The organism is Haladaptatus sp. DYF46, from assembly GCF_021083305.1.
GTDB lineage: Archaea > Halobacteriota > Halobacteria > Halobacteriales > Haladaptataceae > Haladaptatus.
On sequence record NZ_JAJFAY010000001.1, the window covers coordinates 333169 to 441022 of the forward strand.

122 protein-coding genes and 1 tRNA gene (2 of these 123 running past the window's edge) are annotated in these 107854 nt (G+C 62.0%); 68 read left to right on the forward strand and 55 right to left on the reverse strand.

Translation table 11 applies throughout. The features are described from left to right. Positions 1–1007, forward strand: the 3' portion of a protein-coding gene (locus LJF34_RS01805) for a DHH family phosphoesterase (RefSeq protein WP_231182921.1). The gene continues 904 nt to the left of window position 1, outside the view; only the last 1007 of its 1911 coding nucleotides appear in the window; its start codon lies off the left edge, out of view; its stop codon occupies positions 1005–1007. Positions 1008–1019: 12 nt separating this feature from the next. Here LJF34_RS01805 and LJF34_RS01810 read toward each other — a convergent pair whose 3' ends face one another. Then, complete coding sequence (locus LJF34_RS01810) at positions 1020–2705, reverse strand: phospholipase D-like domain-containing protein (protein WP_231182922.1); 1686 nt, start codon at positions 2703–2705, stop codon at positions 1020–1022. Between the two features lie 76 nt (positions 2706–2781). Here LJF34_RS01810 and LJF34_RS01815 point away from each other — a divergent pair, with 76 nt between their 5' ends. Continuing rightward, on the forward strand, positions 2782–3027 hold the full coding sequence (locus LJF34_RS01815) for a hypothetical protein (protein WP_231182923.1): 246 nt from the start codon (positions 2782–2784) through the stop codon (positions 3025–3027). Here LJF34_RS01815 and LJF34_RS01820 read toward each other — a convergent pair. The 7 genes from LJF34_RS01820 to cofD form a co-directional block, all read right to left on the reverse strand. Continuing rightward, positions 3021–3173, reverse strand: coding sequence for a hypothetical protein (locus tag LJF34_RS01820; RefSeq protein ID WP_231182924.1), 153 nt, complete (start codon positions 3171–3173; stop codon positions 3021–3023). The two genes, LJF34_RS01815 and LJF34_RS01820, sit on opposite strands and share 7 nt — an antisense overlap. A gap of 80 nt (positions 3174–3253) precedes the next feature. Next, positions 3254–4513, reverse strand: coding sequence for a HEAT repeat domain-containing protein (locus tag LJF34_RS01825; protein ID WP_231182925.1), 1260 nt, complete (start codon positions 4511–4513; stop codon positions 3254–3256). 57 nt (positions 4514–4570) lie between these two features. Continuing rightward, a complete protein-coding gene (locus LJF34_RS01830; RefSeq protein WP_231182926.1) occupies positions 4571–5293 on the reverse strand; it encodes a protein sorting system archaetidylserine synthase in 723 nt (240 codons plus the stop codon). Between the two features lie 91 nt (positions 5294–5384). Then, complete coding sequence (locus LJF34_RS01835; RefSeq protein ID WP_231182927.1) at positions 5385–5975, reverse strand: DUF447 domain-containing protein; 591 nt, start codon at positions 5973–5975, stop codon at positions 5385–5387. Then, a complete protein-coding gene (locus LJF34_RS01840; protein ID WP_231182928.1) occupies positions 5972–6808 on the reverse strand; it encodes a triphosphoribosyl-dephospho-CoA synthase in 837 nt (278 codons plus the stop codon). The genes LJF34_RS01835 and LJF34_RS01840 overlap by 4 nt, the downstream gene beginning before the upstream one ends. Continuing rightward, positions 6805–7548, reverse strand: coding sequence for a tRNA-dihydrouridine synthase (locus tag LJF34_RS01845; RefSeq protein ID WP_231182929.1), 744 nt, complete (start codon positions 7546–7548; stop codon positions 6805–6807). The genes LJF34_RS01840 and LJF34_RS01845 overlap by 4 nt, the downstream gene beginning before the upstream one ends. Then, positions 7548–8540: a 2-phospho-L-lactate transferase gene (cofD, locus tag LJF34_RS01850; protein WP_231185025.1), complete on the reverse strand. Its 993-nt coding sequence runs from the start codon at positions 8538–8540 to the stop codon at positions 7548–7550. Before cofD ends, LJF34_RS01845 begins: the two co-directional genes overlap by 1 nt. 75 nt (positions 8541–8615) lie before the next feature. On the opposite strand from cofD, the gene LJF34_RS01855 reads away from it, so the two are divergent. The 3 genes from LJF34_RS01855 to LJF34_RS01865 all read left to right on the forward strand — a co-directional run bounded on the left by LJF34_RS01855 (position 8616) and on the right by LJF34_RS01865 (position 11618). Next, the gene (locus LJF34_RS01855) at positions 8616–9851 is read left to right on the forward strand and encodes an HD domain-containing protein (RefSeq protein WP_231185026.1); all 1236 of its coding nucleotides are present in this window, start codon (positions 8616–8618) and stop codon (positions 9849–9851) included. Between the two features lie 69 nt (positions 9852–9920). Further along, positions 9921–10934, forward strand: a complete 1014-nt coding sequence (locus LJF34_RS01860) for an amidohydrolase family protein (RefSeq protein ID WP_231182930.1) — start codon at positions 9921–9923, stop codon at positions 10932–10934. Between the two features lie 198 nt (positions 10935–11132). After that, positions 11133–11618 carry a universal stress protein gene (locus LJF34_RS01865; protein WP_231182931.1) on the forward strand — a complete coding sequence of 162 codons (486 nt, stop codon included), beginning with the start codon at positions 11133–11135 and terminating at the stop codon, positions 11616–11618. A 9-nt stretch (positions 11619–11627) separates the two neighbouring features. Here the strand turns inward: LJF34_RS01865 and LJF34_RS01870 are convergent, their stop codons facing one another. Beyond that, positions 11628–12602 carry a biotin--[acetyl-CoA-carboxylase] ligase gene (locus LJF34_RS01870; protein ID WP_231182932.1) on the reverse strand — a complete coding sequence of 325 codons (975 nt, stop codon included), beginning with the start codon at positions 12600–12602 and terminating at the stop codon, positions 11628–11630. A gap of 145 nt (positions 12603–12747) precedes the next feature. Here LJF34_RS01870 and LJF34_RS01875 point away from each other — a divergent pair, with 145 nt between their 5' ends. The 3 genes from LJF34_RS01875 to LJF34_RS01885 all read left to right on the forward strand — a co-directional run bounded on the left by LJF34_RS01875 (position 12748) and on the right by LJF34_RS01885 (position 14256). Next, positions 12748–13428 (forward strand): carbonic anhydrase, encoded by a 681-nt coding sequence (locus LJF34_RS01875; RefSeq protein ID WP_231182933.1) that lies wholly within the window; start codon positions 12748–12750, stop codon positions 13426–13428. A 53-nt stretch (positions 13429–13481) separates the two neighbouring features. Next, complete coding sequence (locus LJF34_RS01880; RefSeq protein WP_231182934.1) at positions 13482–13724, forward strand: hypothetical protein; 243 nt, start codon at positions 13482–13484, stop codon at positions 13722–13724. Positions 13725–13821: 97 nt separating this feature from the next. Further along, the gene (locus LJF34_RS01885) at positions 13822–14256 is read left to right on the forward strand and encodes a GNAT family N-acetyltransferase (protein ID WP_231182935.1); all 435 of its coding nucleotides are present in this window, start codon (positions 13822–13824) and stop codon (positions 14254–14256) included. Between the two features lie 44 nt (positions 14257–14300). Here the strand turns inward: LJF34_RS01885 and LJF34_RS01890 are convergent, their stop codons facing one another. Both LJF34_RS01890 and LJF34_RS01895 read right to left on the reverse strand, forming a co-directional pair. Continuing rightward, positions 14301–14969 carry a LysE family transporter gene (locus tag LJF34_RS01890; protein WP_342765867.1) on the reverse strand — a complete coding sequence of 223 codons (669 nt, stop codon included), beginning with the start codon at positions 14967–14969 and terminating at the stop codon, positions 14301–14303. Between the two features lie 183 nt (positions 14970–15152). After that, positions 15153–15617 carry a hypothetical protein gene (locus tag LJF34_RS01895; RefSeq protein WP_231182936.1) on the reverse strand — a complete coding sequence of 155 codons (465 nt, stop codon included), beginning with the start codon at positions 15615–15617 and terminating at the stop codon, positions 15153–15155. A gap of 129 nt (positions 15618–15746) precedes the next feature. Between LJF34_RS01895 and LJF34_RS28815 the strand changes: the two genes are divergently transcribed. Further along, positions 15747–15881, forward strand: coding sequence for a hypothetical protein (locus tag LJF34_RS28815; RefSeq protein WP_255665575.1), 135 nt, complete (start codon positions 15747–15749; stop codon positions 15879–15881). A 137-nt stretch (positions 15882–16018) separates the two neighbouring features. Here LJF34_RS28815 and LJF34_RS01900 read toward each other — a convergent pair whose 3' ends face one another. Further along, complete coding sequence (locus LJF34_RS01900) at positions 16019–16378, reverse strand: hypothetical protein (protein ID WP_231182937.1); 360 nt, start codon at positions 16376–16378, stop codon at positions 16019–16021. 205 nt (positions 16379–16583) lie between these two features. Then, positions 16584–17429, reverse strand: a complete 846-nt coding sequence (locus LJF34_RS01905; RefSeq protein WP_231182938.1) for a hypothetical protein — start codon at positions 17427–17429, stop codon at positions 16584–16586. 107 nt (positions 17430–17536) lie between these two features. On the opposite strand from LJF34_RS01905, the gene LJF34_RS01910 reads away from it, so the two are divergent. The 5 genes from LJF34_RS01910 to LJF34_RS01930 all read left to right on the forward strand — a co-directional run bounded on the left by LJF34_RS01910 (position 17537) and on the right by LJF34_RS01930 (position 19447). Continuing rightward, positions 17537–17932, forward strand: coding sequence for a CopG family transcriptional regulator (locus LJF34_RS01910; protein ID WP_231182939.1), 396 nt, complete (start codon positions 17537–17539; stop codon positions 17930–17932). Between the two features lie 152 nt (positions 17933–18084). Continuing rightward, entirely contained in the window at positions 18085–18321 is a 237-nt protein-coding gene (locus tag LJF34_RS01915; protein WP_231182940.1) for a hypothetical protein, read from the forward strand. Then, positions 18318–18671: a type II toxin-antitoxin system PemK/MazF family toxin gene (locus LJF34_RS01920; RefSeq protein WP_231182941.1), complete on the forward strand. Its 354-nt coding sequence runs from the start codon at positions 18318–18320 to the stop codon at positions 18669–18671. Before LJF34_RS01915 ends, LJF34_RS01920 begins: the two co-directional genes overlap by 4 nt. A 147-nt stretch (positions 18672–18818) precedes the next feature. Continuing rightward, on the forward strand, positions 18819–19064 hold the full coding sequence (locus LJF34_RS01925; protein ID WP_231182942.1) for an AbrB/MazE/SpoVT family DNA-binding domain-containing protein: 246 nt from the start codon (positions 18819–18821) through the stop codon (positions 19062–19064). Further along, entirely contained in the window at positions 19061–19447 is a 387-nt protein-coding gene (locus LJF34_RS01930; protein WP_231182943.1) for a PIN domain-containing protein, read from the forward strand. The genes LJF34_RS01925 and LJF34_RS01930 overlap by 4 nt, the downstream gene beginning before the upstream one ends. 107 nt (positions 19448–19554) lie before the next feature. Here the strand turns inward: LJF34_RS01930 and LJF34_RS01935 are convergent, their stop codons facing one another. After that, on the reverse strand, positions 19555–19971 hold the full coding sequence (locus LJF34_RS01935; protein ID WP_231182944.1) for a PIN domain-containing protein: 417 nt from the start codon (positions 19969–19971) through the stop codon (positions 19555–19557). Between the two features lie 9 nt (positions 19972–19980). Continuing rightward, positions 19981–20211, reverse strand: coding sequence for a hypothetical protein (locus tag LJF34_RS01940; RefSeq protein ID WP_231182945.1), 231 nt, complete (start codon positions 20209–20211; stop codon positions 19981–19983). 94 nt (positions 20212–20305) lie between these two features. Here LJF34_RS01940 and LJF34_RS01945 point away from each other — a divergent pair, with 94 nt between their 5' ends. After that, positions 20306–20890, forward strand: a complete 585-nt coding sequence (locus tag LJF34_RS01945; protein WP_231182946.1) for a hypothetical protein — start codon at positions 20306–20308, stop codon at positions 20888–20890. A gap of 99 nt (positions 20891–20989) precedes the next feature. Here the strand turns inward: LJF34_RS01945 and LJF34_RS01950 are convergent, their stop codons facing one another. The 3 genes from LJF34_RS01950 to LJF34_RS01960 are packed head-to-tail and all read right to left on the reverse strand — an operon-like array spanning position 20990 to position 23227. Further along, complete coding sequence (locus LJF34_RS01950) at positions 20990–21256, reverse strand: chorismate mutase (protein ID WP_231185028.1); 267 nt, start codon at positions 21254–21256, stop codon at positions 20990–20992. Then, positions 21253–22098 carry a shikimate kinase gene (locus LJF34_RS01955; RefSeq protein WP_231182947.1) on the reverse strand — a complete coding sequence of 282 codons (846 nt, stop codon included), beginning with the start codon at positions 22096–22098 and terminating at the stop codon, positions 21253–21255. The genes LJF34_RS01950 and LJF34_RS01955 overlap by 4 nt, the downstream gene beginning before the upstream one ends. A 58-nt stretch (positions 22099–22156) precedes the next feature. Further along, positions 22157–23227, reverse strand: a complete 1071-nt coding sequence (locus LJF34_RS01960; RefSeq protein WP_231182948.1) for a hemolysin family protein — start codon at positions 23225–23227, stop codon at positions 22157–22159. A 247-nt stretch (positions 23228–23474) separates the two neighbouring features. Here LJF34_RS01960 and LJF34_RS01965 point away from each other — a divergent pair, with 247 nt between their 5' ends. Then, a complete protein-coding gene (locus LJF34_RS01965) occupies positions 23475–23933 on the forward strand; it encodes a DUF5796 family protein (RefSeq protein WP_231182949.1) in 459 nt (152 codons plus the stop codon). After that, a complete protein-coding gene (locus tag LJF34_RS01970) occupies positions 23933–24181 on the forward strand; it encodes a hypothetical protein (RefSeq protein ID WP_231182950.1) in 249 nt (82 codons plus the stop codon). The genes LJF34_RS01965 and LJF34_RS01970 overlap by 1 nt, the downstream gene beginning before the upstream one ends. 13 nt (positions 24182–24194) lie before the next feature. Here LJF34_RS01970 and LJF34_RS01975 read toward each other — a convergent pair whose 3' ends face one another. The 3 genes from LJF34_RS01975 to LJF34_RS28820 all read right to left on the reverse strand — a co-directional run bounded on the left by LJF34_RS01975 (position 24195) and on the right by LJF34_RS28820 (position 25676). Next, complete coding sequence (locus LJF34_RS01975) at positions 24195–25109, reverse strand: cation diffusion facilitator family transporter (RefSeq protein ID WP_231182951.1); 915 nt, start codon at positions 25107–25109, stop codon at positions 24195–24197. Positions 25110–25227: 118 nt separating this feature from the next. After that, the gene (locus LJF34_RS01980; protein WP_231182952.1) at positions 25228–25374 is read right to left on the reverse strand and encodes a hypothetical protein; all 147 of its coding nucleotides are present in this window, start codon (positions 25372–25374) and stop codon (positions 25228–25230) included. 167 nt (positions 25375–25541) lie between these two features. Continuing rightward, positions 25542–25676, reverse strand: a complete 135-nt coding sequence (locus LJF34_RS28820; protein ID WP_255665576.1) for a hypothetical protein — start codon at positions 25674–25676, stop codon at positions 25542–25544. A 77-nt stretch (positions 25677–25753) separates the two neighbouring features. On the opposite strand from LJF34_RS28820, the gene LJF34_RS01985 reads away from it, so the two are divergent. After that, on the forward strand, positions 25754–27895 hold the full coding sequence (locus tag LJF34_RS01985) for a CDC48 family AAA ATPase (protein ID WP_231182953.1): 2142 nt from the start codon (positions 25754–25756) through the stop codon (positions 27893–27895). A gap of 7 nt (positions 27896–27902) precedes the next feature. Here the strand turns inward: LJF34_RS01985 and LJF34_RS01990 are convergent, their stop codons facing one another. The 5 genes from LJF34_RS01990 to LJF34_RS02010 all read right to left on the reverse strand — a co-directional run bounded on the left by LJF34_RS01990 (position 27903) and on the right by LJF34_RS02010 (position 35200). After that, positions 27903–29408, reverse strand: a complete 1506-nt coding sequence (locus tag LJF34_RS01990; RefSeq protein WP_231182954.1) for an HTTM domain-containing protein — start codon at positions 29406–29408, stop codon at positions 27903–27905. Positions 29409–29462: 54 nt separating this feature from the next. After that, positions 29463–30488 carry a hypothetical protein gene (locus LJF34_RS01995; protein WP_231182955.1) on the reverse strand — a complete coding sequence of 342 codons (1026 nt, stop codon included), beginning with the start codon at positions 30486–30488 and terminating at the stop codon, positions 29463–29465. Between the two features lie 126 nt (positions 30489–30614). After that, positions 30615–31256, reverse strand: coding sequence for a peptidase (locus tag LJF34_RS02000; protein WP_231182956.1), 642 nt, complete (start codon positions 31254–31256; stop codon positions 30615–30617). A gap of 85 nt (positions 31257–31341) precedes the next feature. After that, positions 31342–34179, reverse strand: coding sequence for a DEAD/DEAH box helicase (locus LJF34_RS02005; RefSeq protein ID WP_231182957.1), 2838 nt, complete (start codon positions 34177–34179; stop codon positions 31342–31344). A 64-nt stretch (positions 34180–34243) separates the two neighbouring features. Further along, positions 34244–35200, reverse strand: coding sequence for an NADPH:quinone reductase (locus tag LJF34_RS02010; protein WP_231182958.1), 957 nt, complete (start codon positions 35198–35200; stop codon positions 34244–34246). A gap of 53 nt (positions 35201–35253) precedes the next feature. On the opposite strand from LJF34_RS02010, the gene LJF34_RS02015 reads away from it, so the two are divergent. From LJF34_RS02015 to sucD, 4 genes are all read left to right on the forward strand, one after another. Beyond that, the gene (locus LJF34_RS02015) at positions 35254–35433 is read left to right on the forward strand and encodes a hypothetical protein (protein WP_231182959.1); all 180 of its coding nucleotides are present in this window, start codon (positions 35254–35256) and stop codon (positions 35431–35433) included. After that, positions 35423–36082, forward strand: coding sequence for a glycerophosphodiester phosphodiesterase (locus LJF34_RS02020; protein ID WP_231182960.1), 660 nt, complete (start codon positions 35423–35425; stop codon positions 36080–36082). The genes LJF34_RS02015 and LJF34_RS02020 overlap by 11 nt, the downstream gene beginning before the upstream one ends. 201 nt (positions 36083–36283) lie before the next feature. Next, entirely contained in the window at positions 36284–37426 is a 1143-nt protein-coding gene (gene sucC / locus LJF34_RS02025; RefSeq protein WP_231182961.1) for an ADP-forming succinate--CoA ligase subunit beta, read from the forward strand. Beyond that, positions 37423–38292 (forward strand): succinate--CoA ligase subunit alpha, encoded by an 870-nt coding sequence (gene sucD, locus LJF34_RS02030; protein ID WP_231182962.1) that lies wholly within the window; start codon positions 37423–37425, stop codon positions 38290–38292. Before sucC ends, sucD begins: the two co-directional genes overlap by 4 nt. 147 nt (positions 38293–38439) lie before the next feature. On the opposite strand, the gene LJF34_RS02035 is transcribed toward sucD, so the two are convergent. The 3 genes from LJF34_RS02035 to LJF34_RS02045 all read right to left on the reverse strand — a co-directional run bounded on the left by LJF34_RS02035 (position 38440) and on the right by LJF34_RS02045 (position 39640). Then, the gene (locus LJF34_RS02035) at positions 38440–38832 is read right to left on the reverse strand and encodes a PIN domain-containing protein (protein WP_231182963.1); all 393 of its coding nucleotides are present in this window, start codon (positions 38830–38832) and stop codon (positions 38440–38442) included. Beyond that, on the reverse strand, positions 38829–39083 hold the full coding sequence (locus tag LJF34_RS02040) for an antitoxin VapB family protein (protein WP_231182964.1): 255 nt from the start codon (positions 39081–39083) through the stop codon (positions 38829–38831). The genes LJF34_RS02035 and LJF34_RS02040 overlap by 4 nt, the downstream gene beginning before the upstream one ends. A 77-nt stretch (positions 39084–39160) precedes the next feature. Beyond that, positions 39161–39640: a dual specificity protein phosphatase gene (locus LJF34_RS02045; RefSeq protein ID WP_231182965.1), complete on the reverse strand. Its 480-nt coding sequence runs from the start codon at positions 39638–39640 to the stop codon at positions 39161–39163. Between the two features lie 158 nt (positions 39641–39798). Between LJF34_RS02045 and LJF34_RS02050 the strand changes: the two genes are divergently transcribed. The 3 genes from LJF34_RS02050 (at position 39799) to LJF34_RS02060 (ending at position 41282) form a co-directional block, all read left to right on the forward strand. Further along, positions 39799–40173, forward strand: a complete 375-nt coding sequence (locus LJF34_RS02050) for a CBS domain-containing protein (RefSeq protein WP_231182966.1) — start codon at positions 39799–39801, stop codon at positions 40171–40173. 100 nt (positions 40174–40273) lie between these two features. After that, positions 40274–40738 (forward strand): DUF5804 family protein, encoded by a 465-nt coding sequence (locus LJF34_RS02055; RefSeq protein ID WP_231182967.1) that lies wholly within the window; start codon positions 40274–40276, stop codon positions 40736–40738. 70 nt (positions 40739–40808) lie between these two features. Next, positions 40809–41282 (forward strand): hypothetical protein, encoded by a 474-nt coding sequence (locus tag LJF34_RS02060; RefSeq protein ID WP_231182968.1) that lies wholly within the window; start codon positions 40809–40811, stop codon positions 41280–41282. Positions 41283–41466: 184 nt separating this feature from the next. On the opposite strand, the gene LJF34_RS02065 is transcribed toward LJF34_RS02060, so the two are convergent. Beyond that, on the reverse strand, positions 41467–42411 hold the full coding sequence (locus LJF34_RS02065) for a formate/nitrite transporter family protein (protein ID WP_231182969.1): 945 nt from the start codon (positions 42409–42411) through the stop codon (positions 41467–41469). Between the two features lie 171 nt (positions 42412–42582). After that, on the reverse strand, positions 42583–43677 hold the full coding sequence (locus LJF34_RS02070) for a PLP-dependent cysteine synthase family protein (protein WP_231182970.1): 1095 nt from the start codon (positions 43675–43677) through the stop codon (positions 42583–42585). A 99-nt stretch (positions 43678–43776) separates the two neighbouring features. Between LJF34_RS02070 and LJF34_RS02075 the strand changes: the two genes are divergently transcribed. Continuing rightward, on the forward strand, positions 43777–44148 hold the full coding sequence (locus tag LJF34_RS02075; protein WP_231182971.1) for a thioredoxin family protein: 372 nt from the start codon (positions 43777–43779) through the stop codon (positions 44146–44148). Between the two features lie 36 nt (positions 44149–44184). Here the strand turns inward: LJF34_RS02075 and LJF34_RS02080 are convergent, their stop codons facing one another. Both LJF34_RS02080 and LJF34_RS02085 read right to left on the reverse strand, forming a co-directional pair. Continuing rightward, positions 44185–44328, reverse strand: coding sequence for a hypothetical protein (locus tag LJF34_RS02080; protein ID WP_231185067.1), 144 nt, complete (start codon positions 44326–44328; stop codon positions 44185–44187). Next, positions 44301–46445, reverse strand: a complete 2145-nt coding sequence (locus LJF34_RS02085) for a thioredoxin domain-containing protein (protein WP_231182972.1) — start codon at positions 46443–46445, stop codon at positions 44301–44303. The genes LJF34_RS02080 and LJF34_RS02085 overlap by 28 nt, the downstream gene beginning before the upstream one ends. Before the next feature lie 118 nt (positions 46446–46563). On the opposite strand from LJF34_RS02085, the gene LJF34_RS02090 reads away from it, so the two are divergent. The 4 genes from LJF34_RS02090 to LJF34_RS02105 all read left to right on the forward strand — a co-directional run bounded on the left by LJF34_RS02090 (position 46564) and on the right by LJF34_RS02105 (position 49290). Beyond that, positions 46564–46992 (forward strand): hypothetical protein, encoded by a 429-nt coding sequence (locus LJF34_RS02090; RefSeq protein ID WP_231182973.1) that lies wholly within the window; start codon positions 46564–46566, stop codon positions 46990–46992. 69 nt (positions 46993–47061) lie between these two features. Then, positions 47062–48351, forward strand: coding sequence for a phosphoribosylamine--glycine ligase (gene purD / locus LJF34_RS02095; protein WP_231182974.1), 1290 nt, complete (start codon positions 47062–47064; stop codon positions 48349–48351). Positions 48352–48419: 68 nt separating this feature from the next. Next, positions 48420–48716 (forward strand): ArsR family transcriptional regulator, encoded by a 297-nt coding sequence (locus LJF34_RS02100; protein WP_231182975.1) that lies wholly within the window; start codon positions 48420–48422, stop codon positions 48714–48716. 58 nt (positions 48717–48774) lie between these two features. Beyond that, on the forward strand, positions 48775–49290 hold the full coding sequence (locus LJF34_RS02105) for an acyltransferase (RefSeq protein ID WP_231182976.1): 516 nt from the start codon (positions 48775–48777) through the stop codon (positions 49288–49290). A 32-nt stretch (positions 49291–49322) separates the two neighbouring features. Here LJF34_RS02105 and LJF34_RS02110 read toward each other — a convergent pair whose 3' ends face one another. Further along, positions 49323–49601, reverse strand: coding sequence for a helix-turn-helix transcriptional regulator (locus LJF34_RS02110; protein WP_231182977.1), 279 nt, complete (start codon positions 49599–49601; stop codon positions 49323–49325). A gap of 83 nt (positions 49602–49684) precedes the next feature. Between LJF34_RS02110 and LJF34_RS02115 the strand changes: the two genes are divergently transcribed. The 3 genes from LJF34_RS02115 to LJF34_RS02125 all read left to right on the forward strand — a co-directional run bounded on the left by LJF34_RS02115 (position 49685) and on the right by LJF34_RS02125 (position 51672). Next, positions 49685–49951 (forward strand): hypothetical protein, encoded by a 267-nt coding sequence (locus LJF34_RS02115; RefSeq protein WP_231182978.1) that lies wholly within the window; start codon positions 49685–49687, stop codon positions 49949–49951. 134 nt (positions 49952–50085) lie between these two features. Further along, positions 50086–50898 (forward strand): diadenylate cyclase DacZ, encoded by an 813-nt coding sequence (gene dacZ, locus LJF34_RS02120; protein ID WP_231182979.1) that lies wholly within the window; start codon positions 50086–50088, stop codon positions 50896–50898. Next, positions 50899–51672, forward strand: coding sequence for a mechanosensitive ion channel domain-containing protein (locus LJF34_RS02125; protein WP_231182980.1), 774 nt, complete (start codon positions 50899–50901; stop codon positions 51670–51672). 43 nt (positions 51673–51715) lie between these two features. On the opposite strand, the gene LJF34_RS02130 is transcribed toward LJF34_RS02125, so the two are convergent. Then, a complete protein-coding gene (locus LJF34_RS02130; protein ID WP_231182981.1) occupies positions 51716–52858 on the reverse strand; it encodes an acyl-CoA dehydrogenase in 1143 nt (380 codons plus the stop codon). A 69-nt stretch (positions 52859–52927) separates the two neighbouring features. Then, positions 52928–53218, reverse strand: a complete 291-nt coding sequence (locus LJF34_RS02135; RefSeq protein WP_231182982.1) for a hypothetical protein — start codon at positions 53216–53218, stop codon at positions 52928–52930. A gap of 132 nt (positions 53219–53350) precedes the next feature. Here LJF34_RS02135 and LJF34_RS02140 point away from each other — a divergent pair, with 132 nt between their 5' ends. After that, positions 53351–54175, forward strand: coding sequence for a hypothetical protein (locus tag LJF34_RS02140; RefSeq protein ID WP_231185029.1), 825 nt, complete (start codon positions 53351–53353; stop codon positions 54173–54175). On the opposite strand, the gene LJF34_RS02145 is transcribed toward LJF34_RS02140, so the two are convergent. Further along, a complete protein-coding gene (locus LJF34_RS02145) occupies positions 54159–54725 on the reverse strand; it encodes an NUDIX domain-containing protein (protein ID WP_231182983.1) in 567 nt (188 codons plus the stop codon). The genes LJF34_RS02140 and LJF34_RS02145 overlap by 17 nt on opposite strands. 159 nt (positions 54726–54884) lie before the next feature. Between LJF34_RS02145 and LJF34_RS02150 the strand changes: the two genes are divergently transcribed. From LJF34_RS02150 to LJF34_RS02170, 5 genes are all read left to right on the forward strand, one after another. Then, positions 54885–55073 (forward strand): DUF1918 domain-containing protein, encoded by a 189-nt coding sequence (locus tag LJF34_RS02150; RefSeq protein ID WP_231182984.1) that lies wholly within the window; start codon positions 54885–54887, stop codon positions 55071–55073. Between the two features lie 30 nt (positions 55074–55103). After that, entirely contained in the window at positions 55104–55523 is a 420-nt protein-coding gene (locus LJF34_RS02155) for an RNA-binding protein (RefSeq protein WP_231182985.1), read from the forward strand. 362 nt (positions 55524–55885) lie between these two features. After that, positions 55886–56572: a helix-turn-helix domain-containing protein gene (locus LJF34_RS02160; RefSeq protein ID WP_231182986.1), complete on the forward strand. Its 687-nt coding sequence runs from the start codon at positions 55886–55888 to the stop codon at positions 56570–56572. Positions 56573–56659: 87 nt separating this feature from the next. Further along, positions 56660–57463, forward strand: a complete 804-nt coding sequence (locus LJF34_RS02165; protein WP_231182987.1) for an alpha/beta hydrolase — start codon at positions 56660–56662, stop codon at positions 57461–57463. Positions 57464–57597: 134 nt separating this feature from the next. Then, positions 57598–57780 carry a hypothetical protein gene (locus LJF34_RS02170; RefSeq protein WP_231182988.1) on the forward strand — a complete coding sequence of 61 codons (183 nt, stop codon included), beginning with the start codon at positions 57598–57600 and terminating at the stop codon, positions 57778–57780. A 387-nt stretch (positions 57781–58167) separates the two neighbouring features. Here LJF34_RS02170 and LJF34_RS02175 read toward each other — a convergent pair. Then, a tRNA-Leu gene (locus tag LJF34_RS02175) sits at positions 58168–58252 on the reverse strand. Positions 58253–58338: 86 nt separating this feature from the next. Here LJF34_RS02175 and LJF34_RS02180 point away from each other — a divergent pair. Continuing rightward, complete coding sequence (locus LJF34_RS02180; protein WP_231182989.1) at positions 58339–58659, forward strand: transcription initiation factor IIB family protein; 321 nt, start codon at positions 58339–58341, stop codon at positions 58657–58659. An 18-nt stretch (positions 58660–58677) separates the two neighbouring features. Here the strand turns inward: LJF34_RS02180 and LJF34_RS02185 are convergent, their stop codons facing one another. Next, positions 58678–59157: a phosphopantetheine adenylyltransferase gene (locus tag LJF34_RS02185; protein ID WP_231182990.1), complete on the reverse strand. Its 480-nt coding sequence runs from the start codon at positions 59155–59157 to the stop codon at positions 58678–58680. A 50-nt stretch (positions 59158–59207) separates the two neighbouring features. After that, positions 59208–59972, reverse strand: coding sequence for an ArsR family transcriptional regulator (locus tag LJF34_RS02190; protein WP_231182991.1), 765 nt, complete (start codon positions 59970–59972; stop codon positions 59208–59210). Positions 59973–60077: 105 nt separating this feature from the next. Here LJF34_RS02190 and LJF34_RS02195 point away from each other — a divergent pair, with 105 nt between their 5' ends. Both LJF34_RS02195 and LJF34_RS02200 read left to right on the forward strand, forming a co-directional pair. Further along, positions 60078–61001 (forward strand): peptidylprolyl isomerase, encoded by a 924-nt coding sequence (locus LJF34_RS02195; protein ID WP_231182992.1) that lies wholly within the window; start codon positions 60078–60080, stop codon positions 60999–61001. Between the two features lie 42 nt (positions 61002–61043). Continuing rightward, positions 61044–61649, forward strand: a complete 606-nt coding sequence (locus LJF34_RS02200) for a hypothetical protein (RefSeq protein WP_231182993.1) — start codon at positions 61044–61046, stop codon at positions 61647–61649. 7 nt (positions 61650–61656) lie between these two features. Here LJF34_RS02200 and LJF34_RS02205 read toward each other — a convergent pair whose 3' ends face one another. The 3 genes from LJF34_RS02205 to pyrB all read right to left on the reverse strand — a co-directional run bounded on the left by LJF34_RS02205 (position 61657) and on the right by pyrB (position 63765). Next, positions 61657–62319, reverse strand: coding sequence for a hypothetical protein (locus LJF34_RS02205; RefSeq protein ID WP_231182994.1), 663 nt, complete (start codon positions 62317–62319; stop codon positions 61657–61659). A 76-nt stretch (positions 62320–62395) separates the two neighbouring features. Next, complete coding sequence (gene pyrI, locus LJF34_RS02210; protein ID WP_231182995.1) at positions 62396–62857, reverse strand: aspartate carbamoyltransferase regulatory subunit; 462 nt, start codon at positions 62855–62857, stop codon at positions 62396–62398. Continuing rightward, positions 62854–63765, reverse strand: a complete 912-nt coding sequence (pyrB, locus tag LJF34_RS02215) for an aspartate carbamoyltransferase (RefSeq protein WP_231182996.1) — start codon at positions 63763–63765, stop codon at positions 62854–62856. Before pyrB ends, pyrI begins: the two co-directional genes overlap by 4 nt. Before the next feature lie 82 nt (positions 63766–63847). Here pyrB and LJF34_RS02220 point away from each other — a divergent pair, with 82 nt between their 5' ends. Together LJF34_RS02220 and LJF34_RS02225 are read left to right on the forward strand one after the other, a co-directional pair. Then, positions 63848–64486 (forward strand): P-loop NTPase, encoded by a 639-nt coding sequence (locus LJF34_RS02220; protein WP_231182997.1) that lies wholly within the window; start codon positions 63848–63850, stop codon positions 64484–64486. 23 nt (positions 64487–64509) lie between these two features. Next, a complete protein-coding gene (locus LJF34_RS02225; RefSeq protein ID WP_231182998.1) occupies positions 64510–65133 on the forward strand; it encodes a transcriptional regulator in 624 nt (207 codons plus the stop codon). A 55-nt stretch (positions 65134–65188) separates the two neighbouring features. Here LJF34_RS02225 and aglJ read toward each other — a convergent pair whose 3' ends face one another. Then, positions 65189–66097 carry an S-layer glycoprotein N-glycosyltransferase AglJ gene (aglJ, locus tag LJF34_RS02230; RefSeq protein WP_231182999.1) on the reverse strand — a complete coding sequence of 303 codons (909 nt, stop codon included), beginning with the start codon at positions 66095–66097 and terminating at the stop codon, positions 65189–65191. 137 nt (positions 66098–66234) lie between these two features. Between aglJ and LJF34_RS02235 the strand changes: the two genes are divergently transcribed. The 3 genes from LJF34_RS02235 to LJF34_RS02245 all read left to right on the forward strand — a co-directional run bounded on the left by LJF34_RS02235 (position 66235) and on the right by LJF34_RS02245 (position 69977). Continuing rightward, positions 66235–67377 carry a glycosyltransferase gene (locus LJF34_RS02235; protein ID WP_231183000.1) on the forward strand — a complete coding sequence of 381 codons (1143 nt, stop codon included), beginning with the start codon at positions 66235–66237 and terminating at the stop codon, positions 67375–67377. Positions 67378–67451: 74 nt separating this feature from the next. After that, positions 67452–68987, forward strand: a complete 1536-nt coding sequence (locus tag LJF34_RS02240; protein WP_231183001.1) for an oligosaccharide flippase family protein — start codon at positions 67452–67454, stop codon at positions 68985–68987. A gap of 78 nt (positions 68988–69065) precedes the next feature. Beyond that, on the forward strand, positions 69066–69977 hold the full coding sequence (locus LJF34_RS02245) for a hypothetical protein (RefSeq protein WP_231183002.1): 912 nt from the start codon (positions 69066–69068) through the stop codon (positions 69975–69977). 63 nt (positions 69978–70040) lie between these two features. On the opposite strand, the gene LJF34_RS02250 is transcribed toward LJF34_RS02245, so the two are convergent. Both LJF34_RS02250 and LJF34_RS02255 read right to left on the reverse strand, forming a co-directional pair. After that, positions 70041–71045 (reverse strand): glycosyltransferase family 4 protein, encoded by a 1005-nt coding sequence (locus tag LJF34_RS02250; RefSeq protein ID WP_231183003.1) that lies wholly within the window; start codon positions 71043–71045, stop codon positions 70041–70043. Positions 71046–71119: 74 nt separating this feature from the next. Further along, positions 71120–71899, reverse strand: a complete 780-nt coding sequence (locus tag LJF34_RS02255; RefSeq protein ID WP_231183004.1) for a glycosyltransferase — start codon at positions 71897–71899, stop codon at positions 71120–71122. A 451-nt stretch (positions 71900–72350) separates the two neighbouring features. On the opposite strand from LJF34_RS02255, the gene LJF34_RS02260 reads away from it, so the two are divergent. From LJF34_RS02260 to LJF34_RS02270, 3 genes are all read left to right on the forward strand, one after another. After that, entirely contained in the window at positions 72351–75425 is a 3075-nt protein-coding gene (locus tag LJF34_RS02260; RefSeq protein ID WP_231183005.1) for an oligosaccharyl transferase, archaeosortase A system-associated, read from the forward strand. A gap of 194 nt (positions 75426–75619) precedes the next feature. Beyond that, positions 75620–76552, forward strand: coding sequence for a DUF368 domain-containing protein (locus tag LJF34_RS02265; RefSeq protein WP_231185030.1), 933 nt, complete (start codon positions 75620–75622; stop codon positions 76550–76552). A gap of 41 nt (positions 76553–76593) precedes the next feature. Then, complete coding sequence (locus LJF34_RS02270) at positions 76594–76710, forward strand: rubrerythrin-like domain-containing protein (RefSeq protein WP_231183006.1); 117 nt, start codon at positions 76594–76596, stop codon at positions 76708–76710. Here LJF34_RS02270 and LJF34_RS02275 read toward each other — a convergent pair. After that, the gene (locus tag LJF34_RS02275; protein WP_231183007.1) at positions 76691–77002 is read right to left on the reverse strand and encodes a hypothetical protein; all 312 of its coding nucleotides are present in this window, start codon (positions 77000–77002) and stop codon (positions 76691–76693) included. The two genes, LJF34_RS02270 and LJF34_RS02275, sit on opposite strands and share 20 nt — an antisense overlap. Positions 77003–77080: 78 nt before the next feature. Then, complete coding sequence (locus LJF34_RS02280) at positions 77081–77641, reverse strand: plastocyanin/azurin family copper-binding protein (RefSeq protein ID WP_231183008.1); 561 nt, start codon at positions 77639–77641, stop codon at positions 77081–77083. A gap of 120 nt (positions 77642–77761) precedes the next feature. Here LJF34_RS02280 and LJF34_RS02285 point away from each other — a divergent pair, with 120 nt between their 5' ends. Further along, the gene (locus LJF34_RS02285) at positions 77762–78442 is read left to right on the forward strand and encodes a hypothetical protein (RefSeq protein WP_231183009.1); all 681 of its coding nucleotides are present in this window, start codon (positions 77762–77764) and stop codon (positions 78440–78442) included. Here the strand turns inward: LJF34_RS02285 and LJF34_RS02290 are convergent. Genes LJF34_RS02290 through glpA form a run of 3 tightly spaced genes read right to left on the reverse strand, consistent with a single transcriptional unit; the run spans position 78435 to position 82706 of the window. Then, on the reverse strand, positions 78435–79772 hold the full coding sequence (locus LJF34_RS02290) for an anaerobic glycerol-3-phosphate dehydrogenase subunit C (RefSeq protein WP_231183010.1): 1338 nt from the start codon (positions 79770–79772) through the stop codon (positions 78435–78437). The genes LJF34_RS02285 and LJF34_RS02290 overlap by 8 nt on opposite strands. Then, positions 79769–81049, reverse strand: a complete 1281-nt coding sequence (gene glpB / locus LJF34_RS02295; protein WP_231183011.1) for a glycerol-3-phosphate dehydrogenase subunit GlpB — start codon at positions 81047–81049, stop codon at positions 79769–79771. Before glpB ends, LJF34_RS02290 begins: the two co-directional genes overlap by 4 nt. Then, complete coding sequence (gene glpA, locus LJF34_RS02300; protein WP_231183012.1) at positions 81039–82706, reverse strand: anaerobic glycerol-3-phosphate dehydrogenase subunit GlpA; 1668 nt, start codon at positions 82704–82706, stop codon at positions 81039–81041. Before glpA ends, glpB begins: the two co-directional genes overlap by 11 nt. A 176-nt stretch (positions 82707–82882) precedes the next feature. Between glpA and LJF34_RS02305 the strand changes: the two genes are divergently transcribed. The 13 genes from LJF34_RS02305 (at position 82883) to LJF34_RS02365 (ending at position 96165) form a co-directional block, all read left to right on the forward strand. After that, the gene (locus LJF34_RS02305) at positions 82883–84025 is read left to right on the forward strand and encodes an AAA family ATPase (RefSeq protein ID WP_231183013.1); all 1143 of its coding nucleotides are present in this window, start codon (positions 82883–82885) and stop codon (positions 84023–84025) included. 192 nt (positions 84026–84217) lie between these two features. Then, positions 84218–85762: a glycerol kinase GlpK gene (glpK, locus tag LJF34_RS02310; RefSeq protein ID WP_231183014.1), complete on the forward strand. Its 1545-nt coding sequence runs from the start codon at positions 84218–84220 to the stop codon at positions 85760–85762. A gap of 1 nt (position 85763) precedes the next feature. After that, entirely contained in the window at positions 85764–86885 is a 1122-nt protein-coding gene (locus LJF34_RS02315) for a hypothetical protein (protein ID WP_231183015.1), read from the forward strand. 61 nt (positions 86886–86946) lie between these two features. After that, positions 86947–87375, forward strand: coding sequence for a low molecular weight phosphatase family protein (locus LJF34_RS02320; protein WP_231183016.1), 429 nt, complete (start codon positions 86947–86949; stop codon positions 87373–87375). A 42-nt stretch (positions 87376–87417) separates the two neighbouring features. Continuing rightward, positions 87418–88098 carry a phosphoglycolate phosphatase gene (locus tag LJF34_RS02325; RefSeq protein WP_231183017.1) on the forward strand — a complete coding sequence of 227 codons (681 nt, stop codon included), beginning with the start codon at positions 87418–87420 and terminating at the stop codon, positions 88096–88098. A gap of 108 nt (positions 88099–88206) precedes the next feature. Continuing rightward, positions 88207–89139: a complex I NDUFA9 subunit family protein gene (locus LJF34_RS02330; RefSeq protein WP_231183018.1), complete on the forward strand. Its 933-nt coding sequence runs from the start codon at positions 88207–88209 to the stop codon at positions 89137–89139. Between the two features lie 48 nt (positions 89140–89187). Continuing rightward, on the forward strand, positions 89188–89727 hold the full coding sequence (gene cyaB / locus LJF34_RS02335; protein WP_231183019.1) for a class IV adenylate cyclase: 540 nt from the start codon (positions 89188–89190) through the stop codon (positions 89725–89727). 65 nt (positions 89728–89792) lie between these two features. Continuing rightward, on the forward strand, positions 89793–90992 hold the full coding sequence (locus LJF34_RS02340; protein WP_231183020.1) for a methionine adenosyltransferase: 1200 nt from the start codon (positions 89793–89795) through the stop codon (positions 90990–90992). A gap of 51 nt (positions 90993–91043) precedes the next feature. Continuing rightward, positions 91044–92213, forward strand: coding sequence for a tRNA uracil 4-sulfurtransferase ThiI (gene thiI / locus LJF34_RS02345; RefSeq protein WP_231183021.1), 1170 nt, complete (start codon positions 91044–91046; stop codon positions 92211–92213). Positions 92214–92340: 127 nt separating this feature from the next. Further along, a complete protein-coding gene (gene ligA, locus LJF34_RS02350) occupies positions 92341–93987 on the forward strand; it encodes an ATP-dependent DNA ligase LigA (protein WP_231183022.1) in 1647 nt (548 codons plus the stop codon). An 82-nt stretch (positions 93988–94069) separates the two neighbouring features. After that, on the forward strand, positions 94070–94438 hold the full coding sequence (locus tag LJF34_RS02355) for a YkvA family protein (protein ID WP_231183023.1): 369 nt from the start codon (positions 94070–94072) through the stop codon (positions 94436–94438). Between the two features lie 49 nt (positions 94439–94487). Then, positions 94488–95237: an MBL fold metallo-hydrolase gene (locus tag LJF34_RS02360; RefSeq protein ID WP_231183024.1), complete on the forward strand. Its 750-nt coding sequence runs from the start codon at positions 94488–94490 to the stop codon at positions 95235–95237. A 79-nt stretch (positions 95238–95316) separates the two neighbouring features. Next, entirely contained in the window at positions 95317–96165 is an 849-nt protein-coding gene (locus tag LJF34_RS02365) for a zinc ribbon domain-containing protein (protein WP_231183025.1), read from the forward strand. A gap of 7 nt (positions 96166–96172) precedes the next feature. On the opposite strand, the gene LJF34_RS02370 is transcribed toward LJF34_RS02365, so the two are convergent. From LJF34_RS02370 to LJF34_RS02380, 3 genes are all read right to left on the reverse strand, one after another. After that, on the reverse strand, positions 96173–96358 hold the full coding sequence (locus LJF34_RS02370) for a hypothetical protein (RefSeq protein WP_231183026.1): 186 nt from the start codon (positions 96356–96358) through the stop codon (positions 96173–96175). A 92-nt stretch (positions 96359–96450) separates the two neighbouring features. Continuing rightward, entirely contained in the window at positions 96451–97545 is a 1095-nt protein-coding gene (locus LJF34_RS02375; RefSeq protein WP_231183027.1) for a DNA topoisomerase IV subunit A, read from the reverse strand. Further along, positions 97542–99959: a DNA topoisomerase VI subunit B gene (locus tag LJF34_RS02380; RefSeq protein ID WP_231183028.1), complete on the reverse strand. Its 2418-nt coding sequence runs from the start codon at positions 99957–99959 to the stop codon at positions 97542–97544. The genes LJF34_RS02375 and LJF34_RS02380 overlap by 4 nt, the downstream gene beginning before the upstream one ends. A 402-nt stretch (positions 99960–100361) precedes the next feature. Between LJF34_RS02380 and gyrB the strand changes: the two genes are divergently transcribed. Both gyrB and gyrA read left to right on the forward strand, forming a co-directional pair. Then, positions 100362–102278, forward strand: a complete 1917-nt coding sequence (gene gyrB, locus LJF34_RS02385) for a DNA topoisomerase (ATP-hydrolyzing) subunit B (RefSeq protein WP_231183029.1) — start codon at positions 100362–100364, stop codon at positions 102276–102278. Continuing rightward, the gene (gene gyrA, locus LJF34_RS02390) at positions 102275–104782 is read left to right on the forward strand and encodes a DNA gyrase subunit A (RefSeq protein ID WP_231183030.1); all 2508 of its coding nucleotides are present in this window, start codon (positions 102275–102277) and stop codon (positions 104780–104782) included. Before gyrB ends, gyrA begins: the two co-directional genes overlap by 4 nt. Before the next feature lie 317 nt (positions 104783–105099). Here the strand turns inward: gyrA and rocF are convergent, their stop codons facing one another. After that, a complete protein-coding gene (rocF, locus tag LJF34_RS02395; RefSeq protein ID WP_231183031.1) occupies positions 105100–106020 on the reverse strand; it encodes an arginase in 921 nt (306 codons plus the stop codon). A gap of 148 nt (positions 106021–106168) precedes the next feature. Between rocF and LJF34_RS02400 the strand changes: the two genes are divergently transcribed. Together LJF34_RS02400 and LJF34_RS02405 are read left to right on the forward strand one after the other, a co-directional pair. Further along, positions 106169–106702: an Rrf2 family transcriptional regulator gene (locus LJF34_RS02400; protein ID WP_231183032.1), complete on the forward strand. Its 534-nt coding sequence runs from the start codon at positions 106169–106171 to the stop codon at positions 106700–106702. 95 nt (positions 106703–106797) lie between these two features. Further along, positions 106798–107854 carry the 5' portion of a hypothetical protein gene (locus tag LJF34_RS02405; protein WP_231183033.1) on the forward strand. It continues 314 nt past the right edge of the window, so only the first 1057 of its 1371 coding nucleotides appear in the window; it begins with the start codon at positions 106798–106800; its stop codon lies off the right edge, out of view.

Here is a 107854-nt window from a genome sequence, read left to right on the forward strand (position 1 = left end):
AGATGGAGGACGTGACCCGCGACCTGAACTTCGCGCTCGAAGATCAGGCCCGACACGGCCAGAAACTCCCGCTCCTGCTCATGCTCGACAACGGGAGCACGGAGGAGGACGTTCCCGCGTACGCCAACCTCGCACACTACGACATCCCGATTCTCGTGGTCGACCACCACCACCCCGACCCGGAAGCCGTGGACCCGTACGTCGACGGCCACGTCAACCCGTACCTCTACGACGAGGATTACCGCATCACGACGGGGATGATGTGCGTCGAACTCGCGCGGATGATTTCGCCGGATATCACGGACGAACTACGCCACGTTCCCGCCGTTGCCGGAATCTCCGACCGCTCCAAGGCGGACGCGATGACGAAATACGTCGAACTCGCCGAATCCGAGGGCTACGACGAGACGTTCCTCTCCGACATGGGCGAAGCGCTCGATTACGGGGCGTTCTGGCTGAAGTACGACCCCGGACGCAACCTCATCAACGACGTGCTCAACGTCGGCTGTGACGACGAGGAACGCCACCGGGAACTCGTCTCGTTCCTCTCGGAGCGCGCCGAGGCCGATACCGAACGGCAACTCGACGCCGCGATGCCGCACGTCAAACACGAACGATTGGCGAGCGAGGCGCACCTCTACCGCGTGGACGTGGAAAACCACGCCTACCGCTTTACCTACCCGCCGCCAGGAAAGACGACCGGCGAAATCCACGACCGCAAGGTCAAGGAGACGGGCGAACCCGTCATCACCATCGGCTACGGGCCGGACTTCGCCGTCCTTCGAAGCGACGGCGTCCGCCTCGACATCCCCGAGATGGTCACGGAACTCAACGAGGAAATCGTCGGCGGCGGCGTCAGCGGCGGCGGCCACCTCGTCGTCGGGAGCATCAAGTTCGTCAAGGGAATGCGCGAGCAGGTTCTCGACGCACTCGTCGAAAAGATGGCCGACGCGGAACTCGACGAGGACCTCCAGAGCACGACGGTCGGACACCAGCAGGACGACTGACGCTTTCGACGGTCAGCGTTCGAACCGAATCTCACGTTTTGCGATCCAAATCGCACCAGCGACGCCGATAGCGACGAACCCGGCGAGACCGACGGGGAACGTGTTTTCGTTCGTTCCCCAGTCCGCACCGAAGACGCGGGTATAATATGCACCGGCCGCATCGCCGTGGAGGACGACGGCGACTTCCCGGTTCTCGCGGGCGGAGTGGTTGTTCCAGTTGAGACTGCCGACGACGACGTGGCGTTCGTCCACGACGACGCCTTTGGCGTGAATCTTCTCGTACCCGTCCGGTCGGGCGAGTTTCGCTTGCAGGGGTAGCCCCTCCGCGTCCGCCCGTTCGTTCAGCCAGTCCACGACTCGCCGGTTATCCTCGCTGACGTACCACGCGCTACCGAGCAGGATTCGAACCTCGACGCCGCGACGGGCGGCGGCCAACGTCGCGCGGACGAACGGTTGGTCGATGCCGCCCGCCGTCATCTGCTGGACGGAAATTGAGTCGTTCGCCGAGCGGAGGAGCGAGAGGACGCCCGATTCGGCGTTATCCGGTGCGGTGAGCACGTCCACCGAATCGACGGACACGCGTTTCGCGGGGAATCGCGTGGGATAGCTCTCGTTCGCGGGCGTCACAGGATTGAACGTCCGTCCCCTCCGAAAATCCGCCCACGAAACCGTGTCGTTCCACGACGTGTCGGCGACGAACACTTCGCGGAGGTCGGTTGCGGCGTCGCCACCGACGACGACGCCCCACCCGCGACTGGCGTGACCGCCGACGCCCGCCGGTTTCCAGTTTTCCGTCATCACGACCGCCTCGTCGTCCGCGATGGCGTATTTCGCGTGATGGAAGTCGTACCGACCCCGTTCTCCGCCGATCACTTCGACGGTGACGCCGTTTCTCGTGAGTCCATCGAGAACCGTCGCCTCGCGATTCGAGATACCGCCGACCGGCGCGTCGTCGACGACGACGTGGACGTTCACACCCCGGTTTTTCGCCGCGACGAGCAGGTCCGCGATGCGACGGGACGTGAACGAGTATCCGGCGAGGAGGATGCGACGGTTCGCGTTCCGAAGCGTTTCGACCGGGACTTCGGGATCGTCCGGGAGTACGAACACCCGAGCGCTCGTGGCCCCCGACCGGGAGATGGAGAAATTCGTCGCGCCCAGCGGTCGCCACTCCTCGGCCTTCGGTCGCCAATACTCGCCCTCCGGGGCATCGACGTAGCGAACCGAATCCACGCGCCCCCGCGTGGAGTTCCATTCGGTAGCTTCGCCACTCTCATCGATTTCGACGGTCGTTTCTCGTCGCAGCGTGATCGTCTCGCCCGAGTTCGCGAGCGAGAGGTTCGAAAGGGAAAGGGTACGAAGCGGAGTGAGGGACTCGGTACGGTTCGGGGCCGTGGAGAACGCGACCCGTCCCGAAACGGTCCGCGCGGGCAGGCGAGCGGTCGATTCGTCGTCGGAAAGCGTCCACCCCGAGAGGTTCGTCTCGTTCGGGAACGAGACGACGACGAACTCGCCGACGTCGTCCATCGCCACGGGGTTCGGATAGACGGCGACGATGGTCGGCAAGCGGGTCGATGGCAGGGCGGACGGTGCCGATTCTGGGGGTGTTCTCGCCGTCCGAATCGGGGCTGCTGGCGTCGCCGACGCTGGGACGGAGGCGAGTACCAAGAGGGCCGCGAACGCGACTTTGGCGAACACGGGAGGTTCTGGTTTCGTCTTCCAATATAAACGCTCGGAGCGGTGGATTTTTGTCCGCTACCTTCGCCTTACCAGTATGGTCGACGTTCCGATTATACTCGAACTGGCGGGCTATGCGTTGGGTGCTGTCGGCGCGGTTCTCGTCTTCTTCGAGTTCTTCCAGATACCGAACTACATCGAGTACGACCCGGACTACAACGATTACACCCTCGATATCTCTCCGATGGAGGTAAAACAGCACACGTGGATCGGGCGCGTCGGCGCGTTCTGCATCGCCGTCGCGTTCGCACTGGAGTTCTTCGCGACGTTCCTCGCTCAGTGAGCGGGGTGGACGATTTCCGCACAGGACGGGCATTCGGCGAACCGTTCCTGCCCTTCGTTGGTGTCGTACTCTATCAGAAGATAGCCACTGGTAATGGTTCCTCCACAGTTCGGACACGTCCCAAGCCGGGCAGATTTGGTCGCCATGAACCTCTCGGTCCAAAAACGGGTTCGATATACTTCGTTATTGACCGATTACGCGTCGGCAAGGGATGCTTACCGGCCGACTACAGCGCCTTCTCGGCCTCGCTCTGGACGAGATATGCGCGGTCGTCGGAGTACTCTCGGACCGAATCGAGCGCGCTTTCGGTGCCGATCTGGTTCAGCGCCCACGCGGCGCTCGCGCGAACGGAATCGTTCTCGTCGTTTTCGAGCGTGTCCGAGAGCGGTTCGATGGCTCGCGTGTCGCCGATGCGACCCAGTGCGCGTGCGGCGTAGCTTCGGACGTCCGGGTCGTCGGCGACGAGTTGATCAGCGACTTCCTGTGTCACCTCGTCGCTTCCTATTTCGCCGAGCGCCTTGATGACCGTCTTCGCCATTCCGGGGTCGGCATCGACGTAATCGACGATGGTGTCGATGGCGTCCTCGCTGCCGGTCTTGCCGAGGATACTGATGGCGTCCTTGTCGCGGCGCTGGGCGCGCTGGAGCATGGGTTCAACCGCGTCCTCGTTGCCCATCCGTTCGAGCGATTCCAGGCAGTGACGTTCCATGAAGTTTGACTGGAGCGAATCGAGCGCGAGGAGGACCATGTCGACGCGGTCACGTTTCTCCCACACCTTGAGCGCGCCCCACTCCGGTGGGTAGTCCTTGCGGTGATTGAGTACGTCGTAATATCCCTCGGCTTCGAGCTGTTCGCGGGTGGACAGGTCGCTCCACTCTTCGGCATCGTCGATGCCGGATTTGAGTTCCTCGGTCGCTTCGACGAGCGTTTCGATGGTGTCCGCGTCCTCGTCCGGGTCGAGGTCCGCGTCGCCGATGGCGGTCGCCGCGGTTTCGAGGATTTCGGCGAGGTCGTCCGCGTTGCGCGAGAGCGTCACGCTGAAATCCGTTTCGAGCGTTTCCTGTACGGTCTCGGCGAAGGATTCGACGACGGTGACGAGTTCCTCGCTCCCGTCGTCGGTCCATCGCGTGTCCGTGATGGTCGAAGCGGCGTCCTCGACGTCGCTGATGACGTCTTCGGCGTACGGGCCGCGCTGGTCTTCGAGTTCGTCACGGAGGTCCGAGAGGTGCGTCTCCAGTTCCTCGCGCGGGTCCTCCGCGTCCTCGTCGTCCTCGTCCGGTTCGGGAAGGTCGGCGCTTTCGAGCAGCCCTTCGATCTTGTCGAGTTGCGCCTCGACGACGTCGAGTTCGGCTTCCGTGTCCGCCGCTTCGAGTTCGGATTCCGCGCTTTCGAGTTGCTCCTCGATGGTCTCCGCACTCACGAGTTCCGTCTCCTCTTCGGCTTCCGCGTCGGAGTCCTGTGTCTCCTCGGCGTCTTCGTCGCTCATGCGTCCACCCCCGGCTGTGCCGTTGCTCTCATATGCGAAAAATTCGGACCGTAGCCATCAAGAGCGTTTCCCTTCTGTCGTCTTCGTCGGGGTCGGCTTTCCCTCCGTCTCACGCCAGTAAAACCCCGGCGCGAGGACGAGATAGGCCAGCGCGAGCGTCAACAGGGCGTACGGGAACGCCCGGCCCTTGAAACCCGGAACGAGAACCGCGAGCGAGTGGACGACGCCCATGATGAGCGCGTCGCGGGCCAATAGGTCGGGGTAGGTTATCGTCGAGACCATCAGCCCGGCGAGGAGATAGGTGAGTGCCACGACGACCATCGGGTCGGTGAATCCCGCGAGGACGCCGGCGGCGAGGACGACGGACGCGAGCGTCGTCGGAATCCCCTCGGTCACGTCGTCGTCGGTGTCGTAGGCGGTGTACAGCCCGAGCCTGACGATGGCCATGGCGACGAACAGCGCCCCGCCGAGCGTCGCGATCGTCACGCGGAGCGAATCGTAGCCCCACGTTTCTCGCACGACGGCGACGACCAGCATCGCGGGTGCGACGGAGAACGAGGCGACGTCGGCCAGCGAATCCAGATACGGTCCCGCCGCGGAACTGCCGACGTGGCGGGCTAACACCCCGTCGAGTCCGTCGGCCACCGCCGCGAGTAGAATGAGGCGCGCGGCCAGCCTCGGGGCCGTGGTGGCGACCGAAACCGCCAGAAAGCCGAGCGCGGCGTTCGATACCGTCACCGCGTCGGCGAGCGAAAGCCGACCCACGAACCGGGGTTTCATACTCGGCGGGTAGTGCGACCGCGAGTGATACCTCTTTTGAAATCACCCCGACCCGTCGGAGAACGGAACGGTCAATACATCTACACGTCCCTCACCACTCGGCCAACTCTCGAATCCGGTCGAACGCGGCGCTCTCGCGCTCGCCGCCGCACGTCCGCGCGACCTCCTCGAAGTAGTCCAATCGGGTTCGGAGTTCCGAGGAGTCATAGCCCTCGACGCCCAACCGGGACGCCGCAACCGTGGCTTCAACGACCGCGGCGAACCCGCGATTGGTCAGCAGAACCCGCCGTTTGCGAACCTCGGATTCGACCGGCGTCAATTCCCATTCCTCCCAGCGTGTTCCGTCCGTTTCCCCCGCACCAATTTGCTCGGCCTCTATTTCGACCCACGCGTCCGCGGAGTCGAGTACCGATTCCGCTTCCTCCCGAATCGAGAGTGCGGCCTCCGCGAAATCCACGGGGTCGCGGGTGAACTGAACGACGCCGCCGCCCCGTCGGTGGAAGTTCCGCCGGGTCCGGGTGTTTCCCCACGTTCGGGCCGTTATCGGGTCGTCGTCACGATTGTCGTCGTTTCCAGCGTGAAGTCCGAGAACGGCCACGTTCCACAAGCCGTTCGGGCCGAGCGTCGTGACGACTGATTCGGTCACGCCCCGCAGTTCGACCGGCCAATCGGCGTGCGTCACGGCGAGATACCCCGCTCCAGCGCGATGAACAGGCCACCCGCTACGATGTCGGCAGTCGTACCGGGATTGATCCCCTCCTCGACCAGCGAGTCCGCGAACGCCGTGACGAGTTCCGGGTTCCCCTCCCGCGCCTCCTGAAGTGCCTCCTGTGCCCGGACGAGGACGCTCTCCGCGACCTTGTTCCCGTGTCGCTTCGCCACGAAGGTGTCCGGTTCACGGGCGAGGAATTCGAGGTACACTTGGGCCGCACGCGCCGAGATACCGCCGTCCAGTTCCGCGATTCGGTCGCTGGCCTCGAAGGTTCGTTCGAACCCGTTCGCCCACTCGCGGGCGACACCGTCGACGTCCTCGCTGAGTTCCATCACGTCGTAGAGCGTGAGATCCCCCTCCCGGAGGGCGGAAATCGCGTCACTTCCGCGGCGAACGTCCAGTTCGTCCATCCCCTCCGGCGGGTCGGTGACGGCCACGTCGACGTATTCGAACGCGCGGTAGAACCCCTCCGCGTCCTCGACCGTCGTCGCCTCCGCGACCTCCGCCACGCCGTCCGGCGACAACTCGTCGGCCTTCACTAGCGGAATCAACAACAGCAACGCGCCGAACTGCGTGTTGCCGCCCTCCTGCTGGCTCATACCTTCGACGGCCTCCTCGAACGCCTCGCCGACGGGCGTCCCCTTCTCGGCCGCTCTGAGACCCGCACCGGACCCGATTGCACCGGCGAGGAAGTGTTCGAAGCGCAAATCGGGAAAATCCCGGTCGCGGTCCACGTTTCCGGGTTTGGGCGTCCCGGCGACTTCCAACAGCAGCGCGAGTTGCGCGTGTTCCGCGGGCGTCACGCCACCACCTCCGCGAACCACTCGTCGGTCGCACGGCGGACGCGGGAGAGCACCTCTGTGTCGTCACTCGGTCGTCCGACGCTCACCGCGTCCGCTCCGTAGTCGAGGTACTCGGCGACCGTCGCCTCGTCGCGGACGCCGTTGTTCGCCACGAGGAAGCAATCGGTGGCGTCCGCGACGTCCGCCACGACGTGTTCCGAATCCATCGCGTCGATGTGGACGATTTCCGCGCCCGCCGCGACGACCTGTCGTGCAACCTCGGGCAGATTCACGCCGGGGACTTCGGTTCGAACTTTGACGCTCACGGTCGCTCCCCCGTCGGTCGCCGTACGGACCTGCCGACGGAGGCGGTCCGGGTTCCGAAGGAGCGATTGTCCGGCACCGACCGCACACATCTCCTCCTGTCGGCAGTGGGCGTTGAGTTCCAGTATCGCGTCGTGGCGCGAACACACCGCCGCCGCTTCCCGAATCGGCGGCAGGGTGGCGGAACGAACGTTGACCGCGGGTCGAACCGGCACGTCCGCGAGCGCGGCGAGTTGTTCGTCCACGAACGCGACGGGATCGTCAGGCAGGAACTCGTTTCGCTCGCGCGACACCAACTGCCGGGCCGTATCCCTCGTCGCCTCGTCCAGCGCGATGCCGCCCAGAAACGCCGCACCGACGTGTTCGGACGCGGTTCGCGCCCAATCCGCGTCGGATTCCCCGCTGAGGCTGGCGACCGCGACCCGTGGCGCGAACATCACGCGACCTCCAGCGCGTCGCTCACGGTGCGGGCGACGCGCGCTGCGTCCTCCGCGTCGTCCATCTTCGTGTCGGTGCGAACGGTCGGGCGGTCGAGCGTCGTTCCGTCTTCCTCGTCCAAGACGAAGGCGTCCGCGAACGGGTACGCCTCCGCCACGCCCGCCGTGCTCGGTCGATAGCCGACCGCGTCCATCAGTTTCGCCGCTGGCCCCGAGAACACGCGGTCCTCGACGAACGGCGAAACGGCGACGACCGTGGTCGATTCGAGCGCCTCGCGGAAGGCGTCCATGGCGAGCATCGGGCCGATACTCGTCACCGGGTTCGACGGGCCGATGACGACGGGGTCGTCCGTCAGCGCGTCGAGTGCGGTTGTCGACGGTCGGGCCTCGCTCGCGCCGCGGAACTCCACGTCCGTGACTTCGGGTTCGCCGCCGCGTGCGACCCAGAACTCCTGAAAGTGCATCTCCCCGTCGGGTGTGTGGATGATGCTCGCGACGGCGTCGTCGCTCATCGGAACGACGTCCATCGGCGAGTCGAACGCGTCAGCCAGAATCCGCGTCGCCTCGGTGAGCGTCTTCCCCTCGTCCAGCAACCCCGTCCGGGTGACGTGAACCGCTCGGTCGCGGTCGCCGAGGAGCATGAACTCCGCGATGCCAGAGAAGCGTCGCCAGCGGGCGATGTCTCGACCCGCAGTCTGCCGGTCGTCCGGGAGGTATCGCGGCCCGTCGGCGAGTCCCGCCGACTCCGCGAGACGGAGGAGTTCGTCGTGCGTCGCCGTCGTGTCGTCCGCGATTCCCCACCACATCTCGCGGTCGAGGACGCCCCCTTGCTGGAACAGCACCGTATCGATGTCGGGGCAGACGAGGAGTCCCCCGAGTTCGACGTCGTCCCCCGTGTTGCCGACGACGGTCGTCTCGTCGCGCGGGAAAATCGACCCGGACCCGTCCAACAGTTTGGGGGTCCCGGTTCCTCCAGAGAGAAACGTGACCATGCTTCGGATTCCTTCGAGAGAGGGCATAAAGCCTCGTCCTTCGGTTTTTATACCATGACGGGCAACGTTCTCGCAATGAAGACTATCAAGGACAGCGTTCACGACCACATCGAGGTCGATGGCGTCGCGGGCGATCTCCTCGATACGCACGCGGTTCAGCGACTCCGACACATCACGCAACTCGGAACGGCCCGTCTCGTCTATCCCTCCGCGAACCACACGCGATTCGAACACAGTCTCGGCGTCTACCACCTCGCCCGTCAAGCCCTCACCAACCTCGGTATCGAGGGAGTGCAAGCGGAGCGCGTTCGCGCGGCCGCCCTCCTCCACGACATCGGCCACTCGCCGTACAGCCACACCATCGAGGACCTCATCCATCGCCGAACGGGGAAGTACCACGACGATGTGTACGACCTCCTCGCGGAATCGGAGGTCGGTGACATCCTCCGCGACCACGCTCTGGACACGGACACCATCGCCGGACTCATCGCGGGCGAGGGCGAACTCGGGCAGGTCGTCTCCGGCGAACTCGACGTGGACCGGATGGACTACCTCGTCCGCGACGCCCACCACACCGGGGTTCCGTACGGCACCATCGACCACGAGCGACTGACGCACGAACTGACGTTCTTCGACGGCAAACTCGTCCTCGCGGAGGGGAACGTCCAAACCGCGGAGAGCCTCCTCGTTGCCCGTGCGCTGATGAACCCGACGGTGTACAACCACCACGTCACGCGAATCAGCAAGTCGATGCTCCAGCGGGCGAGCGAACGGCTCCTCGACTCGCCGGACATCGACGCCGAACGGTTGCGACGGATGGACGATCACGACCTGCTCGTCGCCCTCCGTACGAACCCTGAAACCGCCGAACTCGCCCGACGGCTGTCGGACCGCGACCTCTACAAGCGTGCCGTGTGGGCCGAGATGGTGGACGTTTCGGACGACATCATCGACGCGGACCACGACACCGTCCGCGAGTACGAAGACGACATCGCGGAGTGCGCCGACGTGGATTCGGAACTCGTCACGCTCGACGTTCCGAGCCGCCCGACGATGACCGAGTCGTCGTCGCGCGTCGTCGTCAACGGCGAGATTCGCCCGCTCGCAAAGCAATCGACGCTGGTGCGAGCGCTGCAGCAAGTCCAACGCGACCAGTGGCGACTCGGGGTGTACACGTCGGCCGAGGAGACGGACGCGGTCGGACGGGCGGCCGAACGCGTCCTCGGGTTGGAAACTGACGGCGCGCTCGTCAACGACATTCGAACGGGCGTTCGGACGACGCTGACCGATTTCGAGGAAGAAGAGGAGTAGAGGGAACCCGAATGAGTGTTCGCGGCGGGCGACGAGGCGTTTAAGTCCGACAACTGATAATCGGCATCTATGCTTGTGGAGGGCACCATCCTGTCCGGGCCGACCTTCGAACCCGTGGAAGGCCGCGTCGTCGTCGAGGATGGTACGATAACTGCCATCGAGGAGGAGTCCGTTTCGTCGTCGAACATCGTCTGTCCCGCGTTCGTCAACGCACACACCCACATCGGGGATTCCATCGCGAAGGAGGCCGGTGCGGGCCTCTCGTTGGAGGAACTCGTCGCGCCGCCGGACGGACTCAAACATCGACTCCTCCGGGAAACGTCCCGTGAGAAAAAAGTCGAAGCGATGCGTCGGTCGTTGCAGTTCATGCAGGCGACGGGAACTGCCTCGTTTCTCGAATTTCGGGAGGGCGGCGTCGAGGGCGTCTACGCGCTCCGCGAGGCTGTCGAGGGGTTGGACATCGACCCGTTCATCCTCGGCCGGGAGACGGTCGACGCGATGGAGGCCGCGGACGGCTTCGGTGCGAGCGGAGCCAACGACGCCGAGTTCGCCCGTGAGCGGACGGCGACGAAACGGGCCGAAAAGACGTTCGGAATCCACGCCGGGGAGGCCGATTCGAGCGATATCAACCCGGCGCTCGACCTCTCGCCGGATTTCCTCGTCCACGTCGTCCATCCGGAGCCGATTCACCTCGATAGAATCGAACACAGCGAGATTCCAATCGCGGTCTGCCCCCGCTCGAACCTCGTGACCGGCGTCGGCATGCCGCCGATACGCGATCTCCTCGAACGGACGACTGTCGCGCTCGGGACGGACAACGTGATGTTGAACAGTCCGTCGATGTTCCGGGAGATGGAGTTCACGGCGAAGTTGACGGACATCGCGCCGCGCGAAGTGCTTCGAATGGCGACGCAGAACGGCGCACGCATCGCGGGATTGAACTGCGGCGTTATCGAACCGGGACGCGACGCGAAACTCCTCGTTCTCGACGGCGACTCGAACAACCTCGCCGGAAACCGCGACGTGGTTCGCTCGGTCGTTCGCCGCGCGGGCGCGAACGACGTGACCGACGTGGTGTTGTAATGACCGACGTGGTGTTGTGACCGGTTCGAGCGGCCGCGCGGCGGGTGGCGGTGCCCTCGTCGGAACTAATCGATACGAAACTCCAGCCGTTCGCGGCTTTCGGTCGATGCCGTACTGTTCCCGATTTCATTTCGATTCGAAGGTATGGCCACCAAATGAGTTAAGACAACCCATGCCGTGGCATTCGGTAACACGTCCATGTACGACCGAATTCTCGTGCCCACCGACGGTTCGGAGGAGATGACGTGCGTTCTCGCACACGCCGCCGAACTGGCCGAGGCGCATGGCGCGGAACTGCACGCGATATACGTCATCAACTCCTCGACGTTCGCCAGTTTACCGATGGAGTCATCGTGGGAGGGCGTCACCGACATGCTCCAAGAGGAGGGCGAGTCGGCGCTGGAAGACGCCCGTCGCGCCGTCGAAGGGTACGACGTCTCGCTGACGACGAACCTACTCGAAGGGCCGCCGAGCAAGGAGATAGTCCGCTACGCCGAGTTGGACGGCTTCGACCTCATCGTGATGGGAACGCACGGACGCGGCGGCATCGACCGCCTGCTCCTCGGCAGCGTGGCCGAACGCGTCGTCCGCGCTTCGACCGTTCCCGTCCTCACGGTCCGCGTCGGCGGCGAGGACGACGGTCCCGAAGTGTCGGCGACCGGCAAAGCACAGAGTAGCAGCTAACCGTCGGTTTCAGTTCGCGGGGCGAAGGTGGTCGCAGTCTCCCGCGTGAACGCGCACTTCTCCGTCGTCAGTGTCCACGACGAGCGCCCCCGGCGTGACGATATCGATTGCCTCCCCGACCACGTCTCCTTCGGGCGTTTCGACCCGCACCTGCTGGCCGAGCGTCGCCGACAACTCTCGCCACGCCGGAAGCACGGCGTCGAGGTCGGTCCGGAGCGCGTGGAACTCCTCTACCACCCGCTGGGCGAACACCCGCCGGTTCACCGGCCCGACCACTTCCTGTACGCTCGTCGCGCCCTCCGGAAGGTCGTCGGCCGCGATGTTGACGTTGATTCCGGTGCCGACGATGACCCACGAGACGCGGTTCGCCTCCCCCTCCATCTCGGTGAGGATACCACAGAGCTTGTCTCCTCCCCTCCCCTCGGAAGGGGGTTGTGCTGATTGATTCTCGTTCGCTCGTCCCTCGCTCACGAGAACATCGTTCGGCCACTTGATTTCCGCCGGAACGCCCGCTTCCCGCGCCGCCCGCGTCACGGCGACGGCGGCGGCGAGCGTCAGGAGCGGCGCGTGTGCGGGCGGTATCGTCGGCCGGAGGACGAAGCTCATCCAGATGCCGCCGGACGGCCCGACCCACGCACGTTCGAGACGGCCACGTCCCCCGATCTGTTCGTCCGCAAGCACGACGACGTCCCGCGCGTTCTCCCCGGCCAACTCGCGCGCCCGGTCGTTCGTGCTCCCGATGGAATCGTGATACTCCACCTCGAACGGCGCGTCGAGTCCGTACTCCACCGCCGGGCCGAACTCGGGAACTTCACCGAGGAGATAACCGTCACTCGTACTCTCGATTTCGAAACCGGCGGTACGGAGCGCTTCGACGTGCTTCCAGACGGCGTTCCGCGAAATGTCGAGCGCCGCCGCGAGTTCCGGGCCGGAAACCGGGCCGTCCGCGAGCGCGTCCAAGACGGCCCGCCGTGTCTCGTTCATACCATCCGGTAGGAATCGGTTCGACAAGAATCGTCCCGTTTGGTGGCGTCGAACGAAATTGACGAGTCGGAGTATCGATTCTCGAACGTCGATTCCCCGCTTCGCAAGAAGCAAAGAATATTGTCCGAGAGAAACGACGGCAACCATGCACCGGACGTTCATCGAGCTGTTGGAGAACAACGCCGACCACGCGGCGGAGTTCCGAACCCGTTTCGACGACGTACAGGAGTCCCAGCATCCCGACGTCGTTTCCGTCTGCTGTTCCGATTCCCGCGTCTTGCAGGACCACCTCTGGGGGAACGACGAACCGGGAAGCGTCTTCACCTGCGGCAACATCGGAAACCGCGTCGTCCAGCGAACCGACGCCGGGGAAGTCGTCTCGGGCGACGTCCTCTATCCGGTGGCGCACACGGGAACCGAAACCGTCGTCGTCGTCGGGCACACCGGTTGCGGTGCCGTCACGGCGACTTACGACGCCCTGACGGACGGGGTGTCCGAACCGGCGGGTATCGAACACTGTCTCGACCTGCTGAAACCCCGACTCGAAGCGGGTGTCGAAGCGCTCCCGGACGACGTGGACCGCGCGGGTGCCATCAATCGACTCGTCGAGTACAACGTGGACAGACAGGTCGAGTTCCTCCGCGACAGCGACGACGTCCCGGACGACGTGGACGCCATCGGCGTCGTCTACGACTTTCAGGACGTGTATTCGGGGAATAGGGGAGAGGTCCACGTCATCAACGTGAACGGGGAGACGAGCGTCGATACGCTGCGGGACGACCACCCGGATATCGACGGGCGAATCGAACGCCTCTGGGAGTACTGAGGACGCGACGAAAGTATCGAAAGAACGATAATAACGCCCCGAATCGTTCGACCATGTCCTCCGAGACGAACGCGCTGCTCCGATCGATTCGCCGTTGGTTGCTGATTCTCGTGTTCCTGTTCGGCGTCGCGTTGGTCGTACTCGCTATTGTCGGTGATGACGTGACTGGGTATTCGAACGGTTTCGTCTTCGGAATCGCGGGCTTTCTCGGCGGCGGAATTTCGCTGGTCGCCGGTCTGATGGCGTTTTTCGACCTCATCGCGGAACAGGAGAGCGCGGATACGCGAAACGAGTGACTACTTCACTTCGTTTCCCACATCTTTCGTATCTGTTCCGACGAAATATACGCCCCTACCGAAACGAACACCTTCGAACTTGGCATTGTGTGAGGAGATGACCGAAACGACGATTCACGAGTTGGAAACCGAACGGGAGTGGCTGGACGCGTTTCCGGTGATGGTGCAGTTGCGAACCCATCTCGACGAGGACACGTACCTCGACTATCTGCGAACGATGACGACCGACGGATACCGACTTTTCGCCGTCAGTGTAGACGGGGAAATCGTCACGCTCGCTGGCGTCGGCGTTCAGGTGAACATGTACTACGGTCGCCACGTATGGGTGTACGAGTTGATTACCGACGGCGACCATCGCTCGGAAGGCTACGGGGCGGAACTGCTATCGTTCATCGAGGAGTGGGGAAGAGAGCAAAACTGCGAACTCGTCGCGCTCTCATCGGGTCTCCAACGGGAGGACGCACACCGCTTCTACGAGGACCGAATCGGCATGGAACGGGCTAGCTACGTGTACAAACAACCGTTGCGGTAGCCGCTGCGTCGTTTCCCCCGTGAACGCAGCGAACGGGAGAGAGATTACAGCCCGCTCCACAGGGCGACGAATCCGAACCCGACGATGACGACGCCCGCGAGTTGGCTCACTCGGTACACGTGGGAGCGACTGAACTGGGTGCGGAAACGGCTCACGCCGGTACTCAACGCGAACCACCAGAGCGCCGACCCGAGGAAGACGCCGCCGACCAACGCGACGGCGTCGAGATACTCGCCGGACGTTCCGATTCCCAACCCGGTGAAGATGCCGATGAAAGCGAGGAGGGTCATCGGATTGGTAATCGTCAGTAAGAACGTCGAACCATACTCCCGGACGAGCGTGCGTCCACCCGCGGGAGACACGTCGGCTGTTCTGGGTTCGGAGCTATCTGTGGAAACAGTGAGTTCGGGTGTCGCCGTCGAAGCGCGCGCCGCCGGTTCGCCACGGAACGACCGGACGCCGAAATAGACGAGCAGGAGACCGCCGCCGAGGTGGATGCTCGTCCGGTGAGCGAGCAGTGTCGCGGAGAGCGCCGTGATTCCGAATCCGGCAATCGACCCGTACACCGCGTCCGCGGACGCCGCTCCGAGTCCGCTGACGAACCCCGACCGTCGTCCGTTAGAAAGCGTTCGCTGGATGCAGAGGACTCCGATGGGTCCGACCGGTGCCGCGATGGAGAATCCGAGGACGATACCGCGAACCAGGATGTCGATTGTCGTCGTTAATAGACGTCACCTCTCGACTGCTCGATGGTGGTTCTTGGACAAGTACCTTCCTCAAGTTCGCCGATTGCTACCATTACACACACGCTTCTCTTTCACGTTCGACCGGAATGTGACCGCGGAAGCGGTCGGTGAGAGTCGATCGGTTGGTGGACAGCGTCAATGCGGGAAGGGCTACGACGGACGTTCGTGGAGTTCGTCCCTCGACTCGTACGGATAGCCGTGCAGGGCGCGTTCTTCGAGGCTATCTTCGGTTATCGAATACGTCACGGTGTACCTGAAGTCGGTCGGTTGGACGAGTCGGTTCGTGTCGACTATCCTCCCGTGACAACTGAGGCGAACTCGGAACCGGTCGGACGCCGTCTCCGTCGTCGAAACCGCGGTGCAGTCCGCCCGAACGTCGTCATTCGTATCGAGCGTGTGCCCCCGCGAAGCGAGGAGGTCATTGAACAGGCGGATTCGTTCGTAGTCGATGAGATACTTCCTCGCCGCGGCACCGTCGAGCGTCGCGGGTCGCTCCGGTACGACCGGGTTGCGTTCGCTCACGGTGTTTCCGTCGTAGGGCGAATCCTCGACGAGAAGCGACCCGACTCCAAGGAGGGCGATTCCGACGACGACGATCGCGACGAGAGCTTTCATGGGCGGAATGTATCCGTACTTCGGAAGACGGTGTCAAAAGAATACGGTAGAGTCAAAGAACTGCTGCACATACGGGACCGACCGTCGTTTCGAGGAAAATTCTATCTACGAGGATATCCAACACGGCGCATGAACTCGTCGGTAGTGATGGCCGTAATCGCGGTGTTCTCGGCAGTCGCTTCGATTGCGATGCTCGTCCTCGAAGCGAAACGGTTTCTTCGGGGAGAGGGACGCTACGGGATGCAAAATTCCGAAAGCAAGTAGGTCGACGCTCGACGTAGCATGGTGGTTTTCGCCACCCACCCTACGGGACATCTCCGATTTCCGTACTGCTCACTTCTTCTGGTCTATAACTGCGGGGGGTTTTCGTCCGATTTGTTGTTACTAGTGGAAGGAACGAACTACGGAATTCCAACGCATCGGTGTCGCCGGGCGAGATAGAGAATCGCAATCGGCACGTTCAGTAACGGAACGAAGACGAACAGGTAGAGGAGGGTCGGCGTCCACTCCGACTGCGTGCTCACGTACTTTCGGTCGTGGTAGAGTGCGAACGGAGCGAACAACGAGAATGCATAGCTCACGACGATCAACACCGATGCAGTTTCAGTGAGATATCCCGAAACCTGTGGCCCGACGTACCGAGCGAAGGTGGTGTTTGCGAGTGTTACCGAGAACCAGAGGAGGTAAAGGATCGGTATCGCCACAACCGGAATCCACCAGCTACCGGGGAATATCGCTCTGCGGCTTTTTGTAGTGGACATGGGCTTTCGTCCATTGTACAGATGCGTGGAATCAGTAATAGCTCTTCGTGGGGATTTCCAAACTGCGTATCGGTGTGAGTTACTACCGTTTTCCCGCTGTTCCACTTCGTTCAACTCGCTGAAATCCACATTATCACCTGCCGACATTACGGCGATATGCTCCCGAGAAGCTCGAAATGACACGATACAGGCCTCTAATCGCGCTTCAGAACAGGCCGGTGATGAACCCGATTCCCATAACGATGAGGACGGCGGCGGAGAACGCCGGGAGGTACGGCGTGTACCGCTCGACTCTCTCCTCGTATCGGTGATAGCCCGCGATCAACAGCATCGTCAGACCGACGATACCGACGATGACGGTAATGGCGTACGCGCTCATCAGTTCGAGGCAGTAGTTCGACCCGGCACAGAGCACGATAATCTCGAACTCCTCCTCGTGGGCGAACCCGAGGAGGAACGCGAACCACGCGATTCCGAAGAGACCCCGGTCGGAGGCTTCGTCGAGGTTGCCGTGCGAATGAGAGTGTCCTCCGACGAACGGGACGAACCCTTTCAGACGAGAGAGCCGACCTCCGTCGTCGTGGTCGTGTGAATGACTGCCGTCGTGAGGGTGGCTGTGATCGTGGGAATGACCGTCGTGAGAATGATCGCCGCCATTAGAGTGGCCGTGGTCGTGGCCGTCGTCATGGTCATGAGCCCCGTGAGAATGCCCGTGGAAGTACTCGCGGATACCGAGCGCGATCAGCAAGACACCGGCCACGAGACTTACCGGCCCGCCGATTTGAATACCGTCGAGTATGGTGATCGACTCGTTGACTTGCGTGAGGCTAAAGTACTCTTTGGCGTAGAAGAACACCCCTACCATCGCAATACTGCTGATGAGGTGGCCGACACCGAGGATGAAACTCGCCGCGAACCCGTAGGCCCACTTGTTGGTTTGGTCGAGCGCGTATGACGCGGCGACGGGCCAACCGTGTCCGGGTTCGATACCGTGGACCGCACCGAGGGCGACGGCACCGACGAGAAGTCCGAGTGCTTCGTTGTGTAACATCGACGTATCCAAGTCTCTGTGGATAACGTGGATAACGATTGTTACTACCGAAACGGGGGAATCGTAATACGGGAGATGTCTTATGAAGGCAGGACGAGCAAACACATATGCGAACGAGCTTCAACATCCCTGACGAAGTTCTCGAAGAATTCGACAACGTGTGGCAAGAGCAGGGACTCGAAAACCGGTCACGTGCGGTCAGGGAAGCGATGCTAGAGTACATCGAATCACACTTACGTCTCGAAGAGACGACCGGTGAGATCGTCACGCTCGTCGGCTTCGACTATCGCCACCACGATGTGATACGGGAACTCCACGCCGTCCAGCACGAGTATCAGGACGTCATCCTCAATACGAGCCACACTCACCAAGGGGAGTGGTGTCTGGAGTCGCTGTTCTGTCGGGGGTCCGCCGAGCGGGTCCGTGAACTAACCTATCAACTCCGAGACTTCGACGGCGTACGGCGGGTAAAGGTGATGGTGATTCGGGATAACCTCGAATGAGCCTTCCCTCTCGCTGTTCGACCGTGTTCAATTCACGAACTGGCGTTACGGATCTTGTCAACCTTCTGCTTCTCAATACACTTCTGCACCGCACTCCTCGTGGGTAATAGTGGGTAAGAATTATCTAACAGTGGGTCTTAGTGGGTAACACGATGAAAGTAGATGCTCACGACCTCCGAACGAACGATACAGACGACCGGGGGAGAGTCTACCTCGGGACGGAGTATGCGAATAAGCGTGTGACCGTTGCTGTCGTCGAGGTCGAATCTGACCGCCCTGACGAAGAGGAACTGGCCGCCGCGTATCGAGAGGCGTCTGAGAATGCTGACGCTCTCTCTGAGGAGTGGGACGAGGTGTCCGACGAGGCGTGGGATGGACTGGATGAATGAGTGAGGATACTGACGTTCGACGCGGCGACGTTGTCATCGTCCGACTCGACCCCTCCGAAGGCCACGAGCTGAAAAAGACCCGCCCCGCCGTAGTCGTGCAAAACGATGTCGGGAACCGAAATTCCAGCACGACCATCGTCGCCCCGGCAACTGGAACGCACCGAGGCTACCCGTTTGAGGTCCTCGTCGAAGCAACAGGGTCGCCGTTCGAGAAGGATTCTTCGGTTCGCCTCGACCAGATTCGCGTCATCTCGATCGAAAAGCGGATTCACTCGGTCGTCGGAAGTCTCAGCGAGTCGACCATGACCGAGGTTGATGACGCACTGAAACTAAGCCTCGAACTGGATTGAGCTACCGATTCTGCCACCGATTCTGTCGTTGCTCCACCTTGTTCAGTTCGATGAAATCACTATATAGGCTAGTAAAGCGACCACAGCCATACCATAACTTCCCTAATGATGGTACGATTCTTTGTCAATGGTATTGTAGTATATTCTATGTCAACAGAGACGGATAGACAGGGCCGGTTGTACATCCCTAAAGAGGTGCGTGAGAAGTACGGCGAGAAATACCACATCGTGACCTACGAGGATAGAATCGAACTTATTCCAGTCGCGGACGACCCTCTCGCCGCCGTCCGTGAGGCGGCAGGCGGCCTCCGTGATGCGTCCGTCGAGGAGATTCGAGAGGACATCGAGGCAGAGGGAAGAGCCAAAGCCCGTGACAAGGACGCCGATAGATGACGGTGTACGTCGAGACCGATTTTTTGCTCGCACTCGCAAAAGATTCCGGCTGGTTACAGGGGTCGGCCGAGGAAGCGCTGGCAGAATACGAAGTCGAAACGTCGGCATTCTCGTATCTCGAACTCGTTCTCGCCAGAGAACGCCACGAGTTCGACTACGTTCCGCTGATTGCAAACCTGCTCGAACTCGTCCCCGTTCGAGACGAAGAAGAGAAACAGGTGGTTCTGAAGGCCGTCAACTATTACGACGAGGGAATGACCCCATTCGACGCATTCCACGCGGCCACTACGGAAACTCGGGGAATAGACGTACTCTCATCCGAGAAAGATTACGATGACATCGAAGTGGCGAGAGTTCCACTGGAACCGACCGACGAGGAATAGTCTCGACGCCTCAGCGGCTCTCCCGCTGCTCCACTTTGTTCAACTCGGAGAATTTTACCATGCAAGACTGCACACTTTTCAAATTTGTTCCTTCCAGCGTTCAGAAGTCACATCGTCTCGAATGATTCGATTACTTCGGTGGTGGTGAACACAGGAACGAGGTCTTGTTCATCGAAATCGGCGTCGTCGCTCCACATTCCTGTGTCACGAGCAAGCGCACAGGCCACGTACAGTACGTCGTCTGGGTCGGTGTCACCTATTGCTTCTTCTGCCTCCTCGATGTGCGGGTAGAACTTGCTGGCGGGCACCGTCTCGACATACTGGAACAAGAGGTCGATAAACTGTTGAACCCTGTCCGAACTCATTCCCGATTTCTCGACGATGAGGTCTTCGTAGTTCCCGATTTCATCGTGGACAAATTCGGGTGTCAGGAGTTCCGGTTCGAGCGTAACGATGAGTTCCCGTGTTTTCGAGTTAGCGATGAGTGCGGAGATGACAACGTTCGCATCGACAACCAACTTCATTCGTCAGGATTACTCCGACTCTTTTTCGACGCGCTTGCGTGCGCTCTCGTTGATTTTGGCGGCGATTTCGTCTACGTCTTCGGTAGTGAGTTCGCTGTCGGCGGTGAGTTCGTCCAACAGTTCGAGATTCTCGATTTTGTCTCGGATGGCTTGTCGAGTGACTTCGCTCCAGTTGATTTCCGGGTGCTTCTCCATCCTCTCCTTGAGGTCATCATCCACGTTGACTGTGATGGTGGGCATACAGAGAACTATGGAAACACAGAATACTGTATCTTCCGGTGCCACAACCTTCGGCAGAGGGTTGTTTATTGCCTGCGGTGCTTGTTCGACACGTATGCCCTCCGAGCGGTATCCGAGCGTGGACGTTACCCGTGATTCTCAACCGAGGGACGTACCGTTCCGACTCGAAGTCGAGAAGGTACGCGATTTCTCGCCTACCGCCCCCGCTCGAATTCGTTGCTCATTCGAGAACCGTTCTTCGACGAAGCAAACGGTTGGTATCGGCCCAATCCAACCGTTCTCCAATATTTGGAGTAAAGGCGAAAGTCCACTCGTCCTCGTTCCGACTGAGAGAGACGTTCAACGGTACGCCCTCGGCACCGACGAACAGATTATCCCCGACCAACCGGTCGACGGATGCTGGCAGACGAACACCGTTCGATTCGTTCGCCACGACGTTCTGCGATGGCGTTCATTCGCTTCGAGCGAGTGCATTCAGACCGAATACGCGATACTGCACTACCCTGAGCAGGAGATACTGGATGCGACGATGGACAAGTGGTTCGGACCAAAGACCGAAAGCGATGTCTGTCTCCCCGCAGGCGAGTACCGTTTCGAGGAGTCCTTCACGCCGAAGTTCAGAGCGAATGCGACGTGGAAAGAGTTCACGTGGGGCTTCACGCTCACGATTGGAGAATAGACAAACCCCTTTAGAATCGTCATCACCAGCACCGTCAGGATTGAAAAACAGTCGGAAGAATCCCTCAAAGGGCACTCAAACCCCTGAAAACAGCGTTTTTCAGCGAGACTGCCGCTGCTCCACCTTGTTCAGTTCGATCAGCAACCGGAAAATCGCCTTCACGAGATTCGACTCCACCTCGAATTTCTCAGCGTTCTCGCCCGCCCGGTCCATCACGCGCTGTTCCTGTGACTCGTCCGTCGTCGGGATATCTTGGGCCGCCTTCACCTCCGCCACCGTGTCGGCGACGTAGGTTCGTCGGGCGATGAGTTCCACCAGTTCGCGGTCGATGGATTCGATTTCGTCGCGCAGTTCGTCCAAGCTCATGTCGTTCGGGTTCCGTCTGTTTGCGTCGTCGTTAGCCATGTCGTTCCCTCCAATGAATTCCACCTTTCCCGCACGTCCTCTAAAACCCCCCGCCCGCCGACGGCGACGTAACTCGGTCCGGTCCCCGAAAGCGAGACGCCCGCCACGTCCGGCAGGGCCTCGACCATGGGATCCGCCGAAAATCCGAGCGCACCACAGAAGGCGAAGCCGTTGACGGTCATCGCCCGCCCGTACTCGCCGTCGAGCGCGAGTTCAGCCACCAGTTCGGCCATCGGCGCGACCCGTTCGCATCGGGAAACGTCCGCGTCGGCGGAAAACGACTGCTCCGGCGGCGACCACACCAACACGTCCCAGTCCACCTCGTCGCGGGCGAGGAGTTCGTCGGCCGAGTTGTCGGTGACGGTGACGCCGCCGAGCATGCTCGCGCTGGCGTCGTCGAACGCGCCCGTGACCGTCACGCCCACGTCGCGGGCCGCCTGCACGCCGAGTCGGCAGGCGTCTTCGCGCCGCATCTCGATGTCGAGCGCCGAGAGCGTCGCCAGCACCGTCGCGTTCGCGGCGGCGCTCGAACTCTTCAGGCCGGAGGCCATCGGAACGTCGCTCTCGGTTCGAACCGTCGCGCCGAACTCCTCGTCTTCGACATCGAGAGCGAGTTCCGCACAGCGCTCGATGAGTCGGGCGTCCGCGTCGGGAGCGTCGGCGATTTCGCCGCGAACTTCGCCGGAATCGTCCAACTCGACCTCCGCGGTCGTCGTCATGTCGATGGCGAACGCCGATCCGACGCCGGTGGCGAGCGCGTTGAGTATCGTCCCGGCGGCGGGTGCTTTCGCACGGCCGTACATGGTCGGCCTTCGCAGGATACCCCCTTCAGGGTAGCGGTAGGCGCAATACGTGATGGCGTCACGCGGCCGCGGACGATTCGGTCGGTTCGTCGGTGGGATCGTTGAGTTCGCCGACGATTTCCTCCAACGCGTCGGTCGCGGTGATGAGTCCGATCACGTCTCCGTCCTCCAGAACCAACGCGAGTTCCTGATTTTCGGCCTGAAACAGGTCCAACGCGTCGCTGAGGGATGCGTCCGCTGACACCGTCATCGGCGGGTGTGCGACCTCCTCTATGGTCGTTTCGTCCGCCCTGAGCGCGTCGTCCGCCCGGTACAGGGCGGGGATGTAGACGTTACCGTAGTAATCAGAGAGCGATTCACCGACCAGAGGGAATCGAGTGTGCGGGTTGTCCTTGACGCGTCGACGGTTATCGTCCAAAGGGGTCGTCGTGGTGAGAGAAACGATGTCCTCCCGCGGAATCATGACGTCTCGAACCGGAACCTCGCCGATTTTGAGCGCGTTCAGGACCTCTCGGTGGCGTTCGTCCGCGAGGTCCCCCCGTTCGAGGACGGAACCAAGTTCCTGATGGAGGTCGGCGCGGGTTTCGATGGCGTCGGCTTCCGCGTCCTTCCACGCGCCCGTGATTTCGATGCCGAACAGGCGCAGGGTCCACTTCGCCACGCCGTCGCCGAGCGTGATTATTGGGGCGATGGCCCGATGAAACCAGTACAGCGGCGTCGCGCCGTACTTGCAGACGAACTTCGTGCGTTCGACGCCGAGGTAGGTCGGCGTCTGCTCCCCGTGCGTTAGGTGGACGAGGTTGATGATGAGGAAGCCGAGGAGCGCCCCCGCGCTGACCGACGCCAACCACGTACCCGCGAACATCGGCTCGAAGATGGCCGCCAACGCCGGTTCGGCGACGATACCGACCGCGATGCTGGAGGCGGTTATTCCGACCTGACAGCTCGTGAGATATATTTCGAGGTTCTCCGTCATCTCCCACGCCCTTCGCAGGTCTGGGGAGTCGAACTCCGACTCGGAGTACTGCCGGACGCGGGTGAGCGCGAACTCGATGGCGACGAAGTAGCCGTTCGCCAGTATCAACAGCAGTCCGGCGACCAACCGCGCGGAGAGCACCAGTGTTTCCATCGTCCGGGCGTAACGGTTCCAATCATTTGATTCCTCCGGCCTCTTTCAAATTCTCTCCCGAAAAACGGAGACGGAATTCACGATGTTCGACCAAATCCGACCAGAATAGTTCGAACGCACACTTATTGATGACCCATACCCGTTGCGTCCTTCGCCAGACGACCGACTGACGGCGTCAACGACGGTCACCGCCGAGGCGTCGTCCCGGAACGCGGGTCTTTTGGCCGTCCCCATCCAACCGCCGGGTATGAGTGTCCGCAACGACGTCTCCCCCGACACGCTCGGCGTCGAACTCACCGAGGACGGCATCGTCGTCGAATACACGGACGGCCGGGAGGCCTTCTACAACGGAATTCCGAAGAAAGTGGACGGAACGCTTCGAACGCAACCGGGCAAACTGATTCAGGTGCTCGTCACCGACCCGACGGAGACGGAGGGCGTGATGACCTACGTCAACGACCGGGACACGCACGACGAGATTCTACAGGAGACGGGCGTCGGCCGTGTCATCATCGAACCCGGAGAGGAAGAAGAACTCTTCCCCGGCGTGACGGTCCGCTCGGAAGGCTACGCCGTCGAAGTCGAGGCGAGTCCGAAAATCGCACGCGGGCGGGTGTTCGTCTTCGAGGAGGACGAACTGGGCGAGCGCTCGTTCGAGTTCGTCGAGGAGGACGCGGCGGTAGATGCCGAGGAAGACGACGACTGATGCCGCTCGCAAAGCGCTGGCAGACGCTCGACCGGGGGACGGTGGCGAACGCGCCGGAACGCTGGGCGATGTACGAACTGGGTACCGACGGCGACGTGCTGGAAATCGGCGTCGGCGTCCTGCGCGACGAACTCAAGACGGCGCTCACGTACGGCGACGCGGAGCAGGTCCGTTGGGAGACGTGCCAGTCGCGGGCGTTGGCGGAGGAGTTGGCCGAGGAACATCGGGAACGGACCGGACTGGTCTGATTCGGGCCGCGGTTCAGTTGACGAGCGAGGTCGGTTGCCCTTCCTCCGCGTCCTTCCACTCGCCCAACCCTTCGGGGTCGAGGTGGATGTGAACGTCGCCGACGTCGTCGCGGGCGATGAGGCTGTTTCTGAGGTCCGTTTCGATGTCGTGGGCTTCGATGAACGTGTGGTCGGCGGCGACTTCGGCGTGGAACTCGATTTCGTACAGCGTTCCGGCGTGGTACGCGGTAAAATCGTGAAGACCGTGAACGTCCTCGTGGGACAGGATTTCGTCCCGAATCTCCTCGCGGACGGGTTTCGGCGCGGCGGTGTCCACCAGATAGTTGACGTTCTCCCGCGAGATTTCGATGCCTTGGTGGATGACGAGCAGGCTGACCAACCCGCCCGCGAGGGGGTCGAGAACCGGAAATCCGCCGGCCATCCCGGCGACGCCGACCATCGCCGCGAACGTGGTGTAGAGGTCGTTTTTGCTGTCGGCGGCGAGCGCGGCGAGGCCGGACGACCCGACGGTTCGATTGACGCGCTTGGTGTACCAGTAACAGAAGGCGCGGTCGATGAAGGCGAAGGCGAGTCCGCCGACGAGGGCGATGCTGTACGTCGCTTCCGGCGAGGAACGAATCGCTTGCCCCGCGTCGTACAGCAGTTTCAACCCGAGGAGGACCAGCGTCCCGCCGACGAACAGGGCGGTCAGCGGTTCGACCCGGTCGTGACCGTGAGGGTGGTTCGAATCGGGACCCTGAAAGGAGAGGCGGCCCCAGACGAGTACGACCGCGCTCGCCAACAGGTCGGCCACCGAGTGGGCGGCGTCGGCGACGAGGGCGAGGCTTCCGAACGCGAGTCCGAGTCCCCCTTCCACCACGATTTTGAGGACGTTCGTCACCACGTTGGCCCACGACGCCTTGAGGAATTCGTGCCGGTGGTCGGCCATTCGTTCTTTCGTGGGGGACCCGTGGTTAAGAATATATGGATTAGGGTTGACAAATAGCAGTTTTAGAGTGAATCTAAATCACACGGTACGGAGTGACACGGGCCGCCGAGAGGGTGAATTACAGGACGCGGCGCGACATCACCACCACGCCGAGAACGAGGAGTCCGATGCCCCAATAGAGCGAGTCGTACGGCAATACCTTCAACAGGAGCGTGACGACCCCGGACGTGAACAGCGACCAACCGATGGTGGTATCGTAGCTCATAGGTTCTCCAAGACGGCTATTCGTTTCAACCTATCGGCAGCAGTGAAAATCCCGTGTGGTGGACGAAATGCCACCGCAGTCCGTCTCGACCGTTCCGCACACCGACACCATTGCTCGCTTCTCCGTCGTTCGCTATCCGTCGTCAGTCGACACCCCGAGGGTATTCGTTACTGAATGTACGTCGGGTCCTCCGCGTCGCAGTGTTCCTCGTGTTGTTCCGCGTCGCTCCGCTCGTCGAACATCAGTCCGCACTGTTCACACCGATACCAAGTGGCATCGTCGCGCTCCGTTCGAGCAACCATGCGTGTACAATGGGTAGCATCCGACAAGGAGGTTTCTCCGGGAAACCCTGAAGACGATGGGGTGACGAGTAGGGAATATGACCAATAAACCGACGGTTGCCCTCACCGTCAGGGGTGCGGAAAAGCGCGACGGGGGGCGAGGCATCGCCCGAATCGCCGACGACGCCCGACAGCAACTCGGCGTGTTGAGCGGCGATACGGTCGCCGTGAAAGGCGACGGAACGACGGTCGTCAAGGTGTGGCCCGCCGCGAGCACGGTGCCCGAAAACACCATTCAAATCGACGCCGAGACACGGACGAACGCGGGCGTTCGAATCGGCGACGAGGTTTCCGTTCAGCCCATCTCCGTCTCGGACGCGAAATCCATCACCGTCGTTCCGAAGGCGAACTTCTCGCTCGACGACGTGGACACGCTGGAACGGGCGGTAAAGCGGGAACTCCTCGACCGGCCGGTCCAATCCGGGGAACGCGCACGAATCGAACGACTCGGCGACGCCGGACTGTTCGACGTTTCGCGGACCAACCCCGGCGGGACCGTCCGCGTGACGAACGACACGAACGTGAACGTCTCTCTCTCCGAACTCGTCGAGTCCGCTTCGACGTCCTCGTCGAACCCCGACGACACGACGGACGTCACCAGCGCGGCGTACGAGGACATCGGCGGACTGGACGAGGAACTCCGCCGCGTCCGCGAGATGGTCGAACTCCCGCTCTCGAACCCCGAACTCTTCCGCCGATTAGGTATCGACCCGCCGAAGGGCGTCCTGCTCTACGGCCCGCCCGGCACCGGGAAGACGCTCATCGCCAAGGCGGTGGCGAACGAGGTGAACGCCCACTTCGTCTCCGTCTCCGGCCCGGAAGTGATGAGCAAGTACAAGGGCGAAAGCGAGGAGCGCCTCCGCGAGATTTTCAACGAGGCGAACGAGAACGCCCCCGCTATCATCTTCTTCGACGAGGTGGACAGCCTCGGCGGGAAGCGCGACGAGGAGAGCGACATGGAGAACCGACTCGTCGCACAGATGCTCTCGCTGATGGACGGACTGGAGTCCCGCGAGGAAGTCGTCGTCATCGGCGCGACGAACCGCGTGGACGCCATCGACCCGGCGCTCCGTCGCGGCGGGCGCTTCGACCGCGAAATCGAAATCGGTGCGCCCGACGAGGGCGGCCGCCGCGAAATCCTCGAAGTCCACACCCGCGGGATGCCGCTGGCCGACGACGTGGCCGTCGAACGCCTCGCCGCGACCACCCACGGGTTCGTCGGTGCCGACCTCCACACGCTCGTCACGGAGGCGGCGATGGCCGCCCTGCGCCGGGCGCGCGACGACGGCGCGGACGACGATTCGTTACTCTCGGTCGAAGTGACCCGTGCCGACTTCAACACCGCGCTGGCGAGCGTCGAACCGTCCGCGATGCGCGAGTTCGTCGCCGAAGCGCCCGAGATCTCCTTCGAGGACGTCGGCGGACTGAACGAGGCGAAGCAGACGCTCATCGAAGCCGTCGAGTGGCCGCTTTCGTACTCTAACCTGTTCGAGGCGACGAAGACGGAACCTCCGAGCGGCGTCCTCCTCTACGGGCCGCCCGGCACCGGGAAGACCCTCCTCGCCCGCGCTCTGGCGGGCGAGAGCGACGTGAACTTCGTCTCCGTCGCGGGACCGGAACTGCTGGACAGGTACGTCGGCGAGAGCGAGAAATCGGTTCGCGAGGTGTTCGAACGGGCGAGACAGGCCTCGCCCGCCATCATATTCTTCGACGAAATCGACGCGCTCGCGACACAGCGCGGCGAATCGCACGAAGTCACCGAACGGGTCGTCTCGCAACTGCTGACCGAACTCGACGGCCTGACCGAGAACCCGAACCTCGTCGTCCTCGCCGCAACGAACCGCAAAGAGGCCATCGACCCCGCGCTCCTCCGACCCGGCCGCCTCGAATCCCACATCGAGATTCCGGCACCGGGCGAGGAGGGCCGCCGCAAAATACTCTCCGTCCATGCGGGCGACAAACCGCTCGCCGACGACATCGACCTCGACGTGCTGGCCGATGAACTGGAGGGGTATACCGGCGCGGACATCGAGGCGCTCGTCCGCGCCGCGTCGATGCGCGCCATCCGCGAGGCGGCCGACGAGTGGTCGCCCGAGGAGGCGAACGAGCGCGCGGACGAAATCGTCATCGAACGGCGACACTTCGACACGGCCCGCGAGTTCGTCCGGCCGACGCTGTAGTTCGGGCTTACCCCGAGACCTGATTTCGAGTACCACACGACCGATCCGTGATTTTGACCCGATGCGTTGGCTCCTCCCCGTCGAGATTCGTCGGTTGCCGAACGTAGTAGACGGAGACGTTCACGAGGTCGTCGTCGTGACTTTCGTTCCATTGTCGACAGACGTATCGGGTGAACGCAGGAGGAAGACGCCAGTACCCCGACGATTGGACGGCGAGGAGATATTTCTGCCATCGGTGAGTCGGAAAGCCCAAACTCGCATCCGACGGGCGTTCCCATCGAACGGACGACTGACGGAAGGCATCGACCCGCCTTCCCGATTCGAGCGTGCCGGGGACCACGAACCAGCCGTCGGTCCCCCACGGTTCAGGGGCGAACATACTCCATCGATGAGCGACGGGATTTGCGACTTCGTTCACGCTGTCAGGCGTCTGGACGTACCCCAGCGTCGCGGCGTTCCAGACGAGGACCGACACGAGGAGACAGGCCGCGACGAGCGAAACGGCTCGTCGTATCCATTTGAAAACCGAGGTCGGAATTTCGGGAGTCGAAACGACGGGGGACGTTCGTTCGAATCGCCGTCTCCAACGAGCCGTGTCGAGCGATTCCGTATGTGACTTCGAAAACCGCGCCAGTGCATCCCAAACGACGCTCGGGAGGAATAGAATCAGGGCAGTGATAGAAACCAGCGGGAAGATACTGAGATGCATGGTTAACAGCATTCCGAAGTGCATGGCGACGAACAACGAAACGAACGCGGCCCGTGCCCACCCGGTAAGGAGCAACAGGAGTACCGATGTCACGACCATCGCGAGCCACAGTTTGTCGAACAGGACGAGGAGGGGCGGGTAGTTCGCGAGCAAGTCGCCGACGGGCGTCGTGAGACTGTGTAGGCTGAACACGTATCGAACCGCGAGACCCTGCAACCAGAGGTCGCCGCGAAGTTTGAACAACGCGTTTGCGACGTACACGATGACCACTTGAGCCAGTATCCCAGCGGTTGCGACATTCGCGATACGACGGTCGTGTCCGTCGCTGCGGAGCGCGTCGACGGACCAGCGTTCTCCCAACGGGAGGAATAGACTCCAGAGGAGCAGTCGCCAGAGGAGGAAATCCCCCGAATTCAAAAGCGTCGGATTTCGGAACTGCAGTGACATGAGAAGGACGAACGAAAACACGGTCGAAATCCGCGTTCGGTAGCCGACGATCATCGACACGGCGAAGATGGCCGCGACGATGAACAACGTCGCCTGAAACCACACCGCCCCCGAGAGCGTATGAAATGTGAGGCGGGACATATCGGGAAACTGGGCTTCGAGAACCGCTCTGGGCAGGACACCGGAATCGGTGTAAAATACGACGAGATTTCGCGACCGGAGCAGGAGGTCGGACAGCAAAACGAGACCGATGGAGATACGGAAGACGGCGAGCGTTCGCGTATCGATTCCGATTCGACGGGCCAGTGCGCGACGCCCGTGCGTCCGGAAACCATTCACGACCGAAGAGAGGCCCATAGACGGATGAATTATCGAGCCATCATAAGTCTTCCATACGACACGCCAGCGAACTCAGGGCTGCCAGTAAATCTCGGTCGCCCGATGTCGTTCGTCGTAGGCCTCCAACCCCTCACCAAGCACCCATCGGAGGTGAAGGTCCTCGTACAGCGTCGAGTGCGTGTAGTCGACGAACGTCATCGGAACGACCAGTTCGCCGTCCCGCCGAACGATGCTCGCGACGCCCGTGTACATGTGCTTGTGGCGAGCGTCGTGTATCATCGCGCCTAAAACGGGCATTCGTTGGCGATGTGCGGGGACCGAGTGCAGCGCCTCGATGGACCGCCACGTGAACTCGTAACAGAACATGCCCGCGGTCACGCCGGATTCGATGGCCTCGTACTCGGTGGGCGTCTCGAAGTACTGGCGTAGGTCGGCGGCACCGAAGAGGACATTGTCCTCCACCGACCCGGCGGCGTAGCGTGGAACATCGTAGTAGGTCTTGTCACGAAACCCCGAGACGAGACCTTCGAGAACCGCCTTCGGGTGGTCGGGGTCGGCCCCGGAAAACGACGCTATCGTCGCCGGGTCGACGTGCTGAAAGCGGTTTCCGCGGAGCGCCTCCACGGTGAACGGACGTCGCTCCGCGGCTCGAACGAGGTCGAAAAACGGCTCGTAGTCCATAAACTCGAATCGGAACTCGCCCCTCTCGATGGCCGCGAGGTCCGTCACCAGCTGTTCGACCGGTCGGTTTTCGAGTCCCAGTTCGTCGTCCACCGTCGCCGCCGTGGCCGACGATGCCGAACGCGACACGGAGCGCCGTTCGTCTCCCCGTCGGGCCTCGATACGCCCGCCGCCGAGTCGAATCCGGGTGTTCGAGACGGTCGTCTCGAACGGTGTCGGGCCGAACCGCGCACGTGCGAGCGTTCCGAGGTCTTGGTCGTGGAGGTTCGTCCCGACGAGAACGCCGTAGCCGATGAGAACGTTGTCCGCCGCTTTTCCGCCACCCAGCGCGACGCCGCCGCCACCGAGTACGGAGAGTACCTGTCGCCGGGTCAGGTCCGTTTCGGTCGCGGACGACAACAGGCTCGCCCAATCCATAAGGGGAGTGTCCGAACGGATCGAGATAAGTCTTCTATCTTTCAGTAACTGTTTTCTGTTACTTCTCCACCGAATCAGGTATAGTGCCCTGTTTCCATCCAGTTGATACCCGACACTATCTTGGACTTATATTTTGAGTGTCATTTCGAGCGTCCGTCGTATCGCGTCGCTCTGCATCGACAGTGGCATGCTCGGTTGCACCGACGCGCCGCTTGTGCCATCCCCGTCCTTCGCGTGTTTCGCCGCCAGTTCCGGCGTACATGGGAGGTGGACGAAGCCCATCGGAACGTCGCGGTTCTGTCGGTCCAGATACGCTCGCGTCGAGTAGAGGGCGTTGTTACAGAGGTGTGTCCCCGCGGTGTTCGAGACGTGTGCCGGAATCCCGGCGTCGAGGAGCGATTCCACGACCGAAACGACGGGAAGCGTGGCGAAGTACCCCGCCGTCTCGCCGTTTCGGATTCGTTCGTTTCGCGGCTCCGCACCCGCGTTGTCCGGCGTGCTGCCACAGTCGTTGACGTTGATTCCCACGCGCTCGACGCTGATGCCCGCTCGTCCCGCCGCGAGACCGGTCGCCACGATCGCGGTCGGGTCGTGGGTTTCGATGAGTTCTTGCATCTCCTCGAACGCCGCGTCGAACTCCACCGGGAGGACCTCCCCGACCACTTCGTGACCTGCTATTTCCTCGCCGTCGAGTTCCCTCGCTACCATCGCGCTCGGGTTTTCGTCGTCGCCGCCGAAGGGTTCGTAGCCCGTCAGGAGGAGTGTCATGGTCGGGGTTTCGGACGGGATGGCTTAGTTCGTCGCCTCGCGGAAAAGGGGGATTCGCTGAACTGTTCGAAACGAGAGGATTCGGTCAGTCCCAGAACGCCTGCGTCCGGGCGTACTGACGCTCTTTGGCGAGGATGTCGCGGTAGAAGTCGTCCTCGTCCTCGCGCAACTTGGCGATAATCCGGGCCGCGTTCTGCGGGCCGACGCCGCGGGCCGCCAGCGCGATGACGGCGCGTTTGCCGTGGCTCTGGACGAGGTTCGCGGCGTTGTACGCCCGTCTGGTCATCTTCTCTTGCTCCTCGTCCTTGTCCTTCGCTCGCACCGCTTTCACCACCTCGTCGGCCCACGGGTTGAGCGCGGCGACCCTGGTCGAACCGCACTGGACGCATTTGGGCTGGTCGTTGACCTTTCCGACCGTCGTCTTGCGCTTCCACTCCCGACAGTGGAGACAGAACAGGATGACGCGGTCGTTCTCGATGCGCTCCCTGACCGTGTTGATGACGCTCGCGTCGGCGTTCTCCGGGGCGAGCAGTTCCCGGCCCGAGGAGCGCCCGCCGCTTCCGACGGGGGTTCGTCCGCCGGTCGGGACGATTTCGATGTCGCCCGCCTGAATTTTCCGGAGGATGTCCGCCGTCGCTTCGACGGCGAGGTCGTCGTGGAACACCTCCCGCACCGCCTCGTCGTACATCGGCGTGTCCTCCAACGCGCCGAGCAGGCGACCCATGGAGACGGGACCGTTCCCCTCCCAGCGGTTCAGCGCGCCGAACTTCGCGGCGACCTGCGCGAGCGTGAACTTCAGCGTGTCCGAGTGTTTGAGCGACAGTTCGATGAGCGGGCCGACGTGGTCGGGGTCGGTCTCGCGGAGGACCGCCACGACCTCGTGCCCATCCACCTTCGCCGGAACGTCCAACTCGATGCGGTAGGGGTCCACGTCCATCCCGACCGAGGACCCGGTTCGCTGGCCGACGAGCGACGAGAGGACGCGACCGAACGTCTCGTTCACCTTGTGGCCGAAGCAGGCGTTGACGACGATCTTCCCGGCGGCGAACTCCACCACGATTCGGTCGGCCGTCGGAACCGGCGAGTCGGTTTCGGCCTGCCTGTCGAGTTGCGAGAGCGCGGTTTCCGCGGTATGCTGGTCGGTCGGGTAGCGGTTCGTGAACTCACGCGCCACGCCTTCTCTGGGTGCGCCGCGCTCGAACTGCGGTCCCGCTACGGCGCGCATCTCGCCGACTTCCTGCGCGACTTCGAACGGAACGGGAATCTCCTCGCCGACCCACGACGGGACCTCGCCGCCGGGGTCCTCGATGGGCGAAACGTTGACTCGGCTCTCGTCGTCGTCGATTTCCGCGATGCGCCACATCTCGCCGCGCTGGATGAACACCTCGCCGGGTTCCGCGAAGTTGACGACGAACCGCTCGTCCAATGTCCCGATTTGGGACCCGCTGGCGATGTCGTGGACGGTGTAGGTCTCCTCGTCGGGAATCATCGACAGGTTGGCGTAGAAGTACTGCCACGTCTTGCCAGACTTCTCGATTCGGTCGTCCTCCTCGTTCAGCCAGACGAGTCGATTGCCCTGTATCTCCCGCACGACGCCCTTGAACGTCTCCTCGTCCAGATTTCGGAACGGGTAGGCCCGTGTGACGATTTCGTAGGCGCGCCGGGCGTCGATTTCGCCGAAGTCCATGACCAGACCGACGATCTGGTTGGCGACGGTGTCCAGACTCGCGTGGTGTATGTGGGCCGGTTCCACGTCGCCGTCCTCGGCCTGTCGGGCTATCGCCATCGCTTCCAGCGCGTCGTCGGCGTTCGACGTGACGATGGTTCCGTTCGACACCTCGTCCATGCGATGCCCCGCCCTTCCGACGCGCTGAAGCAACCGCGCAACCTCGCGCGGACTCTGGTACTGGACGACGTGGTCGATTCGCCCCACGTCGATGCCGAGTTCCATCGAGGAGGTACAGAGCAGGGCGTCGAGGTCCCCGTCCTTGAACCGGTCTTCCACGTCGATTCGGGCCTCCTTCGAGAGGCTTCCGTGGTGGACGCCGATGTTCGCGCCGAATTCCTTGAACCGCGACCCGAGCGCTTCGGCGGTCTGGCGCGTGTTGACGAAGATGAGCGTCGAACCGTGGTCCTCGACAATGTCCCGAATCGCCCGGACGTGGCTGGCGATGTCCGGGTTCGTCATCAGTTCGCCCGCGAGTCGCTTATCCTCCTCGATGACTTCGGGTTCGTGGACCCGAAAATCCACTTTGCTCCCCACGTCTACTTCGATGATTTCGCATCCCCTATCGCCGGTGAGGAACTTGCCGACCTCTTCGGGGTCGCCCACGGTCGCCGACAGTCCGATTCGCTGGAACTCGCCCGAGAGTTCCTGCAACCGCTCCAACCCAATGGTCAACTGCGCGCCGCGCTTCGCGCTGGCGAGTTCGTGTACCTCGTCCACGACGACGTGATGGACGTCCTCCAGCGCTTTCCGGAGTTTCGACCCGGTGAGCATCGCCTGCAACGTCTCCGGCGTCGTCACCAACACGTCCGGCGGGTCGTTCGCCTGCTTCTGGCGCTGGTAGTCCGTGGTGTCGCCGTGACGCACGTCGATTTCGACGCCGAGCGTCTCGCCCCACCACTCCAGTCGCTGGCGCATGTCGCGGTTCAGCGCCCGGAGCGGCGTGATGTAGAGCACCGAAATCCCAAATCTGGGGTCGGCCTCCGCCACGGAATCGAACACGGGCAACATCGCCGTCTCGGTCTTCCCGGTCCCGGTCGGTGCGATGACCAGCCCGTGATTTCCGTCGGCGAGCGGCGGAATCGCGCGCTTCTGTGGCTCTGTCGGCGTCGAAAAGCCCCGCTCGGAGAGCGCCGACCGAACCTCGGACCCGAGTCGCGCGAAGGCCGCAGAACCCGCGGCCCGCCTGTCCTGCATCGTATTTCGGATAGGGAGCCAAGCGAATTAAGCGCGTTGCCTCTCCGGGTGTGGCCGTCCGTCGCTACGGTTCGACGACCAACTTCCCGAGGAAGCTCTCTTCCAACACGTCGCGCTGTGCGTCGGCCACCCCGTCCAACGAGTAGGTCCGGGCGATTTCGGGGACGACTTCGCCGTCCGCCACGAGTCGCGCCAACCGCGCCAGCACCGCCGAAATGTCCGGCGTGTTGTACATGCTCATCAGCGTTACCGTCAGTTCCTTCGAGCGCGCGGCGGGAACGTTCTCGAACCCGGCCGCAACGTCCTCGTTGCCGATGCCGACGATGCGGGCACCCGTCGCCGACACGTCCGCGTCGAACTGGAGGTAGTCGTCCAGTCGGTGGTCGAGGACGACGTCCGGCTTTCCGGCGTCCTCCACGGCCTCCGCGAGGCCGTCCCTGCGGTAATCGAGAACCGTGTTCGCGCCGATTGCTTCGAGTCTGTCGTGGTAGTCCTCGCTCGCCGTCGTGGTCACGCGGGCACCGGTCGCGGCAGCGAGTTGGACCGCGACGTGACCGACGCCGCCGCTTCCGCCGTGGACGAGGCACGTTTCCGCCGGTTCGAGACCGCCGTGGTCGATGAGCGCCCGCCACGCCGTGACGCCGACGAGGGAGACGGCCGCACCCTCCTCGAAACCGACGCCGTCCGGAAGGTGAGCCACCGTATCCGTCGGCGTCGTGACGTACTCCGCGCAGGTTCCGGGGCGGTCGTTGCCGAGTCCGGTGCCGAACACGCGGTCGCCCGCGTCGAACGCTTCTATTTCGTCGCCGACCGCTTCGACCGTTCCGGCGAAATCCGACCCCGGAATCCACGGGAGGTCGCCCGGTTGGTACGACCCCTCGCGGAAGTAGGTGTCCACGGGATTCACCGCTGCGGCGCGAACCGCCACCAGCAGTTCGTCGTCGTCGGGTTCCGGTCGGTCGATCTCGTCCACCTGTAGCACGTCCGGGCCGCCGTGTTCGTGATAGCGTACTGCGCGCATGTGTGGGGCCACGATGGGGAGGAAAATAAGTTCGCAGGGGTCGAAACGAAGGTATGCCCATCTGCCCCGATTGTAACGTGTCGATGGAAACCGTCGAGCATCAAACGTTCGGCGAGGAGCGAATCAGCCTCCAAACCGAGGGCGGTCTCCTGAGCGCGCTCGGACTCAGTGCCGAGTATCTGAACAGCTACCTCTGTCCCGACTGTCGATTGGTGAGGTTCTATGCCGACTGACCGAATCGCCCATCGCGGGTTCGCCGACGACTACCCCGAAAACACGCCGCTGGCGTTTCGAACGGCGGCCGAGCATGCGGACGCCGTCGAGATGGACGTTCAGCGCTGCGGGTCGGGCGAACTCGTCGTCTTTCACGACGCGAAACTCGGTCGCGTAACCGATCGGTTCGGACTGGTTCAGGACACGCCGTGGTCGGTCCTCTGGGGCCTGACGATTCTCGATTCGGACGAGACGGTTCCGAGCCTCGAAACCGCGCTCGGTTCGGTCCCGGCGGGAACGGCGATCAACCTCGAACTGAAACACGTCGGGATGGCGGACGAGGTGCTCGACGCGGTGGAGGACGTCGAAAACGAGATACTCCTCTCGTCGTTCGATTCGAACGTCCTCCGGGACCTTCGAGAGCGAGACGACGACGTTCGACTGGCCTACATCAACCAGCGCGGGCCGAACTGCATCGACACGGCCGTCGATTTGGACTGTGTTTGCGTGCATCCACGAGCGGACCTCTGTGACGCGGCGTTCGTGGAACGAGCACACCAAGAAGGTTTGCGGGTGAACTCGTGGACGGTGGACGACGAGGAGGGTGCGGCGGCGTTGGCGGACGCTGGCGTCGATGGTATCGTCTCGGACACGTCGGCGGTGTTTTGATCAAATCGAATCGATGCCGTCCACTCTTCGACTTTCGAACCGCCGTCGGTTCACCGAAAACGGAACGGACGTGCAGATAAAATCCGACGAAACCGATGACTGTAGACTACTTCGAGGGACGCTGAAAACCGGTCGCGGCAAAAACCGCCCTCGCCGTGAACCGGCGGGATTTAAGCGGCGCGGAAACCCCCTTTCGAATGCATGAGGCTACACGAGTACCAGGCGAAGGAGGTGTTTTCCGACGCGGGGATTCCGACGCCGGATTCGGCGCTCGCGGAGAGTGTCGAAGAAGTCGTCGAGGCGGCGGAGGACATCGGCTACCCCGTCGCGGTAAAAGCGCAAGTACACGTCGGCGGCCGCGGAAAGGCCGGCGGAATCAAACTCGCTGAGAACCGCGACGAGGCCGAGGAGGCCGCCGAGGACATCCTCGGAATGGACCTCAAAGGATACACGGTCGAACAGGTGTTGGTCGAAGGGGCCGTCGACTTCGTCAACGAACTCTACGTCGGCGTGACGATGGACCGCGGCGAGGGCAAACCGGTCGCCATGGTCTCCACGAAGGGCGGCGTCGATATCGAATCCGTCGCCGAGGAGGACCCCGAGGCGATAGCCCGGGAACACATCGACCCGGCGTTCGGGATGCACCCGTATCAGGCCCGCAAGGCCGTCTTCGAAGCGGGCGTGGACAAGGACATCGCCATGGACGTCGCGAGCGTCCTCACGACGCTGTACGACCTCTGGTCGAACAAGGACGCGAGCGACGCCGAGATCAACCCGCTGATGGTCACGAGCGACGACGAGGTCGTCGCGGCCGACGCGGTGCTCAACATCGATAACGACGCACTGTTCCGTCACCCCGACCTCGCCGAAATGGAGGAGGACTCCTACGAGGACGACCTCGAACGCAAGGCTGGCGAGTACGGCTTCGACTACGTTCGACTCGACGGCAACGTCGGCATCATCGGCAACGGTGCCGGACTCGTCATGACCACGCTCGACCTCGTGGACTACTACGGCGGCACGCCCGCCAACTTCCTCGACATCGGTGGCGGCGCGAAGGCCGAGCGCGTGACGAACGCGCTGGACATGGTGTTCTCGGACGAGAACGTCGATTCGGTCGTCTTCAACATCTTCGGCGGCATCACCCGCGGCGACGAGGTGGCGAAGGGTATCAACGAGGCGCTCGAATCGCTCGACGAGATTCCGAAACCCGTCGTCGTTCGACTCGCGGGGACGAACGCCGAGGAAGGAATGGAGATTCTGAACACCGACCTCGTTCAGGTCGAAGCAACGCTCGAAGACGCGGTTCAGCGTGCCGTCGAAAACGCGGAGGGACAACAATGAGTATTCTCGTCGACGACAACACCCGAGTTGTCGTCCAAGGTATCACCGGCGGTGAGGGAAGTTTCCACGCCCAGCAGATGATGGAGTACGGAACGAACGTCGTCGCCGGTGCGGTCCCCGGCAAGGGCGGGCAGGAAGCGCACGGCGTGCCCGTCTACGACACCGTGAACGAAGCGGTCGAGGAGGAGGATGCCGACGCGTCCGTCATCTTCGTCCCGCCCGCGTTCGCGGCAGACGCCATCTTCGAGGCCCTCGACACGGACCTCGACCTCGCGGTGGCAATCACGGAGGGCGTCCCGACACAGGACATGTCGAAGGTGTACAAGCGCCTCTCGGAGACCGACACGCGACTGCTCGGCCCGAACTGCCCCGGCATCATCACGCCCGGCGAGGCCAAACTCGGCATCCTCCCCGGCAACATCTTCGAGGCCGGTAACGTCGGTCTCGTCTCACGCTCGGGGACGCTGACCTACCAAGTCGTGGACAGCCTCACCCAGCGCGGCATCGGGCAGACGACCGCCATCGGTATCGGCGGCGACCCGATCATCGGCACCGACTTCATCGACGCGCTCTCGCTCTTCGAGGACGACCCGGACACCGACGCGGTCGTCATGTGCGGCGAAATCGGCGGCGAGGACGAGGAAGAGGCCGCGGCCTTCATCGCCGAGAACATGGACACCCCGGTGTCCGGCTTCATCGCCGGTCGCACGGCCCCGCCAGGAAAGCGCATGGGCCACGCGGGTGCCATCGTCTCCGGTAGCGGAACCGGAACCGCGGAAAGCAAAATCAACGCCCTTAACGACGCGGGCGTTCCGGTCGGCGACACGCCCGAAGAGGTTGCCGACAACATCGAAGACTTCCTGTAATCCCCGGTCGGAGGTTTCGAAGTTGCGGTTTTATTTCCTTTTTTGGCTGTCTACTCTCCGAATAGACCATTCATCCACGACCGGGTACTTTTCCGTATCGAAGTCATCGGAGGCTTTGCCTTTGGAGCTGGTCCATCGAAAACATCCTCAGTACTCTCGAACGAGAACGCCATCGATCCGTTCGAAGTGTCGGACGTTCCGCGTCACGACGGGTTCTTCGAATTCGACGGCGGTCGCCGCGATAAGGCAGTCGTCGAGTCCGACACTCGTTCCGTCGGCCAGGAGTTCGCCGTGGAAGCGTCCGCCACGGCGAGCAATCGATTTCGTGACGGGAACGATTTCCTTCGTCGCAGTGACGTCAACGATTTCGCTATACTCTTCGAGCGAACTGCCGACCTGCGGCACACCCGCTTGGAGTTCGGCGAGCGTGATCGCCGAGACGCGTAGCGGTTCCGGTGACGCTTCGAGGTCACGCGCACACGACACCGCCTCCGTGTCGGCATGACGAACGTCGAGTAGAAACGTCGTGTCGAGAATCACGCGTCGTCCTCGCGCTCCCCACGGAGGCGTGTTCGAACGTCGTCAACCCCGTCGTCCAAACTATCACCTGCACGTTCGACGGCCCCCGCATATCCGTCGGTCTGCGAACCGGTCCCCACGACTTCTAACAACGAACGCTCGCCTGCCAATCGCTCAACGACATCGCTGAAGCTCTCTCCCTCTCGCTTATGAGCCTTGAGGCGCTCGTACGCGCTCTCGCTCAATGCCACTGTTTTCGTGTCCGCACTCATGAATGTAGATTGGTGTGTGAAATCTATAAGTGTTTGTGTTACACCGACCGTCCGCCTCGATACATAGTAACAACGAATTATGACCCCGCCGCGAGATACGTCACCGCCAACTCGTGGAGCGCCGGGTTCGGGACGGCGTGCGGACGCGCCTCCTGCACGATGGCTAGCGCGTCGTGGAACGTCCTGTCCTCCTCGGCGGCGAGCGTGGCCGCGAGAACCGTGCTGCTCCGCGAAATCCCCGCCGTGCAGTGAACGAGGACCGAACCCTCCTCGTGGAACAACCGTCGCGCGGTGTCCACGGCGGTTTCGAACGCGCGCCACTCGTTCCCCGCGCCGTCGATGAGGGGATGATGGTGGGTAGTGAGCGGGTGACTCTCGGTGGAAAGCGAGAGGACGTACTCGAACGCATGGTCGTGGCGGTCGCGGTGCGCCGCCGCCTCGTTTCCGATGAACAGGTCCTGCGTTCCGAGACGCCGAATCACCGGTTCGTCGGCCACGTATCCCACGGGTCGGACGAAAACGCCCGGTTCGTCGCCCACATCGGGTTCGTCGGGCATCCTCTCGTGGTCGTCGGATGGGATGGTTCAACCTTTCGATTTTCCGGGCCAATAGGGTTGAAAAACGAAACGAGATGCGAGGAATTGTCACCGAATTCAGTTTTGAACCGACTCGGTACAGGAAAAGACCAATATCCCCCGGGACCGTTTACTGTGATATGAGTAACAACGACAGAACTCGTGTGAGGGACATGATGTCCACGCCACTGAAGACGATTTCCGCGGACGCGACCATCACGGAGGCCGCAGAGGTAATGCGCGACGGCGACATCAGCGCCCTCGTCGTAACGACGTCGCCGCGTGCGATAATCAGCAGTTCCGACGTCCTCGACGCCGCGGCCGACGGGTTGGACCCGACGGAAGTGACGGTCGCGGACGTGATGACCGAGGACGTCGAGACCGTGACGCCGGACCTCTACATGGAGGAAGTCGCGGCGATGATGACCACTTACGGCATCAAACACCTCCCCGTCGTGGACGATGAGTACGTGGGGATGGTCTCCTCGACGGACGTCACCACCCTCCTCTCCTGAAGGGGGAGACGGCGGTCGAAGCGGGGGGGACGGCCCGGACGATGGCACGTTCACCGCGACAAGACGAAATCGCTTTACTTCGGCGCTACCACCGGAAACTGTGACCCGCGTCCTGCTCGTCGGTTCGGATGGAGTCGAGTTGCGTGCCGAACTGTTCTCGCGCGAGACGGCACGCGACGCCCTCGCGACCTATCAGATCCGAGAACCGTACGGCAACTGCCTCGAACTGGAGACCATCAGCGTCGGCTCCGCGACCTCGCTGTTGAACGACCTGAACTGGTATCTGGTTCGCTTCGTGGACGAGGCGCTCGTCCTCGATCCGAGCGTGAGCGACGAGGAGTGGCTCTCGCGGAAACTGGCGGCGCGCGTGCGTGACCGCGAAGTGGAGGCCGCGGAGACGGACCCGCTGCTCAAAGTGTACGGCGTCGTGAACGGCGAGTTCGGCGCGGAACTCGTGGAACCGATGTACGTCGCTCGGACGGTCGATGGGGTGCCGGAGTACGACCTGCGCGACGTGGACGACACGGTGGTCGTCCGCGTGACGGAAGACGAGTTCCGATCGTAGAAGAACGACGGGAAATCGCCCCCGAGAGTTCCGGCACAACCCTTTTCCACGTACTCGGCGACGGGGGCGTATGGTGGGGCCAATCAGCGAGGAACAGGTAGCGGCATGGCTGGACGGGAAGGTCGTGAACGACGTTCAGCACGTGAACGAGGAAGGGACGGAGTTCAACATTCAACTTCGACTCGCACGACTGCCGATACACATCATCAAAGAGGAAACGTTAGGGCCGATTCGACTGGTCAGCAACACCGCGTTCGACACGGAACGAACCCGACGACTCCTCGAAAGTGAGACGGACAGGGACGAACTACTGACCCGCATCGGACCGGCGCTGGCGGCGACGCCGGGATTTTACACGTTTCTCGATGCGGAAGGCGCGTCGTGTGAGTTGCGGGACGCGCAGTCGATTCAACTCGAACATCGAATCTATCCCGACGGGGCCAGTCGGCAGTCGGTGATGGAGGGTCTGATGGGCCTCGCAACCGCCATGCGATATCTCCAGAACACCGTCGCCATGCTTCTCGACGCGCGACGAGACGGGTAGGGGAGAGAGGAGGGCTTCGGGAACCGGAGTCGGGGACCGAAACGTCAGCGGGGCAGCGGAGGATGGGCCATGGCGAACCCACGGTCGAAACAGTACCTCGGGGTAGAAAACGGACGTCCATCGTTCCCAGTTCGTGAAAACGAGGGACGAGCAGTGCCCCGTCTCGATTCGTGAGGTGAGGACGTCACTCGGAGTCGCTCCCGTCCTCCCGCAACGACACCTTCGGACGACCCGCGTGCCACCCCAGCATCCACTCCCGGAGACTCAACGTCTCGCGATAGTCGGAGAGGAAATGGCGTTCGCCGGTCTGCGCGTAGTTCACGACGGCGACCAGGAACACGCCGCCGAGCGTGTTACCGAGGAGGACCGGCGTCCAGAAGTGGACGACGACGGGAATCAACCCTGCGTGGCCGGTGAACAGCAGATACGACGCGTCACACGCCGTCACGACGACGTGGTAGAGGCCGGTCGCCGGAATCGTGTAGATGATGACGTACACGAGGAGCAGTCGGGCCGCCGAGTCGCGGGAGGCGTGGTCGAGCCAGACCATTCCCGCGACGAGCCATCCGGCGAAGATGGCCTTGAAGAACAGCGACCACCAGCCGTGTCGAATCCCTTCCCGGCCGAACTCGACCGCGGCGTGTGCCGCCTCCGGGGTCAACACGTTGGCGTGTGCCAGCACCAACGCGCCGAGCGCCGCCCCGAGAAGGTTGCCGAACAGCACGACGCCCCACACCCTGAACAGGAGCGGAATGCTCGCGAGGCGGGTCAACACCAGCGTCACCGGGGGAAGCGTGTTCTCCGTGTACAGCTGATACCGCCCCATGATGATGTAGATGAAGCCGACCGGATACAGCAGCGCGCCGATCTGCGGGTTGGAGAACGTCGCGCTCAGCTCCGCGTGCGCCAGCACGGTGAGCGTGATGGCGAACCCGGCGGCCAACCCGCTGAAGAACAGTTCGCGGACGCTGGAGTCTATCTCCTCGTCGGCGCTCGCGATGACGCGTTGGAATATCTCGTCCGTCGAGAACCGGTCCCGAACGGCCTCGCCTGCCGCTGGCGCACCGCTTCGAGCGCGGTCCACCGCCTCTCGTATGTCGTCGTCGGATTTCGAGTCGTCTGCACTCATGATTCCCCTTGGGTCAGGAAAGTAGCCCACCGTCTTCGAACCGCTTGCTGTACACGAGACACGCCGTACACGACTAAGACGGTTGTGGCGGCCGAAAGGCCGCGGTACGCGACCCGATAGCGGCGATTCGACGCGAGAAACAGGTTACTGAACGATGTCGAGCGCGTGACCTCAGTCGAACATGCCCGTCGAGAGGTAGCGCTCCCCGCTGTCGGGGAAGACGGTGACGACGAGCGGACAGTCGTCGTAGCCCTGTTCCACGCCACCATCGGATTTCATCCGATGTACCGCCGACTGATCGTCGGCACCACCGTCAGATGACATCTGACGTACTGTCGATTGGCCATCGACATCACCATCGGACGTCGCTTTCGTTCGTTCGTCGTCCGTCTCCACCATGTCGTTCCACTCCTCGGGGACCTCCGGGCAGTTGAGTTCCGGCCGGGCGAGACGCTCTGCGACCCGGTAGGCCGCGATGCTCGCCGCGCCGCTCGATTGGCCGACCAGAATTCCCTCCTCGCGGACGAGACGACGACACTCCTCCTCGGCGTCCTCCAGCGCGACGCGTTCGATCGAATCGAGCAGGTCGGTGTCGAGGAGTTCGCTCACGAATCCGGGCCCCATCCCCTGAAACTCGTCCTCGCCGGGTTCGCCGGTCGAGAGGACGGGGTTGCGGTCCGGTTCGACGGCGACGACGTCCATGTCGGGGAACTCCTCCAACAGGCGCGAGGCGGTGCCCGTAATCGTCCCGCCGGTGCCGACGCCCGCGACGAAGGCGTCGATTTCGCGGCCATCGACCTGTTCGAGAATCTCCTCCGCGGTCGTGCGGTAGTGGGCCTCGGCGTTGAACTCGTTCTCGAACTGGCCGAGTTGCACCGCGTCGTCGGATTCGGTGAGTTCGGTGGCCCGCGCCTTCGCGGACTCCATGTTCCCGTCGACGAGTTCGAGGTCCGCGCCGTAGGCCTTGAGCAGTTGTCTGCGCTCCGGCGATTTCGACGCGGGCATGACGATGGTGAGGTCGTAGCCACGGGCCGCACAGACGACCGCCAAACCGATGCCCGTGTTGCCGCTCGTCGGTTCGACGATTCGGTCGCCGGGGTGGAGTTCCCCGGCACGCTCCGCGGCCTCGACCATCGCCAGTGCGGGGCGGTCCTTCGCCGACCCGCCGGGATTGAACGATTCGAGTTTCGCCGCGACGGTCGCACCCTCGGGAGAGCGGACGTGGACGAGCGGCGACCCCACGGCATCGAGGATGGAGGATTCCATATTTCATGGTACGAATCCCACGCCTAAACACCTACGGGACACCGGCAGGCAGTGCCGGAAGCGAGAATTCTTATCCGCGTTGGCTCCCATCTTTCGAACATGGAATCGACAAAACCGAATCCCGAGTGGGACGCGAGCGAACACAGCGAAGCGATAGACGCCTTCGAATCGGGTCTCGGTGAACTCACCTACCGAGTCTGGGGCGCGGATTGGTGCGGCGACTGCCAGTCGTGCCTGCCGGACTTCTTCGCCGCGCTGGAGGCCGCGGGCGTGGAGGACGAACGAGTTCACGTCTACGAGGTGGACGACGACAAGAACGGCGAACTCACCGAGGAGTACGACGTGACGCTCATCCCGACCATCGTGGTCGAGCGTGCGGACGAGGAAGTCGCCCGATTCGAGGAGAAAGAGGACCTGCCCGCGGCGGACTACCTCGCGCGCCGACTCTTCGAAAGCGACGCGTTGGCCTGAGGATTCGACTACGTTTCAATTCCGCCTCCGTTTTTCTCACCGTCGTAACCGCAGCAGCACGACCGAAAGGAGCGTGACGACCGCGAGGTACGCGACGCCCAAGCCGAGGGTTTCGACCGGTTCACGTCGATAACTGACCGACTGAAACGGAGTTACTCCGGCGCGAGGTCGTCCGCCCACTCCAACCCCGCGTCGATGTCCGTCACGGGCGGCGAGCAGGTGAACGAGCGACAGACGTAGAGCGTCGGTTCGCCGGACGACTCGCGGTCGGCCCAAATCGGCGGCACGCTCTCCAATCCGAGTGTTTCACACCACTCCGCCACGCCGTCCTCCGTCGGCGGTCGTCGGGTCAGAATCCGCGTCGGGAGGAGGGTTTCGGAGAGCCGTTCCCGCCACGACGCCGGGAGTTCGTCACCCGCGACGGTCAGTTCGAGCGACCCGGTCGCGTTGCGGTCGGCGGCGAGCGCCAGCGTCGCGTACTGGAACGGGTTCGATTCGACGGTCCGGGCGTGGGTTTCGAGCACCGCTTCGGGAACCTCGGCGAACGCCTCGTCGGGCGCGAACTCCGAGAGGACGGCCAGCATGTCGGTTGCGACGCCGAGGCTCGACGGGGTGGACTGGTCGGCGAGTTCCTGCGGACGGGCGACCAGTCGCTCGCCGCTCTCGGGCGTAAAGTACAGCGTGCCGCGTTCTTCGTCCCAGAACTCGCGCTCGATGGCGCGCGCGAGGTCGAGCGCGAATCCGAGGTAGTCGGGATTTCCGGTCGTCTGATAGAGCGAGAACGCGCCGCGCGCGAGGAAGGCGTAATCCTCGAGGTAGCCGTCGATGGCGACATCATCGTCCTTGAACCGCCGCGAGAGTTTCCCCTCCTCCTCGTCCCACATGTGTTCGCGAACGAAGTCGAGCGCGTCCGCCGCGAGGTCGGTGTAGTGGTCGGCGAGGACGAAACCTCCCTCCGCGAGCGCGGCAATCAGCAGGCCGTTCCACCCCGCCAGAATCTTCTCGTCGCGGGGCGGGTGGTTCCGTTCCTCGCGGGCCTCGAACATGGACAGGGTGGCCCGTTCGAGCAGGTTCCGAACCTCGTCCTCGGGTAGGTCGTACTTCTCCGCGAGGTCCGGGATATCCGTGGTCAGGGTCAACACCGTCTTCCCCTCGAAGTTGCCCGATTGGGTGACGCCGTAACGTTCGCAGACGATGTCCGCCACCGTCTCGTCGTCGATGTCGTCGTCATCGCGCTCGTCGTTGACGGCCTCGTACACGTCGCTCGGCGTCCAGACGTAGAACGGCCCCTCCTCGTAGTTGCCCTCCTCGTCCTCGCTTCGGGCGTCGAGCGTGCTGTAGAATCCGCCCTCGGGGTGGCGCATCTCGCGTTCGAGGAATTCGAACGTCTCGCGGACGACGTCGGCGTATCGGTCGTCGCCGGTGAGCCGATACCCCTCGATGAGTACGCGGGGAAGTTCCGCGTTGTCGTAGAGCATCTTCTCGAAGTGCGGCACCGTCCACTTCTGGTCGGTCGCGTAGCGGTGGAACCCACCGCCGATGTGGTCGTACATCCCGCGGTTCACCATCGCGTCGAGCGTTTCGACCGCCACGTCGCGGTACTGGGTCGCGCCGGTCCTGTCGTACGCCCGGAGGAGCAGGTCAACTCGCGCCGGTTGCGGGAACTTCGGCCCCCCGCGACCGAACCCGCCGTACTCACGATCCGCGGTGCGGACGGTCTGCTGGCCCGCGCTTTCGAGCAGTTCCGGGCCGGGCGCGTCGTCGGCCTCGGGCGTCGATTCCAGTTCGCCCTCGATGGCGTCCGTCCACTGCTCGCCCCGGTTTTTCATCTCCTCGGGGTTCTCCTGCCACGTGTTCTTCACGTTTTCGAGCAGTTCGACGAACCCGGGTCGTCCCTGCTGGGAACGCTTGGGGAAGTACGTCCCGACGTAGAACGGCTTGCCCTCGGGGGTCAGCCACGCCGACAGCGGCCACCCGCCGCCGCCCGTCACCTGCTGACAGATGCTCATGTAAATCGAATCGATGTCCGGGCGCTCCTCCCTGTCCACCTTTATCGGGACGAAGTTCTCGTTCAGCAGTTCCGCCACCTCCTCGTCCTCGAAGCTCTCTTCCTCCATCACGTGACACCAGTGGCAGGCCGAGTAGCCGATGGAGAGGAAGATGGGAACGTTCCGCTCTTTCGCCGCTTCGAGCGCGGCCTCGTCCCACGGTTGCCAGTGAACAGGATTGTCGGCGTGCTGGCGGAGATACGGACTTTCCTCCTCGTCCAGTCGGTTGCGTTCGGTGGGCGCGGTCATACCCGTACCTGAGTCGATTGAAGGAGGTAAAGATGGGGATTCGCTCGACGGACGACCGAACTGCACCTTTTTCAGAAAATCCAACAGCTCATATCCGTCGCCGGCGTAGAGTGTTCCCATGTCCGAAACAGGCATCGACGAGGAGTTCGCGGAGGAGATAGCGACGACCTGTCGGACGGGGATCGGGGACACGCTTCGGAGCGTCATTCACTTCACGCCGACCGACTCGGAACTGCTCTACCTTCGTAGCGACCTGTACGGCGGGGACCGAGCGGTGGCGAAGGAACGAAAGGCCGTCTTCGTCGCCAACGAGCGACTCGGCTTCGGGACTCACGAGACGTATCGACGCCTCGGCGAAGAGGGGTTCGAACCGATCCTCGGCGAGTACGAACTCACCATCCGCGCGTTCGCCGACGGGTTCGTCAGCCGCGTCATCGTCGGCGATCATGGTATCCTCATGACGAGCGATAACTTGCCGATCGCCGATTTCGAGGACGTGGCGGTGTCGATCCGGAAGCAACTGGAGGATCGATTCGGACCGGAGTAACCACGAACGTGCATACATCATCGGTGTCAAACGGCAACGTTTACACCGCTGTGCGCATATCGTGCCCACATGAGCGAGACCGTACTGTTGGTGGGTGGCGGCGGCCGTGAACACGCAATCGCCCGAGTGCTGGACGACAGCGACACAGCCCTGTATGCCTGTGCGGGCAACCGAAATCCGGGAATCGCCCGTCTCGCGGACGGATTCGAGACGCTCGAAACGACGAACACGACGGCAGTCGTCTCCTACGCGGAGGAGGTCGGCGCGACGCTCGCCGTCGTCGGTCCGGAGGGACCCCTCGCCGCGGGCGTCGCGGACGCGTTGAACGACGCCGGAATCTACGCGTTCGGCCCGAACGCCGACGAAGCGCGCATCGAGACGGACAAGGCGTACCAGCGCCGGTTCATGCGGGAACACGGGGTTCCCGGCTGTCCCGATTTCGAGACGTTCGACGACATGGAGGCCGCCTGCGAGTTCATCGACGACTACGACGGCGACCTCGCGGTGAAACCCGCCGGGCTGACGGGGGGGAAGGGCGTGAAGGTCATCGGCGACCAAGTGACCGACGAGGAGGCAAAGGAGTACCTCCGCGACAGCGATTACGACCGCGTGGTCCTCGAAGAGCGACTCGTCGGCGAGGAGTTCACGGTTCAAGCGCTCGTGGCGAACGACCAACTGCGCGTCACGCCCGCGGTTCAGGACCACAAGCGCGCCTACGAGGGCGACGAGGGGCCGAACACGGGCGGCATGGGAAGCTACAGCGATGCGGGCCTCGAACTCCCGTTCATGACCGAGGAAGATTACCACGAGGCCGTCGAAGTGCTGGAAGCGACCGTCGCGGCGCTGGACGACTATCGAGGCATTCTCTACGGTCAGTTCATGCTCACCGCCGACGGCGTGAAGGTCATCGAGTTCAACGCTCGGTTCGGCGACCCTGAAGCGATGAACACCCTGCCGGTTCTCGCGACCGACTTCCTCGACGTTCTCGTCGCCGCGCGCGAAGGCGACGACTTGCCCAAACTCACCTTCGCGCCGAAGGCGACCGTGTGCAAGTATGCGGTGCCTGACGGCTATCCGACCGACCCTGAAGCCGGAGCGAAGGTGAAAATCAGCGAGGAGAACGCGGGCGACGCGATCCTGTTTTACGCTAGCGTCGACGAGCGCGACGACGGGATTTACACCACCACCTCCCGCTCGTTCGCCGTTGTGGGGCTTGGCGAGTCCATCGCGGACGCCGAGGAGATCGCCGAAGACGCGCTTTCGGTCGCCGGCGAGGAGGGCCTGCACATGCGCCACGACATCGGAACCGAAGCGCTCCTCCAGCGGCGAATCGACCACGTACAGGAACTGCGTAACTGATCGTAACGACCGCATTACGGAGCGGTCAATCGGCCTATAATCAAGTCATCTCGACCTGATGAATTCGTATGGAACAACTGACCGCGGACGAAATATTCGACGTGTTGTCGCATCGTCAGCGTCGCCACGTCCTCTCCACCCTTTTGGACAGCGACGACGAAATCACCGTCTCGGAACTCGCGGAGATGACCAGTTCGAAATCCGACGGCGACGCATCGCGTATCGAAGTCGGCCTCCATCACTCCCATCTCCCGCGTCTCGAAGGGATGGGAATCGTGGAGTACGACCGCGACGCCGAGACGGTCGAACCGACCGCCGCCGTCGCCGACCTCGAACCGTTTTTCGAACTGGCGGGCGAGCGGTGAGAAACCGGTCGTACGGGAGAGAGGTAGGTTCAAGCTAATTCGAACGAAAGGCGGGACCGTGAGCGACGACACGACCCGGCGTCACGAGCGAATCACGCGCCACGAAACGCCCGGCGGCCTGAACTCCTTGCAGTATTGGACGAACGCCCGGAATCCGCTTCGGGTCGCGATACACTACCTCGTCATCTGGCTCGTCCGAATCAATCCGAGCCTTCGACTGAAGAACTGGCTCCTTCGGGGCATCGGCGTCTCGGTCGGTCGCGGGGTATCGTGGGGGTTGGAATCGACGCCGGACGTGTTCTGGCCCGACCTCATCACCGTCGAGGACCACGCCATCATCGGCTACGACGCGACCATCCTCTGTCACGAGTTTTTACAGGACGAGTACCGGACCGGCGAAGTCGTCATCGGCGAACGCGCGATGATCGGCGCGAACGCGACAATCCTCCCCGGCGTGGAAATCGGCGCGAACGCACAGGTCGCGGCCAACTCGCTGGTGACGCGGGACGTTCCCCCGGACACGACGGTCGCGGGCGTCCCCGCCACGGAGATGTCGAGCGACAGGGTGACGTAGTCGGCGTTCAGTCGGACCTGCACATCGGTGGGTCAGTTCCCGATACTCGCTTTCATCCATTCGAACTGTTCTTCGAGCCGTTTTCGTCCCACATCCGTCAGCGAGAACACGTCGTACAGCCCTTCGACGCGCTTTTCGACGTGGCCGCTTTCCACGAGTCGTTCGAGCGTGGCGTAGTATCGTTTCGGCTCTATCTGTTTGTCGTACCGCGATTCCAGTCGGGTCTTGAGTTTCTGGCCGCGGAGTTCCCCGGCCTCGGCGAGGAGGATGCACATGTCCCGGCGGGTGCCGCTCTGGTGCCAGCGCGTCATGCTCGGGAGTGGGGCGGCGGCCTTCACGTGGCTTTCGGGTTGGAACCGATAGCTTCGACTGTCCTCCCTTCGAACCGCCGCGTATGAGCACCTCGAACGACGGAATCACGGCACGCTACTTCGAAACCGACCACGAGCGCGTCCTCGAATTCTCACGCGAGGGTCGAACCGCGACGGTCGCACAGAACCGCGACGGGTACGGAATGCTGAAAGTTCGGGAGACGCCGGAGAGTCCGGAACTGGAACGGTACTACGGGTTCGACATGGCGCTCGATCACGTCGCGGAACTGCTGTCCGTTCGACCGAATGACCTGCCGGTTCCCGACCCCGCGTCGGATATGGGAATGTAAAAATTCGGACACAGGTGGCGTCGAAACCCGACAAACATCTCCAGTCAACGATGGGAGACAGGTACGCAAAAAGAGATTTCTGATGACATATACCCCCACAAACCTTTTCTCCGGTGATTGAGTGGCCTTCTGTAATGGCTACCCTGAGCGAACTTCTGGAGGACCTCGTCGGAGGTGTCGACGCAGTGTTTCTCTTCTCCCCGAGCGGGTCGTACTACGAACGGTTCGCGGACCTCAACGACACCGACGTGGTCGTCGTTGCTCCCAGCAACAACATCGGCGCGAACGACTTCGTGGAACTGCCGCTCGAATTCCAGAACGTCAAGGATCGCATTCGGTTCGGCATCGAGGGGGCTATCGATAACGGACTCGCGGAGGACGGGGACGAACTGACGTGCGTCGCGAGCATGTTCGACGACGGCGTCGATACCGTCACCCGCGTCAGGGCCGACGAGGACGCCCATTCGGGAATCTACGACCTCTTCGCCAACTCGCGGGCCGATCCCGGCGTCATTCGCGACGTCTTCGAAGTCGCCATCGAACTCGGGAAGAAGGGTCAGAAGGGCAAACCCGTCGGCGCGCTGTTCGTCGTCGGCGATGCGGGCAAAGTGATGAACAAGTCCCGTCCGCTGTCGTACAACCCCTTCGAGAAGAGTCACGTGCACGTCGGCGACCCCATCGTGAACGTCATGCTGAAGGAGTTCTCCCGACTCGACGGCGCGTTCGTCATCTCCGATTCGGGAAAGATCGTCTCGGCGTACCGCTACCTCGAACCGTCCGCGGAGGGCGTGGACATCCCGAAAGGACTCGGGGCACGGCACATGGCGGGCGGTGCCATCACCCGCGATACGAACGCCACCGCCATCGTCCTCTCGGAGAGTGATGGCCTCGTCCGGGCGTTCAAGGGCGGTGAAATCATCCTCGAACTGGACCCGGAGGCGTACTAGATGGCGGACTGGCAGGTACTCCTCCAGCAGGAGTATCGCGTCGTTCTCGCACTCCTCATCCTCATCGTCGGCGGTATCGCGGGCTATCTCCTCGGCCGATTGAACATGCGTATCCTCAAAGCGGCCGGTCTCCCCGAAGTCGTCGAAGGGACGCCCTTCGAACGGACCGCCCGCAGCCTCGGAACGACGACGGTTTCGCTCATCGCACGTCTCACCTCGTGGTTCATCTACGGCGTCACGATTCTCCTCGCGCTCAACACGGCCGAACTGCCGCTCAGCACCCAACTATTCTGGCAAATCATCCTCTTCACGCCGCAGTTGTTCGTCGCGGCGCTCGTGTTCATCATCGGGTTCGTCGTCGCGGACAAGGCCGAACTGTTGGTGAGCGAACGCCTTCGCAGCGTCAAACTCCCCGAAGTCAACGTCATCCCGCGAATCGTCAAATACAGCATCGTCTACATCTCGTCGCTCATCGCCCTGAGTCAGATCGGAATCGCGGTACTCACCCTCCTCGTCCTCTTCGGCGCGTACGTCGCCGCTGCCATCGTCTTCGGTGCGGTGGCATTCTGGGACCTGCTTCGCTCCTCGGCGGCGGGGATCTACCTCCTCCTCAATCAGCCCTACGGCATCGGCGACGAGATTCGCGTCGCTGGCAATCAGGGAATCGTCCAAGAGGTGGATATGTTCGTCACGCACATCGAAAACGACGGCGAGGAGTTCATCATCCCGAACCACCTCGTCTTCCGAAAGGGAGCGGTTCGGCTCCGTAACTGAGGCTTCTCGCTCAAAAACCGTTTTTCCCGCCCGGTACCCGAATTCAGTCGAGCATCTGTGCTGCAATCGTGTTCCGCAGGACTTCGCTCGTCCCCTCGTAAATTTCGTTCAGTTTGGCGTCGCGGTAGTAGCGTTCCGCGTCGAAATCGGTGGTGTAGCCGTAACCGCCGTGGATCTGGATGCCCTCGTTGGCCACCTCCCGACTGATTTCGCTGGCGAACAGTTTTGCCTGCGCGGCCTGCTTGATGAAGTCCTCGCCCCGAATCTTGCGGTCCGCGGCTTGGTGCATGAGGAGTTTGGCGGCCTGCACCTTCGTGTCCATGTCGGCCAGTTTGTGCTGAATGGTTTGGAAGTCGCTGATGGGTCGGTCGAACTGCTCGCGCTGCTGGGCGTATTCCAGCGCGTCGTCCCGCGCGGCGCGGGCGAGGCCGATGCTCCGCGCGGCGATGGTGATGCGCCCGCCGTTGAGCGTCTTCAGCGCGTGAACGAAGCCGCGTCCCTCCTCGCCGAGCAGGCGATCCTCGGGAATGCGCATGTCGTCGAAGCGGAGTTCGGCGGTCGGACAGCCCTTGTCGCCGAGTTTGTGCTCGGTTCCCTCGACGTGGAAGCCGTCGTCCTCCTCGGGGCGGACGACGAACGACGAGATGCCCTCCTTGCCCGCGTCGGGGCCCGTCTTGGCGAAGACGGTGATGGTTTCGGCGACGGAGCCGTTCGAAATCCAGAGTTTACCGCCGTCGATGACGTACTCGTCTCCCTCCTTCTCCGCGGTGGTGTCCATCGCCGGAACGTCGCTGCCCGCGCCGGGTTCCGAGAGCGCGAACGCGCCGATGTCGATGCCCTCGTTGAGCGGCGTGAGGAACTCCTCTTTCTGCTCTTCGTTCCCGAACTCGTAGAGCATGTTGCCCGCGAGGCTGGTGTGGGCCGCGACGATAGTTCCGAGGCCGCCGCTCCCGCGCGAAATCTCTTCGAGGCCGATGGCGTAGGAGTGATAGTCGAGTCCGGCCCCGCCGTACTCCTCGGGGAAGGGCATACCCATCAGGCCGAGGTCGGCCATCTCCGAGACGAGGTCACTGGGGAACTCGTCGGTTTCGTCGATGTCCGCCGCGCGAGGTTTGATCTCCTCGTCCACGAACTCCGCGACCATGTCCCGGATCTGTTTCTGCTCTGCGGAGAGACTGAAGTCCATAACGGAAAATGCGTGCAGTCAATCCTTTACTTTTCCCATCGCGATCGGTCCCGCTACAGTAGTCGTCGTTTAGGACAGTCGTTTTCGGACGGAGTCCAGCGTGAGGACGCCCTGAATGAGGTACGACGCCTCCTTGTTCTTCGGCGCGATGGTGGCCGCGCCGAGCAGGAGCGCGCCGCGCTTCGCGTTGCCCTTCTGGAAGGCGTAGCCCGCTTGCGCGAGCAGGGACAGGATGTTCAGCTTGTCGAAGGAACTGCTCCCGTTCCCCTGTAACGCTTTCAGCGGTCGCTCGTCGCTCGGTGCCGCGGACGGGAGGAGTCCCAAGTTGGCTCGTGCGAATCGAAGTAGCGTTCGAATCATGGATTAGAGTATTAGTCTTCTCCGGGGTAGACCTGTGGTGCGAACTCGAAAGGAGTTGAAGTGGGGAGACGAACGGACGGGTCGAACGCCGCGTTCGAAACGTCTTACCGGCGTGAACCCGAACGGCGAACCATGTACGGCGTGGTGACGCGAAATCCCGAGGAACTCGACTGGCCCGAGTTCGAGCGGGGCTTTTACGAGATGAAGGACGTAACGGGGCGCGCAACCGAACCGGTCGAGACGGGCGTGAACATGATTTCGTGTTTCGGCGACAGCACCGCCGCCGAAAACGACCCTTCGTTGGTGCCCGTGAGCGACGAGGGCGAACTGGCGACTCGCGAGCGACCCTACTTCGACTGGGGCTACATCTGTCCCACTCGCGAGGCGTACCGCGAAGGCCTGTTGGAGATGGTCTCCGACGCCGCCGAAGCGTACCCGGACGTTCGGTTGGACGACATCGGCTTTCCACGGGCAGAATACTGCCACTGCGAGCAGTGCGAGGCGGAATTCGCGGCGAGCGACTACGACGACTGGAAGGCGTGGCGCGCGAGCGTCATCACGGAATTCGTCGCGGAGGCGAGCGACAGAATCCCCGGTAAGACGTATCTGACGCTGTATCCCGACCCGTATCCCGGTCACCTCTACGACCGTGCCGGTCTCGATTTGGACGCGCTGGCGGAGTACGTGGACGAGTTCGTCGTCCCGCTGTACGATATGGCCTACTCCACGACGTACTGGCTGGAAATCATCGCCAGCGGGTTCGAGGACTTCCTCGACGCTCCGTTCAGCGTCGAACTCTACGCGGTCGATATCGACATCGACGACCTCATCCACGCCGCGGAAGTCGCGGACGCCTACGGAAACGACGTGTTCTTCGGCTACGAATCGGGCAACGCCCGCGCCGCGGTGCGGCGGATGGACGCGGATTCACGCGACGGGGTTACGCACGGGAACTGAACCGCTCTTCCTTCCACGCGACCAGTTGCTCCCTGTCGCGGGTGTCGTCCGGGAGTTCGGCGAACCACTTCGCGTCCGTTATCTCGTCGTCCGGGTCGCGGACCGTCGGCGTCGTCGTTTGCGCACACGCCTGAAACACGGGGAGAACGCCCCACGTCGAGTACTCCCCGCAGCGAATCGCGGTACGTGTCGCGATTCCCAATCCCTCGTACTCGGCTTCGATGCCAGCCTCCTCGTCGAGTTCCCGCTCCGCCGCCTCGCGATAGGATTCGTCGGGATGGATGCCGCCGCCGGGGAGGACCCACATATCGACGCCGGCGTGCCAGACGAGGAGTACCTCGCGGGACGGGCGGTAGACGATGGTGTGTGCGCCGTACGGCGCGCCGTGTTCCGCAACTCGGTTGGCAAGCGTACGAAATCGACCGCGGGACACCTCGTAATGCCGCGTGAACTCCAAAAATTCCGTGTGTCGCTCGGTCAGTCGGTGATAGGTCTGCTCCGCCCGCTGTTCGGCCTCCGTCGAAAGAAACCACAGGTCATCGAGCGTCATCGTACAACTGACTGCCGACTACCCCTGAGGACGAACGAGAACCCGACCGCGCGAAGAGTACGATCATATGCCACGATATTCTGGCGGGTGAAATAAGCCTTCGGACGACGGCACTCGGGAATCGGTCGGTTTTTACGACCGGATGGGCTATCCGCCGGTATGAGCTTCGAAGAAGACGACGCGGTCATTCTGCACGACCAGCACAGCGAGTACGACGGCGAAGCGGGAACGGTGACGCAGGTCATGGAGAACATGTTCGGTGACGCCACCTACACCATCAGCTTCGAGGACGGACAGGAGACGGGCATCCCCGAGGATTCCCTCGAAGCCGTCGAGGACGAGGAGTAACTTTTCTTCCTTCGATTCGTACGTTCCATCATGGCTAGCGTTCCGTTTCACTACATCGACCTGCGGGCATTCTGCTACGCGACCGAAGACGACCAGCGCGTCGAGGACTCCCTCCGCGCCTATCTCCCCGAGGAGGCCGAAATCGAGCGCACGAAGAGCGAGGGACATCTCGGCGACCGCATCCTCATCTTCTCGGCGCGGGTGGAGAACGCGGACGAAATGCGCCACGTGTTGACGAAACTCCGGGAACTCGACGACATCGGACGGTTGCGCGACGAACTCGACCAGCGCGTGGACGACAACTGTTCGTTTTTCATCTCGCTGGACAAGCAGGCCGCCTACCGCGGTGCCGTCGAACTCGGCGACGGAATCACCCTCCGCGCGAAAGTCGAGGCCTACCCCGCGAAGAAGGACGCGGCCGTCGAGAACGCCCGAAAAGCGCTCTCGTAATAGCGATTACCGGTTTTCGTCCGGAGTTAGGCCGACACAAAGTTTATCACCGTCACCACTGTTGTGATAGACGTTACCACGCAACGCGTGGATGAGTATCATGCAAGAGTGTCCATACTGCAATTCCGACTTGCGTCGCGGTGGAAGTTCACGTACGACCCGCAACGGCAACCCGACCGGTCACAAAAGTACCGGAACAGAGTACGTGTCGTGTCCCGACTGCGGCGGCGTGATAGACGGCTTCTCGGCGCACTAACTACGATATCGTCGTGTTCCATTTTTGGTCTCTCTGACGTGTGGAGTTCGGCTCGGATTCAGTGATTACCAACACGCCCATTAGCGCCGCCCGAAATGGAAGGTCCATGGCACTCGTCGCCGAATACGAGATTACGTGCGAAGCCCTTCCGTTCGTCGACATCGCCGAGTCCGCTTCCGAGGCGACGATGGAAATCGAACTCCAGTACAATCACGGCGACCTCCCCCCGTTCATCGTCCACGTGACGAGCGGAGCGACGGCGTCGGTGGAGCGCGCGTTCGAATCGACCGCCTTCGTCGCTGAGTACTCCCTCGTCGGACGTGCGGGCGGAACGCGCCGCTACCAAGTCCTCCCAGCTATCGGCGAGGAGGCACAACTCGGCGACCACATCGAGGACCTGTCGAACCTCCATTCGCTCGCCACCGCCGAGGCCATCATCGAGCGGATTCGCGTCACGGGAACTGGGTGGATTCAAACGGGCTGGTTCGCCGACAGACGGGCCTTCGACGAGTTCAGCGAGTTCTGGCGGCACAACGGCGAGTTTTCGCTGCGGCGACTCACACACGACGGCGAGCCCGAAGCGCCGGGAGACGGACTGACGAACTGTCAACACGAGGCGCTCCGAACCGCCTACGAGATGGGATATTTCGAAATTCCGCGGGCGGCGTCGCTGGACGACGTCGCCGTCGAACTCGGAATCTCCCCGTCGTCGCTCTCCGAGCGACTCCGGCGCGCACAGACGCACCTCGTGGAGACGTCCGTGGCCTCGACGTGGCCCCCGTTGCCCGACTGAACCGACCGTCGTTTCGGCGGGTGATATAAACGGCCGTAGGATTTCGAGTCATCCTTAGCCGACTTCCCTGTCAACCAGTACATCGAGATGGAGACAGTCACCTCGGCCGACGGAACGCGTATCGCGTACGAACGACACGGAGACGGGCCGCCGCTCGTCCTCCTCCACGGCGGATCAACGCGACACTACTGGGAACCGCTTCTCTCCCGGTTCACGGACGAATTCACCGTGTTCCTCTCGGACAGACGAGGACGCGGCGACAGCGGCGATTCCGAGGAGTACAGTATCCGGCGCGAAGTCGAAGACGCTCGCGCCGTCATCGATGCCGTCGATGGAAAACCGACCCTGTTCGGACACTCCTTCGGCGGCTTGCAAGCGATAGAAACCGCCCGCATCGAACCCGTTCGAGCGGTCGTCGCCTACGAACCGGCGTATCTCGTCGGAGCATATAGGGAACAAGCTGACCTCTCCGAGCGGATGCAAGAGCAACTCGACGACGGCGCGCCTCGTGAGGCGATGAAACTCCACCTCCGGGAAGTGCTTCACGACCGAGAGCCACCCGACTTCGACGGATGGCTCGAGGCGTGGCCCCCGTGGCCAGCCTGCGTGGAACATGTCGAAAACACCGTCAGGATGGACCGTGCCCTCGAAAAGCACCGTCTTCCCGACGCTCTCGACGTGGACGCACCTGCGCTCCTCCTGTCCGGGACCGACGGCCCGTCCCACCTCCGGGACAGCGTCCGCGCGGTTCACGACGCGATTCCCGACAGTCGCCTCGTCGAGTTCGACGGCCTCGGGCACAGCGGCCCGACGGAAGCGCCGAAACGCGTCGTTGCGGAAGTGCGCGACTTCCTCGATGACGCGGGATCAATGTGGAGACGCTCTCATTAGCGGCGTTTACGGCGTCGCGGTTCGCATCGAGGCGCGGAACGCCAGTTTGTTTGCCGCGCGGACTGCGTCCGATTCGAGAACTCTCAGCTCGAATTCCGAAGAAAGCTTATTATCGTGAAAGATTCAGAAGAAGTATGGGTTTAGATAGTGGGAATTGGATAGGAATGGACGACGAGGGTATGCTTGCAGTGAACGGAGAGGATGACGGGTCGGCGGATTCCGAAACGTCGGTCCGCGAAACGATGCTCAAAGCAACGATACTCCTCCTCGTCATTTTCGCCTCCTTCTTCCTCTTCGCTTGGGTGATGTTCGGGTAGCAACCGCGGACCCCACACCGGTCGATGGGAATACCGGGGGTGCACCGCGTTTCGCTCGCCCTGTGTAGCCTGCTTCGAACTGCTCGGCACAGTTTTCCCGCTCACGACCGTTATTCGCGGAGAATGTGCGGGACCGGATTCGAACAATGCCCGGATGATTCTGCGCACTCACTTCGTTCGCTACGCAGACTGCATCCGGTCTAATTCGAATCCTCTTCGCAATTTTGCCACTCGCGGAGTTGCTCGTGGCAAAATGTGCGGGACCGGATTCGAACCAGAGCAAGACAGTCCTGCTCGTCTCACATCCGTTCGACTCCGCGGGCTGTGACTTGCAGGATTCGAATCCGCTAGCTACATTCTCCGCTCACGACCGTTGTTCGCGGAGAATGTGCGGGACCGGATTCGAACCGGCGGACCCCTACGGGACAGCGTCCTAAGCGCTGCGCCGTTGGCCTAGCTTGGCTACCCGCACGCAGTATTGGATTTTGAGGTGCGAGATAAGAAACTGTCGTTCTCCGCGGACGAGCGTTTATATCCGATGGCGCGTGATTTTCGGTCGTGTATCGGGCACGTGACCAAGTGGAAAACGAATCGTGGCTCGCCGAACTCCAGCAGGCAGCAGACCGCCTCGAACTCGAAACCGGCGCTCGCTCGCGGGCGGCGGACCTCTTTCTCTCGACCGTCTCCAGCGCCGACGACCCCGAGGAGCGCTCCAAGCGCGCCGTCGCGGCCGCCAGCCTCTACGCCGGGTCGCTCATCGAGGGCGACCAGCGCTCACAGCAGGCCGTCGCCGACGCAATCGGCGTCTCGCGGTTGACGATTCAACAGCGCTGGAAGACGGTTCTCGAAGAAGCGGGACTCCAACCGCCATCGTGGTAGCGGGATAGCAAAGCGGATTCAGTTGCGCCCTTCGCAATCCGGGGTCAAGTTGCCGTGTTCGTCTATCTCCCCGGCGACGATTCGCGTGCTAGAGATGATGTCGCCGTCCTCGGCCTCGACGTGCGGAACGACGACGATTTCGAGGGGGTCGAAGCCGCGTTCGGTGCGGAGTTCGTTGATTCGCTCGCCGCCGTGTTTCGTCTCGGGGGAGACGATGAGTATGTCGAAGCGCTCCTCGGTGGCGATGCCGGTCGGTTCGGTGAGTTTCCGAACGTCGAACTCGCGGCCGTGTTCCTCGGCGAACCCGCGGAGTTCGGATTCGAGCGCACGCTTTCGCTCCTCGAACGGGCGGACGTGTCTCTCGACGTTTCGAGTCGCCGGAGCGAGTTCGTCGCTCGTCAACCCGACGGTGACGTCACCCAACTCGAACGCTCGCTCGAACAACGCCCGATGTCCGTCGTGAACCGGGTCAAACGTCCCGCCCAACGCAACGTCCATACTCCGGCGAATGGTTCCGCGTGGTTTATCACCTTCGGAACGCCGTGCCATCATCGGACGGGCCGTGCAGCCTCGCGATACCGACGGTAAATTCCCTCCGCCCACTCGACGAACGCGGGACGATCGCAGTCCACGAGCGCGCGGAGCTGTCCGTCCTCGTCGTAGGCTCCCGCGAGCGCCCACCCGTCGCCGAGCGTCACGCCGATTCGTGCGGAGCCGTCGTACCGGTAGATGTCGATGGCGCGGGTGACGAGTCCGAATTCGAGCGGGTTGAGCGACCGTGCGGTTTCCAACGTGTCCGCGGGCATGACGAGTTCCGTCTCGATACCGTCGAACACGAGTTCCGCGTGTACGTCGTGATACAGGCGACTCAGGACGGGTGCGAGCATCCGAATCGTGTCCGTCTCCCGCGAACGGAGACGGTTCACGTACTCGCTCACCGGGGCCTGTGGTTGGTCGGGCGATGCGACGACGAGCGTGGCGTCGTGTAGCCACGTCGGGTCAGGAAGACGGGTTTCGGCCGGGAGGTGACGGAAAAACGCATCGAATCGCTCGATGGTTTCGAGCGTCTCCACGTAGTTCGCGTGCGTTCGCGTGACGAGTTCGCCGCTCGGCGTCAGGGCGTAGTTCCCGTCGCACTTTTGCACCCAGCCACGGTCGGCGAACTCGGAGAGGTTCCGCTGGGCGCTCCGGTGGGAGACGTCGAGGGAATCGGCGACGTCGCGCGGCGAACCGGGCGACTCCCGAAGAAGGGACAGTAATCGCAGTCGCTCCGGCGACCCGGCAAGAAACGCGACCGTCTCTTGGGTATCCATCGGGCCGATGTACACGTGGGAGGGTTGTAAACGTCTCCCCGAGGCCGAATTCCCTCTCGGGGGCGAAACGTGATTCTTAAGGGCCGAACGGGTGTCGTTTCGTGTATGAGTGACGAACAAGAGGCCGACGCATCCGAAGAAGAGAACGAAGAAACACAGGAAGGGCTGCAAGAAGGAAACTTCATCAGCCTCGATTACACCGCGCGAACCGTCGAGGACGGCGATCTCGTCGACACGACCAGCCAAGAAGTCGCGGAAGAAGAGGACGTGGAGACTGACGAGCGCGACTTCAGCGCGCGCACCATCGTCCTCGGCGCGGGTCACATCTTCGAGGACGTCGAAGAGGACATCTACGGCAAGGAAGCGGGCGACGAGGGAACCGTCACCGTCGAACAGGCGTTCGGCGAATACGACAACGAGCAAGTCCGCACGGTCAGCGCCGACAAACTCTCGGACGAGGACCGCTACCCCGGCGCGAACGTCAACGTCGACGGCCAGCAGGGCTACGTCGAGACCATCATCGGCGGCCGCGCACGCGTCGACTTCAACCACCCGCTCGCGGGCGAGGACCTCGAATACGAGTACGAAGTCGTCGAAGAGGTCGAGGACGCGGAGGAGAAGGCGAAGGGCCTCTTCTCGATGTACATCGACGCGGACCTCGACATGTGGCTTCAGACGGACGAGGAAGAGGAGGAAGTCGAGAACGAGGACGGCGAGACCGAAACCGAGACGGTCGAGAAGGAAACCCTCTACATCGAGGCGACGCCGCAGCTGTCGATGAACCAGCAGTGGATGTTCCAGAAACAGCAGATCGCACAGGACGTCATCGACCGCCTCGACCTGGACCGCGTCATCGTTCAGGAGACCATCGACGGCGCGGGTGCCGGAATGATGGGCGGCATGGGCGGAATGGGTGGCATGGGCGGTGCCGACCTCGAAGAAGCCCTCGAAGACGTCGATATCGACGAGGACGAACTCGTCGAGGAACTCGAAGAGGAAGGCGAAGAAGCCGAAGACGTCGAAGAGTAATCGAACCGAATCGTCTTTTTGGGTGAGCGAGCACTGTCGGGTATGCACTCCCCGACACGGCTCTTCCATCTCCATTTCAACACGCCCGACGTGAGCCACGCCGAAACCCGACTCGCCGCGCACGGGCTGCCGCCGTACCGTCGGTTCGGACGGGTCGATGGCGAGTTTCACACGCTCGACGCGAGCGACCCCGTCCCGGACGGGTTTCGGCTTCGACTGCAAAACGCCCAACGCGGCTACGTGAACGTCACGATTGCACCGGGGCGGCGACCGCATTTCGACCACCTCGGCCTCTGTACGTCCGACTTCGACGCGATTTGTGACCGCGCGGACGAAGCGGGGTGGTCCGTCCGTGACCGCGACGGGAGACGGACGTTCGTCATGACGCCGTGGGGGTTCCGAGTCGAACTGCATCCCGACGGAAGCGACGTGGAGGCGGATCTCGGGTCGTGGGAGGAGATGCATTTCGAGCGCGTCGAACTCGCCGTGGAACGGGGTGCAGAAGACCAGTTTCGAACGGTGTTCGGGGAGATTCCGGGACTCGACTTTCGACCGACCGACGAGGACGCCATCCACGTCCCGCGGTTCGAACTCTCCGGTTCGTCGTTTCCGGCAGGAAAAACGGTCGAGACCGAAGCGTTCCTCTGACTCTCCCTCACCTCGTCGCGCTCCGGGAGCGAACGTTTTCGGCCGACCACTCGCCCGCACTCGCCTTTCGAACGATCCCGGAGTCGATACTCGCGTTTTGAATTTCGACGGCGGGTTTCGGCTTCGTGTCGGGTTCGGTCACGTCCGGCGATACGGGTGCCGTGTCGGAGCGGTTCGGAACCGTCGTGTTGACCACCGTCAACGTGTCCACATTCAACGTGTCGAGGTTCGCGCCTTCGACCGTGATGTTGGTCAGGACGTGTCGCTCGATGACGCGGTTTTTCACGCCCGGGTCGAACAGATCGCCGCCCGGCACGTTCCAGATGGACCGGTTCCTGATGACGATTCTGTCCGCGGTCACGTTCTTCATCGTGCCGTTTTGGATGTGAACCGTCGCGATGGAGACGTTTCGGAGGGTGACGTTTTTCTTGGGTCCGCTCTCGGTTCGCAAGGTTCGAACGTGTACCTCGTCCACCGTCGCGTTGTTCACCGTCGTATTCCGGAGCGCCCACGTCCTGACGGTCACGTCGTTGACGGACACCTTGTACTGACCGAGTTGCAACGACGGGTTCGCCGCGGTTACTCCATCGCCAGCGACGACTGCACCGCCCGAGAATACGAGAAGAATCGACAAGACGACGGCGGCATACGTGCCGGTTCGGGTTCCCATACACGCCACGAATCGGAGCGACGGCATAAACGGCTTCGACCGTTTTCCCGAGTTCGGCGGGATAAGCTGTCGTTTCTCACTTTACGCTGATATGTGCGGGAAGGTCATCGCGGATGATGGTCTCACAGTACTCACAACGGACGCCGTCGGAGAGCACTTCGAACTTCGAATCGACCGGTTCGTCCTCCGTCGAGATGCAGTTGCTGTTGGGACAGGAGAGGATGCCGACGACGTATTCGGGTCGCTCCAAGCGGTGCTTTTCGGCCACCTCGTACTCGCGGATGATGTTGATGCTCGCGTCGGGGGCGATGAGGGAGAGCACGTCCACCTCGTTCTGGCTCAACTCCATCCCCTCGACCTTCACGATGTCTTTCCGCCCCATTCGATCGCTCGGAACGTTCATCCCGACGCTCACCGCCTCACCGTCGCTTCCGTCGATGCCGAGGATTGCGAGGACGTTGAGCGCTTGGCCGGCGCGAACGTGGTCGATGACGGTGCCGTTTCGAATCTTGCTGACGCGGAGTTCGTGGTCGCTCATTGGTCCTCCAGCATGGAGTCGAGCAGTGCCATACGCACTGGGATGCCGTTGTGTGCCTGTTCGAAGTACTTCGCGTGGGACGTCTCGTCAACTTCGGGTGCGATTTCGTCGACGCGGGGAAGCGGGTGCATGATGGTCAGGTCGTCACGCGCGTCTTCGAGCGTTTCGAGGTCGATACGGTAGTCGCCCGCGATGGCGCGGTATTCGTTCTCGTCGGGGAAGCGCTCGCGTTGGATGCGTGTGACGTAAAGGACATCCAAGGTGGGAAGCACGTCCGCGATATCCGTGTGTTCGCGGACGTTCGCCCCCGCTTCGTGGAGGTCGTAGCGAACGCTTCGCGGGAGTTTGAGGCTCCCGGGGCTGATGAAGTGTTGACGGGCACCGAAGTTGGTCAGCGCGTGTGCGAGCGAGTGGACCGTTCGCCCGTACTTCAGGTCGCCCATGATGCCGATGGTGAGGTCGTCCAGACCCGCGTTCTCCCGAATCGTATAAAGGTCGAGGAGCGTCTGTGTCGGGTGATGGCCCGCCCCGTCCCCGGCGTTGAGGAGGGGGACGTCGACGAACTCGCTCACCATCTTCGCCGCACCTTGGCTCGGGTGGCGCAACACGAGCGCGTCGGCGTAGCCTTCGATGACGCGCGTCGTGTCGGCGAGGCTCTCTCCCTTCTTCACGCTCGACGATTCGACGGAACCCATGTCGACGACGTCGCCGCCGAGACGCTTGATGGACGTCTCGAAGCTCATCTTGGTGCGCGTACTCGGTTCGTAAAACAGCAACCCGAGGAGTTTTCCCGCGTGTCGGTCCCCGAACGCCGCCGGGTCGGCGTCGATTTCGGCGGCGCGGTCGAGGACGTCCTCGATATCCTGCCGCGAAAGTTGTTTCGTGTCGATGAGGTGGTCGTGCCGCATCGTTCGAAGAGGGGTTGTCACGCGCCTTGAAAGGCACGGGTCGTCCCCGAAATTTAAATCGGATGGCGGAACCACACCCGGCATGCTCGCCATCGCCGGTGGAAAGGGAGGCTGTGGAAAGACGACGACGACGCTCGGACTCGCGGGGGCACTCGGGCGGATGCGCCGGTCGGTCGTCGCCGTGGACGCGGACGTTGACATGCCGGACCTACACCTGCTTGCGGGAGTCACAGATTCCCCAAACCTTTCGGCCGTCGCGGACGGCGAGCCGGTCGAGTCGGCGACCCATCCTCCTCCCTCCCTTACCGGCGTCGGAGTGGTTCCGGCACCGCAATCGGTAGCGGTGTCCGTTCACCTACCGACCGCGCTCCCTCGTCTTTCCTGTGCGGCCGACCACGTCCTCGTGGACTGTCCGGCGGGGGCGGGTCCCGACGCGGCGACGCCGCTCCGAATCGCGGACCACGTTCTGCTGGTGACGACGCCCGACCCGGCATGTCTCCGCGACACGGCGAAAACCGCCGCGATGGCCCGCGCGCTCGGAACGACCGTTATCGGAGTCGTCACGACCCGAGCGGACCATCCTCCATCGAAAATCGAGCGACTACTCGACTGTCCGATGCTCTCGTCGATTCCCGACGGCGGCGTCGCAGCCCTCGCCGATGAGTCCGTTCGTCGGGGGTACGACCGCCTCGCGTCCGCGCTTCTGTCCAAACACTTATGAACGGTGTGTGAGTTGTCAATCGTATGGCAGCGCGGCTTTCGACCGGTGTCCCGGTTCTCGACCGGAAACTCGACGGGGGACTTCCACCGGGAAGCACCGTCGCACTCTGTGCCCCACCGGCCAGTCAGGCGGAACTTCTCCTGACCGAGTTCACCGCGAGTCGCCCGACGCTTTACTTGACGACCGATCGGAACGAAGAGGCCGTCAGTGCCGAGTTTCGACGGGAATCCAGCCGTCGAACGCCGGAGGTCAGATATATCCCGGGCGATGCGCCGCTCGACCACGCTCGGCGGTTGTTTCAGCGTCTTCGAAGCGATTCGACGCTCATCATCGACCAGATGAACCCCTTGGAGCGGGAGGACCCGACCCGGTATCGGAACTTCCTCAACGACTTGCAGGCCCACCTTCGAGGAACCGATAGCCTCGCACTCCTCCACTGTCTCGACGGTCGACGGATTCCCGCCCAGCGGGATATCACGGAACACGCCGTCGACGTGGTGTTTCAACTCAGAACAGAAGTAGCGGGAGACCGCGTCGAAAATCGGCTCGCCGTACCGAAGTTCCGCGGCGGGCGGGCACTCCCCGAGACCATCAAACTCGAACTCACGGAGTCGGTTTCCATCGACACCAGTCGCGACATCGCATAATTCGTTCGAACGCGCCGTTCCCGTCACGGTTCTCGCGGCCGTACCGCCCGCGCACTTATCGGCGTTCGTCGATTCGACGCATCTGTTCCCGGTGGAGCGTGACGATCATATCCGAGAGGACGCCGAACATGAGCAACTGCAAGCCGAAGACGATGGAGATTCCGGCGACGACCGCGAGTACCTCGTGTGAGATGTTTCGAGTAACCCACTCGACGCCGACGTAAACCCCTACAATGACCCCGAAGAGGCCGCTCAACATCCCTACGCTTCCGAAGTAAAACAGCGGGTTGTTCGTCTTGGCGAGTTGGTACAGGGTCATGATGATGTCCCCCCCGTCCCAGAGCGGGTGGAGGTTCGTCTCCGAATCGTCCGGGCGCTCCTCGTACTGAATCGGGACGACGACCGTCGGAACGCCGTGCTTGACGCATTCGACCGCCAGTTCGGTTTCGACGCCGAAGCCGTCCGAGGTGAGATACGCCCGCTCCGCGGATTTGCGCGTGAACGCACGGTAGCCGCTCAGGATGTCCTTAAAATCCGACCCGTGGATGATGGAGAACGCACGGTTGATGACGCGGTTGCCGAAGTGGTTCAGCCGCGGCATCGACCCGTCGTTCATCTCCGCGAACCGATTTCCGATGACGTGATTGTAGCCGTCGTCGAGCGGTTCCAACATCGTCCCGGCGTCCGCCGGGTCGTACGTTCCATCCCCGTCCAACATCAACACGTACTCCGTATTGATGTGTTCTAACCCCTCTCGAACGGCCTGCCCCTTCCCGACGCCGCTCTGCGTGATGACGCGTGCGCCGTGGTCCGTCGCCACGTCGCGGGTGTCGTCTTCGGAATCGCCATCCACCACGAGAACGTTCGAGAATCCCTGCTCACGAAACCCGTCGATGACTTCGCCAATCGTCTCGGCCTCGTCGAGCGTCGGAATGAGCACGCACACGTCCTCTTTGTCGGGCATTGTCGGGGAAATGGGCACCGGGGTGTAAAAGCCCAACCTTTTGAGTCTGTCAGGGATGGGAGAGGTACCGATCCTCACCGCCCACCGACTGCCGGTCAATCCATAGATGTTTAAAACAAAACGACAAACGACCGGATATGAACCGGCTCGCAAAGGCCGCCGCTGTCGTCATCGCTGTGGCCGCAATTCCGTATCTCTGCTTTCTCGCGTTGTACGGACTGATTCGCCCCGACGGCTCGCCCGCCCGAAAGCGGGAATCGGAGCCGACGGTTAGTGTCATTTTACCCACGTACAACGAGTCGGACATCATCGAGAAGAAGCTCGACGACCTGCTCGAACTCGACTATCCCATGGAGAAGGTCGAACTCGTCGTCGTGGATTCGAGCGACGACGAGACGCCCGACCTCATTCGAGAGTACTTCGCCGACCACGAACATCCATCGCTGAACCTCATCGAGGAGGAGGAACGGCGCGGACTCGCACCCGCACTCAACGACGCGTACGCGGCCGCCGAGAACGAGATGGTGGTCAAAACCGATTGTGACTCCTACACCGCAAACGACGTCCTCCGCGTCGCGGCCGCGAACCTCGCCGACCCGGAGGTTTCGGCCGTAACCGGACAAAACGCCGACGTTCTCGGCGGGAGCGAAGTCGAGGAGGGCTATCGCGGCGTCCAAGCGCATATCCAGACCCTCGAATCGCATCTCGATTCGACCCTCATCTTCCACGGTCCGTTCTCGGCGTTCGAAAACGACGCCATCGTCCCCATCGACCCCGAGTCGTTGGCTGATGACACGGAACTCGCGTTGAAGATCCGGCGCAACGGAAAACGGGTGATCTTCGACCCCGAGATTCGGTACAGCGAGGCTTCCCACTCCGATTTTGGAAAACGTAGATTGCAGAAAGACCGACGCGGAATGGGTTTGATTCGGTTGTTGGTGCAGCATCGGGATGCGCTCGGCAAACACGGCAAGTATGGTAGACTGGTGTTGCCGTTCAACTGGTGGTTCATGATCGTCTCGCCGTGGTTGGTGGCGCTTGGGGTAGGGTTGATGACGGGTGGTGCACTCGTTGCTACCGGACCGTTCGGATTGGTCGTTCCTGCGGGGCTTTGGTTGTTCGTTCGGCTCGGTGGCAGTGATCGGTTGGGTTCGTTGCAACCGGTGTACGCCATCTTCGATACGCAGGTGTCGCTGTTCCGGGCGAGTATAGAGTTGTTGCGCGGCGAGGGAGACGGGACGTGGGAGATAGATGAGGAGTTGCGGGAGGCGTTCGAATAAATCATTTAAATACTCCCTACGGCAGAGGAGTGGAATGATAAAGGATACAAGCGGATGGAAAGACGTTTCATACCATGTCGGAACTCAATACATCTTTACAACGTCTATTTAAAGGAGGATCCGTCGTCTTTGTCGGGCTTGTTTTAAATTATGGGTTGTCGTTTATTGGAAAGGTGGCTATCTCACGATATCTGGGGAAATTTGACTATGGTGCTCTCGCACTCGGTATCGTTCTTATTACCACGATAGAACGTTTCGCATTACTCGGTGTTGACAAAGGCGTCGCGCGGTATCTCCCCCGGTTTGAAACTGATGAAAGACAACGTGGCGTTATTTTATCCGGTCTTACAGTAGCGCTTAGTATGAGTATTCTATTTTCGGGTGTTGCCTTCCTCACTTCGCCCTTCCTGGCAGAGAACGTTTTCCATGACTCGGGGGTAGAACTAGTACTTAAAATATTCAGTCTCGCAGCACCATTTGCTGTTCTTTCTCGGTTTTCTATCGGTGTTATTCGTGGAATGAGTCAAACAACTCCTCGTGTGATCATCAAAGACATCTCACAGCCGATAGTCCGTGTCGGATTTATAACATTATCTGTCCTTTTGGGTTACGGAATAATTGCTGGTGCAATAGCCTATGCGGTACCATATATTGTCGCTACAATTCTCGGTGGATTGTATCTCTGGAAACGGACGCCACTCTGTAGAAAAGTACGACCTACATTTATGTACCGTGAGTTACTCCAATTCTCATCACCCCTCGCAATAACTGGTATGATGTGGTTTATATTCTCAGATATCGATACGTTCCTTCTCGGAGCTTCTCCTCATGTAACGACAGGAGATATAGGTGTATATCAGGTAGTATATCCACTGGTAACCTTATTGACTACGATATATACTGCATTTGGGTTTATTACGATGCCGGTTCTTTCAGGGTACCATTCGAATAATGAACTGCTGGAGATGCGTGAACTATATCGTGCGGTGTCAAAATGGATATTTGTCGGTAGCTTACCGCTGTTCCTCATATTTTTTTCTCTTTCTGAGAATATAATATATATTTCGTTCGGAGAGGAATATATGGGTGGCACGACCGTCCTCTCGATATTATCGCTTGGTTTTGCAACCCATGTTGCTGCAGGACCGAATTCTCCGGCACTTACAACCATTGGTAAATCACGATTAGTTATGTATGATAGTGCCATCGCTGCGATATTGAATATTATATTGAATCTCGTGCTTATTCCACAGTATGGACTCGTGGGTGCTGCGATCGCTACAACGGTCAGTTATGCGTGCTTGAATATTTTACTCAATTCCCATCTCTATTTGAAAATAAATATACACCCGATTTCAAGGGCGTTTCTCACAACAGGGATCGCGGTAATATCGCTATTTTACGCATTAAAAATTGCATTTGAGGAATTTACACCGATTCAGGGAGTTATCCCTTTAATCACATTTTTACTCTTATTTGCAACCGGATATTCGATAATCGTCGTTCTATTCGCGATTGAAGACTATGAGTTATTGCTACTACGGGACATAGAAGACAAATATGACATCTCACTATACATTGTTCGCTCTATTGCTCAGCGAGGAATCTGATCCTACCGAATGTCAAAGCTGACACGATACCACAATTAATATCGGAGAAGTCTTCTTACACTGAAATGAGAATTGACTATGAGCCGTTGGAAATATATTGCCTCTGAAATCGCAAAAAATGGCGCCCGCCCCACGTGGTGGACTAACCGATTTCTATCTCGGGTCTATGGGCCACTACAATCGGTATTTTCGAGTAACGGGATTTCTGTCGTTGACGAGGAATGGGACACTCTTATCATTCTCGATGCTTGCCGGCACGATCTCTTCGAGGAAGTTGTTGAGGTAGAGCAATATGATTCGTATTCAGTTAAATACAGCGCAGGTAGTGCAACGAATGAATGGTGTCGCAACAATTTCTCGGATCAAGCGTTAACCGATACGGTTTACGTGACTGGAAATCCCGTTGTTTCTCGTTCCGTGGGTACGGCGTTTCACAAGTTCGTAGAGGTGTGGCGACACGGATTCGATGATGATCTCGGGACAGTACCGCCTTCTGAGGTGACCGATGCGGCTTTAGCAACTCAAGACCAACATCCGGACAAACGTCTCATCGTCCATTATTTGCAGCCTCACTATCCGTTCATTAATCATCCAGGGTTGAGATATTCAAGCTTCAAAGATACTGATAAAATATCTCCTAATTCAGCTAGGGAAGGAGCAAGCGACGTCTGGGAAGCTATCGGTCTCGGGCTTGTTGATAAAGAGGCTGCTTGGGAGGGATACCGTGAAAATCTCGAATATGTTCTTCATGAAGTAAAACGACTGCTTCGGTCACAATCCGGTGTCAGTGTTATCACATCGGATCACGGTAATGGGGTTGGTGAGCAAATGGGGTCAACTCCGCTACGACTGTATGGACATCCACCGAATGTTCACCACCCCGTTCTTCGTCACGTTCCTTGGGCAGTCATAAATGCTGGTCCAGAAGAACGTTCGAACACAGATGACGGCGATCTCGAAAATAAACTACGAACTTTGGGATACCTGTAGTTGTTTCCACATGTGAGATCGGTTCATATAATATTGTGATCTGTAGGAACTCGAATCTGCAGCCTAGTTATCAATCATATCCCCCCAGAGATTGAGGAGTGTTTCAATACTTTTGTCATTATATGCGGACATCTTCCTAGAGGCACGAATACTATATTCTCTTCTACGACACTCATTTTGGAAGAGTTCGAAACTTGCTTCCGAGATGCCTTCTGCGGATGGAGGACAAACTATTCCCGCATCACTTACCGCCTCTGGTACACCTACCGCGTCGCCCCCAATAACGGGAAGTCCGGCAGCCTGTGCTTCTAGAACTGCGGTTGAGAGGGAATCGAGGTGGCTCACATATATGAAAATGGTCGCTTGTGACAGTAAATTCGGGACGTCACTCTGATACCCGAGTACCTTGATCCGACTTGAATAATCAGTGGAATCCACATATCGTCGGAGAGTATTGAGATACTGTCCATCCCCAGCGATCCAATACTCGATATCGTCTGATTCATCGAATATATCAGTTAAACCATCAATTATCGTTTTTACACCGGACAGTTTTTGCTGATATCGAAGGTTCGTCACGGTTAATATGATGAATTTATCGCTATCGGCTTTCTTTGTACCACTCCTAAAATAATCAACATCTATCGGCCGTCCGATGATTTCATCGCATTGCACACCGTACTTCTCGTTGATTTTCCGTTCCGTTATTCGGCTTATACCAGTGACCTTGGAGGAAATTTTGAGAACTGCTTTTGATCGGATATATATCGAGGTTTCACGGAGGCGGCCATACTGATTATGAGCGTTTGTCATATCTCCCCAACCACGAAGTACGATCATAAGTGGAGTCTCGGTTAAAACTCCAAGTACTGCACCTAGTACTCCGTTCCCGAGGGTTTCATCAGCTTGTATAAGGTCATAATCCCCTCGTAATAGTGCGATGATTCTCTGGTTGATAGAAAGAGAGGTGAGTAAGTCCACTTCCCACTCGTTCCCTCTGGAGTCGATTTCGTCTAGTAATACGTTCCCAAAATCGGTATTCGAATGGAGAAGTGCCACCTTTGGCATTCAAGCCAAGTTTCTCGACACCGGGTATAAATGTGTCTGTATACTGGCCGGTAATTGGCATATGAGAGCATAGATTAAATGATTATTTCTATCGCGTGTACATAGTCTTCAGCGATGTTCTCCCATCTATATCTCGCAGCGATGTCCTTTAGTTGACCATGAGCGTTAATCTCTCTTGAATCTTTGATCGCCAATGAGATCGCTTCCGAATCACGGGTGCAGAAATTCAGGAAACTATCGAACCGCTCACGTGCCTCACCATCCAATTGTACTACCGGCAATCCCGCAGCCATATATTCCAGCACTTTGAGCGTTCGAGCGTCGTCAACGAGACACAGACCAACGTCAGAGAGGTGGAGATATCCCGGAACGTCCTCGTGGGGAACGGTTCCCAAGAATTCGACATTCTCCATCTGCTCCGCAGCAGTACGCGTGAATTCGTTCAACGAACCAGTTCCAATAATCACGAGGCTCCAATCGTCGAGATATTCCATGCTCTTTATCATCTCCTCGATATGGTATATCGGGTCCAGACCACCCACGTAAATCGCAACGTTGTCGTTCAAATCGAGCGAGTCGAACCGTGACGAAGCCCGTTGAATCGAATCCGGGTCAGGGTTCGCAAACATATCGTATTCGACGCCGAAATCCGTTTGAGAGTAACTGGACGCGTATTTCCCGATTCGATCTTCTTCTTCGGGGTAGACGTACAGTACGTGGTCGGCAACACGCAGGGCTCTGTTTTCGAGGACCCGTACTGGCGGTGCTAACAACGGCGATTGTTCCTCGAACTGCCGTATCGGGTCGATGTTATCCACGACGAGCGGGAGATTTCCCAGCCGTTTCAATACCATCCCGGCGATAGCACCCGCACGGGTCGTCCCGATTATCAGATCGTAACTGCGGAGGCGCGTGGCTTCGGTGGCAACTGCCTTCGGTGTCGTACTCGAAAGCGTGACGTCGAATCCGTTCTGACGGAGATGCTCCGCGAGGATTTGGCGGCCGATACTGATGTTGTCGGGTCGATTCTGTGCAAGCCAGAGGATGTTCATATTGATTGCCGATATTCGCCTGCTGCCTTCTTCTCACGTGGTAAACCGAATACTACCGACTCCCGCGGTAATACGGCGTACAACGATTTGTCAGTCATTGGTCTATTCGGCGCGTTTCGAGTCACTACTGTTCGATATTCCAGACTGTGAGGTATATGTATATGCGGATTTCGTCTCGAACCAAAATGGCATTCGGAGCTATATTAGTCTACTATCATAAGGCTTATCCCCACTTTCCCAGACGTTTCACTCGATGAGCCAAGGCACCGAACAGGTCGAGGACTCCTCCAATCCTACTGACTCAGTCCTCGATCAGATAGAAGAATGGTACCACGTCCCCGTACTCGCGGTGTTGCTGGGATTCATGTTGTGGGTTCGGTTGCAGTCCTACAACAACTTTGTCAGGAACGGCGAAGTGTTTTTCTCGGGTAACGACGCGTGGTATCACCTCAGGCAAGTACAGTATACAGTCAGTCACTGGCCAGCGACGATGCCGTTCGACCCGTGGACGTACTATCCGTTCGGGACGAGCGTCGGTCAGTTCGGCACGCTCTACGACCAGATCGTCGCCACGGCCGCGCTGATCGTCGGATTGGGCGATCCGTCCCAGAAGACGGTCGCACTGACGCTGTTGGTCGCACCGGCGGTGTTCGGTACGCTGGTCGCCGTCCCGACCTACTTCATCGGGAAGCGGTTGGGCGGCCGACTCGGCGGTGTCTTCGGCGTTCTCGTATTGGCACTCATTCCGGGCGTCTTCCTCAATCGCGGATTGGTCGGCTTTTCGGACCACAACGTCGTCGAACCGTTCTTCCAGTCGTTCGCCGTGCTGGCGATGATGGTCGCGGTTTCGGTGGCGGAACGCGAGCGTCCCGTCTTCGAACTGCTCGTGGACCGCGACTTCGCGTCCGTCCGCCGACCGCTCGGCTACGGCATCCTCGCGGGTATCGCGACCGCGCTCTATCTGTGGGTGTGGCCGCCGGGGGTTCTCCTCATCGGCATCTTCGGCGTGTTCTTCCTGCTGAAACTGACCGCGGATTACGTGCGCGGTATCAGTCCCGACCACCTCGCGTTCGTCGCGTCGGTCAGCATGGGCGTCGCGGGACTCCTCCTGTTCGTTCCGCTGGGGACGCTCTCGTTCAGCGCGACGAAGTTCTCACTCCTCCAACCGCTCATGGCGTTCGCCATCGCCGTCGGGTCAGTCTTTATGGTGTGGTTGGCGCGCGAATGGGACGACCGCGACCTCACGACGGCCGGTTATCCGGTCGCCGTCTTCGGCATTCTCGCGGTCGGAGCACTCGTCGTCTACGTCGCGCTGCCGGGACTGTTCAATCTGATTCAGGTCAACCTCATCCGATTCGTCGGGTTCGGTGCGAACGCGGCACAGCGCACGATCGGAGAAGCAAAGCCCTTCCTCGCCAATCAGTCCCTCACGTCCGCCGTCCTTCCGCAGTACGGGTTGATGTTCTTCACCGCCATCGTCGGCGCGCTGCTGATGGTCTGGCGCGCGCTCTCCGCGGACGAACACGAGGGGGAAAAGCTCCTCATTCTCGTCTGGTCGGCGTTCATCGTGGCCGCGGCGTTCACGCAGGTTCGCTTCAACTACTACCTCGCGGTGCCGGTCGCGGTGCTAAACGCGTATCTTCTGGGTGGGGTTCTCGGCTTCGTCGGTATCGGCGGCTCGGCCAGCGAAACGATTCGAAACGTTGAGGCGTATCAGGTGCTCGCGGTGGTCTTCGTCGTCCTGCTCGTCGTTCCGGCACTCATCGTTCCGGTGCAAGTCGGCGGCACGCAGACGTACACCGCACAGCGAGTCGGAAACAGCACCGGTCCCGGTGCGGTAACGCAGTGGGAAGGGTCGCTCCAGTGGATGCAGGCAAACACCCCACAGGAGGGCACCTACGGCGGTGCCGACAACGCGATGAAATACAACGGCACGTACACGCAGGGTGACGGCGATTACGACTATCCGGACGGGTCGTACGGCGTCATGTCGTGGTGGGACTACGGCCACTGGATTACGGTCGAAGGGGAGCGAATTCCGAACGCCAACCCGTTCCAAGAAGGCGCCCGGACCGCCGCGAACTACCTCCTCGCACAGAGCGAGTCGCAGGCGAACAACGTTCTTGACTCGCTCGGCGACAAGAACGAGGAGACGCGCTACGTGATGGTCGATTGGAAGATGATCGAGACGAAGGGGCGACAGGGCAACGTCAAGTTCTTCGCGCCGACGGTGTTCAACGAGAACGTCTCGCAATCGACGTTCATCGACCCCATTTACATCGGCAATCGGGGCAATTACGTCATCCAGCACAAACAGGCCTACTACGAGACGCAGATGGTCCGCCTGTACATGTACGGCGGCAGTTCGGTCGAACCGAAACCGATCGTTCTCGATTGGGACGTCGTCACTGGGACGCAGAACGGCCAGCAGGTGTCGTCCAAGGTCAAGCCACAGGGAACGAACGAGACGGTCGTTCGGACGTTCGACACGATGAAGGAGGCGCGCGCCTTCGTCGAGGAGGACGGTAGTTCGCAAATCGGCGGCATCGGACCGTACCCGAGCGAACGGATTCCGGCGCTGCAACACTACCGCGTCGTCAAGGAGAGCCAGTCGAAATCGACGTACGTCTCCTCGCACTACCAAGTGCTCGTCCAGCGACTCCAACTGCTCCAACAGGGCGGCGCGACGGGACAGGACTTCCTGCGCACATCGCCCTCGTGGGTCAAGACGTTCGAGCGCGTGCCCGGTGCGACGGTGCAGGGAACCGGTCCCGCGAACACCACCATCACCGCTTCGGTGAAGCTGAACTCCCAGAGCGGTGGCACGTTCACCTACACGCAGAAGGCCCAGACCGACGAGAACGGCGAGTTCACGATGACGCTCCCGTACTCCACGACCGGCTACGACAAGTGGGGAACCGACGAGGGCTACACGAACGTCGACGTCCGCGCCGCCGGTCCGTACGAGTTCAAGACGCCGGAGACGGCCGGGGAGAACGGATTCACGTTCAAGAACGCGACGGCACAGGTCACGGAGGGCCAAGTCATCGGCGAGGACACGAGTCCGGTGACGGTCTCCGTGGACCAACAGCAGACGGTTCCGGTTGAGGGCGCGAACAACTCGACCGGCAACTCATCGTCGGGTCCGGCGATGGGCAATTCGACGAACGGCAACGGGACGAGCGGTAACGCGACGAATGGCAACGGCACGGCCGGAGCGAACGACTCGACGAACAGCAGTTCGCTGCCGAGTCCCGCCGCACCGACGACCCGCGCGGGTCTCGTCGGCACGTTCGCGGCCGCGATGGTCGTTGCGCGCCGCGACTGAAACGCTTCGATTTTCGAGCGGGGTTTTCGGTTTCGTATTTTGGTTCGTTTTTGTTGTAGTCTGGTCGACAGTCAGCCCACATCCTCTTGTTCGAGTGCTTCGTAGCACCTCCCGTGACTGGTGACGAGCGAGAGCCTGCCGGCGTCGACCGCGGATGGGAATCGTTTTTTGATTCGACCGGAAACCTCGGGGCAATGCGTGGCCTGCTGACGGTATACCTGAAGGGCGTCTGTATGGGGTCCGCCGATGCGGTCCCTGGCGTCTCCGGCGGGACGATTGCCCTCATCACGGGCATCTACGAACGCCTCATCTCCGCCGTCGCGTCGTTCGACCCCCGAATCGTTTTGAACGTCCTTCGAGCGTACGACCCCGACGAGCGTGCGATTGCACGAAGGAAGCTTTCGAAGATGGACATCCCGTTTCTGCTCGCCCTCGGTGCCGGAATCGCAACGGCGCTCGTGGCGGTCACGGGACTCGTCACGTGGGGAAGTAAACAGTACCCCGTCCTCCTGTACGGTTTCTTCTTCGGTCTTATCGCCGCATCGGCCATCGTCCTCTACGACGAGGTGTCGGTGAGTACGCCGGGACAAGTCGGTGCCGCCATCGCGGGCTTCGCCATCGCCTTCCTGATCGCCGGCGCGACCGAATCGGCGACCGGTTCGACCCCCCTCCCGCTCGTTTTCCTGACCGGGATGGTCGCCATCAGCGCGATGATTCTCCCGGGTGTGTCCGGAGCACTCATCCTCATGCTCCTCGGTCAGTACAATTATCTCTCCGAGAACCTGCACGGGTTCAAGGACGCGCTCGTCGGACTCGTCGATGGCGGGGCTCTGGACGCCGTCGTCACTCACGGAACGGTCGTCGTGACGTTCATGGTCGGTGCCCTCGTCGGCGTGTTGACGATTTCGAGAATCGTTTCGTGGGCGTTCGAACACTATCGCGCCGCGACGCTCACCTTCCTCGTCAGCCTGATGGTCGGGGCGCTTCGCTATCCCGTCGAGAAGACCGTCGCGGCACCGACCTTCGCGTGGACGCCGACGGTCGTCGGCGGCGCACTCGTCGCCGTCCTCGTCGGTGGCGGCGCGGTGTTACTGCTGGACTACACCACCGACGATTTGGATTACTGACAAGAGATATTGTTAACTCATCGCACGGCGTACTCCCCTCGATGACCGCGACATACGAATGTGAAAGCTGCGGAAACCGCGTGAGCGCGCTCCAGCACCCGGGTGAATGTCCCGAGTGCGGTGCTGAGATGCGAAACGTCAGTGTTCCGCGTGAGTAGGGATAAATAGGGAGATTGGGAGTGAGTCGATTTGTGCCGTCACGCCGTCGATGGTATCGTCCATCTCGGCGAGAAACGTCCCCGCTTCGAGGGTCGTCGTCGCTCCGTTCGGCGTCGATTCGATGTACCCGTCCTCTTCGAGGACGCGAAGGGACGAGCGGACTTCGTGGTGTTCCGTACCGGAGCGCCGTGAAAGACGACGTATCCCGATCGGTTCGTGCTCTTGAACGAGTAGAAGAACTTCGAGCGTCCGCTCTATCAGATCGATTTCGCGGGTGAGAGTATCGAACACGACTGAACCGACCCACCCGTCGGGCTAAAGCGTTTCTTTGGAACTCACCCGTGACGAACAGTGACGTCCGTAATTCCCCTATCCGGACGGCCGGACTCGGTCGCCGGTGCCGAAAACCATCAACAGGAACGCGAACAACAGCGGTGAAATGGCCGCGAGTACGATTGCGGCGGCGAAGATGTACGAATCGGTCGAGATACCCCTATTGGCGTCGGCCTCTTGGCCGCCTCCCGACAGTTGAATCGTGCCGACCATGGTCGTCGGATGGACTTCACAGTGATATTTCGCCATCTCGGACGTGGCGGTGAACGTCACCGTCTGGGTCGCTCCCTTCTGGGACATGATGTCACTTGATTCGAGCGCGTTTCCCGAGTCGTCCAAGAGCACGAAGTTGTGCGGCAGTCCGTCGAGGTTCTCCCAGACGACGCGGTATTTCTGTCCGGGCTTCAGTTCCAACGTCGGGTTCGACTTCCCGGCGATGCTGGACGGTTTCTGGCCCTGCCACGCCTGTACCTCACCACCCAGTCGGAACGTTTCCGTCTGTGCGTCGGTGCGCCCGCTCGCGGCGACGAGCGACCCCGCTGCCATCGTCGTGAGAAAGGCTCGCCTCGTTGTGCTCCCCGTTTGCTGTTCTGACATCGTACCCCCCGAAGGTCCCACGACGGGAATCGTCAAGAAGATACAGGTCGATACGGGAGTTATCGACGCGAAAGTGCTCCGATAAAAAACTATTCAGCCGACGGGACCGCAGTCCACGACATGAGGACGGACGACACGGTTGGCGACGTGAGCACGTTCCTCTGGTGGCTCGGGTGGCGGTTCGAGGCGGGACTCGCACTCGCGGTTGCGCTATCGATTCTCTTCGGCGCGACGACCGGAACGGGAACCGGATATCTCGTCGGCGTCGTCTCCGGTCTCGGTCTCTGGTACCTCGGGACCAAGGAGATAGACCGCACGTACTGGACCCTCCTCGAACCCCACGCGGAGTACACGAAGCAGGTGCGCCGGGCCGTGGCGGAAACCACACCACACGAATCGACGTACACGCTCAACTACAGTTCCGGGTCCTCGTTGTTCGTGACGCCCGACGAGCGCTACTTCACCACAACCGTCTTCGTCGGCGACGGGGCGCTCACGTTTCACGAGGGCGTCGGGGTCGATATGGTCGACAGGGTTCCATACTTCAAGGACACGACGACGGAGGTTCGGTACGGGTGGCTCTCCTCGATTCGGTACGAGAAACCGTACGTGCGCCTCGAACTCACAAGCGGAACGTCGATTCGATACTACGCGAACGACCGACCCGACGAGTTGTTGGCGGACGTGCGCGGCCGAATCGAGCGCCATCTGCAGGACAGCACGGAAAAGGGAACCGAGACGAAAGAAACCGCCGAAGAGATTCAGGGACCCGCCGAGAGGATTCAGCGGGAGTTCAACTGACCAGCGCCGCGTCCAGCACTTCCAGCGGGTGTCGGATATCGTACCCCGTCCCGTGGTTCATCTGCATCGCGCAGGTCGGACACTCGGTCATGCCCGTTTCGCCACCCGATTCTTCCATGTGGTCGAACATCTCCTCGCCGATCTTCATCGACGTGTCGTACTTCTCCTCCTTCCACCCGTACGTGCCGCTGATGCCGGAACAGGAGTCGCCCACGTCCACCGGGTCGGTGCCGTCGAGCGCCGACAGCAGTTCGACGGCCTGCCCGTCGAGTCCCTGATTTCTGGCGTGACACGGCGCGTGGTAAGCGAGGGTTCCGAACTCGGATTCGGGGACGGAGGAATTCGCGAGCGCGCCGTCCAAGTCCTCGTTGATTCGGAGGTATTCGAGTGCTTCGAAGGTGTTCGCGGCGACTTTCGCGGTGCCGTCGAACGAGTAGAGTTCGGGATACTCCTGCCGGAGCGCCATCGAACAGGAGGTACACGAACAGATGACGTCGTAGCCCTGTTCGACCAGCGCGGCGAACGTCTCGATGTTGAACTTCGCGGCGCGCTTCGCATCGTCTAGCATCCCGTTCGCGAACATCGGCGTTCCGGAACAGCGCTGCTCCGGCACGACGACTTCGTAGCCGAACTCCTCGTACACGCGGACCATCGATTTGGCGACTTCCGGCGTGTTGAAGTTCGAGTAGTCGCCGTGGAAGTAGGCGACCTTTTTATCGGCGTCCTCGTCGCCGCCTCGCTCTTCTCGCGCCTCCCGCGCTCGTCTCTTCGAGGCGGCGTTGCCGCCTCGCTCCTCCCACCAGTCGGTGAACGTCTGCTCGGCGAAGGCGGGGAACTCCCGTTCGCCCGCGATACCGAGGAGTTTCTCGTAGGCCGTCTTCGTCACCGAGAGGCCCATCACGAAGTTGGCGAGGCGGGGGAACTTCGCGCCGAGCGGCGCGAGCCGTCCGTAGTTCGCCAGAATCCGGTTACGGATATACTCCCGCGAGAACTTCGACATCTCCTCCTCGACGTACTCCCCGCGGGCCGTGTTGTGCATCCCCGAAAGCGGCACGTCGGAGGGACAGGCGCTATCACAGCGCATGCAGTTCGAACACGACATGATGGAATCGTCGATGTCGTGGTCCTCTTTGCGCTTGAGTCGCCACTGCTCGGGACCTTGGAATTTCGGTCCCGGAAACTCGTCGTCCACTTCGGCGACGGGACACTCCGTATCGCACGTCGAGCATTTGTAACAGTCGTCGGACCCCGGTCTGAGGTCGAGCGGTTCGCCCGTAAACACGTCGCGCAGTTCGGCCGCGTCTCGTCGATCTGATTGCTTCTCGCTCATGGATTCACATTCACCTGTTCGCCCGCAATCCGTCCCGCCACGACGCCGGTCGAGAGCGAGACGCCGCTTCCTGACTTCTCCGCCGCAAAATCGTAGCCGCCGAGAACGCCGCCGGCGGCACGGAGATTGTCGAACGCCGGTTCGCCCGCCGCGTCGAGGACTCGAAGTTCGTCGTCCGTCGCCACGCCGAACCGGGCGAATGCGTGGTCGCCGAACGCCGCCGGGTCCGACCAGTCGTAGCGGTCCTCGGGTGCGGCGATGTGACAGTCGAATATCGGTTCGTACACGCTCTCGCGCGTCGATTCGATCCCCTTTCCGACCAAACCCCCGGTCGCCAGCACGAACTGGTCGCCGTAGAACGGAATCTCCGCGCCGTTTCGCTCCACGACGACCGCCTCGATTTCGTCGTCACCCTCGAAATCCACGACGGGATTCCCGGAGGTCGTTCGGACGCCTTCGTCCTGAAGGGCGTCGTGAAACGCGGTTTCGAGGCGCATGCCGGGAAGGCTCGGCGGCCCCATCGGTACTTCGAACACGTCGACGCCGAGTTCGGCTTCGAGGGTCGAAATCACGTCCGCGGGTCGGTCCTCGCCGAGTATCGCCGGAAAGCCCACGCGCTCCGCGTCGCCGAGGTGGGGTTCGACCAGTTCGGCGAGCGCGGTGCGAGCGGGGAGGGACGTCGAAATCCCGCTTTGTTCCCGTTCGATTCGTTCGTTCTCGTCCAGCGCGTGGGCGAGTCGGGTGATTCGGGCGTCGGTCCGAAAGTCGCCCGGAAACGCGACGGTGACGCCGCGTGCGTCGAACGGCACGTCCGCCGACAGTCGGTCGGCCGCGAGCGGTGCGTCGAAATCGACCACCGTCTCGAAGCCGACCAACAGGGTGTCCCGCTCGTCGCTCGCCAGTCCGTTCGCGCTCGTTTCGGGATACCGAGCGGTCGGTTTGACGCGCCCGCCGAACGTCGGCACGAGGGCGTTCCGGTCCGTGTGGCCCCCCGCGTAGTCGGTCACGGTATCGAGGAGGGCGAGGCCGTCGCGGATTCCCTCCTCGCCGACCGTTCGATAGGGATGCTCCTCGGGGAGCGCGGAGAGCGCGTCGAACGGGTCGGAAACCAGTCCGTCGGCGTATCCCAACACGTCGACGAGGCCGCTCGCGTGGCGGAGCGTGCTCTCCTTGTGCGAGAGCAGTCTGACCCGTACTCCCTCGCGGGCCGCGGAAAGCGCGGTGGCCATCCCGGCGATGCCGCCGCCGATGACGACCACGTCGTCCTCAATCGCCACGCTGACCCCCGTCGAACGCCGCGAAGTCGATGTTGTCGGTACTCTCGTCGCGGTTCATCGTCGTCGCGTGGAGCGCGTAGTTCAGCGCGGCCTGTGAGAGCTGTTCGCCCCAGAGGCCGTGGCGTTCGCCCTTCCAGCGCTCCTGAAACAGTTCGTCCAGCGCTTTTCGAGATGTGGGTTCGTCGTACCCCGGATACAGTTCGTTCGCCATCCGATGACAGCAGATCCCCCCCTGACAGTTGCCCATCGAGGACCGGGTGCGGATGCGGACCGCGTTCAGGTCGGACCCGGACCCCTCGATGGCGTCGTGAATCTCCGCGCGGGTGACGGCCTCGCACTCGCAGATGACGGGGTTCGGGTCGGTGCTCGTGAGGACGCCTTCGGCGCGACTGCCGAGTCGCTGGACGCTCCGTCGGCCGACCGGCGAACGAAGACCGAACTCGTCCATGTAGTCGTGCAGGAGGGTGAAATCGTGGCTTCCGGGGAGCGGTTCGTCGGCGGTGTGGCACGTCGCCCTGACGCCGAGTTTGTCACAGACGTGGTCGGAAATCTTCTCGGCCATCATCCGATAGGTGGTGAACTTCCCCCCGACGATGCTCGCCATGCCGTCGAGGCCGTCGCGGTCCTCGTGGTCCAACAGGAAGAAGTCGCGAGTGATGTCCGTCGGGTCGGTCGTTCCTGTCCCCGGCGGTTCGTACAGCGGGCGGACCCCCCAGAAGGTGCGAATCGTTCGGGACTCGCGAAGGATGGGAACGAGTTTCGACAACTCGTCTATCATCAAATCGACCTCCCATCCCTCCTCGGGGTAGTTCTCGGGGTCCGCCACTTCCTCGTCCGTGGTTCCGAGAATCGCCGTCACTTCGTGCGGGACGATGATGTCGGCGTCGCCCTTCGGTCGACAGCGGTTGATGACGGTGTCCACCTGTCGGCAGTTCATGACGACCATCGCGCCCTTGGACGGCCGAACCTCGACGTCGACGCCCGCCATGTCGCCGAGCTGTCCCGCCCACGCGCCCGTCGCGTTGACGACGTACTCGGCGCGAATCTCCTCCGTCGTTCCGGGTTTCGCGTGGTTTCGCTTGCCCGGCCCGCTCGCGTGGCGGACTTCGACGCCCACCACGTCGCTTCCCTCGACCAACACGTCCGTCACTTCGGCGTGCGTCTCGATTCGTGCGCCGTGCATCTCGGCGTCGGCGGCGTTTGCGACGCAGAGCCGAAACGGGTCGATAGCGCCGTCAGGGACCGAAATCGCGCGTTTCACGTCGTCGGTCAGGTACGGTTCCTGTGCGCGCGCCTCCTTCGCGGTCAGTTCCTCCGCCGGAATGCCGCAGTCCCGACAGCCCCGTAGCTTCTCCTCGAAATAGTCGTCGTCATCGCCCTCCAGTTGCACGAACTGACCGCCAGTCATCTCGACGCAGTGGCTGGCGATGTCCCGGAGGACGCGATTCTCCTCGATACACTCCTCGGCGCTGGCTTGGTCGGAGACGGCATATCGGCCGCCGCTGTGGAGCAGGCCGTGCATTCGGCCCGTCGTCCCGTGGGTGAGGTTTCCCTTCTCGACCAACGTCACGTCGAGTCCCCGCATCGCGAGGTCCCGGGCGATACCTGTGCCCGTTGAACCACCCCCGACGACGAGCACGTCGGCGTCTGTTGCCATGGATGGGGGTTGGTTGGAACGTACTTTAGTTTACCGCCAGCGAGGGTAGTAGTGATAAAATACGGGCCGTCCGGTGATCTCCGCGTTTTATTTCGTGTTCCTTTTCGAGAAATATGGGTCGAAACATACAGCGGAGAGGCAACTGTTATCTATATTCGCCCGGTTAGACCGCGATAATGGATATTGGAGAGCGCATCGAACGACGACGCGCGACGTCCCCCGCCGCCAACCTCGTCGTCGAATGGAGTGCCTTGAGTCCGGTAACGCACGTCGCGAATCCGGTCGGTCGGGGGTCCACGTTGGAACGACTGCTCGACGCACTCGATGCGCTCTTTTCCGACCGGCTCCCGCCGAACGTCCATCTCTACGGGCCGCCCGGTGCTGGAAAATCGGCGCTCGTGTCCGCGCTGTTCAGCCAACTCGGAAAACAGCTGTCGCCCGGGCAAGGGACGATACTGACGACCACTCGGGCGGTCAACCAACGCGGGTTCGACTTCGTGTACATCGATTCCCGGCGGGCGTGTACGCCTTTCCGGCTGTATCGCTCGGTTCTCGATTCGCTCACCGACGACCACGTCCCGGAACGCGGCGTCGGCACCGGCGTTCTGGAAGAGAAGTTGGAGACCGCGGTTCGCCGGTCGAACCGGGCCGTCGTCGTCGCGGTGGACCACGTGAACGAGGAAGAGACGCTTTCCGCCGAGGAAGCGACGGCGCTCTTCGACGACATGGACGAATCGCTGTCCGTGCTTACCGTCGGGCGGGCCCGTGAAAGCGCGACGCGCACGCTCGAAATTCCGGCCTACAGTACGCACGAACTCGTCGATGTTATCACCGAACGAGCATCACGCGGGTTACGACAGGGCGTCCTCGACCACACGCAGGTGAAGACGCTCGCGGAGTGGGCCGACGGTGACGCTCACGACGCGCTCGCGGCGTTGTTCGGTGCGGTGACGCTCGCCGTCGATGCCGACGCGGACCGGGTTCGGGACGACGATTTGAGGGTCGCGATGGATGCGGTGCCATCCGACGGCGTATCGCTCGGCATCGTGCTTTCGCTCCCGGAGAATCGTCGGGGAGTACTCGCCGAACTGCTGGAACTCGACGCCGACGAACGAACGACGGTCGAAACCAGCGCGGCCGCCATCGCGGCCGAGACGGACCTCTCGTCGGGGACCGTCACCCGCTACCTCTACGAACTCGCCGAAGCGGGCGTCCTCGAACGCGTTACGACCACGAACGGGCGACGAAGCGGACGGAAACCGAGCAGGCTCGAACCGCGATTTCCGACGCTCGCGTTTCGGGCGTTAGGGGAGAACTGAACGGTTTCCGGCAATCACTACCGGAAACGTCTACCCCGATTTGTCAGTATGCTTCACGAGCATGGATGAAGGGGGAACATTTATAACGAAAGTGTTTGATGTTTACAGCCAATGGCCTACAGCCAGTAAAAATGGATGAGGCCACGCTGAGCGGACCTCGTCCGCCAGCAACGAATCCAAGAGGCTACCCATATGTCAACGAACGGAACATACGTCGGGTCAATCGACCAAGGAACGACAGGCACTCGGTTCATGGTGTTCGACCACGCGGGAACGGTGGTCGCGAACGCCTACGAGAAACACGAACAGATATACCCGGAACCGGGATGGGTCGAACACGATCCCCTCGAAATCTGGGAGAACACGCAGTCGGTCATCGAATCCGCGCTCGCGGAGGCGGGTATCGAGGCCGACCAACTCGCCGCGCTCGGCGTCACCAACCAGCGCGAGACGACCCTGCTGTGGGACGCGGACACCGGCAAACCGGTTCACAACGCCATCGTCTGGCAGGACCGTCGGACGACCGACCGCATCGAGCGCCTGGAGGAGGACGGCAAAGCCGACGCCGTTCGCGCGAAGACGGGCCTCCAACCGGACGCGTACTTCGCGGCGACCAAGGCCGAATGGTTGCTCGACAACGCCGAACCCATCAAAACCCAGCGTGCTCGCCCGGCGGACTTGCGTGACCGCGCCGAGACCGGCGAAATTCTCTTCGGGACCATCGACACGTGGTTGATATACAACCTGACCGGCGAACACATCACGGACGTGACGAACGCCTCGCGGACGATGCTGTTCGACATCCACGAGATGGACTGGGACGGCGGCCTCTGCGAGGAGTTCGACGTTCCGCGCGAGATGCTGCCCGAGGTGCGACCGTCGAGCGACGACGAGACGTACGGTTCGACCGACTCCGAGGGATTCCTCGGCGCGGAAATCCCCGTCGCCGGCGCGCTCGGCGACCAGCAGGCGGCGCTGTTCGGGCAGACCTGCTTCGACGCGGGCGACGCGAAAAACACCTACGGGACGGGCAGTTTCTTCCTCCTGAACACCGGCGAGGACGCGGTCGAGAGCGAACACGGCCTCCTCACGACGGTCGGATTCCAGCGCTCGGGAGAACCCGTACAGTACGCGCTCGAAGGGTCCATCTTCGTCACCGGCGCGGCCATCGAATGGCTCGTGGACATGGACCTCATCGAGGACGCCGGGAAGACCGAGAACCTCGCTCGGAGCGTCGATTCGACGGACGGCGTGTACATGGTTCCGGCGTTCACGGGACTCGGCGCGCCCCACTGGAACCAGCGCGCCCGGGGTACCCTCGTCGGAATGACCCGCGGAACGCGGAAGGAACACGTCGTCCGAGCGACGCTCGAATCCATCGCGTATCAGACCCGCGACGTGGCCGAAGCGATGGAGGCCGACAGCGGCATCGAAGTCGAGTCCCTCCGCGTGGACGGCGGCGCGGTGAAGAACAACTTCCTCTGCCAACTGCAAGCCGACATCCTCGGAACGGACATCGTTCGGCCCGTCGTGGACGAGACGACGGCGCTCGGGTCGGCTTACGCCGCCGGCCTCGCCGTCGGCTATTGGGAAACCGTGGACGAACTCCGTCAGAACTGGCAGGTCGACCGCGAGTTCGAAGTGAACATGGAAAGCGACGCGGCCGACGCGAAGTACGGCCGCTGGCAAGACGCCGTCGAGCGGTCGCTCGACTGGGCCGACGAGGGTGGTGCCTGAGATGGCGAACCTCGAATCACTCTGGGCGATCGAGATGCTCATCGCCGCCTTCGCGGGCGGCGCGTTCGGCGCGGCGGTCGGCGCGCTCCCGGCGTTCATCTTCACCGGGTTCATGGTCATCGCCGGGGAGGCGGCCAATATCGTGGGACGGTACACCGCCGCCGCCGGTCCGGGTAGCGCGAGTGAACTCGGCGCGCTGGGAATCACCGGATCCATCGCGTTCGGCCCCGTGTTCTCGCCCGCCATCAGTTTCGCGGCCGGTGCGGCGGCGGCCGCCTACGCCGCCAAACGCGGCTACATGGAAACCGGGTTCGACTTCCACGAGGCGAAGAACATCACCTTCGCGCTGGGGACGAAACCCGACGTACTCGTCGTCGGTGGCGTCTTCGGAATCTTCGGTTACTGGTTCACCCAACTGTCCACGATTTACGCGATGCCCTACGACCCCATCGCGATGGGTGTCGTCCTCTCCGCCGTGCTCCACCGACTCGCGTTCGGCTACAGCATCATCGGTAACGCCAAGCAGGGCCTGTTGAACATGTCCCCGTTCGAGTCCGAGGAGCGCCGCGTCATCGGCGAACCGGCGACGGCGGACGGCGGGTCCGCGAAAGCCGACGGCGGGACGGCAAGCGGCCGATTCCTCGTCGAACCGTGGCTTCCCCACCAGTACCAGTGGTTGAACGTGGCGACGCTCGGCCTCGTAGTCGGGATTCTCGGCGCGTACACCGCATACGCGACCGGAAGCCCGTTCCTCGCATTCGGCATCAGCGCGGCCAGCCTCGTCTTCCTGAACTGCGGCGTCGAGAAGATGCCCGTCACCCACCACATGAGTCTCCCGGCGAGCACCGCCGCGTTGGCGCTCGCTCCGGCAGGCATGAACATCACGACGGCCTCACCGGCCGCGATTCAGGCCGAGATTCCGCTCCTGACCGCGCTTGCGGTCGGTGCCGTTTTCGGCCTCGTCTGCGGCTTGTTCGGCGAGGCGTTCCAGCGCGTGTTCTACTCCCACGCCGACACGCACATGGACCCGCCCGCAGCCACCATCGTCTTCGGAACCCTCCTCGTCGCGGTGTGCGCCGTGCTCGGCGTCTTCCCGCAGAGCGCGTGGGTTCCGGCGTTCTGACTCGGATTTCGTTTTTCGAACGTTCGAAACGTACTTCCCCTTTTCCGCGAATCGTTCGTCGATGATCGAACCAACCCGCATCGCATTCGTGTGTGTGCAAAATGCCGGTCGAAGCCAGATGGCGACGGCGTTCGCGGAGCGCGAACTCGAAACGAGGGACGTCGACGTCGAACTCGTCACCGGCGGCACCGACCCGGCCGAACACGTCCACCGGTCGGTAGTCGAATCGATGGCCGAGTGCGGATTCGACGTCGCGGACCGAACGCCGCGAGAAGTCACGTTCGAGGAGTTACAGGAGTGTGATTACGTAATCACGATGGGCTGTTCGGCGAAAGACGTGTGTCCGGCGTCGTGGGGCGGCGAGAACCGCGATTGGGACCTCGACGACCCCGACGGAACCGACGCCGCGGCGGTGCGCGGGATTCGGGGCGAAATCAGCGAGCGCGTCGGGTCGCTGTTCGACGAAATCGAAGGCCAGTACCGGGGGTGACGCGAACGCCGAAACTAAGTGTCGAACCGTCGAATCGCCGCCATGGCTTCACCCCTCGTTCTCGATATCGACGGTACGATGACCCGCCCGGACGACTCCATCGACCCGCGATTTTTCGACCTCCTTCCCCAGTGGGACGCTCCCGTCGTCATCGCCACCGGGAAGGCGTTTCCCTATCCCGTCGCCCTCTGTCACTTCCTTCAAATTCCTGAACTCGTCATCGCCGAGAACGGCGGCGTCGTCCTCGTGAACGACGAAATCACGCAAAACGGGGACGGGGAAGCCGCAAGACGCGTCGCGGAAGCCTACGAGGAGGCGGGCCACGAACTCGGGTGGGGAAAGAGTGACCTGACCAACCGCTGGCGCGAGACGGAGATAGCCGTTCAGCGCGACCAACCGCTCGGCCCCCTCTCGGAACTCGCGAGCGAGTACGGACAGGAAATCGTGGACACCGGCTTCGCCTATCACGTCAAATCGTCCGGCGTCAGCAAGGGAATGGGTATCAAATCCGTCGCGGAACTGCTCGGACGCGATACCGAGGAGTTCGTCGCCATCGGCGATTCGGAAAACGACGTCTCCACCTTCGGCGTCGTCGGCGAGAGCTACGCGGTGGCGAACGCCGACGAGAAGGCAAAGCGCGCGGCGGAAACGGTCATCGAGGGGTCGTACTCGGACGGGACGATTTCGATTCTGGAGGAGATACGCGAGTGGCCGAGCGACTGAGATGACGGGAAAATCGGTGTGCCAATACGACCGCCTCGTCGCCCACGACGACCCATGTCGAACACGTCAGGGGGTGTCGTCAAGTCCGTGACGCGCCAAGAGTAGGGTATGCGAGTACTCATCGTCGGCGGGAGCGGATTCGTCGGGACGGCGCTCACGGAAGAACTGCACGGACGGGGACACGACGTGGCGGTGCTTTCACGGTCGCCGTCGGACGCCGATTTCCCGAGCGGCGTCGAGACGGTTTCGGGCGACGTGACCGACTACGAGAGCATCGAGGGCGCGTTTTCGGGACGGGACGCCGTGGTCAACCTGGTCGCGCTCTCGCCGCTGTTCAAACCGCCCAGTGGAACGAGCCACGAGGAAATTCACCTCGGCGGGACGGAAAACGTGGTTCGAGCGGCGGAGGAACACGGCGTCCCGAAACTCGTCCAGATGAGCGCGCTGGGGGCGGACCCGGACGGAACGACCGCCTACATTCGAGCGAAGGGGGAAGCCGAGAACGTCGTCCGCGAGTCGTCGCTGGAGTGGGTCATCGTCCGCCCGTCGGTCGTCTTCGGCGACGGCGGCGAGTTCGTCTCGTTCACCAAGGTTCTCACCACGCCGTACGTGACGGGGCTTCCGGGCGGCGGAAAGACGCGATTCCAGCCGATTTGGGTCGGCGACCTCGCGCCGATGCTGGCGGACTGCGTGGAGGACGACTCGCACCTCGGGCACGCCTACGACCTCGGCGGTCCCGAGGTTCTCACGCTCGCCGACGTGGCGAAACTGGCCTATCGAGCGGACGGAAAGTCGGTCGCCGTCCTGCCGATTCCGATGCCGCTCGCCGGAATCGGGTTGACGATCGCGGGCGCGATTCCGTTCGTCCCGATGGGCGCGGACCAGTACCGCTCCTTGAAGTTCGACAACACGGTTTCGGACAACGACGTTGGGGCGTTCGGCCGAACACCGGAGGAGTTGCGACCCCTCGCTGACTACCTCGGCGTTTCGGACGAAGCGGGGGAGGCGGAGAGGGATAAAGCGGCGACGCGAGCGGCCTGACTCCGCGGACGCGGTGTGTTTTTGACTCCCGCTCTCCTTCCCCCGAGCATGTACGAAGTCGAAGTGAAGGTCCGGGCCGACCACGAGGCGGTTCGGGAACGCCTTCACGAACTCGACGCCCGCTCGCTCGGGACGGTAACGCAGGAGGATTTCTACTACGACGCACCGCACCGCGACTTCGCGGAGACGGACGAAGCGCTTCGCATTCGCCGAGAATCCGACGACGGCGACGCCGAGGAAGTCGTGACCTACAAAGGCCCGCTGGTCGAACGGGAGTCCAAGACGCGAAAGGAACACGAAACCGTCGTCGGCGACGGGGAGACGGTGGACCGACTCCTCTCCGCGCTCGGGTTCGAGGCGGCGGCGACGGTGACCAAGGAGCGCGAACGGTACGAACTCGACGGCTACGTCGTCACCCTCGATGTCGTGGCGGGACTCGGCGAGTTCGTCGAAGTCGAAACGGAAGCGGACGAAGCGGACGTCGAACGCGCCCGTATCGGTACCTACGACGTGCTCTCGGAACTCGGTTTGAACCCGAACGACCAGATACGCACCTCGTATCTGGGATTACTACTCGAAGATGAGTGACAGTAATGTTTCGGCGGGGAAGCGTTTCCGCAAGTTATAGAATCCGTGACTCCGAAGGCGGTATAATGACTGAGCGGAACATTCAGGTCGAACCGATCGACCGTCGGGCGGTCGAAGACCAGGACATCGAAATCGTGGAACGGAAGGGAATCGGCCACCCCGACTCGATCTGTGACGGTATCGCGGAAGCGGTCTCTAGCGAACTCTCGCAGCTATATCTCGACCGCGTGGGGAAAGTCCTCCACTACAACACGGACGAGACGCAACTCGTCGCCGGTAATTCGAACCCGAGATTCGGCGGCGGCGAACTCGTCGAACCCATCTACATCCTCCTCGTCGGCCGCGCGACGAAGGAGTACGAAGGAACGAAAATCCCGACCGACACCGTCGCACTCGACGCCGCCCGCGAGTATCTCAACGAGAACATCCCGGAACTCGACGTGGGACGGGACGTCATCATCGACGTGAAACTCGGCGAGGGAAGCGGCGACCTGCAGGACGTGTTCTCCGAGGAGGGCGCGACGGTTCCGATGGCGAACGACACGAGTTTCGGCGTCGGCCACGCACCGCTCTCGGAAACGGAAGAAATCGTATTGAACGCGGAACACCGACTCAACGGCGAGTTCGCCGCGGACCACCCAGCGCTCGGTCCGGACGTAAAGATCATGGGCAAGCGCGAACGCGACACGATCGACGTGACCGTCGCCGCAGCGATGGTGGACAAATACGTCGAAAGCCGCGGCGAGTACGACGCGATGGTCGAAGCGGTACGCGATTACGTTCATCAGGTCGCGAACGAGTACACGGACCGCGACGTGAACGTCTACGTCAACACCGCCGACGACGACGAGAGCATCTACCTGACCACGACCGGCACCAGTGCCGAGATGGGCGACGACGGGTCCGTCGGCCGTGGCAACCGCGCGAACGGCCTCATCACGCCGAACCGCTCGATGAGCATGGAAGCCACCAGCGGAAAGAACCCCGTGAATCACATCGGGAAGATATACAACCTGCTGAGCACGAAAATCGCCGAAACCGTCGTCGCCGAGGTGGACGGCATCCGCGATATGCGGGTTCGCCTCCTCTCGCAAATCGGCCGTCCCATCGACGAACCGCACGTGGCCGACGCACACGTCGTCACGGAAGAAGGCGTCGAACTGAGCGATATCGAAGCCGACATCGTCGAACTCGTGGACGAGGAGTTGGCGAACGTCTCGACCATCACGAAGCGCGCCATCGACGGCGACGTGACGACGTTTTAATTCCCGCGCGCGTTCGACAGTCGTTTATCCCGGCCACTGTTATGCCCGGCTATGCATCCGTCGGGAGCCGATACCGTCCTCGTCCGGCACGGTGACGTGGGCGTGAAGAGTGGGAAAGTGCAGACCGAGATGGAGCGACGGCTCCGGGACAACATCGCCGCGATACTCGCGGACCGCGATATCGACGCCGAGGTCGAACGCCGCTGGTCGCGCCTCTTCATCCACGCGAACGAGAATGACATCGAGGAAGCGACGACCGCGGCGGCCGACACGTTCGGCGTGCAGTCGGCGAGTCCCGCCGCCGTCGTCTCGCCCGAGCAATCGGTCATCGAGGAGACGCTGGCCGACGCCGCCCGCGAACACTACCACGAGGGGACCTTCGCCGTGCGCGCCCGGCGCTCCTCGAAGGACCACCCGTTCACCAGCGCGGAACTCGAACGCGAGGGCGGCACCGCCGTCTGGAACGCCGTCGAGAACCCGGAAGTCGATCTGGACGACCCCGACATCACCTTCTCCGTCGAAGTGCGCGACGACGACGCCTTCGTCTTCCTCGAAAAGCGAGACGGACCGGGGGGACTCCCGCTCGGAACGCAGACGAGACTCGTCTCGCTCGTCAGCGGCGGCATCGACTCGCCCGTCGCCACGTGGGAGGTCATGAAGCGCGGCAGCCCCGTCATCCCGGTCTACCTCGACCTCGGCGATTACGGCGGCATCGACCACCAAGCCCGCGCCATCGAAACGGTTCGGAAACTGGCGAGGTACGCCCCCGAACGGGACATGCGCGTTCGGAAGGTTCCGGCGGGCGAGGCGATGACCCTGCTCGGCGAGGAGGTCGGACCCGCCCGAATGCTCGTCTTTCGACGGTTCATGTACCGCGTCGCCGAATACGTCGCCCGCGAGGAGTCCGCCCACGGCATCGTCACCGGGGAAGCCATCGGACAGAAATCCAGCCAGACCGCCCGAAATCTGGGCGTCGTGAGCACCGCCACGTCCATGCCCATCCACCGACCGCTTCTCACGATGGACAAGAGCGACATCGTGGCCCGCGCCCGTCGCATCGACACCTACACCGAGTCCACGATTCCCGCGGGGTGTAACCGCCTCGCGCCCGACTACCCCGAGACGAACGCGACCCACGAAATCGCCCAAAACGCCGAACCCGACGGGCTGTTCGAACTCGCGAAGGAAGCCGCCGAGAACGTCGAACTCGTCGAACTCTGACCGACGCGGTTCGAACGCGGTTCGTCCCCGTGCTATTGAGTAGAATTAAATTCGCTGCCGTGCGCCCACCGAGACCCCCGAAATCGAAAGCCGTAGGCTTAACTCCGACCGACGGTAACGCCCGATAATGGAGTTCGGGGAGTTCGCCGACACGGCCGCGGAAATCGAGGAGTTGAGCGCGGATAGCGATATCATCGACGCCGTCACCGACCTCCTCTCGTCGGCGAACGACGACCTCGAAGTACTGGCCCGGTTCGTTCAGGGGCGCGTGTTTCCCGCGTGGGACTCCACGACGCTCGACATCGGGCCGAACCTGTGTTACACCGCCGTCGCCCGCGCCGCGGGACAGAACGTCTCGGCGGACGACGTGGAGGACCGATTGGCCGAAATGGGCGACATCGGCGCAGTCGCGGCGAGTTACGAGTTCGGCGGCCAACAGGGACTCGCCGCCTTTGGCGGTGGACGGGACGAGTTGACGGTCGCAGAAATCGCGACGAAACTCGAGGATTTGGCGAACGTCGAAGGGTCGGGGAGTCAGGACACGAAAATCGACATCCTCTTCGGGCTGTTCAACCGCACGGGGTCGCGGGAAGCGCGGTATCTGGCCCGCCTCGTCCTCTCGGAGATGCGAATCGGCGTCGGCGAGGGGACGGTTCGAGACGCCATCGCGGCGGCGTTCGACGTACCGGTCGAGTCGGTCCAGCGGGCCTTGCAGGTGTCGAACGACTACGGGCGGGTCGCCCGCGTGGCCGAAGCGGAGGGCGAGGACGGATTGGACGAACTGCAACTCGAAGTGGGCAGGCCGGTGCAAGCGATGCTGGCACAGGCGGGCACCGTCACGGGCGCGCTGGAGGACTGGGAAGAGGCGGGCGTCGAATGGAAGTTCGACGGCGCGCGGGTGCAACTGCACTACGACGGCGAGGACGTCCGAATCTTTTCGCGGAACATGGAGGAGGTGACGGACCCGCTGCCGGAAATCGCCGAGTACGCCGAGGAGAATCTCGCCGTCCCGGCCATCGTCGACGGCGAAGTCGTGGCGATGGACGACGGGGAACCCCTGCCGTTTCAGGAGGTACTGCGGCGGTTCCGTCGCAAACACGACGTGGCGCGTGCCCGGGAGGAAGTCGCGGTGGAACTCCGGGCGTTCGACTGCTTGCACGTCGACGGCGAGGACTTGCTGACCGCACCGCTCGCGGAACGCCACGACCGATTGCAGGAAATCCTCTCCGGCGGCGTGTCCGCGCTATCCATCACCGGCGACGAGGACGAAATCGCCGATATCGAGGCGAACGCGCTCGACGCGGGCCACGAGGGGATCATGCTCAAACGTCCCGACTCGACGTACTCGCCGGGACGGCGCGGGAAGAACTGGCGGAAGCGAAAACCCGACGTGGAGACGGTGGACCTCGTGGTCACGGGCGGGGAGTGGGGAGAAGGCAGACGTGCGAGCTTCCTCGGCACGTTCCTCCTCTCCGCGCGGACTGGAGACGGCGGGTTCGAAACCCTCGGCAAGGTGGCGACGGGCATCACCGACGTGGAGTTGGCGGAGTTGACGGAACTCCTCGAACCGCATATCGCCACGCAAGACGGTCAAACGGTCGAACTATCGCCGGAAATCGTCTTCGAGGTTGGCTACGAGGAGATACAGCGATCTCCGACCTACTCGTCCGGGTTCGCGCTCCGATTCCCGCGATTCCTCGGCGTGCGCGACGACAAGACGCCTGACGCCGCGGATTCGCTGGAACGGATCGAGCGACTAGCGGAGATGCAGTAAGGATCGAAATCCGACGATGTGCCCTCTCGTCATGCCGTCGCGGGCGGAACGATTACTTTCACCCGTCACGACGACGTGAACGATGCCGAACTGGCGCGAGCGAGCGCGGGACCTCCGGCACGAAGTCACGGCGCTAGCGTTCGCGGGTCGGGACCCGCGAACGCCGTGGTATTCGAAGGGTATCGTGCTCGTGACCGTCGGCCTCGCGGTCAGCCCCATCGACCCGATTCCAGACTTCATTCCAGTTCTCGGCTACGCCGATGACATGATATTCATCCCACTCGGCGTGTATCTCGCCCGGCGAGGGATTCCGGAGGAGGTGATAGTCGACGCCCGCGAGCAGGCCAAAAATCGTGACGTCGACGACGGTGCAGTCGGGTGGGGAGTCGCCCTCCTGATTCTCCTGTGCTGGGTCGCGGTGGGGCTCCTCGTCTGGCACCTCCTTACCTGATTCGACCGCTTCCCGAACGCTTTTGTTCGCGACCGTCCCTACGAAACGCATGACGGTTCGACACGACGGCGTGACGGTGGATTGGCTCGGCTATGCGACCGTGCGCCTCGAAACCGAGGACGGCTTCGTCGCGTACCTCGACCCCGGACGGTACGGCGTTTTGACCGGTGAGTGGGAACCGGACACCCCGGATGTCGGCCATCCGGAACCCGTAGATTATCGGGCGAAGGACGGGGACGCGGTGTTCGTCACCCACAACCATCACTACGATTCCGACGGCATCGAGCGCGTCGCGAGCGAAGACGCCACGGTCGTCGTGTACGAGGGCGTGGACGCGGACGAAATCGACCGGGACGTGACGCCGCCCGCCGAACTCCCCTACGACGTCGTGGAAATCGGCGAGGAGGACCACCTGACGGTCGGGGACTGCGAAGCGTGGTCGGTTCCGGCGTACAACGAGGAGAACGGCCCGAACTGCCGGGAGAACGGCGAACCACACCACCCGAAGGGATTCGGCGTCGGCTACCTGCTGTCGCTCGACGGGACGACGGCCTTCTGGCCGGGCGACTCGGACGCCTTGGAGGGCCACCGGGCGCTCGACGTGTCGCTGTTCCTCCCTCCAATCGGTCGCAGTTTCACCATGGACAGACATAGTGCGGCCGCGCTAGCCGCGGACCTCGACCCGGACCTCGTCGTGCCGATTCACTACAATACGTTCGCGGCGCTCGAAGCGGACTCGACGGCGTTCGCGGAGGACGTCGAGAACAGGGGCATCGCAGTCACGGTGGACGAAAACTGAACGCGGAGAGATTTGTTCACACGACCGAACCCTTCACTGCAACACAATCTTCTTGAGGTGAGGGCGAGATTGTTCACGCATGCGTCCCCACGGTTCCTCCAACTTCTGTTCGCAGTGCGGCTCGGCGCTCTCCCCTAGCGATTCTTTCTGTTCGCAATGCGGTCGCGCGGTCGGCCCGGGGGAAAACGGTAGTAGCCGCTACACTACCGACCACCATCCGCGGGACCTCGGATTTCGCCGCCGGGTGGAAGACCTCACGGTCGAAGGGTGGGACGTGAAACACGATTACGGCGACCGAGTGGTGATGATAAATCGCGGGTTCGGGTCGATTCCCCTCCACATCCTCCTGCTCATGACGACGAGCGGCGTCGGCAACCTGCTCTACGCGTGGTACTGCTATTCGCCGGGTGCGGAGCGAATCGAACTGCGTGCGGACGGTTCGGAGGAGTATCTCGAAGACGAGGGGTTGTCAACCGACTGGACGACAAAGAGCGCCCTTGGGTTCGCCGTGAGTTCCGTCTTCGGTGCCTTCGGCGTCCTGTTCGGGTTGTTCCTCCTCTTGACCAACTGGGCCGGTGCGGGATTGGTCTTCGGGACCGCCTCGCTCCTGCTGGGGTTGTTTTTACTCCTACTCGCCCCCAAGCACGTCCCCGGATTCGAATCCCCGACGACGTTCGGTCGGGTTCGCTCGACGGACGAAAAGACGGTTTTCGAACCGGCCACGCCCTGCTCCGTCTGTGCCGAACCGGTCGGCAACGGCGTGAAGCGGACCTACCACGAGCGCACGTATTTCGCCGGAATCCCGGTGAAGACGCTCAACGAGGGCGACAACCACTACTGCCGGTCGTGCGCCCGCGGGGACTTTACCGACGGGGTCGCCGGGTTCGAAACCGATTCGGCCGGGACCGGCGAAACCGAGTTCGTCTGAGGTGCGTTCAATCCGAGAGGCCGCCGTCCAGCGCGTCGGCGACGGCGAGAACGGCGAGAAAGATACCCGCCACGCCGGCGAGCCAAGACAGGGACGGATTCGAGACGCGCACCGAATAGGTCGTCAACACCCAGACCAACCCGCAAATCATCGCGCCGACGCCCGTCAGTTTCAGGTTCAGCCAGTTCGGCATACTGCTTTCGTACGCACCCTTCCGTCATGAGAGTATCTACTGCTTGCGGTGAACTCCCATCCCCACGGAAAATCGGAAAACGCGAAGTCGGTTCAGATGATACCCATGTCCGAAAGCCGCTCCGGAAGATAGGTGTCGGTCACGAAATCGAGACCGTGGGAGGCGAGCGCCTGCTGTTCGGACTTCTTCTCGATGTCGAGTTGGAGTTCTATCTGCTCCCGCCAGTAGTCGGTCTGATAGCGCGGGTCTTCGAGTTCACTTTCGAGGGCGTTCCTGTCCGAATCGCTCAGCGGGTCGGTCGGCAGGTCGTACTCCACGATGTCCTTCGGTTGGATGCCGATGAACTTCGCCTCGGGCGTGGCGAGGTAGTCGCTCAGGTGCGCGCTCTTGATGGACCCGTAGGCGACCGACCCGTAGATGCGATAACTCCACGGGTCACCGTCGGTGAAGACCGTGACCGGCAGGTCTAACTCCTCGTGCAGGCGCTTGGTCAGGCGGCGGGTCGCCCGTGCCGGTTGGCCGCCGAGGTGGACGATGATCGTCTTGTACTCCTCGTCGAACCCGTTCTCGACGAGTCGGTCGCGCATCCCACCGGTCTCCACGCAGAGGACGAAGTCCGCGTCGTGGTCGAGGAACTCGATGGTGTCGGGGTTGTTCGGAATCTGGTAGCCGCCTTGTCCAACGTCGTCCTGGCAGTGAATCTCCCGGTCGCCCCGGTTGGTCTGCTCCCGGAGCAACAGCGGACCCATCACCTTCGCACCGGACTCCTCGGGTCGCATGTGGAAGTCCTCGCGGGTCACGTTCGAGACGATTTCGAGGTCCTCTATCAACTGATTCGACTCGTCTTGGGTGGAAAACTGCGCCTCCTCCGCGTCCCACGACTCGGAGAGATAGTACAACTCACGAAGGGTCGAGGAGCGGTCTTCCTCCAACTGATTCGCGAGGAAATCGATGGTGTACACCGCCTTCAGCAGTTTTCTCGCCCCGCGAACGCTGTTCGCGCTCCGGGTACTCTTCCGGTCGCCGTACACCCAGACGTGGTCGTCTTCGTCGTACTCGATGTTGCTCTTCGTCCGGGTCGGGATGGACATCTCGGGTATCTGTCCGCCCGCGAACTGGTCGTAGAACTCCGCGGCGAGGTCGATGAGTTTCGCTTGGGCTTCTGCGTTGTCGTTGTCCGTACTCATGTGTTGTTGGTCAGTCGCTCGTCTTCGATTCCTTCGACCGTTACGGCGTCGAACGATACGTCTTCCGCGACGGTGTACTCGAGAACGGACTCGTCACCGCTCTCGACGGTCGGTTCCCACGTCACGAACCACTCGCCGTCCATCTCGACGGCGGTCGCGCCGTCCGAGAGGTTCCGGGGTTCCGTCGCCACGATTTCGGTCAACTTCGGCGATTCGTTGGTCGAACCGTGGTTCTCCACGATGAGTTTCACCGTGTCCTCCTCGACTTCGCGTTCGACCAGCACGTTGTTCATGATGCGCGCCAGCGAGTCGCCGATTTCGAGTTCCTGCCGCCCGGTCACGGCCGAGAGCTTTTCGGCCATTTCGGGCAGGATGGTGGCGATGACGTTCTGTTTCTTCTGGCGCTTTTTGAGGGACTGGCGCTTGTTGAGGTACGATTTGAGTTCGCGGGCCGCCTCCCGGATCGCCAACTCGATCTCGTCCTCGATGGCGGGGACGTTCGCGATGGCGTCCTTGGATTCGCTCGTGAACGGGACGTTCGTGGACGCCACGTGAATCATGATGACGACCGGTCCGTTCGGCACGCCGCGGCCGCCGGGTTGGTCGAGGTTGTAGTTGCGCCAACCGATGGACTTCACCACGTCCGTCGTCGCACAGGCACCGCGCTGGTAGACCAACGGCACGCGGTTCGCAAAGCGGAGGAGTTCCGCCGTCCCTTCGGCCTGCAAGTCCCCGCCGTATGCGATTCCGGCCTCCACGATGAACGGGTCGCCGCCGTGAACGTCCGCGTCGCGGGTCGCCGCCGCGTAGAAGTCCGCATCGTACTCCTTGCGGAGTCCGGCCTCCACGAGATCCGCGGTGATGGGCGACAGGCAGTTGGTCGGCGGCGAGATGATGTCCGTCTCCTTCATCGCATCGAGGAGTTCGCTCGCGGTGTCCCGAGTGTTCGCGACGTCGCGGACCCTCGGAACGTCGTCCGGGACCGTCACCATCGACTCCCAGATGGCCTCGGCGACGTTCTCGCGGGCCGTCTCGCCTATCGTGGCGTCCTCGCGCTCCTCGGTCATGTCGGCCGCGCGGTTGACGTACTCCGAGAGTTGCTTTTTCGTCGCGCGGTCGTGACCCTCCTCGCCGTCGAACTTCGCGGCGATGCGCTCGGCGAGGGCACGAACCGTCTCGTCGTCCTTTCGGACGCTCGTCGCGTCGTCAACGAGTTCGTACAGGTCGGTCACGCGGTCGTTGGTTATCGCGTCCCACGCCGCGTCGAGGGCGTTTTCCCGTACCGTCGCGCCGAACGAGGTTCCGAACGCGTCCTCCGTTTCGTCGGCGGCGACGGCGATGACCCCACGCAGTTGGTGGTGTGAAATTCGGTCGCTCTCCCCGGCCCGTTCGGCGACCGTTTCCGCGAACGCGCTGGTCGCGTCCGCACCCTTGTTCGCCACTGCCCCTTCGACGGCAGACTCGATGTTCACTTCCTCGTGGGTCTGGGGCGGTCGCCACGCGGCCTCCCGACCGAAGTGTCGGTCGCGGAAGTTCTCGATGACGTTCTCTGACGTCTTCTTGCCGACGCGGGTGAACTCCTCCTGCAGGAATCCGGAGATGCTGTGTGAATCGGTGCTTCCGAGCATCTTCAGGACCGTCCCGAGTTCGACGCCGTGCGGGTGCGGGCGAATCTCCTCGGTTTCGGCGGGGAGACTCGCACCCTCGGCGCGTTCGAACACCATCTCGTCGCCCTCTTCCATTCCCGGTTCCTCGAAGACGATCTTCGCGTGCGGATTGACGACGGCGGTGTGTTTGATGTACCGAAGGAGTTGCTGGCGCGCGCGCATGTTCGCTTCCATTTCGAGTTCGATGCGCGTGCCGTGCGTCCCGACGAGTTCGCGGCCGACGGGCGGCGTGTCGGATTCGTTCTGAATCTCGGGTTCGTTCTCGTCGGTGTCGATGATGAGTTCGAAGTAGCGCTGTCCGTCGCTTCCCTTCGGTTTACTCGTGATTTTCGCGGGCTTCCCGCTCGTCAGTTGGGAGTACAGGACGGCGGCGGAGATGCCGATACCCTGCTGACCGCGGGACTGCTCGCGCTTGTGGAACCGCGACCCGTAGAGGAGTTTCCCGAACACTTTCGGAATCTGCTCGCGGGTAATTCCCGGCCCCTCGTCCTCGACGATGAGTCGGTAGTAGTCGCCGACTTCCTCGATTTTCACGCGGACGAACGGTTTCAATCGGGCTTCTTCGGAGGCGTCGAGGGCGTTGTCGACCGCCTCCTTGACGGCGGTGACCAACCCCCGGGCACCGCTGTCGAAGCCGAGCATATGCTTGTTCTTCTCAAAGAACTCGGCGATGGAGATCTGACGTTGACTTTCCGCCAACTCTTCGGCGATCCCCTCCTCGCCGAGCGTAGACTGCATCGAAGGCATTCTTCGGGCGTATTTATCCTCGCGGACGTTAAAACTGCGCCGATGAAGCGGAGTGAAAGTGAAAGTGACGTCGGAGGGATCTCTCTCGACCGATAATGGCGTTTCACGGTTCGGAAGCGCGGTTTGTACCCCGCTCGTCGGACCCGTTCGCGACGTACCGAGTCGTCCTTCGAACTATCGGTGTGCTTACGTCTCGGAACCCCTTTGACGGGGTAGGGGCGGTCGAAGGTACTGTTCCACGTCCGGCAAACCGGTCCGGAGTCGACGCGGGGGGTGGGGTCGGGCTTTTCTCTCTTCGAGGAGGGGAAGGAGGAAAGGGTCGGGGGAAGCTAATTTTAATTGCCACCGCGCGCGCGTGCGTGAACTTTATCAGTGGTGCCTTCCTACTAAAAATCAGAATTTATGAGCGACGGAGATGAGTATAGCGCCGGGCAGATACAGGTTCTTGAAGGGCTCGAAGCCGTTCAAAAACGACCGGCAATGTATATCGGTTCTACCGACTCTCGTGGGTTACATCACCTCGTCTACGAAGTGGTGGACAACTCCATCGACGAGGCGTTAGCCGGTTACTGTGACAGTATCGACGTAACGATTCACGAAGACGACTCCGTCAGCATCGCGGACGACGGACGCGGGATTCCCGTGGACCGCCACGAGGAGTACGACATGCCCGCACTGGAGGTCATCCTGACCGTCCTCCACGCCGGCGGAAAGTTCGACAACAAGTCCTACCAAGTGTCCGGCGGCCTCCACGGCGTCGGTATCTCCGTGGTGAACGCCCTCTCGGAGAAGTTCGAAGTCGAGGTGAAACGCGACGGTGCCGTCTGGCGACAGACGTTCGAGCGCGGTAACCCCGCGGGGGAGATGGAGCGCGTTCGAGACATGCGCGACGACGAGGAAACCGGCACGTACCAGCGGTTCTGGCCCGACACGGAAATCTTCGAGACGACGGAGTTCACCTACTCCACGCTCGAAAACCGCCTGCGAGAACTCGCCTTCCTCAACTCCGGCGTCGAAATCGTCCTCGACGACGAACGCGACGAGGAGAAAGGCGATACGTTCCGCTACGACGGCGGCATCCGCGAGTTCGTCGAATACCTGAACGAAACGAAAACCGCCCTCCACAACGAGGTCATCTACTTCGAGAACGAGGACGATAACATCCAAGTCGAAGTGGCAATGCAGGCCACCGACGAGTTACAGGGGTCGATCCACGCCTTCGCCAACAACATCAACACCCGCGAAGGTGGCACCCACCTGACCGGGTTCAAAACCGCCCTCACCCGCATCGTCAACGACTACGCGAACGACAACGACATGTTGGGCGACATCGAGGAGAACCTCCGCGGCGAGGACATCCGCGAAGGGTTGACCGCCGTCATCTCGGTCAAGCACCCCGACCCGCAGTTCGAGGGACAGACCAAAACGAAACTCGGCAACAGCGAGGTCCGTGGCATCGTCGAAAGCGCCGTTCACGAGGGACTGTCGGTCTACTTCGAAGAACACCCGGACACCGCACAGGCCGTCATCCTTAAAGCGGTCGAAGCCGCGAAGGCCCGGAAAGCCGCGAAGAAGGCCGAGGAACTCACCCGTCGAAAGAGCGCGCTCGAATCGAGCGCGCTGCCGGGCAAACTCGCCGACTGCCAGTCGCGCGACCCGACAAAATCCGAACTGTTCGTGGTGGAAGGCGATTCGGCCGGGGGCTCAGCCAAACAGGCCCGTGACCGCGAGTTCCAAGCCATCCTGCCGCTGTTCGGCAAGGTGTTGAACGTCGAGAAACACCGACTCGACCGCGTGCTGGAGAACGAGAAGATTCGAAACTTCATCACGGCCATCGGATCCGGCGTCGGCGAGGAGTTCGACATCGACGAGACGCGCTATCACAAGATCATCATCATGACCGACGCGGACGTGGACGGAGCGCACATTAGGACGCTCTACCTGACGCTCCTCTATCGCTACATGCAACCGCTGTTGGAGGCCGGCTACGTGTACGCCGCCCAACCGCCGCTGTACCGCGTTCGCTACCGGGGCAAGACGTACGACGCGATGACCGAGGAGGAACGCGACCAAATCATCGAGGAGAAATGCAACGGGAACCCCTCGCAGGTCCAGCGGTTCAAGGGACTGGGCGAGATGAACCCCGAGCAGTTGTGGGAGACGACGATGAACCCCGAAAACCGCATCCTCAAACAGATAACCATCGAGGACGCCGCGGCGGCGGACAAGATGTTCTCGGTGCTGATGGGTGACGCCGTCGGGCCGCGAAAGCAGTTCATTCAGGATCACGCCACCGAAGCGGAGTGGGTCGATATATGAGTTCAGACACACCGGACAATCCGGATCTCCCGGACGAGGTAGCGGAGAAGGTACGGAACGTCCGCGTCGAGGACGAGATGGAACAGAGCTACATCGACTACGCGATGTCGGTCATCGCGGGTCGTGCGCTCCCCGACGTGCGCGACGGGTTGAAACCCGTCCACAAGCGCATCCTCTACGCGATGCACCGGTCGGGCGTGACGAGCAACGCGAGTCACCGCAAATCCTCGAACATCGTCGGGGACACCATGGGCGACTTCCACCCGCACGGCGACCAGTCGATCTACGACGCGCTCGCACGGATGGCACAGACGTTCTCCATGCGCTATCCCCTCATCGACGGGCAGGGGAACTTCGGCAGCGTGGACGGCGACCCGCCGGCGGCGATGCGGTACACCGAGGCCCGGATGGACTCGCTGTCCGAGGAGATGCTGGCCGACATCGAGATGGACACGGTGGACTTCAAACCCAACTACGACGGGCGCTTGGAGGAACCGGAAGTCCTCCCCTCGGCGGTGCCGAACCTCCTCATCAACGGGTCGTCCGGCATCGCCGTCGGGATGTCCACGAACATCCCGCCGCACAATCTGGGCGAGGTCATCGACGCGACGGTCGAACTCATCGACAACCCGGATGCGACGATAGAGGACCTGATGGAGTACGTCAAGGGACCGGACTTCCCGACCGGTGCGAACATCGTCGGTCGGAACGACATCCATCAGGCGTACAAAACCGGACGGGGACGCCTCCGCGTCCGCGCCGAGTACGAGGTGCAGGACGACCGCATCGTCATCACGGAACTGCCGTTCCAGACGAACAAGGCGCGACTCATCGAGCGCATCGCCGACCACGTCAACGACGGCACCATCGACGGCATCCGCGACCTGCGTGACGAGTCCGACCGCGACGGCATCCGCGTCGTGGTGGAACTCAAGCAGAACGCGATTCCGGAAGTCGTCGAGAACCAACTGCTGAACCACCGCCTCGAACGAACCTTTAGCATCATCTCACTGGCGCTCGTCAACGGCCAGCCGAAAGTCCTGACGCTGAAGGAACTGCTCCAGCACTATTTGGACCACCGCCGCGACGTCGTCAGGCGGCGCAGCGAGTTCGAACTCGACGAGGCGGAAGAACGGGCACACATCCTCGAAGGGCGACTGCGCGCGCTCGACAACATCGACGACGTGGTCGAACTCATCCGCAACGCGGAGGACCGGGACGGCGCACGGAGCGGGTTGCAGGCGACGTTCGACTTCTCGGAGAAGCAGGCCGAACACATCGTTCGGATGCAACTCGGGAGCCTCACTTCGCTCGAAGCAGTGGAGATCGAGTCCGAGTACGAGGACGTGACGGCGCGCATCGAGCGCCTCGAAACCATCCTCGGCGACGAGTCGGAACTCCTCGGCGTCATCAAGGAGGAACTCCTCGAAATGAAGGAGAAGTACGCCGACGATCGACGGACGAAAATCGTGGAGGACACGTCGGAAGTCACCCGCGAGGACCTCATCGCCGAGGAGGACGTGTTCGTCGTCGTCACCGAGCAGGACTACGTCAAGCGCATGCCGATCGACCGGTTCGACGCGCAGGGTCGCGGCGGCAAGGGTATCATCGGCGCGGACGTCAAAGAGGGCGACAAGATTTCGAAGGTGTTCCGCGCGAACACCCACGATTACCTCCTCTGCTTTACGAATCACGGGGAGGTCTATCGCCTGAAAACGTACGAGATCCCCGAGATGTCGCGCACGGCGCGCGGCAAATCCGCGGTCAACATCCTCGATTTGGAGCGCGACGAGGACATCACTGCCGTCATCACGACGGACGAGTTCGAAGACGACGAGTCGCTGAGCATGGTCACCCAGCAGGGGTACGTCAAACGAACCGCCGCGAAGGAGTTCGAAAACATCCACTCGACGGGGAAGATCGCCGCGCGACTCGAAGACGACGACAAACTCGTGGACGTGAAGGTGACGGACGGAACGAAGGACCTCCTCATCTCCACGAAGAACGGAATGACCATCCGCTTCGACGAAACCGAGGCCCGCGAGATGGGCCGCAACGCTCGCGGTGTCCACGGCATCCGATTGGACGAGAATGACGAAGTCGTCGGCATGGTCGCCGCGAACGGCGACGTCGATGACCTCCTCACCGTCACCCGGCGGGGGTACGGAAAGCGAACGAAACTCGCGGAGTACCGCGCCCAATCCCGCAACGGAAAGGGTCTCATCGACATCAAGACGGGCGACCGCAACGGATCGGTTACCGAAGTGAAAACCGTCATCGAGGACGATCACCTCGTCCTGATGAGCGAGCGGGGGCAAATCATGCGCATCCGGGCGGCGGACATCTCGGAAGTCGGCCGGAACACGATGGGCGTCACCGTGATGGACGTGGACGAGAACGACCGCGTGGCGAGCGTGGACATGATTCCCGCCGAGGCCGCGGACGCGATGCCGGACGATGCCGAGACGGTAGACGAGGAATCGGAACCGGTCGCCGACGAGTAACGGTCCCGGTGCGATTTCCGCTCGTTCTCTCTTTTTTCTCCTTTCTAACGTTCGGGTCGCTCGTCGGCACTACCGTCGAATCAGCGGAATTTTCGCGTTCACAGAAATCGGAATCTGGACAGCTACCGAGGCCGCAAAATTGACACTCCCGTTCGTCGCTAGCCGCCCCTCCGGAAAATCTCCGATTTTCCGGGCCGCCGACTGAATGGAGATGGCCGACGCGCCCCGCGCGTCGGCCATCGAAATGAAGGAGGCGTGCTTTTGGTCCAGATTTTTATCGAGGGTCGCGGAGCGACCCTCGCAATAAAAAGGTGGTTTTAGAGGATGCGTTTGCCCAGCGCGCTCGCCGCGAGTTCGGTGGCGAGCGCGGCGGTTTCGTTGTGTTCGTCCAGAATCGGGTTTACTTCCACGAATTCGAGCGACCGGAGGATGCCTTCGTCCCGGTTGCGCGTGGCGACGGTTTCGAGGGCGGAGTGGGCTTCGCGATAGCTGACGCCGCCGCGAACGGGCGTCCCGACGCCGGGCGCTTCCTTGGGGTCGAGCCAGTCCATGTCGAAGCTGACGTGGACCCCGTCCACGCCGTCGGTGGCGATATCGAGGGCCTCCTCCACGATTTCCGTGATACCGTGTTCGTCGATGTCGGACATGGTGAAGGTCGTGACGCCGCTCTCGCGGATGGCGTCGACTTCGGAGTCGTCCACGCTTCGAAGGCCGACGAGGACGACGTTTTCGGCGCGCAGACCGGTGGCGTTCGCCCAGTCGGTATCCGCGAAGTCATCGATGCCGAGCGCGCCGGCGAGCGGCATCCCGTGAACGTTACCGCTCGGCGAGGTCTTCGGGGTGTTGAAGTCGCTGTGCGCGTCGAACCAGATGGCCCCGATTTCGGCGTCGCGGGCCGCGCCGCCGAGCGTCCCCATGGCGATGGAGTGGTCGCCGCCGAGGACGAGCGGGAAGGCATCGTCGTCGATGGCGTCCGCCACCGTGTCGGCGAGGCGGGAACACACGTCCGCCGTCTCGCGGAGGAACTTGGCCTTGCCGTCCCTCGGTTCTTCGGTTTCCGGGTCGCGCTCCTCCGCGCGCGGAACGGTCAGGTCGCCGGCGTCGATCGCGGTCACGTCCGAGTTGGCGAGTTCCTCGGCCAGTCCGGCATAGCGGATGGCGGATGGTCCCATGTCCACGCCACGTCGGTTCGCGCCGTAGTCCACCGGTGCCCCGATTATCTGGACGGGTTTCGTCATGATTGAACGGACGGGTCGGGGGGGTTTCAAACGCTCCCTTTCGACCGGATGAAACTCTATTTAACCGAGGAGTTCCGACGGGTAAGGTACCGCGGTTCTCCCGGGATATTCGGCGGATTTAAGGAAATCAATTACCAAGATTCGTGTAATGTCTAGCATTGAGTTGACGCCTAGTCAGGAGACGATACTGACGGCATTGGTAAACTTGCACCGCGAGACCGAAGATGCAGTCAAGGGCGAGGACATCGCCGAAGAGGTCGACCGCAACCCCGGAACGATCCGAAACCAGATGCAGAGCCTCAAAGCGCTCCAACTCGTGGAGGGTGTCCCCGGCCCGAAAGGCGGGTACAAACCGACCGCGACGGCGTTCGAAGCGCTCGACATCCAGAACTTGGACACCGCCGCCGAGGTTCCCCTCGAACACAACGGCGAACCGGTCGAACAGAGCAACATCGAGGAGATCGACCTCACGAGCGTTCACCACCCCGAACTCTGCCGCGCCGAGATTCACCTTCGCGGATCCGTCCGCGACTTCCACGAGGGCGACTCGGTGAAGGTCGGTCCGACGCCCCTCTCGAAACTCGTCGTTGAGGGGACGGTAGACGGCAAGGACGACACCCGTAACATCCTCATCCTGAAAATCGAGGGGATGGAAGCACCGACCGAAGAGCCGAACCACTGATATCGACTCCGGTCGCGTTTCGTTTTTTTTTGACTCTCCGACGCTCGTCGTTCGCTTTCGGAAAGTATTATCGACGGACGCTCCAACTTCCACCGATGCACCGTCGAACTCCGATTCGGGTTTCGACCCGTCTGGTCGCCGTGTTGTGGTTCCTCATCGCCGTTTCCGGCCATGCACTGGCACACGGTGCGAGTTTGCAGGGGGACTCGAAATCCCTAGCCGTCCCGCTCTGGCTGTTCATCCTCACGGGCGGCGGCGTCGTGAGCGCGTCGTTCCTGCTCGCCAGTTTCATCACCGACCGGTCGTTCATCCGGACGATACACCAGTGGCAACGGTTCACGTCGCGGTCCGCCGACGGAGCCGTGTTCGTGACGAAAGTCGTCGGCGTTTTCGCCCTCCTCGCCATCGTCGCGGCCGGATGGTTCGGTCCGCAAACCGCCCGGGAAAACCTCGCCATCCTCGCCGTCTGGGTGGGGTGGTGGGCGGCGTACACGATATCGGTGTACGTCGTCGGGAACACGTGGCCCGCGTTCAATCCGTGGCGAACGGTCGGGGAACTCCTGCCCTCCCGTGAAGCGAATTATCCCGAGCGGTTGGGAGCGTGGCCGAGCGTCGTCGGCCTCCTCGCGCTCGTTTGGCTCGAAGTCATCAGCCCGCTCGCGGACAAACCCGAGATGCTGGCGGACGTTATCGCCGTCTATACCGTCGTCACGCTCGCGGGAATCCTGCTGTACGGCACCGAACGCTGGTTCGGGACGGTGGACCCCATCGCCCGCGTGTTTCGGTACTACGGACGGGTCGCCCCGCTCCGACGGACCGACTCGGGCTTCGAGTTTCAACTGCCCGGTGCGCGCCTGACCGAGACGAAACTCGTCACGGGATTCGACGAAGTCGGGTTCGTCGTCGCCATCCTCTGGGTGACGACCTACGACGGCTTCGTCTCCACGCCGCTCTGGTCCGACGTCGTCCGCCCCGTCGCCGATGCCGGCGTTCCGCTGAACGTCGCGTACCTCGCGGCGCTCCTCGGCGGCTACGGTCTGTTCCTCGGCGCGTACAGGGTGGCGACGCGGCTCTCCCGCGACACAGCGGACACGTACCTCACCCCGTCCGCAATCGCCCGGCGCTTCGCGCCGTCGCTGTTGCCCATCGCGG

Excerpts from the sequence above, each read along its gene's own strand:
- LJF34_RS01815 (WP_231182923.1), top strand. The coding sequence starts at position 2,782 with ATGGTCGACGTTCCGATTATACTCGAACTGGCGGGCTATGCGTTGGGT.
- LJF34_RS01820 (WP_231182924.1), bottom strand. The coding sequence starts at position 3,173 with ATGGCGACCAAATCTGCCCGGCTTGGGACGTGTCCGAACTGTGGAGGA.
- LJF34_RS01825 (WP_231182925.1), bottom strand. The coding sequence starts at position 4,513 with ATGAGCGACGAAGACGCCGAGGAGACACAGGACTCCGACGCGGAAGCC.
- LJF34_RS01830 (WP_231182926.1), bottom strand. The coding sequence starts at position 5,293 with ATGAAACCCCGGTTCGTGGGTCGGCTTTCGCTCGCCGACGCGGTGACG.
- LJF34_RS01845 (WP_231182929.1), bottom strand. The coding sequence starts at position 7,548 with ATGTTCGCGCCACGGGTCGCGGTCGCCAGCCTCAGCGGGGAATCCGAC.
- cofD (WP_231185025.1), bottom strand. The coding sequence starts at position 8,540 with ATGGTCACGTTTCTCTCTGGAGGAACCGGGACCCCCAAACTGTTGGAC.
- LJF34_RS01855 (WP_231185026.1), top strand. The coding sequence starts at position 8,616 with ATGAAGACTATCAAGGACAGCGTTCACGACCACATCGAGGTCGATGGC.
- LJF34_RS01860 (WP_231182930.1), top strand. The coding sequence starts at position 9,921 with ATGCTTGTGGAGGGCACCATCCTGTCCGGGCCGACCTTCGAACCCGTG.
- LJF34_RS01865 (WP_231182931.1), top strand. The coding sequence starts at position 11,133 with ATGTACGACCGAATTCTCGTGCCCACCGACGGTTCGGAGGAGATGACG.
- LJF34_RS01870 (WP_231182932.1), bottom strand. The coding sequence starts at position 12,602 with ATGAACGAGACACGGCGGGCCGTCTTGGACGCGCTCGCGGACGGCCCG.
- LJF34_RS01875 (WP_231182933.1), top strand. The coding sequence starts at position 12,748 with ATGCACCGGACGTTCATCGAGCTGTTGGAGAACAACGCCGACCACGCG.
- LJF34_RS01880 (WP_231182934.1), top strand. The coding sequence starts at position 13,482 with ATGTCCTCCGAGACGAACGCGCTGCTCCGATCGATTCGCCGTTGGTTG.
- LJF34_RS01885 (WP_231182935.1), top strand. The coding sequence starts at position 13,822 with ATGACCGAAACGACGATTCACGAGTTGGAAACCGAACGGGAGTGGCTG.
- LJF34_RS01895 (WP_231182936.1), bottom strand. The coding sequence starts at position 15,617 with ATGAAAGCTCTCGTCGCGATCGTCGTCGTCGGAATCGCCCTCCTTGGA.
- LJF34_RS28815 (WP_255665575.1), top strand. The coding sequence starts at position 15,747 with ATGAACTCGTCGGTAGTGATGGCCGTAATCGCGGTGTTCTCGGCAGTC.
- LJF34_RS01900 (WP_231182937.1), bottom strand. The coding sequence starts at position 16,378 with ATGTCCACTACAAAAAGCCGCAGAGCGATATTCCCCGGTAGCTGGTGG.
- LJF34_RS01905 (WP_231182938.1), bottom strand. The coding sequence starts at position 17,429 with ATGTTACACAACGAAGCACTCGGACTTCTCGTCGGTGCCGTCGCCCTC.
- LJF34_RS01910 (WP_231182939.1), top strand. The coding sequence starts at position 17,537 with ATGCGAACGAGCTTCAACATCCCTGACGAAGTTCTCGAAGAATTCGAC.
- LJF34_RS01915 (WP_231182940.1), top strand. The coding sequence starts at position 18,085 with ATGAAAGTAGATGCTCACGACCTCCGAACGAACGATACAGACGACCGG.
- LJF34_RS01920 (WP_231182941.1), top strand. The coding sequence starts at position 18,318 with ATGAGTGAGGATACTGACGTTCGACGCGGCGACGTTGTCATCGTCCGA.
- LJF34_RS01925 (WP_231182942.1), top strand. The coding sequence starts at position 18,819 with ATGTCAACAGAGACGGATAGACAGGGCCGGTTGTACATCCCTAAAGAG.
- LJF34_RS01930 (WP_231182943.1), top strand. The coding sequence starts at position 19,061 with ATGACGGTGTACGTCGAGACCGATTTTTTGCTCGCACTCGCAAAAGAT.
- LJF34_RS01935 (WP_231182944.1), bottom strand. The coding sequence starts at position 19,971 with ATGAAGTTGGTTGTCGATGCGAACGTTGTCATCTCCGCACTCATCGCT.
- LJF34_RS01940 (WP_231182945.1), bottom strand. The coding sequence starts at position 20,211 with ATGCCCACCATCACAGTCAACGTGGATGATGACCTCAAGGAGAGGATG.
- LJF34_RS01945 (WP_231182946.1), top strand. The coding sequence starts at position 20,306 with ATGCCCTCCGAGCGGTATCCGAGCGTGGACGTTACCCGTGATTCTCAA.
- LJF34_RS01950 (WP_231185028.1), bottom strand. The coding sequence starts at position 21,256 with ATGAGCTTGGACGAACTGCGCGACGAAATCGAATCCATCGACCGCGAA.
- LJF34_RS01955 (WP_231182947.1), bottom strand. The coding sequence starts at position 22,098 with ATGTACGGCCGTGCGAAAGCACCCGCCGCCGGGACGATACTCAACGCG.
- LJF34_RS01960 (WP_231182948.1), bottom strand. The coding sequence starts at position 23,227 with ATGGAAACACTGGTGCTCTCCGCGCGGTTGGTCGCCGGACTGCTGTTG.
- LJF34_RS01965 (WP_231182949.1), top strand. The coding sequence starts at position 23,475 with ATGAGTGTCCGCAACGACGTCTCCCCCGACACGCTCGGCGTCGAACTC.
- LJF34_RS01970 (WP_231182950.1), top strand. The coding sequence starts at position 23,933 with ATGCCGCTCGCAAAGCGCTGGCAGACGCTCGACCGGGGGACGGTGGCG.
- LJF34_RS01975 (WP_231182951.1), bottom strand. The coding sequence starts at position 25,109 with ATGGCCGACCACCGGCACGAATTCCTCAAGGCGTCGTGGGCCAACGTG.
- LJF34_RS01980 (WP_231182952.1), bottom strand. The coding sequence starts at position 25,374 with ATGAGCTACGATACCACCATCGGTTGGTCGCTGTTCACGTCCGGGGTC.
- LJF34_RS28820 (WP_255665576.1), bottom strand. The coding sequence starts at position 25,676 with ATGGTTGCTCGAACGGAGCGCGACGATGCCACTTGGTATCGGTGTGAA.
- LJF34_RS01985 (WP_231182953.1), top strand. The coding sequence starts at position 25,754 with ATGACCAATAAACCGACGGTTGCCCTCACCGTCAGGGGTGCGGAAAAG.
- LJF34_RS01990 (WP_231182954.1), bottom strand. The coding sequence starts at position 29,408 with ATGGGCCTCTCTTCGGTCGTGAATGGTTTCCGGACGCACGGGCGTCGC.
- LJF34_RS01995 (WP_231182955.1), bottom strand. The coding sequence starts at position 30,488 with ATGGATTGGGCGAGCCTGTTGTCGTCCGCGACCGAAACGGACCTGACC.
- LJF34_RS02000 (WP_231182956.1), bottom strand. The coding sequence starts at position 31,256 with ATGACACTCCTCCTGACGGGCTACGAACCCTTCGGCGGCGACGACGAA.
- LJF34_RS02005 (WP_231182957.1), bottom strand. The coding sequence starts at position 34,179 with ATGCAGGACAGGCGGGCCGCGGGTTCTGCGGCCTTCGCGCGACTCGGG.
- LJF34_RS02010 (WP_231182958.1), bottom strand. The coding sequence starts at position 35,200 with ATGCGCGCAGTACGCTATCACGAACACGGCGGCCCGGACGTGCTACAG.
- LJF34_RS02015 (WP_231182959.1), top strand. The coding sequence starts at position 35,254 with ATGCCCATCTGCCCCGATTGTAACGTGTCGATGGAAACCGTCGAGCAT.
- LJF34_RS02020 (WP_231182960.1), top strand. The coding sequence starts at position 35,423 with ATGCCGACTGACCGAATCGCCCATCGCGGGTTCGCCGACGACTACCCC.
- sucC (WP_231182961.1), top strand. The coding sequence starts at position 36,284 with ATGAGGCTACACGAGTACCAGGCGAAGGAGGTGTTTTCCGACGCGGGG.
- sucD (WP_231182962.1), top strand. The coding sequence starts at position 37,423 with ATGAGTATTCTCGTCGACGACAACACCCGAGTTGTCGTCCAAGGTATC.
- LJF34_RS02040 (WP_231182964.1), bottom strand. The coding sequence starts at position 39,083 with ATGAGTGCGGACACGAAAACAGTGGCATTGAGCGAGAGCGCGTACGAG.
- LJF34_RS02045 (WP_231182965.1), bottom strand. The coding sequence starts at position 39,640 with ATGCCCGACGAACCCGATGTGGGCGACGAACCGGGCGTTTTCGTCCGA.
- LJF34_RS02050 (WP_231182966.1), top strand. The coding sequence starts at position 39,799 with ATGAGTAACAACGACAGAACTCGTGTGAGGGACATGATGTCCACGCCA.
- LJF34_RS02060 (WP_231182968.1), top strand. The coding sequence starts at position 40,809 with ATGGTGGGGCCAATCAGCGAGGAACAGGTAGCGGCATGGCTGGACGGG.
- LJF34_RS02065 (WP_231182969.1), bottom strand. The coding sequence starts at position 42,411 with ATGAGTGCAGACGACTCGAAATCCGACGACGACATACGAGAGGCGGTG.
- LJF34_RS02070 (WP_231182970.1), bottom strand. The coding sequence starts at position 43,677 with ATGGAATCCTCCATCCTCGATGCCGTGGGGTCGCCGCTCGTCCACGTC.
- LJF34_RS02075 (WP_231182971.1), top strand. The coding sequence starts at position 43,777 with ATGGAATCGACAAAACCGAATCCCGAGTGGGACGCGAGCGAACACAGC.
- LJF34_RS02085 (WP_231182972.1), bottom strand. The coding sequence starts at position 46,445 with ATGACCGCGCCCACCGAACGCAACCGACTGGACGAGGAGGAAAGTCCG.
- LJF34_RS02090 (WP_231182973.1), top strand. The coding sequence starts at position 46,564 with ATGTCCGAAACAGGCATCGACGAGGAGTTCGCGGAGGAGATAGCGACG.
- purD (WP_231182974.1), top strand. The coding sequence starts at position 47,062 with ATGAGCGAGACCGTACTGTTGGTGGGTGGCGGCGGCCGTGAACACGCA.
- LJF34_RS02100 (WP_231182975.1), top strand. The coding sequence starts at position 48,420 with ATGGAACAACTGACCGCGGACGAAATATTCGACGTGTTGTCGCATCGT.
- LJF34_RS02110 (WP_231182977.1), bottom strand. The coding sequence starts at position 49,601 with ATGACGCGCTGGCACCAGAGCGGCACCCGCCGGGACATGTGCATCCTC.
- LJF34_RS02115 (WP_231182978.1), top strand. The coding sequence starts at position 49,685 with ATGAGCACCTCGAACGACGGAATCACGGCACGCTACTTCGAAACCGAC.
- dacZ (WP_231182979.1), top strand. The coding sequence starts at position 50,086 with ATGGCTACCCTGAGCGAACTTCTGGAGGACCTCGTCGGAGGTGTCGAC.
- LJF34_RS02125 (WP_231182980.1), top strand. The coding sequence starts at position 50,899 with ATGGCGGACTGGCAGGTACTCCTCCAGCAGGAGTATCGCGTCGTTCTC.
- LJF34_RS02130 (WP_231182981.1), bottom strand. The coding sequence starts at position 52,858 with ATGGACTTCAGTCTCTCCGCAGAGCAGAAACAGATCCGGGACATGGTC.
- LJF34_RS02135 (WP_231182982.1), bottom strand. The coding sequence starts at position 53,218 with ATGATTCGAACGCTACTTCGATTCGCACGAGCCAACTTGGGACTCCTC.
- LJF34_RS02140 (WP_231185029.1), top strand. The coding sequence starts at position 53,351 with ATGTACGGCGTGGTGACGCGAAATCCCGAGGAACTCGACTGGCCCGAG.
- LJF34_RS02145 (WP_231182983.1), bottom strand. The coding sequence starts at position 54,725 with ATGACGCTCGATGACCTGTGGTTTCTTTCGACGGAGGCCGAACAGCGG.
- LJF34_RS02150 (WP_231182984.1), top strand. The coding sequence starts at position 54,885 with ATGAGCTTCGAAGAAGACGACGCGGTCATTCTGCACGACCAGCACAGC.
- LJF34_RS02155 (WP_231182985.1), top strand. The coding sequence starts at position 55,104 with ATGGCTAGCGTTCCGTTTCACTACATCGACCTGCGGGCATTCTGCTAC.
- LJF34_RS02160 (WP_231182986.1), top strand. The coding sequence starts at position 55,886 with ATGGCACTCGTCGCCGAATACGAGATTACGTGCGAAGCCCTTCCGTTC.
- LJF34_RS02165 (WP_231182987.1), top strand. The coding sequence starts at position 56,660 with ATGGAGACAGTCACCTCGGCCGACGGAACGCGTATCGCGTACGAACGA.
- LJF34_RS02170 (WP_231182988.1), top strand. The coding sequence starts at position 57,598 with ATGGGTTTAGATAGTGGGAATTGGATAGGAATGGACGACGAGGGTATG.
- LJF34_RS02185 (WP_231182990.1), bottom strand. The coding sequence starts at position 59,157 with ATGGACGTTGCGTTGGGCGGGACGTTTGACCCGGTTCACGACGGACAT.
- LJF34_RS02190 (WP_231182991.1), bottom strand. The coding sequence starts at position 59,972 with ATGGATACCCAAGAGACGGTCGCGTTTCTTGCCGGGTCGCCGGAGCGA.
- LJF34_RS02195 (WP_231182992.1), top strand. The coding sequence starts at position 60,078 with ATGAGTGACGAACAAGAGGCCGACGCATCCGAAGAAGAGAACGAAGAA.
- LJF34_RS02200 (WP_231182993.1), top strand. The coding sequence starts at position 61,044 with ATGCACTCCCCGACACGGCTCTTCCATCTCCATTTCAACACGCCCGAC.
- LJF34_RS02205 (WP_231182994.1), bottom strand. The coding sequence starts at position 62,319 with ATGGGAACCCGAACCGGCACGTATGCCGCCGTCGTCTTGTCGATTCTT.
- pyrI (WP_231182995.1), bottom strand. The coding sequence starts at position 62,857 with ATGAGCGACCACGAACTCCGCGTCAGCAAGATTCGAAACGGCACCGTC.
- pyrB (WP_231182996.1), bottom strand. The coding sequence starts at position 63,765 with ATGCGGCACGACCACCTCATCGACACGAAACAACTTTCGCGGCAGGAT.
- LJF34_RS02220 (WP_231182997.1), top strand. The coding sequence starts at position 63,848 with ATGCTCGCCATCGCCGGTGGAAAGGGAGGCTGTGGAAAGACGACGACG.
- LJF34_RS02225 (WP_231182998.1), top strand. The coding sequence starts at position 64,510 with ATGGCAGCGCGGCTTTCGACCGGTGTCCCGGTTCTCGACCGGAAACTC.
- aglJ (WP_231182999.1), bottom strand. The coding sequence starts at position 66,097 with ATGCCCGACAAAGAGGACGTGTGCGTGCTCATTCCGACGCTCGACGAG.
- LJF34_RS02235 (WP_231183000.1), top strand. The coding sequence starts at position 66,235 with ATGAACCGGCTCGCAAAGGCCGCCGCTGTCGTCATCGCTGTGGCCGCA.
- LJF34_RS02240 (WP_231183001.1), top strand. The coding sequence starts at position 67,452 with ATGTCGGAACTCAATACATCTTTACAACGTCTATTTAAAGGAGGATCC.
- LJF34_RS02245 (WP_231183002.1), top strand. The coding sequence starts at position 69,066 with ATGAGCCGTTGGAAATATATTGCCTCTGAAATCGCAAAAAATGGCGCC.
- LJF34_RS02250 (WP_231183003.1), bottom strand. The coding sequence starts at position 71,045 with ATGCCAAAGGTGGCACTTCTCCATTCGAATACCGATTTTGGGAACGTA.
- LJF34_RS02255 (WP_231183004.1), bottom strand. The coding sequence starts at position 71,899 with ATGGTATTGAAACGGCTGGGAAATCTCCCGCTCGTCGTGGATAACATC.
- LJF34_RS02260 (WP_231183005.1), top strand. The coding sequence starts at position 72,351 with ATGAGCCAAGGCACCGAACAGGTCGAGGACTCCTCCAATCCTACTGAC.
- LJF34_RS02265 (WP_231185030.1), top strand. The coding sequence starts at position 75,620 with ATGCGTGGCCTGCTGACGGTATACCTGAAGGGCGTCTGTATGGGGTCC.
- LJF34_RS02270 (WP_231183006.1), top strand. The coding sequence starts at position 76,594 with ATGACCGCGACATACGAATGTGAAAGCTGCGGAAACCGCGTGAGCGCG.
- LJF34_RS02280 (WP_231183008.1), bottom strand. The coding sequence starts at position 77,641 with ATGTCAGAACAGCAAACGGGGAGCACAACGAGGCGAGCCTTTCTCACG.
- LJF34_RS02285 (WP_231183009.1), top strand. The coding sequence starts at position 77,762 with ATGAGGACGGACGACACGGTTGGCGACGTGAGCACGTTCCTCTGGTGG.
- LJF34_RS02290 (WP_231183010.1), bottom strand. The coding sequence starts at position 79,772 with ATGAGCGAGAAGCAATCAGATCGACGAGACGCGGCCGAACTGCGCGAC.
- glpA (WP_231183012.1), bottom strand. The coding sequence starts at position 82,706 with ATGGCAACAGACGCCGACGTGCTCGTCGTCGGGGGTGGTTCAACGGGC.
- LJF34_RS02305 (WP_231183013.1), top strand. The coding sequence starts at position 82,883 with ATGGATATTGGAGAGCGCATCGAACGACGACGCGCGACGTCCCCCGCC.
- glpK (WP_231183014.1), top strand. The coding sequence starts at position 84,218 with ATGTCAACGAACGGAACATACGTCGGGTCAATCGACCAAGGAACGACA.
- LJF34_RS02315 (WP_231183015.1), top strand. The coding sequence starts at position 85,764 with ATGGCGAACCTCGAATCACTCTGGGCGATCGAGATGCTCATCGCCGCC.
- LJF34_RS02320 (WP_231183016.1), top strand. The coding sequence starts at position 86,947 with ATGATCGAACCAACCCGCATCGCATTCGTGTGTGTGCAAAATGCCGGT.
- LJF34_RS02325 (WP_231183017.1), top strand. The coding sequence starts at position 87,418 with ATGGCTTCACCCCTCGTTCTCGATATCGACGGTACGATGACCCGCCCG.
- LJF34_RS02330 (WP_231183018.1), top strand. The coding sequence starts at position 88,207 with ATGCGAGTACTCATCGTCGGCGGGAGCGGATTCGTCGGGACGGCGCTC.
- cyaB (WP_231183019.1), top strand. The coding sequence starts at position 89,188 with ATGTACGAAGTCGAAGTGAAGGTCCGGGCCGACCACGAGGCGGTTCGG.
- LJF34_RS02340 (WP_231183020.1), top strand. The coding sequence starts at position 89,793 with ATGACTGAGCGGAACATTCAGGTCGAACCGATCGACCGTCGGGCGGTC.
- thiI (WP_231183021.1), top strand. The coding sequence starts at position 91,044 with ATGCATCCGTCGGGAGCCGATACCGTCCTCGTCCGGCACGGTGACGTG.
- ligA (WP_231183022.1), top strand. The coding sequence starts at position 92,341 with ATGGAGTTCGGGGAGTTCGCCGACACGGCCGCGGAAATCGAGGAGTTG.
- LJF34_RS02355 (WP_231183023.1), top strand. The coding sequence starts at position 94,070 with ATGCCGAACTGGCGCGAGCGAGCGCGGGACCTCCGGCACGAAGTCACG.
- LJF34_RS02360 (WP_231183024.1), top strand. The coding sequence starts at position 94,488 with ATGACGGTTCGACACGACGGCGTGACGGTGGATTGGCTCGGCTATGCG.
- LJF34_RS02365 (WP_231183025.1), top strand. The coding sequence starts at position 95,317 with ATGCGTCCCCACGGTTCCTCCAACTTCTGTTCGCAGTGCGGCTCGGCG.
- LJF34_RS02370 (WP_231183026.1), bottom strand. The coding sequence starts at position 96,358 with ATGCCGAACTGGCTGAACCTGAAACTGACGGGCGTCGGCGCGATGATT.
- LJF34_RS02375 (WP_231183027.1), bottom strand. The coding sequence starts at position 97,545 with ATGAGTACGGACAACGACAACGCAGAAGCCCAAGCGAAACTCATCGAC.
- LJF34_RS02380 (WP_231183028.1), bottom strand. The coding sequence starts at position 99,959 with ATGCCTTCGATGCAGTCTACGCTCGGCGAGGAGGGGATCGCCGAAGAG.
- gyrB (WP_231183029.1), top strand. The coding sequence starts at position 100,362 with ATGAGCGACGGAGATGAGTATAGCGCCGGGCAGATACAGGTTCTTGAA.
- gyrA (WP_231183030.1), top strand. The coding sequence starts at position 102,275 with ATGAGTTCAGACACACCGGACAATCCGGATCTCCCGGACGAGGTAGCG.
- rocF (WP_231183031.1), bottom strand. The coding sequence starts at position 106,020 with ATGACGAAACCCGTCCAGATAATCGGGGCACCGGTGGACTACGGCGCG.
- LJF34_RS02400 (WP_231183032.1), top strand. The coding sequence starts at position 106,169 with ATGTCTAGCATTGAGTTGACGCCTAGTCAGGAGACGATACTGACGGCA.